At 33.1% G+C, this 99,541-nt stretch carries 79 protein-coding genes, 1 tRNA gene, 9 pseudogenes and 1 riboswitch; of the genes and pseudogenes, 80 read left to right on the top strand and 9 right to left on the bottom strand.

Annotated features, from left to right (window positions below; translation table 11 throughout):
- Nucleotides 1-937 (bottom strand): annotated as a pseudogene (locus THESIDRAFT1_RS02910) (transposase); the annotation flags it as partial.
- Nucleotides 938-1,234: 297 nt separating this feature from the next.
- On the opposite strand from THESIDRAFT1_RS02910, the gene THESIDRAFT1_RS02905 reads away from it, so the two are divergent.
- The 7 genes from THESIDRAFT1_RS02905 to THESIDRAFT1_RS02880 are packed head-to-tail and all read left to right on the top strand — an operon-like array spanning nucleotide 1,235 to nucleotide 9,402.
- The gene (locus THESIDRAFT1_RS02905) at nucleotides 1,235-3,085 is read left to right on the top strand and encodes an MBL fold metallo-hydrolase (RefSeq protein ID WP_006569498.1); all 1,851 of its coding nucleotides are present in this window, start codon (nucleotides 1,235-1,237) and stop codon (nucleotides 3,083-3,085) included.
- A gap of 10 nt (nucleotides 3,086-3,095) precedes the next feature.
- Nucleotides 3,096-4,676, top strand: a complete 1,581-nt coding sequence (locus THESIDRAFT1_RS02900; RefSeq protein ID WP_006569497.1) for an Hsp70 family protein — start codon at nucleotides 3,096-3,098, stop codon at nucleotides 4,674-4,676.
- Entirely contained in the window at nucleotides 4,666-6,243 is a 1,578-nt protein-coding gene (locus tag THESIDRAFT1_RS02895; protein ID WP_006569496.1) for a HEAT repeat domain-containing protein, read from the top strand. Before THESIDRAFT1_RS02900 ends, THESIDRAFT1_RS02895 begins: the two co-directional genes overlap by 11 nt.
- Before the next feature lie 12 nt (nucleotides 6,244-6,255).
- The gene (locus THESIDRAFT1_RS14530; RefSeq protein WP_279625018.1) at nucleotides 6,256-6,387 is read left to right on the top strand and encodes a hypothetical protein; all 132 of its coding nucleotides are present in this window, start codon (nucleotides 6,256-6,258) and stop codon (nucleotides 6,385-6,387) included.
- Nucleotides 6,384-7,205, top strand: a complete 822-nt coding sequence (locus THESIDRAFT1_RS02890; RefSeq protein ID WP_244262731.1) for a hypothetical protein — start codon at nucleotides 6,384-6,386, stop codon at nucleotides 7,203-7,205. The genes THESIDRAFT1_RS14530 and THESIDRAFT1_RS02890 overlap by 4 nt, the downstream gene beginning before the upstream one ends.
- A gap of 11 nt (nucleotides 7,206-7,216) precedes the next feature.
- A complete protein-coding gene (locus THESIDRAFT1_RS02885; RefSeq protein ID WP_006569494.1) occupies nucleotides 7,217-8,677 on the top strand; it encodes a hypothetical protein in 1,461 nt (486 codons plus the stop codon).
- A 23-nt stretch (nucleotides 8,678-8,700) separates the two neighbouring features.
- Nucleotides 8,701-9,402, top strand: a complete 702-nt coding sequence (locus THESIDRAFT1_RS02880) for a TIGR01906 family membrane protein (protein WP_006569493.1) — start codon at nucleotides 8,701-8,703, stop codon at nucleotides 9,400-9,402.
- Between the two features lie 13 nt (nucleotides 9,403-9,415).
- On the opposite strand, the pseudogene THESIDRAFT1_RS02875 reads toward THESIDRAFT1_RS02880, so the two are convergent.
- Nucleotides 9,416-10,949: pseudogene (locus THESIDRAFT1_RS02875) on the bottom strand (ATP-dependent metallopeptidase FtsH/Yme1/Tma family protein).
- Nucleotides 10,950-11,081: 132 nt separating this feature from the next.
- Between THESIDRAFT1_RS02875 and THESIDRAFT1_RS02870 the strand changes: the two are divergent.
- Nucleotides 11,082-12,065, top strand: coding sequence for an acyl-CoA dehydratase activase (locus THESIDRAFT1_RS02870; RefSeq protein ID WP_003869444.1), 984 nt, complete (start codon nucleotides 11,082-11,084; stop codon nucleotides 12,063-12,065).
- Between the two features lie 37 nt (nucleotides 12,066-12,102).
- On the opposite strand, the gene THESIDRAFT1_RS02865 is transcribed toward THESIDRAFT1_RS02870, so the two are convergent.
- A complete protein-coding gene (locus THESIDRAFT1_RS02865) occupies nucleotides 12,103-13,728 on the bottom strand; it encodes a peptide ABC transporter substrate-binding protein (protein ID WP_006569491.1) in 1,626 nt (541 codons plus the stop codon).
- A gap of 202 nt (nucleotides 13,729-13,930) precedes the next feature.
- Here THESIDRAFT1_RS02865 and THESIDRAFT1_RS14720 point away from each other — a divergent pair.
- The 3 genes and pseudogenes from THESIDRAFT1_RS14720 (at nucleotide 13,931) to THESIDRAFT1_RS02850 (ending at nucleotide 17,072) form a co-directional block, all read left to right on the top strand.
- Nucleotides 13,931-15,684, top strand: a pseudogene (locus THESIDRAFT1_RS14720) (cell division FtsA domain-containing protein).
- A gap of 118 nt (nucleotides 15,685-15,802) precedes the next feature.
- Nucleotides 15,803-16,309, top strand: a complete 507-nt coding sequence (locus tag THESIDRAFT1_RS02855) for a hypothetical protein (RefSeq protein WP_006569489.1) — start codon at nucleotides 15,803-15,805, stop codon at nucleotides 16,307-16,309.
- An 82-nt stretch (nucleotides 16,310-16,391) separates the two neighbouring features.
- Nucleotides 16,392-17,072: an HAD family hydrolase gene (locus THESIDRAFT1_RS02850; RefSeq protein ID WP_003869440.1), complete on the top strand. Its 681-nt coding sequence runs from the start codon at nucleotides 16,392-16,394 to the stop codon at nucleotides 17,070-17,072.
- 9 nt (nucleotides 17,073-17,081) lie between these two features.
- Here THESIDRAFT1_RS02850 and THESIDRAFT1_RS02845 read toward each other — a convergent pair.
- Nucleotides 17,082-17,157 (bottom strand) — tRNA-Arg (locus THESIDRAFT1_RS02845).
- Between the two features lie 117 nt (nucleotides 17,158-17,274).
- Here THESIDRAFT1_RS02845 and THESIDRAFT1_RS02840 point away from each other — a divergent pair.
- Nucleotides 17,275-17,883, top strand: a complete 609-nt coding sequence (locus THESIDRAFT1_RS02840) for a 50S ribosomal protein L25/general stress protein Ctc (RefSeq protein ID WP_006569488.1) — start codon at nucleotides 17,275-17,277, stop codon at nucleotides 17,881-17,883.
- A gap of 29 nt (nucleotides 17,884-17,912) precedes the next feature.
- Here THESIDRAFT1_RS02840 and lysA read toward each other — a convergent pair whose 3' ends face one another.
- Complete coding sequence (gene lysA, locus THESIDRAFT1_RS02835) at nucleotides 17,913-19,250, bottom strand: diaminopimelate decarboxylase (RefSeq protein WP_004400501.1); 1,338 nt, start codon at nucleotides 19,248-19,250, stop codon at nucleotides 17,913-17,915.
- Between the two features lie 122 nt (nucleotides 19,251-19,372).
- Nucleotides 19,373-19,562: riboswitch (Lysine riboswitch) on the bottom strand.
- Between the two features lie 132 nt (nucleotides 19,563-19,694).
- Between lysA and THESIDRAFT1_RS02830 the strand changes: the two genes are divergently transcribed.
- From THESIDRAFT1_RS02830 to uvrC, 15 genes and pseudogenes are all read left to right on the top strand, one after another.
- Nucleotides 19,695-20,150: a hypothetical protein gene (locus THESIDRAFT1_RS02830; protein ID WP_006569487.1), complete on the top strand. Its 456-nt coding sequence runs from the start codon at nucleotides 19,695-19,697 to the stop codon at nucleotides 20,148-20,150.
- A 234-nt stretch (nucleotides 20,151-20,384) separates the two neighbouring features.
- On the top strand, nucleotides 20,385-21,509 hold the full coding sequence (locus THESIDRAFT1_RS02825; protein WP_006569486.1) for an ABC transporter ATP-binding protein: 1,125 nt from the start codon (nucleotides 20,385-20,387) through the stop codon (nucleotides 21,507-21,509).
- A 122-nt stretch (nucleotides 21,510-21,631) separates the two neighbouring features.
- Nucleotides 21,632-22,684, top strand: coding sequence for a PucR family transcriptional regulator (locus THESIDRAFT1_RS02820; RefSeq protein WP_006569485.1), 1,053 nt, complete (start codon nucleotides 21,632-21,634; stop codon nucleotides 22,682-22,684).
- A gap of 6 nt (nucleotides 22,685-22,690) precedes the next feature.
- Nucleotides 22,691-23,377: a cell division ATP-binding protein FtsE gene (gene ftsE / locus THESIDRAFT1_RS02815; protein ID WP_003869432.1), complete on the top strand. Its 687-nt coding sequence runs from the start codon at nucleotides 22,691-22,693 to the stop codon at nucleotides 23,375-23,377.
- The gene (gene ftsX, locus THESIDRAFT1_RS02810; protein ID WP_003869431.1) at nucleotides 23,361-24,254 is read left to right on the top strand and encodes a permease-like cell division protein FtsX; all 894 of its coding nucleotides are present in this window, start codon (nucleotides 23,361-23,363) and stop codon (nucleotides 24,252-24,254) included. The genes ftsE and ftsX overlap by 17 nt, the downstream gene beginning before the upstream one ends.
- A gap of 22 nt (nucleotides 24,255-24,276) precedes the next feature.
- Nucleotides 24,277-25,416, top strand: coding sequence for a murein hydrolase activator EnvC family protein (locus THESIDRAFT1_RS02805; RefSeq protein ID WP_019907921.1), 1,140 nt, complete (start codon nucleotides 24,277-24,279; stop codon nucleotides 25,414-25,416).
- 88 nt (nucleotides 25,417-25,504) lie between these two features.
- Complete coding sequence (locus THESIDRAFT1_RS02800; protein ID WP_003869429.1) at nucleotides 25,505-26,701, top strand: S41 family peptidase; 1,197 nt, start codon at nucleotides 25,505-25,507, stop codon at nucleotides 26,699-26,701.
- 9 nt (nucleotides 26,702-26,710) lie between these two features.
- Nucleotides 26,711-27,953, top strand: a pseudogene (locus THESIDRAFT1_RS02795) (PDZ domain-containing protein).
- A 13-nt stretch (nucleotides 27,954-27,966) separates the two neighbouring features.
- Nucleotides 27,967-28,692 carry a 2-phosphosulfolactate phosphatase family protein gene (locus tag THESIDRAFT1_RS02790; protein ID WP_003869427.1) on the top strand — a complete coding sequence of 242 codons (726 nt, stop codon included), beginning with the start codon at nucleotides 27,967-27,969 and terminating at the stop codon, nucleotides 28,690-28,692.
- Nucleotides 28,693-28,776: 84 nt separating this feature from the next.
- Nucleotides 28,777-30,762 carry an excinuclease ABC subunit UvrB gene (gene uvrB, locus THESIDRAFT1_RS02785; RefSeq protein ID WP_003869423.1) on the top strand — a complete coding sequence of 662 codons (1,986 nt, stop codon included), beginning with the start codon at nucleotides 28,777-28,779 and terminating at the stop codon, nucleotides 30,760-30,762.
- A gap of 9 nt (nucleotides 30,763-30,771) precedes the next feature.
- Nucleotides 30,772-33,554, top strand: a pseudogene (gene uvrA / locus THESIDRAFT1_RS02780) (excinuclease ABC subunit UvrA).
- A 9-nt stretch (nucleotides 33,555-33,563) separates the two neighbouring features.
- The gene (locus tag THESIDRAFT1_RS02775) at nucleotides 33,564-33,968 is read left to right on the top strand and encodes an FHA domain-containing protein (protein WP_006569482.1); all 405 of its coding nucleotides are present in this window, start codon (nucleotides 33,564-33,566) and stop codon (nucleotides 33,966-33,968) included.
- Nucleotides 33,969-33,978: 10 nt separating this feature from the next.
- Nucleotides 33,979-35,223, top strand: coding sequence for an FtsW/RodA/SpoVE family cell cycle protein (locus THESIDRAFT1_RS02770; RefSeq protein ID WP_003869420.1), 1,245 nt, complete (start codon nucleotides 33,979-33,981; stop codon nucleotides 35,221-35,223).
- Nucleotides 35,198-36,619: a peptidoglycan D,D-transpeptidase FtsI family protein gene (locus THESIDRAFT1_RS02765; RefSeq protein WP_003869419.1), complete on the top strand. Its 1,422-nt coding sequence runs from the start codon at nucleotides 35,198-35,200 to the stop codon at nucleotides 36,617-36,619. The genes THESIDRAFT1_RS02770 and THESIDRAFT1_RS02765 overlap by 26 nt, the downstream gene beginning before the upstream one ends.
- A 19-nt stretch (nucleotides 36,620-36,638) precedes the next feature.
- Nucleotides 36,639-38,486: an excinuclease ABC subunit UvrC gene (gene uvrC, locus THESIDRAFT1_RS02760; protein ID WP_003869418.1), complete on the top strand. Its 1,848-nt coding sequence runs from the start codon at nucleotides 36,639-36,641 to the stop codon at nucleotides 38,484-38,486.
- Between the two features lie 26 nt (nucleotides 38,487-38,512).
- On the opposite strand, the gene THESIDRAFT1_RS02755 is transcribed toward uvrC, so the two are convergent.
- Nucleotides 38,513-39,493, bottom strand: a complete 981-nt coding sequence (locus tag THESIDRAFT1_RS02755; protein WP_003869417.1) for a biotin--[acetyl-CoA-carboxylase] ligase — start codon at nucleotides 39,491-39,493, stop codon at nucleotides 38,513-38,515.
- 146 nt (nucleotides 39,494-39,639) lie between these two features.
- Between THESIDRAFT1_RS02755 and hprK the strand changes: the two genes are divergently transcribed.
- The 41 genes and pseudogenes from hprK to THESIDRAFT1_RS02560 all read left to right on the top strand — a co-directional run bounded on the left by hprK (nucleotide 39,640) and on the right by THESIDRAFT1_RS02560 (nucleotide 82,344).
- On the top strand, nucleotides 39,640-40,557 hold the full coding sequence (hprK, locus tag THESIDRAFT1_RS02750; protein WP_003869416.1) for an HPr(Ser) kinase/phosphatase: 918 nt from the start codon (nucleotides 39,640-39,642) through the stop codon (nucleotides 40,555-40,557).
- Between the two features lie 15 nt (nucleotides 40,558-40,572).
- The gene (locus tag THESIDRAFT1_RS02745; protein WP_006569481.1) at nucleotides 40,573-41,310 is read left to right on the top strand and encodes a phosphatase; all 738 of its coding nucleotides are present in this window, start codon (nucleotides 40,573-40,575) and stop codon (nucleotides 41,308-41,310) included.
- The gene (locus THESIDRAFT1_RS02740; RefSeq protein WP_003869414.1) at nucleotides 41,307-42,245 is read left to right on the top strand and encodes an ROK family protein; all 939 of its coding nucleotides are present in this window, start codon (nucleotides 41,307-41,309) and stop codon (nucleotides 42,243-42,245) included. Before THESIDRAFT1_RS02745 ends, THESIDRAFT1_RS02740 begins: the two co-directional genes overlap by 4 nt.
- 12 nt (nucleotides 42,246-42,257) lie before the next feature.
- A pseudogene (locus tag THESIDRAFT1_RS02735) lies at nucleotides 42,258-43,729 on the top strand (long-chain-fatty-acid--CoA ligase).
- Nucleotides 43,730-43,747: 18 nt separating this feature from the next.
- Nucleotides 43,748-44,347 (top strand): YesL family protein, encoded by a 600-nt coding sequence (locus THESIDRAFT1_RS02730; RefSeq protein WP_006569479.1) that lies wholly within the window; start codon nucleotides 43,748-43,750, stop codon nucleotides 44,345-44,347.
- Nucleotides 44,348-44,526: 179 nt separating this feature from the next.
- A pseudogene (locus tag THESIDRAFT1_RS13775) lies at nucleotides 44,527-44,574 on the top strand (nucleotidyltransferase domain-containing protein); the annotation flags it as partial.
- 101 nt (nucleotides 44,575-44,675) lie between these two features.
- Complete coding sequence (gene amrA, locus THESIDRAFT1_RS02725) at nucleotides 44,676-46,082, top strand: AmmeMemoRadiSam system protein A (RefSeq protein ID WP_006569478.1); 1,407 nt, start codon at nucleotides 44,676-44,678, stop codon at nucleotides 46,080-46,082.
- Between the two features lie 50 nt (nucleotides 46,083-46,132).
- Nucleotides 46,133-47,134: an AmmeMemoRadiSam system radical SAM enzyme gene (gene amrS, locus THESIDRAFT1_RS02720; protein WP_003869410.1), complete on the top strand. Its 1,002-nt coding sequence runs from the start codon at nucleotides 46,133-46,135 to the stop codon at nucleotides 47,132-47,134.
- A 253-nt stretch (nucleotides 47,135-47,387) separates the two neighbouring features.
- Nucleotides 47,388-47,615, top strand: a complete 228-nt coding sequence (locus tag THESIDRAFT1_RS02715; protein WP_004404829.1) for a hypothetical protein — start codon at nucleotides 47,388-47,390, stop codon at nucleotides 47,613-47,615.
- 68 nt (nucleotides 47,616-47,683) lie between these two features.
- Entirely contained in the window at nucleotides 47,684-48,022 is a 339-nt protein-coding gene (locus THESIDRAFT1_RS02710) for a hypothetical protein (protein ID WP_004404828.1), read from the top strand.
- Nucleotides 48,023-48,275: 253 nt separating this feature from the next.
- Nucleotides 48,276-48,701 carry a hypothetical protein gene (locus tag THESIDRAFT1_RS02705; protein ID WP_006569477.1) on the top strand — a complete coding sequence of 142 codons (426 nt, stop codon included), beginning with the start codon at nucleotides 48,276-48,278 and terminating at the stop codon, nucleotides 48,699-48,701.
- Nucleotides 48,680-48,898: a type II toxin-antitoxin system HicA family toxin gene (locus tag THESIDRAFT1_RS02700; protein ID WP_003869404.1), complete on the top strand. Its 219-nt coding sequence runs from the start codon at nucleotides 48,680-48,682 to the stop codon at nucleotides 48,896-48,898. Before THESIDRAFT1_RS02705 ends, THESIDRAFT1_RS02700 begins: the two co-directional genes overlap by 22 nt.
- A gap of 233 nt (nucleotides 48,899-49,131) precedes the next feature.
- Nucleotides 49,132-50,124, top strand: a complete 993-nt coding sequence (locus THESIDRAFT1_RS02695; protein WP_006569476.1) for a LacI family DNA-binding transcriptional regulator — start codon at nucleotides 49,132-49,134, stop codon at nucleotides 50,122-50,124.
- A 57-nt stretch (nucleotides 50,125-50,181) separates the two neighbouring features.
- On the top strand, nucleotides 50,182-51,270 hold the full coding sequence (locus tag THESIDRAFT1_RS02690) for a Gfo/Idh/MocA family protein (RefSeq protein WP_006569475.1): 1,089 nt from the start codon (nucleotides 50,182-50,184) through the stop codon (nucleotides 51,268-51,270).
- A gap of 14 nt (nucleotides 51,271-51,284) precedes the next feature.
- Complete coding sequence (locus THESIDRAFT1_RS02685) at nucleotides 51,285-52,334, top strand: Gfo/Idh/MocA family protein (protein WP_006569474.1); 1,050 nt, start codon at nucleotides 51,285-51,287, stop codon at nucleotides 52,332-52,334.
- A gap of 16 nt (nucleotides 52,335-52,350) precedes the next feature.
- Nucleotides 52,351-53,100: a sugar phosphate isomerase/epimerase family protein gene (locus tag THESIDRAFT1_RS02680; RefSeq protein WP_006569473.1), complete on the top strand. Its 750-nt coding sequence runs from the start codon at nucleotides 52,351-52,353 to the stop codon at nucleotides 53,098-53,100.
- Nucleotides 53,101-54,030, top strand: coding sequence for a sugar phosphate isomerase/epimerase family protein (locus THESIDRAFT1_RS02675; protein WP_006569472.1), 930 nt, complete (start codon nucleotides 53,101-53,103; stop codon nucleotides 54,028-54,030). It abuts the gene before it with no gap.
- Nucleotides 54,031-54,285: 255 nt separating this feature from the next.
- On the top strand, nucleotides 54,286-55,206 hold the full coding sequence (locus tag THESIDRAFT1_RS02670; protein WP_006569471.1) for an AEC family transporter: 921 nt from the start codon (nucleotides 54,286-54,288) through the stop codon (nucleotides 55,204-55,206).
- 17 nt (nucleotides 55,207-55,223) lie between these two features.
- Nucleotides 55,224-56,195 carry a glyoxylate reductase gene (gyaR, locus tag THESIDRAFT1_RS02665; protein ID WP_006569470.1) on the top strand — a complete coding sequence of 324 codons (972 nt, stop codon included), beginning with the start codon at nucleotides 55,224-55,226 and terminating at the stop codon, nucleotides 56,193-56,195.
- Nucleotides 56,196-56,430: 235 nt separating this feature from the next.
- The gene (locus THESIDRAFT1_RS02660) at nucleotides 56,431-57,186 is read left to right on the top strand and encodes a DeoR/GlpR family DNA-binding transcription regulator (protein WP_006569469.1); all 756 of its coding nucleotides are present in this window, start codon (nucleotides 56,431-56,433) and stop codon (nucleotides 57,184-57,186) included.
- A 32-nt stretch (nucleotides 57,187-57,218) separates the two neighbouring features.
- Complete coding sequence (locus THESIDRAFT1_RS02655) at nucleotides 57,219-58,670, top strand: tagaturonate epimerase family protein (protein ID WP_006569468.1); 1,452 nt, start codon at nucleotides 57,219-57,221, stop codon at nucleotides 58,668-58,670.
- Between the two features lie 16 nt (nucleotides 58,671-58,686).
- A complete protein-coding gene (locus THESIDRAFT1_RS02650; protein ID WP_003866626.1) occupies nucleotides 58,687-59,694 on the top strand; it encodes a D-isomer specific 2-hydroxyacid dehydrogenase family protein in 1,008 nt (335 codons plus the stop codon).
- Nucleotides 59,682-61,079 carry a gluconokinase gene (locus THESIDRAFT1_RS02645; protein ID WP_006569467.1) on the top strand — a complete coding sequence of 466 codons (1,398 nt, stop codon included), beginning with the start codon at nucleotides 59,682-59,684 and terminating at the stop codon, nucleotides 61,077-61,079. Before THESIDRAFT1_RS02650 ends, THESIDRAFT1_RS02645 begins: the two co-directional genes overlap by 13 nt.
- 101 nt (nucleotides 61,080-61,180) lie before the next feature.
- The gene (gndA, locus tag THESIDRAFT1_RS02640; protein WP_006569466.1) at nucleotides 61,181-62,587 is read left to right on the top strand and encodes an NADP-dependent phosphogluconate dehydrogenase; all 1,407 of its coding nucleotides are present in this window, start codon (nucleotides 61,181-61,183) and stop codon (nucleotides 62,585-62,587) included.
- A 209-nt stretch (nucleotides 62,588-62,796) separates the two neighbouring features.
- Complete coding sequence (locus THESIDRAFT1_RS02635; protein WP_006569465.1) at nucleotides 62,797-64,416, top strand: mannitol dehydrogenase family protein; 1,620 nt, start codon at nucleotides 62,797-62,799, stop codon at nucleotides 64,414-64,416.
- Between the two features lie 6 nt (nucleotides 64,417-64,422).
- Nucleotides 64,423-65,823: a glucuronate isomerase gene (gene uxaC, locus THESIDRAFT1_RS02630; protein ID WP_039929477.1), complete on the top strand. Its 1,401-nt coding sequence runs from the start codon at nucleotides 64,423-64,425 to the stop codon at nucleotides 65,821-65,823.
- A gap of 24 nt (nucleotides 65,824-65,847) precedes the next feature.
- The gene (locus THESIDRAFT1_RS02625; protein WP_006569463.1) at nucleotides 65,848-66,795 is read left to right on the top strand and encodes a sugar kinase; all 948 of its coding nucleotides are present in this window, start codon (nucleotides 65,848-65,850) and stop codon (nucleotides 66,793-66,795) included.
- A 40-nt stretch (nucleotides 66,796-66,835) separates the two neighbouring features.
- Nucleotides 66,836-66,997, top strand: coding sequence for a hypothetical protein (locus THESIDRAFT1_RS15070; RefSeq protein ID WP_244262726.1), 162 nt, complete (start codon nucleotides 66,836-66,838; stop codon nucleotides 66,995-66,997).
- A gap of 5 nt (nucleotides 66,998-67,002) precedes the next feature.
- Nucleotides 67,003-67,968, top strand: coding sequence for a glycoside hydrolase family 88/105 protein (locus tag THESIDRAFT1_RS02620; protein ID WP_244262725.1), 966 nt, complete (start codon nucleotides 67,003-67,005; stop codon nucleotides 67,966-67,968).
- Nucleotides 67,969-68,111: 143 nt separating this feature from the next.
- The gene (locus tag THESIDRAFT1_RS02615; protein WP_006569461.1) at nucleotides 68,112-69,440 is read left to right on the top strand and encodes an ABC transporter substrate-binding protein; all 1,329 of its coding nucleotides are present in this window, start codon (nucleotides 68,112-68,114) and stop codon (nucleotides 69,438-69,440) included.
- A 103-nt stretch (nucleotides 69,441-69,543) separates the two neighbouring features.
- Nucleotides 69,544-70,428 (top strand): carbohydrate ABC transporter permease, encoded by an 885-nt coding sequence (locus THESIDRAFT1_RS02610; protein WP_006569460.1) that lies wholly within the window; start codon nucleotides 69,544-69,546, stop codon nucleotides 70,426-70,428.
- The gene (locus tag THESIDRAFT1_RS02605) at nucleotides 70,428-71,339 is read left to right on the top strand and encodes a carbohydrate ABC transporter permease (protein WP_006569459.1); all 912 of its coding nucleotides are present in this window, start codon (nucleotides 70,428-70,430) and stop codon (nucleotides 71,337-71,339) included. The genes THESIDRAFT1_RS02610 and THESIDRAFT1_RS02605 overlap by 1 nt, the downstream gene beginning before the upstream one ends.
- 37 nt (nucleotides 71,340-71,376) lie before the next feature.
- Nucleotides 71,377-72,936 carry a glycoside hydrolase family 28 protein gene (locus tag THESIDRAFT1_RS02600; protein ID WP_006569458.1) on the top strand — a complete coding sequence of 520 codons (1,560 nt, stop codon included), beginning with the start codon at nucleotides 71,377-71,379 and terminating at the stop codon, nucleotides 72,934-72,936.
- 14 nt (nucleotides 72,937-72,950) lie between these two features.
- Nucleotides 72,951-73,784 carry a 5-dehydro-4-deoxy-D-glucuronate isomerase gene (kduI, locus tag THESIDRAFT1_RS02595; RefSeq protein ID WP_039929109.1) on the top strand — a complete coding sequence of 278 codons (834 nt, stop codon included), beginning with the start codon at nucleotides 72,951-72,953 and terminating at the stop codon, nucleotides 73,782-73,784.
- Between the two features lie 15 nt (nucleotides 73,785-73,799).
- Entirely contained in the window at nucleotides 73,800-75,161 is a 1,362-nt protein-coding gene (locus THESIDRAFT1_RS02590) for a family 4 glycosyl hydrolase (protein ID WP_006569456.1), read from the top strand.
- A gap of 80 nt (nucleotides 75,162-75,241) precedes the next feature.
- Nucleotides 75,242-76,024, top strand: a complete 783-nt coding sequence (gene kduD / locus THESIDRAFT1_RS02585) for a 2-dehydro-3-deoxy-D-gluconate 5-dehydrogenase KduD (RefSeq protein ID WP_006569455.1) — start codon at nucleotides 75,242-75,244, stop codon at nucleotides 76,022-76,024.
- 66 nt (nucleotides 76,025-76,090) lie between these two features.
- A complete protein-coding gene (locus tag THESIDRAFT1_RS02580; protein WP_006569454.1) occupies nucleotides 76,091-77,443 on the top strand; it encodes an MATE family efflux transporter in 1,353 nt (450 codons plus the stop codon).
- Between the two features lie 3 nt (nucleotides 77,444-77,446).
- Nucleotides 77,447-78,094 (top strand): bifunctional 4-hydroxy-2-oxoglutarate aldolase/2-dehydro-3-deoxy-phosphogluconate aldolase, encoded by a 648-nt coding sequence (locus tag THESIDRAFT1_RS02575; RefSeq protein WP_006569453.1) that lies wholly within the window; start codon nucleotides 77,447-77,449, stop codon nucleotides 78,092-78,094.
- 30 nt (nucleotides 78,095-78,124) lie between these two features.
- Nucleotides 78,125-78,961, top strand: a complete 837-nt coding sequence (locus THESIDRAFT1_RS02570; protein ID WP_006569452.1) for a sugar phosphate isomerase/epimerase family protein — start codon at nucleotides 78,125-78,127, stop codon at nucleotides 78,959-78,961.
- A gap of 60 nt (nucleotides 78,962-79,021) precedes the next feature.
- The gene (locus tag THESIDRAFT1_RS02565) at nucleotides 79,022-79,969 is read left to right on the top strand and encodes an AEC family transporter (RefSeq protein WP_006569451.1); all 948 of its coding nucleotides are present in this window, start codon (nucleotides 79,022-79,024) and stop codon (nucleotides 79,967-79,969) included.
- Between the two features lie 170 nt (nucleotides 79,970-80,139).
- Complete coding sequence (locus tag THESIDRAFT1_RS02560) at nucleotides 80,140-82,344, top strand: fibronectin type III domain-containing protein (RefSeq protein WP_006569450.1); 2,205 nt, start codon at nucleotides 80,140-80,142, stop codon at nucleotides 82,342-82,344.
- 35 nt (nucleotides 82,345-82,379) lie between these two features.
- Here THESIDRAFT1_RS02560 and THESIDRAFT1_RS02555 read toward each other — a convergent pair whose 3' ends face one another.
- Nucleotides 82,380-82,862 carry a Uma2 family endonuclease gene (locus THESIDRAFT1_RS02555; RefSeq protein WP_157632002.1) on the bottom strand — a complete coding sequence of 161 codons (483 nt, stop codon included), beginning with the start codon at nucleotides 82,860-82,862 and terminating at the stop codon, nucleotides 82,380-82,382.
- Nucleotides 82,863-83,245: 383 nt separating this feature from the next.
- Here THESIDRAFT1_RS02555 and THESIDRAFT1_RS02550 point away from each other — a divergent pair.
- The 12 genes and pseudogenes from THESIDRAFT1_RS02550 to THESIDRAFT1_RS15065 all read left to right on the top strand — a co-directional run bounded on the left by THESIDRAFT1_RS02550 (nucleotide 83,246) and on the right by THESIDRAFT1_RS15065 (nucleotide 98,553).
- A pseudogene (locus THESIDRAFT1_RS02550) lies at nucleotides 83,246-84,822 on the top strand (UDP-glucose--hexose-1-phosphate uridylyltransferase).
- Nucleotides 84,819-85,982: a galactokinase gene (locus tag THESIDRAFT1_RS02545; RefSeq protein WP_006569447.1), complete on the top strand. Its 1,164-nt coding sequence runs from the start codon at nucleotides 84,819-84,821 to the stop codon at nucleotides 85,980-85,982. Before THESIDRAFT1_RS02550 ends, THESIDRAFT1_RS02545 begins: the two are co-directional and overlap by 4 nt.
- A gap of 13 nt (nucleotides 85,983-85,995) precedes the next feature.
- On the top strand, nucleotides 85,996-86,985 hold the full coding sequence (gene galE / locus THESIDRAFT1_RS02540) for a UDP-glucose 4-epimerase GalE (RefSeq protein WP_006569446.1): 990 nt from the start codon (nucleotides 85,996-85,998) through the stop codon (nucleotides 86,983-86,985).
- A gap of 14 nt (nucleotides 86,986-86,999) precedes the next feature.
- Nucleotides 87,000-88,189 (top strand): annotated as a pseudogene (gene galR, locus THESIDRAFT1_RS02535) (transcriptional regulator GalR).
- Nucleotides 88,190-88,280: 91 nt separating this feature from the next.
- On the top strand, nucleotides 88,281-89,186 hold the full coding sequence (locus THESIDRAFT1_RS02530) for a TTE1925 family mutarotase (protein ID WP_006569444.1): 906 nt from the start codon (nucleotides 88,281-88,283) through the stop codon (nucleotides 89,184-89,186).
- 480 nt (nucleotides 89,187-89,666) lie between these two features.
- Nucleotides 89,667-90,992: an ABC transporter substrate-binding protein gene (locus tag THESIDRAFT1_RS02525; RefSeq protein ID WP_006569443.1), complete on the top strand. Its 1,326-nt coding sequence runs from the start codon at nucleotides 89,667-89,669 to the stop codon at nucleotides 90,990-90,992.
- Between the two features lie 87 nt (nucleotides 90,993-91,079).
- Nucleotides 91,080-92,015 (top strand): carbohydrate ABC transporter permease, encoded by a 936-nt coding sequence (locus THESIDRAFT1_RS02520; RefSeq protein WP_006569442.1) that lies wholly within the window; start codon nucleotides 91,080-91,082, stop codon nucleotides 92,013-92,015.
- A complete protein-coding gene (locus tag THESIDRAFT1_RS02515) occupies nucleotides 92,012-92,830 on the top strand; it encodes a carbohydrate ABC transporter permease (RefSeq protein ID WP_006569441.1) in 819 nt (272 codons plus the stop codon). The genes THESIDRAFT1_RS02520 and THESIDRAFT1_RS02515 overlap by 4 nt, the downstream gene beginning before the upstream one ends.
- A 94-nt stretch (nucleotides 92,831-92,924) precedes the next feature.
- Nucleotides 92,925-95,126 (top strand): alpha-galactosidase, encoded by a 2,202-nt coding sequence (locus THESIDRAFT1_RS02510; RefSeq protein WP_006569440.1) that lies wholly within the window; start codon nucleotides 92,925-92,927, stop codon nucleotides 95,124-95,126.
- Nucleotides 95,119-97,356 carry a glycoside hydrolase family 2 TIM barrel-domain containing protein gene (locus THESIDRAFT1_RS02505; RefSeq protein ID WP_006569439.1) on the top strand — a complete coding sequence of 746 codons (2,238 nt, stop codon included), beginning with the start codon at nucleotides 95,119-95,121 and terminating at the stop codon, nucleotides 97,354-97,356. Before THESIDRAFT1_RS02510 ends, THESIDRAFT1_RS02505 begins: the two co-directional genes overlap by 8 nt.
- A gap of 227 nt (nucleotides 97,357-97,583) precedes the next feature.
- Entirely contained in the window at nucleotides 97,584-98,273 is a 690-nt protein-coding gene (locus THESIDRAFT1_RS02500) for a GNAT family N-acetyltransferase (RefSeq protein WP_006569438.1), read from the top strand.
- Nucleotides 98,274-98,310: 37 nt separating this feature from the next.
- A complete protein-coding gene (locus THESIDRAFT1_RS15065) occupies nucleotides 98,311-98,553 on the top strand; it encodes a B-box zinc finger protein (RefSeq protein WP_083837413.1) in 243 nt (80 codons plus the stop codon).
- A 116-nt stretch (nucleotides 98,554-98,669) separates the two neighbouring features.
- Here the strand turns inward: THESIDRAFT1_RS15065 and THESIDRAFT1_RS02495 are convergent, their stop codons facing one another.
- The gene (locus THESIDRAFT1_RS02495) at nucleotides 98,670-98,903 is read right to left on the bottom strand and encodes a type II toxin-antitoxin system MqsA family antitoxin (protein ID WP_006569436.1); all 234 of its coding nucleotides are present in this window, start codon (nucleotides 98,901-98,903) and stop codon (nucleotides 98,670-98,672) included.
- 2 nt (nucleotides 98,904-98,905) lie between these two features.
- On the bottom strand, nucleotides 98,906-99,154 hold the full coding sequence (locus THESIDRAFT1_RS02490; RefSeq protein ID WP_244262788.1) for a DUF4258 domain-containing protein: 249 nt from the start codon (nucleotides 99,152-99,154) through the stop codon (nucleotides 98,906-98,908).
- Nucleotides 99,155-99,541: the final 387 nt, after the last annotated feature.

Genomic DNA, 99,541 nt, shown 5'->3' with positions numbered 1-99,541 from the left:
TTAGAATTACAGAACTTGCAAACAAATTTTGCTTAATAAAACCATCAAAATATTGCTTGCCATCTTTAAGCATTTTAATACCCGCTTCACAGACCATATAACCATCATCAGTCAGAGGGGGATTTTTAGAATTACGCTTGTTAAGAGGAATAAAGCAATGACCGTGGAGAATATTTCTAACATAATTATAAAGTTTCTTAACATCATAGCCTTTATCAGCAATAAAATTAACATACTTAAGGTTAAACCACTTATTAGTCTTCTCAAGCAAAGATAAAGCGGCTTCAAAATCAGGGGCATCAGCGGGGGTAGTAGTTTCAGCGATGGGTAAACCAGAGATAGCATCAACAATAATGTGATTTTTATAGCCCCAATAAAACTTATAGCGTTTATTAGAAGAATCATTAGAAGCAGAATAAACGCCTAATTTACAATCCTTATCTGACTTAGGCTGATTATCTTTAGAGAATTTATTTTTAGAAAAAGACTTAGGGTTATTTAACTTAGTGTTAGCTTTAATAGGGGTAGAGTCCATGGAAATAAACTCACCGGAGATAATACCCATATTTTTGAGGATATTGACCTGATTTTGAAAAATAGAGGTCAAATAATCATGAGAGAAGTCATTAATAAAACGGCGAAAAGTCCAATAAGAAGGAAGAGGTTTAGAAATGTCGAAGCCACAAAGATGAGCAATGATAAGATTATTGCGGAGATAATCTAAAAGATCAGAAATTGTGCCGAATCTTTCAGCTTTCATGACAATAAAAGCTCTAAAAAGTGCATGATGAGAATAACCCTTACGGCCAGGACTAGAGGAAGGGAATTCAGGTATTGAAGACAGGTCAAGATTTTCAAACATAGAAGAATAGAAATCAATTTTAGACTGAGAGGTAAAGAGTTCAGGTATATTTAAAAGCAATTGAAGCTGGTACATGTAGGATTTCCTCCTTCTTAAAAAATTTTTTATAGTGTATATATAATAATTCGACAAATGGGAGGGGAAATCCTACATAAAAGATAAAAAATTCAAGAGTGATAGGAAAAAAGTATGTCTGTAGAATGGCTTAAATGAAGCCTTCTGAATTTTGCACAAGTCTAAAATAAAAACATAAGGAGGTGATGGAATACGTCATTTTTAAATATTTATGATGTATACGATAACAACCTAAAAGAATTTATAGAAAGGGAGGATTATATAAATGCTTATTGGTATGTTTTTCAGCAAAAAAGTTTGGTAAAGAAATTGGACAAAAAATTATATGAATATTTGCTGTTGTGGCAGATAATACTTGAAATTTATATAGGTATTCCTGAAGAAGCAAAAGAGCATTTTCTTGAGCTAAAAAGCGAATTAGAAATTGATGAACATAATTTAGCTTTGTTTATAAAAAGTGTGATTCTTTTAGATTTGGCAGAAGAATCTTTAAAAACAAAAAATCTTTTTGAAGCATTAATGAATTATACTGGGGAAAACCAATGGATAAAATTTTATTTATTGTTACTTTCTTTTAAAAATAAAAGAAGGATTTTAGAAGTTTTGGAAGAATTACTTTATATAGAGAAAAAAGTAGAAGATAAATTGTTACTGCCTAAAATATATGGGCTTATAGCTGAAATATACGAAGAAATTGGTGAAATAAAAGGGCACCAATTCTTAGATAAAGCTTATAAATTAAATCCTCAAGATTTATATATATTGCGGCTAAAATTAAAATATGGCCTTATTAGTGAAGAAGAAAAACAAAATCTTAAACTTTATCGTTTGTTTCCAGAAGATTCGAAATTAATAAATGAGTATTACCATAAAACCAGAAAAAATTTTAACTCCATCCATAACTTTAAATTTTTTTGTTGGGGAGGGGATAATATTGGTGCTAGCTCTTATTTGGTATCCTATGAGGGAATAAATATTTTACTAGATGCGGGAGCTTTGATTAAGGATAAAACCTTATATTACAATTCTATAAAAAATTTACCTATAGATATTAAAGATATTGATTTGGTAATTATTACTCATGCTCATTTAGACCATTCTGGGGGAATTGTAGAATTATTAAGAAAAGGTTTAAACTCTCCGATTATAATGTCAAGACCTACTAAAGAAATTTTGAAGCAAATATTTTTGCGGGGACATACAAAATTGGAGGTAAAAATAGAAGAAGAGACTACAAATTTTGACAGTCAGATTATAAGTTTTGATACAGAAGAAGAAAGTAGTTTTAGAATAAAAAATAAAGAAGTAAAACTTAAGTTATTTCCTGCGGGGCATATTTTAGGGGCTGTAGCTGTGTATCTTGAGATTGAGGGGATAAAAATTTTTTATACAGGTGATTTTACATTAAAAGATGTGGAAAGCAATAAAGGACTTAGATTTCTTCCCGATTTAAAAGTAGATATTTTAATATCTGAAGCTACTTATGGTTACGGCAATAACTTTGGTGTCCAAAATAAGTATTTACAGGATAAATTGATACTTAAGTCGATAGAAAAGCTATTAAAAGATGAAGAGAGAATACTTTTACCTGTATATGCTATTGGTAAAGGGCAAGACCTATTATTATTTTTTAGAAAAACTTTTTCATATATTCCTTTTAATGTGTATGTAGATGGAGATATAGCATATTTTAGTAAATTATATGAAAATTTTGCTGGGCCCATATATGGAAATGGAATACTAAATGTGGCTGAAAATACTTTATACACTGATAGAAAAGATTTTATAAAAAAGGAAATAGCCCTAGGCAATTGCGTGATTCTCGCCAGTTCAAATGACTTAAAAGAGGGAAGTGCATCTTTTATATATGCTTCTGAAATAAAAAATTTTTCAAATGGCTGTATTATGAATCTCGATACTAATAATAGAGAAATTGAAGGTTTAAAAAATTATCAAATTGGAATGTTAAATCATGCAAATATGGTAGACCTATTAGAAACAGTTATAAAGATGGCTCCATCTGCTGTTTTTGTAATTCACAGGGGATACGAAAGTAAGAGTGAAATAAATATAGAAACAATTTTAAAAAGAATTGAAGGAATAAAAGTTTTTGCACCAAAAGAAGGAGAAATAATAGAACTTCAATAGGGGGGAGTTTATGAAAAGATATGTAGGAATAGATTTGGGTACTACGAATACGGTTGCATCAATTTTGGAAATATCTCAAGAAGGGGAATTACTGCCTCGGGTCATAGATATTGGACAGTTTAATGAAGACTATGAATATATTTATGATAAAATATTACCTTCTTGTTTATATGTAGATAAAAGTGGAAATCAGTATGTGGGTAGAATAGCACAGTCTATGAAAGTTAAGGAACCGGAGAGAGTTATTTATAACAGTAAAAATTATATAGGAACGTCAGGTTATTTTTGGGAAATTGATAGAAAACTTTTTTCACCAGAAGAAGTGGCAGCTTTAATATTAAAGGAAGCTAAACAGAGCTTGGAGAGAGAAATTGGTGAAGAAGTAGTAAATGCAGTTATAACTGTGCCAGCCTCCTTTAATCATGACCAAATTCGAGCAACAAAAAAAGCTGCAAAAATGGCAGGATTTGATGAACAAAATACTTATTTTATTTCTGAGCCTACAGCAGCACTTCTTGATTTTATAAATACTGAAAAGAAATTGCCACAAAACAAAAGACATTTAGATTTTTTGCGGCCGAGAAAAATGTTGGTATTCGATTTGGGAGGAGGCACTTGTGATGTCTCGATATTAGAAGTCCAAATGACGGATAAGGACTTCATTGTAGAAGAAATAGCCATTTCTTCTCATACTCTAGTAGGAGGAATAAATTTTGATTTAATGGGCAGTATTTATCTTTTAGAAAAATGTTCGAAGGAAATGGGGGATTTATTTGATAGTGAAAATGAAAAAAGGCGTGTATATAACAGAATGGTTTGCGAGATGGAAAAGGCAAGAAAATTTTTTAGTATTTCAGTGGGAGAAGAAGTAATATATGAAAATATTATAGAAAATTTTATAAAAGGGAAACCTTATAAGTTTAAAATATCTAATAAGGAATATGAGGAGTGTATAAGACCTCTATTGGTTAAAGAAGGAAACATGGGATATAATGTCGTAGACCCTATTTTAGATACTTTGGAAAAAGCGGGGCTTATGATTCAAGATATAGATGATGTACTTTTGACAGGAGGTATGAGCAATTATAAGCCTGTGCGAAATACAATAGAAAAATTATTTATGAAAAAAGCTCTAATAAGTTTACACCCTATGTTTTCGGTTGCGAGGGGAGCAGCAATCTACCACTATTTAAGCGAAAAACTGGATAAAGGAAATAACAATATCAAAATTGAGCCTGTTTTGGCTTCCAACATATACATTGATATAAAGAATGGGTTACCTTTTTTGATTGTTTCACAAGGTACAAAGGCACCTTATGAAAGAGAGTATGACAAGATTTTAAGAGTAACTAATGCTACGGGGATGCGCTTGGATGTATTTTCAGGAAAAAATATATGGGACCCAAAGATGAAGCGCTTAAAAAGTCTTCAATTAAATTTTTCAGAGTTAATAAAACCTGGCACGCCTATTTCTCTAAAAGTAAGTTTTGATAGAAATAGGATTTTGACTTTGAGCGCATGGGTAATAGCTTCTACGGAGCAAAGAGTCCAAGTGGCTATTGACGAGGAGAGTGAAAACTATGAGCATTGACTGGAAAGAGTTGCTTTTGGAGAATAAAGATTTTTTTATAGATGTTTCAAAAGAGGCGATGGATGATGGAATGGAATATTTGGGAGCAAAAAGGCTGAAAGATAAAGATAAAAACTTTAAAAGAGAACTATTTAAATATTATATTAGCGAAACTAATGCAAAACTTATTGGAGAAAAAATTCAATTGCTGTCTACTCTTAACCAATCTGCCCTAACTTCTTTAGAAAAAGACATTGTTGAATTAGGGAGAAATATTTTATCAGAAGGGCAAAATCCAATTGAGATGATAGTATATAGTGCAAAAGCTTTGGATTTAAGACAAGAGGAAATTTTTAAAAGAATGGTGAGAATTCTCAAAAATATATCAAATAACAGCTTAGAGGCCCGCGATGCTCTTATCACTATTTTGCAAGAATGGGAATGGGAAGAACAAATTAAACTTGTCCTTCAAACGCTTAGAGAAATAAAAGAAATAAGGGCTTATGAGCAATTAATTACACTTTTAGAAAATGATAATTTAAAGGAAATAGCAGCAGAAACTCTTATAGAATTGGGAGAGAAAAAATGCATTCCTCATATATTGAATATGGTTAATTCTCTTAATGGATTTAATAGCAGAGAAAGAAATTTTGCTTTTAGAATTTTAACAAAGCTTACTGTGCTAGGAGATGAGGCAGTAAAGCAGATAATAGAAAAATATTTGGACAATGAAAATAGCAGCTTGAATATTGTATATTCTAATGTTATAGCGAATCTAAAGGAAAAGGCAGTTGAAAATATTGCAGAGTTGCTATATGAGGAGAGATATAGTCAAAAAGCTGCGATAACATTAGGGAAAATGAGGACGAGCATTGCTACAGAGTATTTACTTAAGGCTTATTATGATCCTAGCGTAGAAAACAAAATGAATATAGTAATTGGGTTAGGGTATACGAAAGATGAAAGATGTGCAAATATAATGTTGGAAATTTTGAAAGAAGAAAATCAATCGTTAGAGTTAAAGGCTTGTGCTATTACTTCTTTAGCAAATTTGCGAATATTAGAAGCAAAACCTATGATAAAACAGTTTTTAGAAAATAATTATTTGGCTATTAATGCTTATTCGGCTTTGGTTCAGTTGGGAGAGATAAAATATTTAAGTAATTTATTCTATTATATTGTAAAACCAGGTTTTTCTGTAGAGGAATTATTAAATGCAATAAAAGAAATTAAAAGATTGAAGGGGCTTAGGAACAGTGACATAAATAGGCAAATTGCGGAAGGGATAAAGTATATTATTAAAAATGATGATGGTTATGCTTGTATAAACGCTTTAAAAATAATAGAAACAAATCTCGACGAGGAAATAGCACAAGAATTAATACAAAAATTAAAAAACACTGCAAAGGAAGAAATACAGTATTTGATTTATAAAATTTTAGGCAAAAATGCGAAAGGATTAAAAAATATAATTGATGAAAAAATATTTAGTGATGCAATGGAAAGCAATAGTGCTAGGATTAGGTATTTAGCACAAAAAATCGTTGAAGAGAACTATAAAAAAACAGACAAGCTCATTAAAATGTGAGAAGGTGAAAATATGTTGGAATTTAAAAATTTGACAGAAAAGAAGTATATAGATATTTTTTTATCTACTCTTCCTTATGATGTGCTTATAAAACCTTTCAAAAAAATACTAATTTACAGAAAAAGTTGGCCGGTTTTCGATTGATAGAAAGTGCTTCTCCACCTAAAAAGATAATTCCAATTCTCAGAGAAGAGATTTTGAAAGGGAATATAGATGAGAAAATGTTTATAAAAGAATGGGAAAAAATTTACGAAGATTTGGCGAAGCAGATACAGCTTTTGACTCTTGAAAAAATAGAGGAGAAAGTACCAGAGCTTTTGAGTTTATATAAGCCAGAAGTTATTTTTTCCGCACTTCTATTTTCCAAAGGTGAGAGTTATAAAAAAATATTACAGGACTTATCAAATTTAATTGAAGGAGAAAAAGAAAAAATAGAAAAAAATATTGATGGGCAAGAGGGTAGTGATAAACCAGTAAAAATCAACAAAAAACTATTGAAAGAGATTGAAAAATTACAGGAAAAATTGATTCTGCAGGAAAAAAAGAATATAATGGAGATAGAAAGGCTTACTGAAAAAATAAAAGAGCAAGAAGGGGAAATTTTAAGCTATAAAAATAAAATTTCACAGTTAGAAAAGGAAAAAGAAACATTAGAGGAGAGAATAGAAAAAATTGGATTAGAGTTTGAAAAAAGAATGAGCAAGATTATTGAAAATGCTTCATCAAAAGAAAGACAAGCCGAAAATTTAAAAATCTCCGTGAATAGATTGCTAGTAGAAATCCAACAGCAAAAGATAGATTTTAACAATGTTTTGCTTGAAATAAAAGAAATTTTGACTAATATAGAAGAGAAAACAAATTTTTTGCTTGCCAACACTGTAGCTCAACTGGCTGTAACTAAGGAAGAACAAGAGTATTCTTTAGTAGAAGACCTGTCGCGAATGTTAAAGATAATTGACTGAGAGGTGTAACAATGCAACAAGATGAAGTAAGAGAATTGCGGGAACAACTCAATAAAATTCCGAAGACACCAAATGAGATTTCTTTGTTGTTAAAAAGAATAATAAAAAAACAAAAAGAAATAGTACAAATAATTAGCATTTTGGAGCTTTTTAATGAGACGGTGTATTTATACCATGTACTATTTAGGAAAAAAAATGTGGCAAATGCTTTGGCGTATTTGGATAAAGAAACACAAAACATTTTGGAGGTTGTTAAGAATATAGCAAATAATACAAAATATTTCAGCCTTATGGAAGAAAAAATGAAAGAAAATGTAGAAAAGACGATTAGAAAATATAAAGAGTATTTTGAAAATGCTATAGATGTTTTGTATGGGTATTATGTAGAATCGAGATATGTTAACGAAGTGGTAAGTGATAGAATAAGAGATTTCTTTTCTGAAGAATTGATAGATGAGGAAGAATTTTACGAAAGTGTTATTAATTTTATAAATGAGGTTGAAGAGGAAAAAGAAGAAAGGATAAAAGAAATAATATCCAGCATTCCTTTTGCTATGTCTAAAAAACGCTTTTATGAATATTTAACAAAGGGATTGGAGAAGGATTATCCAAATTATGAAGCTTTTTTGGAAAATGTAATAGATATAGAGGAAAATTTTTATGGAAAATTAATAGAAGGCTACGGCGAATTTTTCCCTCTTATTGCTAAGAAAATTGAGTACTTACAGTCACTGGATTTTAAAGAAATGACTCGGGAAGAAGTAGACGCGTACTTTAAAAAAAGTGTAGAGTTAATAAAAAGTATTCAAAGTCTAAGAGAGGTTTCTTTTTCTGTTTTAAAAATTATAAATAGACTATTGATAGTATTTTTGTCAGAAAATAAATTTGAAACTTTATTTAAAAAAGAGCCTTTTATTGTGGAGTATATGGATTTTTACAGCAAATTGAATAAAGATTCTTTAGATTACAAAGAAATAGAAAAAAACATCAAAAAATGTGATAATGTAATTTCTAATTGGTATTTTGAATTGTATAGGTATAATCTACTATTGGGAGAAATTGATTATTCTGGTTTAGATATTATGGAAATTATAGATGAGGGTATATTAGGAGACATTGAAACGCTTTCAGAGTACGAAAACTTGTTAAATGATACGAGTGAAGTAGTACTCGAGGGTGGTCAAATAGACGAAGAACCTATAGATATGGCTCTGATAAAAGGCGAAATAAAAAATGTCATTTCTTTAATTGAAGATATTTCAAGAAACATGAAAAATGAGTATAGAAAAGCGAGAATGAAAAGACTTATGGGAATTATTCCTGTACCTCAGAATTTTGAAAAAGAAGTCTTGCATTATATAAAAAACTCCATTGAGCTTGACAATTCACAGAGTAGAAAGTTATCTTTTATGCATACAGTAAAGAAAAAAATAGAACTTTACAATGATTTAAAAACCAAAAAATTTTTATGAAGCTATAATAAAAGGTGCAAAGGATGTTATTTAAAATGGTGAGGAAAACTATTGATGCCCTCCTTATTGGCGGGATGATGATTTCACTGCTTTTGGCTGTTTTGCTTAGTAGTTTGCAATATGTGGCTTTTAACGGTAATTTTTATAAAGAGGAATACGAAAAAAATGATGTAATGTCTGTAACTGGAATGAGTATCGATGAACTTATGAAAATAACCAAGATAATGCAGAGATATTTAATGGATAAAGAAGAGACTTTAGATGTAAGTGCAAAAATTAATGGCAGTATGCAGAGAATGTTTAATGATAGAGAATTAGCTCATATGAAAGATGTAAAAGATTTGTTTCAAATGGGTTTTTTAACAAGAAATATATCGATAATAGTTTTTATACTCATTTTTACATACTTTCTTTTTGCAAAATCCTTTTATAAAGCCTTCGATTATCTTTTAAAAGGTACAATATTTATAATAATTCTACTGTTGGCTTTTGCGTTGACGGTGACTTTGAATTTTGATAATTGGTTTACTGGTTTTCACCTTGTATTTTTTGACAATGATTTATGGCAATTAAACGCCGAAACAGATAGACTTATACAAATGTTTCCTTTAGAATTTTTTCAAGATGCTGTGTTTGTAATTTTCAGAAATGCTTTTTTTACTTTTATAGTTATACTTGCTATAGTATATGGGATACTAAAAATGACAAAAAAGCCTGTTTTTTAAATAGGCTTTTTTGTCATACGCATAAAGTATTTTCTTCTTCCCATAATGCTTCTAATTCTTCTTTTGTAATTGATTCTTTTTCTAAAAGCTTTTCGGCTATTGCAATAACTTTATGTTTATTTTCCAGCAATATTTTTTTGGCAAGTATATAACAGCTATTTATAATTTTGTCAATTTCTTTATCGACAATTTCTGTGGATTTTAACATGTGTAAGTCAAAAAACCCTGTTTCCCAATTCACTCATTCCATAATTGCAAACCATCTGATAGGCAATTTTCGTAGCTTCTTTTAAGTCATTTTCGGCTCCTGTTGAAATTTCATTGAATATTATTTCCTCAGAAGCTCTACCTCCTAAAAGCATGGTTATTTTATTTTTCAATTCTGTTTTTGTTAATAAAAAGGCATCGTCTTTAGGAAAGTTCAATACATATCCTAATGCTTCGCCTCGAGGAACGATTGAAATTTTTTCTATAGTATTTACGTTTAAAATTTTTCCAATAAGAGCGTGACCCGCTTCGTGGTACGCAGCAATAGTTTGTTCTTTTTCTAATACAGAAGGATTTTTCTTTTTAAGACCTGCAATTACGCGCTCTAACGCTTCTTCAAACTCTTCTTTTCCAATTTTACTTTTATTTTTCATCACAGCCAGTATTGCTGCTTCGTTGCACATAGTAGCCAGATGTGCGCCTGTCATACCATGAGTTTTTCGAGCTAATTCGGATAAAGAGACAGTTTCGTCAAGGGGTTTATTGCGGGTATGTACCTTTAATATTTCCAACCTTGCTTTCATATTAGGTGCTCCAATGTGTATAGTTCTATCGAATCTTCCAGGCCTCAGTAAAGCTTCGTCTAACATGTCAATTCTATTAGTTGCTCCTATGACTATAATCCCTTCGTTGCTATTAAAACCATCCATTTCTACCAACAGTTGATTTAAAGTTTGATCTTTTTCTGAATTGTTATCGGTGTTTCTCTTTGTTCCCACAGCATCTATCTCATCTATAAAAATAATACTGGGAGCGCTTTTTTTTGCTTTTGCGAAAAGAGCTCTTATGCGACTTGCACCTACTCCTACATATTTCTCTACAAATTCTGAACCGGAAGCACTTATAAAAGTAGAATTGGTTTCACCAGCTAATGCCGTAGCCAAAAGAGTTTTTCCTGTACCTGGTGGCCCGTAAAATAATATACCCTTAGGAATTTTCGCTCCCATTTTGTTGTACTTTTCTGTATTTGTCATAAAGTCGATTATAACTTTTAATTCATCGATCACTTCGTCTAAGCCTGCCACATCCTTAAAAGTGATATTGGTTTTTCGATGACTGGCATCTTCATTTGTCTCAGTGATATTGTTATAGTTTACAGGCATGAGCTCCGAAAATTTATTTTTAAATAGTAGGTAGGTTACAACAATTACTGCTGCTGTCAAGATAAAAGAAAGGTTGAGATTTAGATTTGGTTTTACTTCTGAGATAAAAATGTAAATAAAAAGTAAATTTATAAAGATAGAAAGCACCAAAATAACAATGTGTAAATTCTTTTTCATAATTTCTCGCCCCCACTTTTATTCTGAATGTAGTTTTTGCTTATTAATGCAATTTATTCGTTAATTGCAAGAGTATAAAAAATGATTTTAAAGGCAAAAATGTAAAATAAATGAACAATTAGGAGGTTAGATATGAAAGGTTACATGGGGATAGACGTAGGTTCTGTTAGTACTAATATTGCAGTAATTGATGAGAATAATAGAGTAGTAGATTCTGTTTACATAAGGACACAGGGTCAACCTATTAAAGCAGTTCAAAATGCTCTTCGCGAGATAAAAAATAAAATAGGAGATATGGTTATTAAAGGAGTAGGCACCACAGGGAGTGCAAGGCAATTGACTGGCTTAATGGTAGGGGCAGACATTGTCAAAAACGAAATTACTGCTCATGCTGTAGCAGCTTCCAATGTAATAAAGGATGTCAAAACGGTAATTGAAATAGGGGGACAAGACTCAAAGATCATAATTTTAAGAGATGGGGTAGTAGTAGATTTTGCAATGAATACAGTCTGTGCAGCAGGTACCGGTTCTTTTCTTGACCAGCAAGCATACCGGTTAAATATTCCCATCGAACAGTTTGGAGACATAGCCTTGCAATCTAAAAGTCCTGTCAGAATTGCGGGTAGATGTAGTGTTTTTGCAGAATCTGACATGATTCATAAGCAGCAGATGGGATATGCTCTTCCAGACATAATAAGTGGCTTGTGTGATGCCCTTGTTAGAAATTATCTAAATAATGTAGGGAAGGGAAAAGAAATAAAAGAGCCAATAGTGTTTCAAGGTGGTGTTGCCGCTAATAAGGGAATAAAGGCAGCATTTGAAAAGGCATTAGGGATGAAAGTATATGTGCCTGAACATTACGGAGTAATGGGAGCCATCGGGGCAGCAATATTGGCAAAAGAAGCAGTAAAAGAAAAAGGATATACTTCCTTTAAAGGCTTTGAAGTAAGTGACTTTAAATATAGAGCGGTAGGTTTTGAGTGTACTGCTTGCCCAAATCGATGCGAAGTCGTAGAGTTCATACAAGGAGATGAGGTAATTTCAAGATGGGGAGATAAGTGCGGCAGATGGTCTAACAGCACTAGCAAGAAAGTCCATGCAAATACAGCTAGTTAATTAATGGGAGGCAATATAAGCCTCCCAATTTTAAACCTTATTTTTCTATATATGTCCATTTCCAATCATTATCCACGCCAACTGCATGCCTTACAATTCCTTTTACGTAATCCTGCTGTACATAAGCAGTAGCTGAGAAAAACAGTGGAGAAATTGGCATATCTTCCATCAGAATTTCTTCAGCTTTTTTCATGTTTTCCATTCTTATTTCATTATTATTAGTACTTTTTGCTTCTGCAATTAACCTATCATATTCAGGATTTGAGTAAAAAACCCGATTTGGCTCGCCACTCGTTTCAGTGACCCACAGGTCCATAAAAGTCATTGGATCGTTGTAATCGGCTCCCCATCTTGTCAATATTACATCGAATTGTCCTTGTGAGTACATTTGCAATCTTATCTTAAATGGAACATTTTGCAGTTCTACATTTACACCTAGATTTTTTCTCCAAAACTCTTGAATTGCTTGAGATTCTCTTTTAGCTACATCTGTATCATCAGCTAACAGGACTATTTTAGGCAAAGTAGTTATGCCTAATTCTTTCATTCCTTTAACCAGTAATTCTTTTGCCTGTGCTACATCTTCTTTGAATAAATCTCCAACTTCTTTGCGGAACTCACCATTTTTCCCGGGAATGCCATAAGGTACAAATCCATAAGCAGGTATAGAGCCATCTTTTAAAATATTTTCTGTTAATTGCTTTCTATCGAGGGATAATCCGAAGGCTTTTCTTATATTTGCATTTTTAAACACCGGATTTTTTGTATTAAATGCTAAAAAGTAAGTAAAACCATTAGGATATATTTGAAGCTTGTCCTTATATTTTTCTACATAATCACCTGTAACAGTTATTACATCGTATTGACCTGTATCAAAATTTTGGGCTATAGTATTCATGTCTTTAACCATATCCATATAAATTTCATCTAATTTAACATTGTTTTTGTCCCAGTATTTATCATTTTTTACCAGGACAATATTTTGCTCATGATTCCATTCTTTTAATATGAAAGGACCACTGTATACAAGCGTATCAGGAGTTGTGGCTAATTTATCTCCTACTTTTTCTACAAAGGATTTTTCTAAAGGCAGATATGTTATAAAAGCCGTTAAGCTTAAGAAATAAGGAGTAGGAGCTTCTAAATCTACTTGCAATGTCTTGTCGTCTAATGCTTTTACTCCTACTTCATCAGCACTGACCTCACCAGCATTATATTTTTCTGCATTTTTTATTGGAAACATTATATAGGCATAATCCGATGCTGTTTTAGGATCTAATGCCCTTTTCCAAGAATATTCAAAATCATAGGCTGTTATGGGATTGCCATCGCTCCAATATATATTGTCTTTTAAATAGAAAGTGTAATGTAAACCATCTTCAGATATTTTCCAATCTTTAGCTAAACCTGAACCCTTCTGTGGTATTTCATCGGGGCCAAGCCTTACTAAACCTTCCAATACTGCATTAAGCACTTGAAAAGAAACTCCATCTGTTGAGGTTTGAGGATCTAAGCGAGGTGGCTCTTCACCGAGATTTAACCTTAGAACTTGTTTTTCTTTTGTTGAATTTGCTGTACTTTGCGCTGATTTACCACTGCATCCTGATAAAATAACAGATATAATAAAAATAAAAGTTAACAAAAAGATTACAACTTTTCGCATAAACCGTATTCCCCCATTCGTTTTTTGAAGATATTTTACTGCGAATAAACTTTTTGTGCAAGGGAATTATTTTTAAATTTTATTACAAAATTTTTATAACACTAAAAATGTTAATCTACATTAAACTTATTAAAAGCCCTTCCGAAATAATATGTAAAATTGTATAATAAAATTATAAAGTAATAATTTCGGGGGTTAAATGATGGATAACCGTGATATTATTTTTGCTCTTGACATTGGGACAAGGGTAGTTGTAGGGATAGTTGGAATTGAAAATAATGGGAAATTCCAAGTGCTTGCTGTTGAACAGATGGAACATGAAAGTAGGGCAATGTTTGATGGGCAAGTTCATGATATAGATAAAGTTGCTAATGTTGTTGAAAAAATAAAGAGAAGTCTTGAAGACTCTTTAAATATAAAATTGACAGAAGTATGTATTGCGGCGGCGGGAAGGTCTTTAAAGACTCAATCTGCGAGAGCGGAAAAAAATATTGATGAAGAGCACGAAATAACGGTAGAAGATATAGACAATCTCGAGTTGGAAGCTCTTGAGATTGCACAAAATTCCATTGTTTCTCAATCAGGGGTTACAAAATATCATACCGTCGGTTATACAGTATCCAATTATTACTTAAATAGTTTTCCTATTACCAATTTAAAAGGACATAAAGGCCGTGAAATAGCAGTAGAAATTTTAGCTACTTTTCTTCCTTACGATGTAGTAGAAGGGCTCTATGCTGCAGTAAAAAAAGCTGGGTTGGAAGTTTCATATATCACGTTAGAGCCTATAGCAGCAATAAATGTGGCAATTCCACCTGAAATTCGGATGTTGAATATAGCTCTTGTAGATATAGGAGCAGGTACTTCTGATATTGCTATATCAAAAGAAGGAAACATAATAGCATATTCTATGGTGCCTTATGCCGGTGATGAAATTACGGAATCAATTGCTACCCATTTCCTCACCGATTTTAATACTGCTGAGAAAATAAAAAAAGCACAAAAAAAGAAATCAAATTTAAAGACGTGTTAAATATAGAGCACAAAATAACAAAAGAAGAAGTAATGGAAATTATAGCGCCACAAGTTAAAGTTTTGGCGCAAAAGATATGCAGCGAAATTATAAAATATAATGGTAAAAGCCCTTCTGCGGTTTTTTTAGTCGGTGGCAGTAGTAATCTTCCTAATTTGCCTGAAGAAATAGCATCTATATTGAATTTACCTATAAATAGAGTATCTGTACGAGATATAAAATCAGTAGAAATTTTAGATTACAAAGGGAAGACGTTAAAAGGCCCTGAAAGCATAACTCCAATAGGAATAGCTTACTCTGCAATGATAAATAAGAGAAAGGACTTTATAAAAGTTTCTATTGACAATGAAACAATAAAGATTTTTAACATAAAAAATCCCACGGTAATGGATGCTTTAGTTGCTATAAACTATGACTCTAAAAATTTAATTGTACAAAATGGCAAAGATTTAGTTTTCAATCTTAACGGCCAAAGAATCGTTGTTAAAGGTGAAGAAGGAACACCTCCCAAAATATATGTAAATGATTCATTAGCAAATTTAAAAACTCCTATAAAGGATGGAGACGAAATAACAATTATAAAAGGTCAAAAAGGGCAAGATGCTACAATAACTGCTGGTGAACTACTAAAGCAGCAAAAAGGGAAAATAATTTTTGTAAATGATTCAAAAGTGGACCAAAATTATGTTATAAAAAATGGGGATGAGATAGTTATAAAAGAAGATTTAACAAGTTTTGTTGTAACAGTAAATGGGAAAGAAGTAGTGTTAAAGGGGAAAGAAGAGTATCTGTTTGTAGACGTATTTAATTTTATAGATTTGAAACTGGATAATAACAAAGTGCCAGAAATGAAACTTAATGGAAGGCGTGCCTCCTATACAGATATATTGAAGCCAGGAGATAATATTGAAATTGAAATATAAAAGTAGGTGAAGTCTCCGCTTTTAAAAGGGTGGAGACTTTAATTTTATTCGCTTTTAAATATATAAAGTTGTGGAATTTTGACATTGCTGATATAATTAAGGGAGAGGTGAAAAGAGAATGGATGTATTTATCGAAAAATTAGTCAAAAAACAAAAAACTTCGAAGGATACTCTATTTAGTATTGGTGTTGTGGTGGCTACATTAATTATTGTGTTTGGCGTGATACCTTTAATACCAATAGTTAGAAATTTCTTGATTTTCTTTTTGCTTTTGTTTGGCTATTTAGCGTATTACTTAATAAGGTCGAGAAACATTGAGTTTGAGTATTCACTTACAAACAGTGATTTGGATGTGGATAAAATAATTGACCAAAAAAGAAGGAAACATGTTGTAAGCGTTGATTGTAGAGATTTTGAAATCATGGCAAGGGTTAATACTGACAAGTTCACAGAAGACATAAAAGCTATTAAAAATCGAATTGAAGCGGTAAGTTCTATGTCTTCTCCTGATGTATATTTTGCAGTTTTTGAAGATAAAGGGATAAAAACTGTTTTGTTTTTTGAGCCAAATGAAAAGATGATAGAGACTATAGGAAGATATATACCAAGAAAACTTTTCAAATAAGTGAAGAGGTAGTTTAAGAATGAAATAAGAGTTAGAACTTTTGGAGATAAATAACTAACAACTTTGCAAGGGGTTGATATAAGTGATTAAAGCAATTATCTTTGACATGGACGGTGTAATTATTGACAGTGAGCCAATACACATTAAATTAGAAGAGGAATTATTCAAAAGTTTAGGAGTAGAGATAAGTGAAGACGAACATTTGACATTTGTAGGGACTTCTTCTTATTACATGTGGAGGAAAATTAAAGAAAGATTTAATCTTTCTCAAAGCGTAGAAGAGCTTGTAGAAGTAGATAGAAAAAGGTATTTAGAGCATGTCTTGAAAACAGGCGAAATAATTCCTATAGAAGGTATAACAGAGACGGTAAAAAAGCTTTTTGAGAAAGAGTATAAATTAGCTGTTGCTTCTTCCTCTCCTATAGATGTGATAGAATTAGTTGTGAAAAAGTTGGGAATTGATAAATGCTTTGAGGTGCTTGTATCTGGAGACTATGTAAAAAATAGCAAACCAGCACCAGATATATTTTTATATACAGCAGACAAATTAAAAGTAAAACCCCATGAGTGTGTTGTAATTGAGGATTCATATAATGGAGTTTATGGTGCTAAAAAAGCAGGGATGAAAGTGATAGGTTTTAAAAATCCTAATTCCGGAAATCAGGACTTATCAGAAGCTGATTTTATTATAAGTTCTTTAGGAGAAGAATTATTAGAAATTATAGATGAATTAAACAATGATGGAAGATGTTGTAAAAACTAATAAAATAAATGGTGCGCCTGACAGGAATCGAACCTGCGACCTCTCGGTCCGGAGCCGAACGCTCTATCCGCTGAGCTACAGGCGCACACTTTACACATAAAAGTTTACTATGAAAAAATTAACCTGTCAAATGGATTTGATATTTATTAAACGTAGTGGTAAAATAATATTTGGAAACAATAAGCAAAAGGAGGAGTGACAGATGCAAGCAATCAGTATCGAAGCTATAAAAAGAGATACTGGTAAAAATGCAGCTCGCTGTTTGAAAAATCAAGGCTATATTCCTGCTATTTTATATGGCAAGGGTATGGCGGAGAGCATTCCTTTGGCAGTGGAATATAACGCGCTTCAAAGGTTGCTACAAAAACATGGAAGGAATGTCCTCCTCAATGTGATTGTGGATGGTTCTACTCATAATGCGGTTATTAAAGAAATTCAAGAAGATACTTTGAAAGGGAAAATAATTCATGTGGATTTCCAAAGAGTGTCAATGTATGAAGAAATTGAAGCTACTGTTCCGTTGAAATTTGAGGGAATAGGCCTTATTGAAAGTAGAGGTGGAATTGTACAGCATCAACTTTGGGAGTTGACAGTGGAAAGCTTACCCGACAAAATTCCTCAAGAAATTGTTGTGGATTTAAGCAATTTAGAGATTGGAGATACACTTTTTGTAAAAGATATACAAGTTCCTGAGGGAGTAAAAGTTGTAGATGACCCTGATGAGATTGTAGTTTCTGTATTGGCACCGAGAGAAAGTGAAGAAGAAGAGGCAGAAGAAGAGGCTACTGAAACAGCAAAAGAAAGTGAATAATAAAAAAGAGAGGTTATCCCTCTCTTTTTTTAATAATTAGCGATTTTTCTCTTTTCATTGGTTAGCCTTTCTGGGATTATATCATTTCGGATTAAGTCTTCATAAGTTTCTCGCGCAACGATTATGTCAGCCTGACCATTAGATACGAGTACTGCAGCAGGACGAGGTAACCTGTTATAATTGCTGGCCATCGAATAATTGTAAGCACCTGTACACAGCACTGCTAAAATATCTCCTTCTTCAATTTTAGGTAGGGTAATATCCCAAATTAGCATATCACCTGATTCGCAAAGCTTTCCTGCTATTGATACTTTTTCTGATTTTATATTCTTAGCTTTATTAGCTACAATAGCATCATATTTTGCTCCATATAAAGCGGTACGTATATTATCAGACATTCCTCCATCTACTGCTACGTATTTTCTAACACCTGGTATGTCTTTAATTGCTCCTACTGTGTAAAGAGTAGTTCCAGCATTTCCTATTATAGAACGACCTGGCTCTACAATTATGTTTGGCATTTTTATATTTAAAGCAACGGAATATTCCTTTACTGCTTGCATTATTTCTTGTGCTATTTGTTCGATTGGCTGGGGATCGTCCTCTTCTACATATGCTATTCCAAAACCTCCACCTAAATCTAGTTCCCCTACTTCCCAACCTAAAAATTCTTTTACTAATTTTAAGAAATTCATCATAATTTCTATTTCAGCTTTATAAGATTCTGCATCAAAAATCTGAGAACCGATATGAGAATGTAGACCTACTATATTTACATTTTCCAAAGTTAAAGCATATTCTATGGCTCTCATTGCGTCTCCATTAAAAAGAGGGAAGCCAAATTTTGAATCTATTTGTCCTGTTTTTACATATTGGTGAGTATGAGCTTCTACACCAGGAGATACTCTTATATAAATATTAGGAACTTTATTCATCTTTTTTGCCAAGTCATTTAACATATTTAGTTCAAACCAATTATCTACAATGATTCTCCCAATGTTATTTTCTAATGCCATTATAAGTTCTTCTTTCGATTTATTGTTGCCGTGAAAGTATATTTTTTCAGCAGGGAATCCTGCTTTTAACGCAGTATATAATTCTCCACCAGAAACGACATCAAGACCCAAGTTTTCTTCTTCAATTATTTTGCATATTGCCATTGTCATGAAAGCTTTGCTGGCATAAATCACTTCATTTCCTGGATAATCTTTTTTAAAGCCATTGTAAAATGCTCTACAATTTTGTCTTAAGAGCTCTTCATCTATTACATAAAGCGGTGTACCAAACTTTTTTGCAAGAGTTACAGTATCGCAACCACCTATTTCCAAATGACCCTTTGAATTTATTTTCATTGTCCCATGCAACATTCTATCAACCTCATTTACTTTAATAATTTAAATTATGAAACTAAAAACAAAATAAAATACAGCTAAGTATTACCTCAGCTGCCTATTTTGCACATAGACATGGTAATACCTCCTTCCCCCTATAGCGAGATAGCTCTTCACTGAAGGCTCGGGAAACCTCCAGTGACAGTCCTATACCTATTCGGCATAGGCCCAGCTGCGTAAACTTTAAGGAATTTACGCGCTTCGGCGAGCATCCCTTTCATATACCTTCATCGGCCCTTAAATACCTCTGGTATACTACTCTTGATGACCCGCGCCTCTACCTCACCTTCCAAGAAGATGAGGTATTGTTATTCAATTTTTTTATTATAATATCATTTATGAAAACAGCTGTCAATAGATTTTCAAAAAATTTTTTATTAGAGATTAAAAAATGGGTAAACTAAATAAGAGGTGGTATAAGTGCCATGGATAATAACTTTCGTAGTTTCATGGATTATTTTATTTTTATTAGTTGATTGGAGGTATATAAAATATACTGTATGGGGAGGCCTATTAGCTTTAAGCTTTCAACTTGTTGTAGATGAAATTGCAATTGGTCTTAATCTTTACGATTTTTCTAATGTTGTTATTAGGATCTTTGATTCAAGTTTATTTTTTACTTTAGGTGCGCCTTTTTGCATAGGGGTATTGTATGCACAAACATATCCTAAAAATAATATTTTGCGCCTTATAGATGTGATTATTTCAGCCGCATTATTTTTTATAATGGAATATTCATTAGTGCATATAGGGGCACTAAAGTATCTTCACTGGCACTATTTATATAGTCTAATTATAGACGTGGTAGCACTTTTGGCCTTAGGGAATCTCATCACTATTTTTAAATTGTCCCCCTGGATGAGGAGGGGGAAATAGTGAAACTATATGTTTTTTGGAGTTTGATTGCTATTGATGGAGTATTAGTGTTCTTGTGGTTTAATTTTTTAAATAAAATTCAAAAAAAAGAGGGTTAAAGAAAAAAATACCTACTATTGTAGATATATTGTACAAAAATTTGTGCTAAATATCATATTTATTGACGATAGTAAAGAAGAAGAAATAGTATTATAATAAAAACATCAAACGTTTTCTAATAGGGGGAATCTAAAAATGGCTGATGTTGTACTCAAACATGTTTACAAAGTCTATCCAGGCGGTGTTACCGCAGTTAAAGATTTTAATCTAGAAATTCAGGACAAAGAGTTTATAGTATTGGTTGGACCTTCTGGCTGTGGTAAAACTACAACATTGAGAATGATAGCAGGGCTTGAGGAAATATCTCAAGGCGAACTTTATATTGATGGCAAACTTGTGAATGACGTGCCACCAAAAGATAGGGATATCGCAATGGTATTCCAAAACTATGCTCTTTATCCTCATATGACAGTGTATGACAATATGGCTTTTGGTCTTAAACTTAGAAAGGTTCCAAGAGCGGAAATTGATAGAAAAGTAAAAGAAGCAGCTCGAATTTTAGGATTGGAAGAATATTTAAACAGGAAACCAAAAGCTTTGTCAGGTGGACAAAGACAGAGGGTTGCATTGGGGCGTGCTATTGTCCGCAATCCAAAAGTATTCTTGATGGATGAACCTTTGTCCAACTTAGATGCAAAATTGAGAGTACAAATGAGAACCGAGCTGGCTAAACTACACGATAGATTGCAGACGACTTTCATATATGTTACCCACGACCAAACAGAAGCTATGACAATGGGTACAAGAATAGTAGTTATGAAGGATGGAGTTATTCAGCAAGTAGATAAACCTCAGACTATTTATGATTATCCAAATAATTTATTTGTTGCTGGATTTATTGGAAGTCCTCAAATGAACTTTATTGATGCAAGATTAGAGAATAAGAATGGCAAAGTATATGCTACTTTTAAGGGATTCAGCGTTTTGGTGCCAGAAGGGATTTTAAAGAGATTAAAAGATCCAAGCTACGTTGGAAAAGAAATTGTGCTAGGAATAAGGCCAGAAGATTTGCATGACGAAGAAGTGTTCTTGGAAGCATATCCAGAGGCTGTAGTCGAAGCAAAAGTAGAAGTTACAGAGCTAATGGGTCCAGAGACATTTCTATATTTGGATGTGAATGGTGTTTCATTGACAGCAAGAGTAGATCCAAGAACAAGAGCAAAAGCAGGAGACGTAATTAAAATAGGATTTGATATAAATAAATTGCACATGTTTGACAAAGAAACAGAAATGACAATTTTGAATAGAGTAATAAGCTAAAAGGCGGTTATTCCGCCTTTTATTTTTTGTGTCAAAATACCACATAAATTTACATTTGCCTATTATTTCTTCTAGGAAATAGTGTATAATTATTGTATACTATAAAGTAAGGTGGTATGAAAATGATCGGCTATGACCTTATAAAAAAGGTAGCCTACGATATTCAAAAAAATATTCAAATGCCAATATATATAATAGATAAGTCCGGAAATTTAATTTACGGCGACAAAGATTTTTTTGAAAAAAAAGCAGGATTTTTAAAGATAAATGTAGAATATATTGATGAAAAAGAGATATATGAAGTAGGGGAATTTATATGCTATAACATATTTTACAATGATGTTCTCTTTTTTACTATCGCTTTAGAAGGAAAAGATGAACAATCAAAAAAAGTGCTTTATCTAATTTCTCTAATTTTTGAACAATTGCTGCAGAAATATAATAGAGAAGAGTTTTTGATAGAGGCTTTAACAGGTAAATTAAGCGTAAATTTAGTGTCGTATTATGCTGAAAAATATAAAATAAATAAGAATGTGAAATACACAGTAGCAATTGTCGAATCGAATAATGAAATTGACGATGCGATAAAAATAATTACCAACATTTTTGATAAAGGTAATTTATATACTGTAAAATTTGATGATAAAAGATTTGCAGCGATATTTTCTTACAAAGGAAATAACTCTTTAATAGAACTTTATAAAACTATGAAAGATATGATAGAATCTGAAGGCTATATGAAAGTAAAAATAGCCAGTTCTTCTTCCTTTGTGCCAATTGAGGATATACATATCGCCTATAGGGAAGCAGAGACAGCCTTACTTATTGGTAAAAAATTGGAAGATGAAAAAGGAATATATATTTACGAAGATTACAGCTTTGCAGAAATTTTATGGGGAATTGACATAGAAAAAGTAAATAATTTTATTAAGAAAAGAAATATTGATTTTGGTATTTTCAAAGATGAGGAATTGATACAAACCTTAAATGCTTTTTTTAGAAATAGTCTAAATTTGAGTGAGACTGCCAGAGAGTTATACATCCATAGGAATACATTAGTTTATAGACTTGATAAAATTTTTAAAATGACAGGCCTGGATGCTAAGAATTTTGATGAAGCTGTCCTGTTAAAGATGATCATGACTTTGACAAAATTATACGATATTCCGAGGTGAGAAAATTTGATAAAGTTTATAAATGTATCTAAAAGATACAATAAAGATATAATTGCTCTTTCAAATATTAGTTTTGAAATTGAAAGTGGAGAATTTGTATTTATTGTTGGGCCTAGTGGTGCAGGTAAATCAACTTTAATTAAATTATTGCTAAAAGAGGAAGAACCTACTTCTGGCAGTATTGTGATTAATAAAAAAGATATAACAAAACTTAAAAAGCGGGAGATACCTTATTTGAGAAGGAGTATGGGGGTAGTTTTTCAAGATTTTAGATTGCTTCCTAATAAAACAGTGTTTGAGAATGTTGCCTTTGCTATGGAAATAGTTGGAGCACATCCAAAGGAGATAAGAAGAAAAGTCCCGATGGTATTGTCATTAGTAGGATTAAGTGATAAAGCGGACAAGTATCCTAGGCAGCTGTCTGGTGGAGAACAGCAAAGGGTTTCTTTAGCAAGAGCTATTGTAAATGAACCTTCTATTCTTATAGCAGACGAACCTACGGGGAATCTGGATCCTGATACTTCCTGGGAAATTGTAAAACTTATTTCTGAAATAAATAAAAGAGGTACTACAGTTGTTATGGCCACCCATGCAAAAGACATAGTAGATGCTATGAAAAAAAGGGTAATAGCGCTGGAAAAAGGAAACATAGTACGAGATGAAGCAAGGGGTGTTTATGGATATGCTCTTTAGAAATTTAAAATATTTTTTAAAAGAAGGTTTTAGCAATTTAGCAAGAAATAGGCTTATGACAATAGCTTCTATAACTTCTGTAATGGCAGCAATGCTTATTTTAGGTTTGTTTCTTGTTATTATTTTAAATGTTAATAGTTTGACTAATCAGGTGGAATCTCAATTAGAACTTAAAGCGTTTTTAAAAGATAATATTTCTGAGCAAGAAGTTAGCCAAATAGGTAATGAGATAAAAACAATACCTGGTGTTACTTCAGTAGTTTTTGAATCTAAAGAAGAGGCTTTACAAAAATTTAAACAACAATTAGGAGATAAAAGCTATTTAGCAGAAGGTTTAGAAAAGGACAATCCCCTTCCCCAATCTTATATAGTAAAAGTGAAAGATGCTGGTTTAATGAAAGATATTTCAAACGAGATAAAGCAAATAAATGGAGTTGACAAGGTAAGTTATGGGCAAGATGTTGTAGATAAGCTTCTTGGAATTATAAAGATAATAAGGATAGTGGGGCTTTCCATTATACTTATTCTCTTTATAATTTCAATTGTCATAATTTCCAACACAATAAAATTGGGGGTTTTTGCAAGGAGAAGAGAAATAAACATAATGAAGTATATTGGAGCGACTGATTGGTTTATACGATGGCCCTTTTTGATTGAAGGTGTAGTATTAGGACTGGTAGGTGCCTTGTTATCAGTTGCACTATTAGTTTTAATTTATGGATATGTGCTTGATATTATTAATAATAAATTAATAGTGTTTCAACTATTGCCATTAGAAAAAATAGTAGGGGACATTTTGGTGTATTTTTCTTTAATTGGTGCAATAATTGGAGCCTTAGGAAGTGGACTTTCAATTAAAAGGTTCTTGAATGTGTAAAATTTACAAGGGGGAAATAGCATTGCGAAGATACAGGTGGAAATGGCTACTCTTTGTTGTTATATTTCTCTTTACAGTGCTCTTTACGTCCTATCCAAAAGCGGACCAGCTTCAAGATGCTAAAAACAAATTAAATCAAATTCAAAAATCCATTACTGAGACTAAGAAGAAAAAGGAAGAAGTAATTAATCAAAAAAATGATATTGCCGCTCAAATAGCAGATTTAGATAAAAAACTTAATGCTACACAGCAAGAATTAGCAAATGCACAAAAACAATTGTCTGATATTACTGCAAAACTTAACAAAACGCGCAAAGAATTAGAAGCGGCCAAACAAAAGGAAAATACCCAGTTCCAAACAATGAAGGAGCGCATAAGGGCTATATACATAAGTGGAGAATGGGGATATTTAGATGTGCTTCTTGGTGCCAAAAATTTTGGAGATTTTATAACACGATTGGATATTGTAAAACGCATAGTAGATTTTGATTCGAATTTATTTGAATCCTATAAGCAACAAAGAGAACTTATTGAACAAAAAGAGGAAGAATTAGCACAAATGCAAAAAGAAGCGCAAAATTATAAAAATCAAATAGTTTCTCGACAAAGGGAATTACAAGTAGCTATGGCCTCGCGGGAAGGTTTAATGAGAGATTTAGAGAGACAGCAAAAACTATATGAACAACAGGAAGACGAGTTACTGCAACAATCAAAACAACTAGAAACAGTTATTCAACAATTACAAGCGAAGTCAAAAATTAAATATGGTGGTGGAAAACTCTTATGGCCTGTTCCTTCTAGTAGTGTTATAACCTCACCTTTTGGAATGAGATATCATCCTATACTTAAACAGAGTAGAATGCATACGGGTATTGATATTGCTGCCGAGACGGGCGCTTCAATAGTAGCTGCGGCAGATGGACAAGTCATTTTTGCAGGTTATTACGGTGGATATGGATATGCAGTAATTATAGACCATGGAGACGGAATATCCACTTTGTATGGTCATAATTCTGCTTTATTAGTTAAAGAAGGAGATATGGTTAAAAGAGGTCAAGTTATAGCGAAGGCAGGAAGCACAGGTTTAAGTACAGGGCCTCATTTGCACTTTGAAGTGCGCAAAAACGGTGTTCCTGTAGATCCGATGGACTGGTTAAAATAACCAGTCTGTTTTTTTATTTCATGAATGTTGTATAATAAAAAAGAACATACATATATAATTTTAAGAGACTAAAAAAGGTGGGGAAATTATGGCAAAAAAAAGATTTTATATTTTATTAGCAGTGCTTTTAATAGTTACAAATGTTATAACTTTTATGTTAGCAAATGCAGTATCAGTGGCTCTTCCTAATGGTAAAGTCCTTGTTTCTCGTGAGGAGTACCAGTTGATAGAAGAATATAATAAGCTTTTTGATATTGAGAAAATTCTTGAAAATAGGTATGTTGATAAAGTTAACTCCTCAGTCCTTTTAGAAGGCGCTATGAAAGGGATGGCCAACTCTTTAGGAGACCCTTATACTGTATACATGAATAAAAAAGAGTTTTCTGATTTTATGACTCAGACTACAGGCACTTATGGGGGAATAGGTATAGTTGTAGCAGTTGATAAAGAAGATCATATTGTAGTGGTTTCTCCAATAAAAAATACACCAGGAGAAAGAGCAGGGATAAAATCCGGGGATATAATAGTAGAAGTGAACAATACAAAAGTAAGTGGCAAAAATTTAGACGAGGCAGTGGCAATGATGAGAGGACCTCAAGGAACACAGGTAACGCTTACTATAATGAGAGAAGGAAAAACTTTTACTAAGACAATCACGAGAGAGATAATAAAATTAGAAACGGTATATGAGGAAATGCTTCCTGATAAGATTGGATATATTAAGATTACAATGTTTGATCAAAGTACTTCTGATGACTTTAAAGCATCCCTTAATAGATTAAAATCTCAAGGAATGAAAGGACTTATAATAGATTTAAGAGATAATCCTGGTGGACTTTTAGAGGAAACTATAGATATTTCTAATTTAATTTTGCCCAAAGGAGTTGTTGTGACGACTAAAGGAAGAGTTGACAATAAAGAATATTATTCTAAAGGACCAGGATTGGGATTGCCTATTGCAGTGCTTGTAAATAAAGGCAGTGCCAGTGCTTCAGAAATTTTAGCAGGTGCAATAAAAGATAGAAAAGTAGGAATTTTAGTTGGAACCACTACCTTTGGGAAAGGGCTGGTACAAACTGTTGTTGACTTTGGCGATGGTACAGGATTAAAATATACTATTGCGAGATATTACACGCCAAATGGCACAAATATTCAAGGCAAAGGAATTGAGCCAAATTACGTAGTAGAGCTTCCTGCAAATTACACTCTTCAAGATACTCCTGACTTAAAAAGAGATACTCAGCTTATAAAAGCTTTTGAGATTGTAAAAAGTGAGATAAAGTAGGGTGTTAAAATGATAGCTTTTATTCAAGTTTTTTGGATGGCAATAAAGACAATAGCTTTGTCAATTTTTAATCCTTTTTTCTGGATAGTGATAATTCTAATGATAATGCAGTATAGAAATAAAATAGCTATAGAAAGAGAGATTATGGGACATGAGCAAGAACCAATGAAAGAATTGGTTCTTGACTCTATCTTTTATGGTGTAATTGCTGCAATAATTGGGAGCTTTTTTATGATATTTTTAGGAATAACAATAGAAAATGTAGGGCTTCAGTATGTATGGCCTTTGGCTATAGTGTTAATGTTTGTCAATCCTAGATATATTTGTTTTTCTTATGCAGGAGGAATAGTTTCCCTATCCAGCTTAATTTTTGGATTTCCTAGTATAAGTGTTCCTGCACTTATGTCTATTGTAGGTATTCTTCATTTGATGGAAAGCCTTTTAATATATATAGATGGTCCAAGGAATACCACTCCTATCTTTGTAAGGCTTAAGGATGGGCGAGTGGCAGGAGGCTTTACTATGCAAAAATTTTGGCCTATTCCTTTTGCTGCATTAACTATTGCTACTGGGATAACAATAACGGGACAGGGAGTAAATATGCCAGATTGGTGGCCCATTATCAAACCGGCTGGAATTGATTTAAATAATGCAATTTTTTAATTATGCCAGGTATTGCAGCTTTAGGATACGGAGATTTAGCTTTAACACAACTTCCAGAAAAGAAAACGCGAATTTCTTCTATACGTTTATTTTTCTTTAGTATAGTTTTGATTATATTGGCGATATTAGGAATCTATATTAAATTATTTCAATATTTAGCAGCTATTTTTGCTCCAGTGGCTCATGAGCTTTTAATTTTAATAGGCCAAAGAGAAGAAAGGGAAAATCCACCTCTTTTTGTAGCGCCAGATACAGGAGTGATGATTTTAGCGACAGCAAAAGGTTCTCCCGCTAGAGAAATGGGAATTAAACCGGGGGATGTAATATTAAAAATTAATGATATTCCTATTAATGAGCCAGATGATATAATACGAATACTCAATGAACGGCCTTCTGTGATGTGGATCACTGTAAAAGATTTAAATGGTAATTACACTAACTATGAATATAAGGATCCACAGGGAATTTTGGGATTAGGAGTTTTAATAGTGCCAAAGGCAACTTCTATGATTTATGAAATCAATGAGGGGGGAATATTTATAAAAAACTAAAAGAAATATTTAAAAACATCTTTAAGAAAAACAAATAAGGAGGCAAAGTGTGTGTTTTTACAAACTTTTGAAACATATAATTCTATTAATGAAAGAGAATTAAAAGACAAAAATGTCGTTGTAATAGATACTCTACGGGCGACAAGTGTTATTACTACTGCTTTGTACAACGGAGCTAAAGAGATTATTCCAGTTTCAGAAGTAGAAGAAGCGATCGAACTTGTAAAAAGTTTAGATAAAAAAACTTATCTTTTAGCTGGGGAAAGAAACTCTACAAAGATTGAAGGCTTTGACCTATCTAATTCTCCTTTAGAGTATACTCGTGAAAAAGTAGAGAATAAAACGATAATTTTTACTACTACTAATGGAACAAAAGCTTTAAAAAAAGTCTCTTTAGCAGATAATGTAATTTTAGGATGCCTTTTAAATGCTTCTGCTGTTGCTAAGTATATATACACAAGCAATAAAGATACAGTAATTGTATGTGCTGGTACAGAAGGGAAATTTTCTTTTGACGACATAATAACTGCTGGAGTGATATATAAAAAATTGCAAGATTTAATGAAATTTGAAAGTGATGATTTGTCAAAAGCCTGTTATTTTTTGTATAAACCTTATGAGGACAACTTGTATGAAATAATGAAGGAGGGCTATCACTTTAAAAGATTAAAAGACTTAGGGTATGATGAAGATATTGAGTTTTGCTTGACAGTTGATAAGTTTGATATTGTGCCAAAACTTAAAGACGGAATTATAAAAAATTCAGCCGACCTGTAAAGGCCGGCTGTTTGGTTATGTTTGTGTTGACAAGTAGGGTATGCTATAATAATAAGATGATAAATTGCAAAGAGGGTAGAAAAAATGAGTGGATTTAAGTTGGTATCTAATTTTAAACCAACAGGAGACCAACCTCAAGCTATAGAGAAATTAGTTGAAGGGGTAAAAAAAGGATATAGATTTCAAACCTTATTGGGTGTGACGGGTTCTGGAAAAACCTTTACTATGGCTAATATAATACAAAAGTTAAATCGCCCTACTCTTGTCATTGCTCATAATAAGACTTTGGCTGCGCAATTATACAGTGAATTTAAAGAGTTTTTTCCAGACAATGCAGTGGAATATTTTGTAAGTTATTATGACTACTACCAACCGGAGGCTTATATACCCCAAACTGATACTTATATTGAAAAAGACGCTTCTATAAATGAAGAAATAGATAAATTGAGGCACTCTGCTACGGCAGCTCTTTTTGAGCGAAGAGACGTTATAATTGTCGCCAGTGTTTCTTGTATATATGGCTTAGGTGACCCTGTAGATTACGAAAATCTTATGCTTTCCCTAAGGCCGGGAATGATAAAAGATAGGGACGAAATAATTAAAAAGCTTGTAGATATACAATATGAAAGAAATGATGTGAATTTTACAAGAGGCAAATTCAGGGTAAGAGGAGATGTAATAGAAATTTTCCCTGCTTCTTTTTCCAATAAGGCGATAAGGGTTGAGCTTTTTGGAGATGAAATTGACAGAATAGCGGAAATTGATGTATTAACAGGCGAAGTACTGGGATTAAGAAAACACGTGGCTATATTTCCGGCTTCTCACTATGCTACTTCAAAAGATAAATTGGAAAGAGCAATAAAAAGCATTCGAGAAGAATTGGAGCAAAGGTATAAAGAACTTAAAGATGCTGGTAAAATAGTAGAAGCTGAAAGGCTAAAACAGAGAACAAATTACGATTTAGAGATGCTACAAGAGATGGGCTACTGCCAAGGAATAGAAAATTATTCAAGGCATATTTCAGGAAGACCTCCAGGAAGCCCTCCTTATACCCTTTTAGATTATTTTCCTAAAGATTTTCTTATTTTTATAGATGAGTCTCATGTGACAATTCCTCAGATCAGAGGCATGTACAATGGAGACAGGTCAAGGAAAGAAGCATTAGTAGAATACGGATTTAGACTTCCTTCTGCTTTTGACAATCGTCCCCTTACTTTTGAAGAGTTTGAAGAGAGAATAAATCAAGTTATCTTTGTTTCTGCAACACCAGGGCCTTATGAGATTGAACATTCAGAGCAGGTTGTTGAGCAGTTAATACGACCGACAGGTCTTGTGGATCCAGAAGTGATAGTAAAGCCTGTTAAGGGACAAGTAGATGATTTGATAGGGGAAATTAGAAAAACAGTTGATAAAGGCTTTAGAGTGCTTGTTACAACTCTTACGAAAAAAATGGCTGAGGATTTAACGGATTATCTCAAGGATATGGGAATAAAAGTAAAATATTTACATTCTGATATTGAGACGATTGAAAGGGTTGAAATAATAAGAGATTTAAGGCTGGGTAAATTCGATGTTTTAATAGGCATAAACCTTTTGAGAGAGGGATTAGACATACCTGAGGTTGCTTTGGTGGCAATATTAGACGCGGACAAAGAGGGATTTTTGCGTTCAGAGACTTCCTTAATACAGACTATAGGACGTGCCGCAAGAAATGCGGAAGGACGAGTAATAATGTATGCAGATACTGTAACAAATTCTATGAAGAGAGCAATTGATGAGACGAATAGAAGAAGAAAAATACAAATGGAATATAACAAAAAACATGGTATAACTCCAAAGACAGTAATTAAGGGAGTAAGAGATGTAATTGAAGCTACTCACGTTGCTGAAGAAGAACAGAAGTACACAAGAAAGAAAGTTAAGACTTATGACCCTGAAATTATTAAGTCAACTATAGAGCAACTTGAAAAAGAAATGAAAGAAGCTGCAATTGAGCTGCAGTTTGAAAAGGCTGCAAAATTGAGAGATGTGATTTTTGAATTGAAGAAACAGTTGGAGGAAGTAGTTTGAGGTGAAATCATGGTGAAGGACAAAATTGTAATTAAAGGTGCAAGGGTTCACAATTTAAAAAATATAGATTTGGAGATTCCACGAGATAAATTAACTGTGATAACGGGTTTATCAGGCTCTGGCAAGTCTTCTCTTGCCTTTGATACCATTTATGCCGAAGGTCAGAGGAGATATGTGGAGTCTTTGTCTGCTTATGCAAGGCAATTTTTAGGACAAATGGATAAACCAGACGTTGATTATATAGAAGGACTTTCACCGGCAATATCTATAGACCAAAAGACCACAAATAAAAACCCTCGTTCTACTGTAGGTACGATAACTGAGATTTACGACTATCTAAGACTTTTATATGCAAGGGCTGGGATCCCCCATTGTCCTGTTTGCGGAAAAGAGATTAGCATGCAAACTATAGATCAGATGGTTGACAGAGTCAAAGAATTGCCAGAAAGTACAAGGATACAGGTACTGGCTCCTGTTATTAGAGGAAGAAAAGGGGAATATGCTAAACTTTTAAATGATATAAAAAAGAGTGGATATGTCAGGGTAAAAATTGATGGGGTCATGTACGATGTAAATGAGGAGATTAAGCTTGACAAAAATAAAAAGCATACTATTGAAGTCGTAGTAGATAGGATTATTATAAAACCGGGAATTGACATGAGGCTGACGGATTCTATAGAAACAGCTTTAAAATTAGCAGATGGGATAGTTACTATTGATGTAATAGACGGAGAAAGCTTTACACTCTCTGAAAAATACGCTTGTACAGAGTGCAACATAAGTATTGAGGAGCTTTCTCCGAGAATGTTTTCCTTCAATAGCCCTTATGGGGCTTGTCCTGTTTGCACTGGATTGGGAGAATTTATGAAGGTAGATCCAGAGCTTTTAATACAAGACCCTAAAAAATCATTAGCAAATGGGTTGTTGCCGGGGATTGTTGCTTCACAGGATAGTTATGCTTATTACAACATTTTAAGATTGATTGAACATTTTGGATATACAGAGAATACTCCTTATGAAAAGTTTAGTGAAGATTTAAAAAATGTACTGCTTTATGGCAAAGATACAAAAGGAAAGTCCTATGGATTTGAAGGGATAGTAAACAATCTTGAAAGAAGGTACAACAATACTTCTTCAGATTTTATAAAAGAAGAGATAGAAAAGTATATGAGACCGGTTACTTGTCCTGCATGCCATGGAGCAAGATTAAAGCCAGAAGCGTTAGCTGTGACTGTTGGTGGACTTTCCATAAAAGAAATGACAGACCTTTCTGTTGGCGAGCTTATAAAATTTATTGACCAACTCAAATTAACAGAAAGACATGAGATTATTGCAAAGCCAATTTTAAAAGAAATAAAAGCAAGGCTTAGTTTTCTTGTAGATGTAGGCCTTGATTATTTGACTCTGTCAAGGCCCGCAGCTACTTTATCAGGTGGAGAAGCACAAAGGATAAGATTGGCAAGTCAGATAGGTTCTGGACTTGTAGGAGTCACATATATCCTGGACGAACCCAGCATTGGACTTCATCAAAGAGATAATGAAAGACTTATAAATTCCTTGAAAAAATTAAGAGACCAAGGCAATACTCTTATAGTAGTAGAGCACGACGAGGATACAATATATGCGGCAGACTACATTGTGGATGTAGGACCAGGTGCAGGTGAGCATGGAGGAGAAATTGTAGTTGCGGGTACGATAGAAGATGTGTTAAAATGTGAAAAGTCAATTACAGGACAGTATTTAAGTGGCAAAATAAAGATAGAAGTGCCAAAACAGAGGAGAAAACCTAATGGAAAAGCTTTAATAGTGAAAGGAGCTAAGGAAAACAATTTAAAAAATATAGATGTGGTTTTCCCTCTTGGAGTATTTATATGCGTTACAGGGGTTTCTGGCTCAGGCAAAAGCACCCTTATAAATGAGATACTGTACAAAGCATTGGCACAGAAGATTTATAAGTCCAAAGATAAACCAGGTATGCACGATGCAATAGAGGGTATCGATAATATAGATAAAGTAATAAATATTGACCAGTCTCCTATAGGCAGGACTCCTCGCTCAAATCCTGCTACATATACAGGAGTTTTCGACTATATAAGAGAGGTTTTTGCAAATACCCCAGAAGCTAAAATGAGAGGCTATAAACCAGGGAGATTTAGTTTTAACGTTAAAGGTGGAAGGTGTGAAGCCTGTGGAGGAGATGGTATAATTAAAATTGAGATGAACTTTTTGCCGGATGTGTATGTCCCTTGTGAAGTGTGCAAGGGTCAAAGGTATAATAGGGAAACATTGGAAGTAAAATATAAAGGAAAAAATATTTCGGATGTACTTAATATGACGGTAGAAGAAGCGTTAGTGTTTTTTGAAAATATACCTAGGATAAAAATAAATTGATGACTTTGTATGATGTAGGACTAGGATATATTAAACTAGGGCAACCTTCTACTCAGCTTTCAGGAGGAGAAGCCCAAAGAGTAAAATTAGCTACTGAGCTTTCTAAAAGACCTACAGGTAAGACATTATATATTTTGGATGAGCCTACAACTGGATTACATTTTGCGGATGTGCATAGGCTTCTTGATGTTTTAAATAGATTAACTGATGCAGGTAACACTGTTATTGTAATTGAACACAACTTAGATGTCATAAAAAGTGCAGACTATATTATTGACTTAGGACCAGAAGGTGGAGACAAAGGTGGAATGGTAATAGCTACAGGGACACCTGAGGAAGTTGCTGCCAATGAGAATTCTTATACAGGCCATTTTTTGAAAAAAGTCCTTTCTCAAAAATGAGGTGAATTTATGTATTATGCCATAGCTTCTCAGATATTAAAATATGTCCTTATTTTTCTCATCTACCTGTTTTTATACAGGGTTTTTAAAATAGTGTATATGGACATAAAAGGGGCAAGATATGAGAGGCAAATAACAACGGCTAAACTTTCTTTTTTAAATGGAGAAAGGACTTTTAATCTTTTTGAAGTTACTACTATAGGAAGGTCGGAGGAATGCGATATAGTAATTGAAAGCCCTTATGTGTCTGCACGGCATGCTATCATACGAAAGAGGGGCAAGAGGTTTTATATACAAGATTTAAACAGTACAAATGGCACTTTTGTTAATGGCAAAAGAATAAAAGGAATTGCTAAAATAAGGAATAACGATGTAATTACTTTAGGTGATGTTGAACTCAAATTTATTTTGTAGGTGAAATCTTATGGAAGAATATATAAAAACCGGATCTAAAGCTATGAAAAATGTTTTTTGGATATTTGTAATAGCTTTTGCCTTGCTTTTTATACACAATAAGCCCAAAGGCTTTGACACTATATACTTTACCTTAGCTTTTCCGATATTGATATATATTGTATATTATTTGCATGTAAGATTGTTTCCTTTGGGTGAGATCCAATTTATCATTTTAACTTCTTTTTTGACAGAAATGGGGCTTATAATGATATATAGAGTTGCACCAGATTTGCTCATAAAACAGATTGTTTGGATTGCAATAGGATTTTTACTTTACTTCATTTCCTCATATATTTCAAAATACTACGATTTACTTTATAAACTCAAATATGGGGAAGCTATTTACATTGCACTTACAATAGCACTACTGGGCTCAACATTAATTTTTGGAAGAGAGATAGGTGGTGCTAAAAACTGGCTTACTTTTGACGGCATATATGTTCAGCCAGCTGAACTTGCTAAGATAATATATATAATTTTTTTGGCAAAATATTTGTGCACCAGGAGAGAAACAAAAGACATAATTATTTTAGGATTAATAACTCTTGCAATTGTAGGAATATTTGTATTAGAAAAAGACTTAGGGATGGCGTTTTTATTTTATGCTACTACAGTATTATTAATTTTTGTCTCTACTTCTAATCTATTGTACACAGCAGTAGGGATTGGGCTATTTGTTTTAGGAGGCATAATATCCTACTTTTTGTTTTGGCACGTAAGAGTAAGAATTGAGGCATGGTTGAATCCTTGGATGGATGTACCGGGGAAGACATATCAAATTGTACAATCCCTTTTCGCCATTGCTGCAGGAGGCTTTTTTGGCACAGGGCTCGGTATGGGGCATCCAGAGTATATACCGGTTGTGGCAACTGACTTCATATTTTCTGCTATTAGTGAAGAATTTGGACTTTTAGGTGCTATAGCCATAATTCTTGTGTATTTTGTTATAATGTATAGAGGGATTAAAGTAGCACTAAATGCTAAAGACGAGTTTGGTGTATTAGTAGCTGCAGGCCTTATTTCAATGTTTAGTTTACAAGTTTTTACTATAATTGGTGGTGTCATAAAATTCATACCTCTGACAGGGGTAACCCTTCCCTTTGTAAGTTATGGTGGTAGTTCTATGGTGACGAGTTTTGTGACATTGGGCATGCTCAATGGCATAGCTCTTAAGGAGGAGCAACAGGATGTCCAACTTAAATCGCAATATTAAAATTTTGTTTTGGTTTTTTTCTGTACTTTTTTTCGGACTAATTGCCTATTTAACTTATTTCCAAATATATGAAAGAGATAAATTAATTACTAGTTCTTATAGTGTTTACAATCGAAGACTTATAGAACAAGAAAAAAAGATATTGCGAGGTAGTATTTTGGACAGAAATGGGACTGTACTTGCAAAAAGCGTGTTTGTAGATGGTTCACAAAAGAGAGAATACCTAGATGGGCCTGCTTTTGCGCAAGTAATAGGGTATAGTCGCAGAATATATCAACAAGGGAATGCGGGAATAGAGAAAGCTTATGACAAAGAATTACTTGGGATGGTAGGAAATGACCCGATGACTATTCTAAGAAAATTGGTTTTAGCAAAAGGACAGGTAGGAGATGATGTATATTTGACAATAGATAAAACTCTTCAAGACCTTGCTTATAAAGAGATGGAAGGAAAAAAAGGAGCAGTGGTGGCTTTAAATCCTAAAACAGGGGAAATCTTAGCCATGGTCTCTACCCCTTCTTATGACCCTAATACTTTAGGGGAGAATTGGAAAGAAATAATGACAAGCCCAGATAACGTGGTTTTAAATAGAGCTACACAAGGTTTGTATCCCCCTGGTTCTGTCTTTAAAATTGTAACTACTGCAGCAGTTTTGACATATGAACCTGAGTTATATAACAAGACTTTTGATTGCAAAGGATATATAATTGTGGATGGCAACAGGATAAATGATTTTGGAGGCATTGCTCATGGAATAGAGGATTTTAAACAAGCTTTTTATAGGTCTTGCAATTCCTTTTTTATACAGATAGGTTTAGATTTAGGCAGTGAAAATTTACAGTCAATGGCATATAATTTTGGGTTGGATAAGAGAGTTCCTTTAGAAATAGATACAGCAAAAAATTATTTTCCTCCTATTGAAGGGAAAGTTGCTTTAGCAGAAACTTCTATAGGACAGGGTAAAATCCTTGTAACACCTCTTACAATGGCATTGGTTGCTTCTGCCGTTGCAAATGATGGGGTTATAATGAAACCCTATTTGATGAGATACGTGGCAGATCCTATTTCAGGTACAGTCATTGAAAAGAGCACTCCTTCGCAGTATTTGAATCCTATATCAAAAAAAGTGGCAGATACTATTAAACAATTGATGATAGGCGCAGTTAACGATAAAGAGGGGACAGGTAAAGCTGCACAAATTCCTGGTATTACAGTTGCAGGCAAAACTGGGACTGCAGAAAATCCTCACGGTGCTCCCCATGCGTGGTTTGTAGGTTTTGCACCTGCCGAAAATCCACAAATTGTCGTAAGTGTAATAGTTGAAAATGGTGGTGAAGGTGGGAAAGTAGCAGCACCTATAGCAAGAGATATAATAAGATCTTATTTAACTAAATGAAATTCTAAGGTGATGGACAATGAACATAGAAGAGAAATTAAAACTTTTGCCTGAAAAACCTGGCGTTTATATAATGAAAGACAAAAGTGGCAAAATAATTTATGTGGGTAAAGCGGTAGTTCTCAAAAACAGAGTGAGGCAGTATTTTCAAAACAAAGAAAATCAATTGCCAAAAGTAAAAGTAATGCTTTCTCATGTGGAAGACTTTGAGTACATTGTTACTGATACTGAACTTGAAGCTTTAATGTTGGAATGTAACTTAATTAAAAAGTATAAGCCTAAGTATAATATATTATTAAAAGATGACAAAAATTACCCCTATATTAAAGTTACAGTAAATGAAGAGTATCCCCGCATAATGTTTACAAGAAGAATTGAGCCAGATGGGGCTAAATATTTTGGCCCTTATAGCAGTGCCTTTGCAGTGAGGGAGACTATAAAACTTGTCAGAAAAATGTTTCCAGTAAGGACATGTAACAGAAATATTGAAAAGGACATTGGTAAAGTTAGAGAATGTCTCTATTACCACATAGGATTGTGTTCTGCTCCTTGCACTAACAAAATAAATAAAGAAGATTATAGAAAATTAGTTGATCAGGCAGTTCTCTTTCTTGATGGAAAGAGGGATTGGCTCATACAAAAACTTAAAGAAGACATGCAAAAAGCGGCGGAAGAATTGAGGTTCGAGGAAGCGGCGAGGATTAGAGACCAGATTTTTGCTATTGAAAGGACATCAGAAAAACAAAAAGTGGTATCAGTAGGAGAAGATGAACAGGATATAATTTCAATGGCTCGAAGTGTGGATATTTCCTGTATACAGGTATTTTTTGTGCGACACGGAAAACTAAGTGGCAGAGAACATTATTATATGAAAAATACTGAGGGAATGGAAAGAGGAGAAATAATCTCTTCCTTTATAAAGCAATTTTATGAAGGTGCTCCTTACATTCCCAAAGAAATAATAACTGATGTGGAATTAGACGAAAGAGAGCTTCTCAGTGAATGGTTATCACAAAAGAGAGGCAACAAAGTTTTTATAACAATTCCTGTAAGAGGTAAGAAAAAAGAACTGGTGGATATGGTTTATCAAAATGCTTTAGAAGCCCTTAAGAATGACATATCAATAAGAGAGGAAATTTCAAAAGACCAGGCTGTATTAGAGCTTTCTAATTTAGTGGGGCTTGATTACGCTAAGAGAATTGAAGCCTATGATATTTCAAACACAAGAGGTCAAGACAATGTAGGGTCTATGGTGGTGTTTGTAGATGGAAAGCCAAAGAAAAGTCAGTACAGGAAGTTTAACATAAAATATGTAGAGGGACAAGACGATTATGAGAGTATGAGAGAGGTAATAGAAAGGCGTTTTTTGCACGGTATTCAAGAAAAAGAGCTTATTGAAAAAGGTGAACTTAAAGAGGATAAGGCAAAATTTGCTGAAATGCCAGATTTAATATTTGTAGATGGTGGCATAGGGCATGTAAATGCTGTAATGCAGGTGTTAAGTGGCTTTGGCATTTTTATTCCTGTTTATGGTATGGTAAAAGATTCAAAACACAGGACTCGAGGTCTTGTATCACCTCAAGGTGAAATTGACATACCTATGACTACAAAAGCTTTTCGCCTGGTTGCTCAAATACAAGAAGAGGCTCATAGGTTTGCTATAACTTTCCACAAAGAAAAGCAAAGCAAAAGATTTAAAAGCGAACTTCTCAATATCCCCGGCATAGGTGAAAAAAGAGCAAAAGCCTTATATGATGCCTTCAAGTCTATAGAAGAAATAAAAAGGGCAAGTGTGGAGGACCTTAAAAAAGTGGAAGGAATGAATGAAAAAGCTGCTCAAGCTGTATATGAATATTTTAGGAAATAAAAAGCGTCAAGATTTTGTCTTGACGCTTAAACATAATCCAGTAACCCCCTTACAGACACATCTCCTGACATAATACTAAGTCTTTTGCCCTCTTTAGTCTCTACTACCAAACTTCCATTATTGTCAATAGTGACAGCTTTTCCTTCAATTTCACCCTCATTGGCAATGACTTTTATCTGCCTTCCTATTGTTATGGATTTTTCAATGCATATAGGCCTTATGTATTCAAAGCCTTTTTGTAGATATGCATTATAATAAAATTCCAGGTTATTCAAAATGCTGGCGGTAAGTTTTTTCCTATCAACTTTAGAGTTGGTTTCTAAGTACAAGGAAGTGGCTTTGCCTTTTAATTCTTCAGGGAAATTGTCACAATTTACATTGACTCCAATTCCTATTATCACATAGTTTATTTTGTCAATTTCTGAACTCATCTCTGTCAATATTCCACACACTTTTTTATTGTTTAGTATTATATCATTTGGCCATTTTATTTTGCTTTCTACGTGAAATACTTCTTCAATAGCTTTAACTACAGAAATTGCCGCTAATTGTGTGAGATTAATTGCCTCTTTCGGCTGTATATTTGGTTTTAAAATGATAGACATCCAGATGCCACAGCCTTTTTGAGATATCCAACTTCTTCCTAATCGTCCTCTTCCTGCTGTCTGCTCTTCGGCAATAATTACTGTACCATCAGGAACGTTTGATGCGATTTCTTTGGCAAAGTTGTTTGTGGAATCAATAACTAATTTATGCATGTAATATTTTCCCAAGAAATTTGTAGAGAGATAAGGTGATACTTCTTCATAAGTTAACAAATCAGGTTCAGAAAGCAATATATACCCCATTTTGCGATGGGCTTCTATTTGGTATCCTTCATTTTTTAATTCATTTATATGTTTCCATATAGCAGTTCTTGAAACGTTGAGTTGTTCAGAAAGTTTTTGCCCAGAGATATATTCCCCTTTGTTTTCTTTTAAAAGTCTAAGAAGTCTTTGCCTTAACATTTTTTCACCTCAAAAGTTTATATGGCTATAAACATATTATAATTTACATCTTCCAAGAAGAAAAGGTTTTGTCTATTTACTTATTTTACATTAAATAATATAATTGAATTAAATGCAGCGTTTTGTTGCTGGCTGGAGGTGAAAAAGTGGATAAGATTCCTGTCGAAACTTTGATAAAGGATTTGAATTTAGAAGTCATTGTTGAAGCCAAAAATAATAAAATAGATATAACTACAAGTGATGTAAATAGGCCGGGCTTACAATTTTCCGGCTTTTATGAGCATTTTGCTTATGAAAGAGTGCAAATAATAGGAAAAGTCGAGACAACTTTTATAGAACAGCTGCCAGATGGCGTATTAGCTGAAAGAGCAGACAGATTTTTTAATTACCCTATTCCCTGTCTTATTGTAACGAGAGATTTAAATATTCGTCAAGAGCTTATAGATGCTGCGCAAAAGTACGATAGATATCTTTTGAGGACAAAAGAAGCTTCTACCAAGTTTATAAATAGATTAATTAATTACCTTGATGAAAAGTTAGCACCACAAATTACTATTCACGGAGACCTTGTAGATGTGTATGGTATAGGTGTTCTTTTATTAGGAGAAAGTGGCATAGGTAAAAGTGAAACAGCATTAGAGCTAATCAAAAGGGGACACAGGTTAGTTGCTGATGATGCAGTGGAGATTAGCAAGATAAGTGAGGACAAGCTTCAAGGGAGTTCACCGGAGATAATAAGGCATTTTATTGAGATAAGGGGTATTGGCATACTTGACATAAAGACATTGTATGGTGTAGGGTCTGTTAGAAATACAATGAGCATAGATTTAGTCATTCAATTGGAGGAATGGGATGAAGATAAATATTATGACAGATTAGGATTAGAAGATGAATATATTAAATTTTTAGATGTCAAAGTTCCAAAGCTTACTATACCTGTAAGGCCAGGAAGAAATCTCGCGATAATAGTAGAAGTAGCAGCGATGAACCACAGGCAAAAACAGATGGGGTACAACGCTGCCCATGAGCTTAACAAAAAATTATTAAAACAAATAGGGAATTAAAAGGAGAGGATAAAGTTGAAGTTAGTTTTGGACACTCATACTCACACAATTTCCAGCGGTCACGCTTACAGCACTATTACAGAAAACGCAAGAGAGGCTTATAAAAAAGGGCTTCAACTTATATGTATGACAGACCACGGGCCTAAAATGCCAGGAGCTGCTCACCTTTGGTATTTTGGAAATTTAAAAGTGTTACCTGAAAAAATAGAGGGGGTGGAGATATTAAAAGGGGTGGAAGCTAATATAATGGATGAAGAAGGAAATTTGGACTTACCAGAAGAAATACTTAAAAAACTAGATATAGTGATTGCCAGTTTGCATGACGTGTGTTTTGAACCAAGTGACGATATAGAAAGAAACACAAAAGCTATTATAAATGCTATAAAAAACCCTTATGTAGATATAATAGGACATCCTGGGAATCCCATCTATCCAATAGATATTGAAAAAGTTTTAATGGCTGCTAAAGAATATGGCAAATTTATTGAAATAAACAACAGCTCCTTTGTAAGTTCAAGAAAGGGCAGTGAAGAAAATTGTTTTCTCATTGCTAAAAAAGCGAAAGAAATGGGAGTAAAAATTGCTGTAGGAAGCGATGCCCATGTAAGCTTTGATGTAGGAAGGTTTGAGGAAGCTCTCAAAGTTATTAAAAATGCCGGTATAACTGAGGATTTAGTGCTTAATACTGATGTTGGAAAAATAAAAGAATATCTTAAAGAGAAAAAACGGAAAATTGGAGGAGAGGAAGAATGAGAATTGGTGTTGACCTTGGAGGCACTAATATTGCTGTTGGATTGGTAGATGAAGAGGGACGTATAGTAGCTACAGGTAGCAGGCCGACAAAACCGGAAAGAGGTTATGAAGCAGTTGCCAAAGACATAGCGGATATAGCTATAGAACTTATTAAGAGGAGTAATCTAAGTGGAAGTGATATTAAGTCAATGGGAATAGGAGTCCCGGGTGTAGCAGATAGCGAAAGAGGCATAGTAATACGAGCGGTGAATCTCTTTTGGACAAAAGTTCCTCTTGCAAAAGAAATAAGAAAATACATTGATTTGCCAATATATATGGACAATGATGCTAATGTAGCAGCGTTGGCAGAAGCAGCATATGGGGCTGGCAAAGGTTCTAAGTCCTCAGTGACAATTACCTTAGGAACAGGAGTAGGTTCTGGTTTTATCCTTGATGGTAAAATATACAATGGTGCACATCATTTTGCACCTGAGCTTGGACACATAGTGATAGGAGACAATGGTATAAGATGTAATTGTGGCAAAATTGGGTGTTTAGAGACATATGCTTCAGCAACTGCTTTAATAAGAGAAGGGAAAAAGGCAGTAGAGAAGAATCCCAATTCTCTCATTTTAAAATTTGCAAATGGAGATATAAACAGCATAACGGCTAAAAACGTAATTGATGCGGCGAAGCAGTACGATGAGCAAGCAATGCGAATTTTCAATGACTACGTCAAATACTTAGCTATTGGAATTGTAAATGTGATAAACATGTTTGACCCTGAAGTGATAATATTGGGTGGCGGCGTTGCAAATGCAGGGGATTTTCTCATAAAACCTCTTAAAAAAGAAGTGGCAGAGAATATTTTATTCAAAGACTTACCGTATGCTGACATAAGAAAAGCAGAGCTTGGAAATGATGCAGGGATCATCGGTGCTGCCATATTAAGTTAAAGGAGGATAATTATGAAAATTCATGAATTTCACAAAAGCGCAAAAGTGCCTGAGAACCATGTGGCGATAAAATTTAAAGACAGAGTTTATACTTATGGAGAAGTGGACACTTTAATAGATAAATACGCTTCTTTTTTTCAATCAATAGGTGTTAAAAAAGGTGATAGGGTGGCTTTAAGTTTTCCCAATTGCCCTGAATATATTTTTCTTTTATGGGAGCATCTAAAGCAGGAGCAATTGTTGTTCCACTTAACATGATGCTTACTCTTGAAGAAATAGCTTATATAATCATGGAATCAGGAGCTAATACTTTGGTAGTTCATCCTGTAATAGCACAAAAAGTTGATAAATCTCAATTAGGAAGATTGAATCTTAAAAATGTGGTCGTTTTAGATGAAAATACAATTAATGCAATTTTAAAAATGGGTCCTTCTCAACATGTTGAAATAGAACCAGACGAAGTATGTACGTATATATATACCTCTGGAACGACAGGGAAACCTAAAGGTGCGATGCTTACTCACAATAACTTCATTGCTGATGTAAAAGCATTAGACGATGTGTCTGACTTAGGACCAGAGGATAACTTTTTGTGCGTATTGCCTTTGTTTCATAGCTTTTCTTGGACAGTCAATGTACTTTTAGCATTTTACTTAGGTTCTGCTATTACAATAAAAGAAAGTTTTATGCCAAAAGACACATTGGAGACACTGACAAAAGAAGATGTAACTGTTTTTTGCGGAGTGCCTTCGATGTTTGCGGTCCTTATGAGAATGGCAGAAAAGGGACAATTTAAAGCTTTAAGGTTAGCTATATCAGGTGGAGCTCCATTAGCGCCTGAGATACAAAGAGGATTTGAGGAAAAATTCAATTTTCCTCTTGTAGAAGGCTATGGTTTAAGTGAGGCAGCTCCTGTTGCACTTTTAAATCCTTTAGAGCCTAATGCAGTAAGAAAGCCAGGGTCTGTAGGATTGCCACTTCCTTGTGTTGAAGCAAAGATAGTGGATGAAAATGATAACGAACTCCCCGTTGGAGAAGTAGGAGAGCTTGTTTTAAGAGGACCTAATATAATGGTTGGCTATCACAACATGCCAGAAGAAACTGCTAAGACTTTAAGAGGTGGTTGGCTCCACACGGGTGACCTTGCAAAAAAAGATGAAGACGGATATTTTTACATTGTAGACAGACTAAAAGACATGATAATATTAGGTGGGTTTAATGTATATCCGAGGGAAGTTGAAGATGCCTTATTAGAACATCCTGATGTTTTAGAAGCAGCTGTGATAGGAGTGGGTGATCCATTGAAAGGAGAAGAAGTCAAAGCTTTTGTGGTGCTAAAGGAAGGAGCGAAAGCTGACAAAAAAGAGCTTCAAAACTTTTTAAAGTATAAATTGGCATCTTATAAAATTCCAAAGATTTTTGAGTTTGTACCCGAACTTCCCAAGAATGCAGCTGGTAAAATACAAAAGAAATTGTTAAAATAAATGTAAAGGTGAAATGCAATGAGAGATTCAAAGCTTTACGACATAGCCTATTTCATAAGCGATTTAATGATATTAAATCTTCTGTGGATTATATTTTCACTTCCTGTTGTGACAATTTTCCAATCCACAGAAGCTCTTTTTCGTTCTGTGCATCTTTTAAGAAAAGACGAAGGAGAAGGAGTCTGGAAAGAATTTTGGAAAGCCTTTAAAAAACACTTTTGGTGGATGCTTATAAACTTTGTGATTACCGTTGCTGTTATTTTAATACTTTACGTAGACGTGAGATTTTTTATACAACAAAACACAGCTTTTGCATACATTCTTGCTGGTTTGTTATTGTCAATGGGACTCATGTTTTTAATCACATTGATATACACTTTTTTAACAATCCAATATTATGAGGGAAAACTTTTTGGCTTATGGAAAACCTCTTTTTTATTAGGTCTTGGACATTTACCCCAAACAATACTTATAATTTTGACGTTGTTAACTGCTTTGATTCTCGCAAACATTATGCCAATATTGTTCTTTATAATATTAGCAAGTGTTTCAGCCTATGTAATAGATATTATTTTTGAGGGAGTAATTAGGAAGTATATAAAGAAAGATAAGGAATGAGGTATGGTAGTTTAAAATATGAATTTACCACTTTAAGCATTGAGAAGGTAAAGGTGATGAGATAATAGTTACTTTCATTGATAGAAAAACCGTAGAAAAGATTGCTAGAGAATACGCCGGATTAGTCAAAAAAGAAATGAACATTTGAGAAAGCTTATTTATATGGTTCTTATGCGAAAGGCAATTATACTAGTGAAAGTGATATTGATATTGCTGTTATTATGTAATTTTTAAAAAGCTTCACTCTAATGTTAATTTAATTGGGATGAAGCTTTTGTTATTGTGGTATAATCAAATATGAGAAGAAAAAGTGTCGAGGTGTTAAAAAATGGGAACCTTGTTGTCTTGTTATCTCATGCCTCATCCACCGATAATCGTCCCTGAAGTAGGGCGAGGAGAGGAAAAAAAGATTCAAAAGACGATAGATTCACTTAATACTGTTTCAATCAACATAAAAGAAAAAAAGCCTGATACAATAATAGTTGTCACTCCTCATGGATACGTTTTTAGAGATGCTGTGGCAGTGACTGTTTTTTCTAGTTTAGAAGGAGACCTTGGACAGTTTGGTGCAAGAGGTGTAAGGTTTGAATTTGAGAATGATTTAGAACTTGTTGAAAAAATTGTAGAAGAATCGAGAAAAAAAGATATACCTATTGCAGAGATAAATGATGAATTAATCAAAAGATACGCCCTTTCAAAAAAACTTGACCATGGAACAATGGTACCTTTGTATTTTGTGACAAAACATTATGCTACTTTCAAATTAGTTCATATGTCCTATGGCTTTTTGCCTTTTGAACAGCTTTACGAATTTGGAATTGCAATAAACAAAGCAATAATGGAATCAAACAAAAAAGTCGTTTTTATCGCCAGTGGGGATTTATCTCACAAATTGACTCCCAATAGTCCGAATGGTTATACGCCAAAGGGAGAAATTTTTGACAACAAGCTTTTAAATTTGCTTTCCGAAATGAGAGTGGAAGAAATAATAGGCATGGACAAAGGACTAATAGAAGAAGCCGCAGAGTGTGGATTTAGATCGGTTTGCGTTATGTTGGGAGCTCTTGATGGTTATGAGGTTAAAGCGGAAGTATTATCTCATGAAGGACCTTTTGGTGTAGGATATGGTGTTGCACAATTTGAAGTAGATCAGTATAAAGGAACAAGCCTTTTAGAAAAGTTGTACTGGTTAAAAAGACAAAGGATTGAAGAGATAAGGCAAAAAGAAGACCCATATGTCAAACTTGCCAGAGAAAGCCTTGAATATTATGTGAAAAATAAAAAGCTAATGCCAGTACCACAGGGCTTACCGGAGGAGATGTATAGTAGAAGAGCGGGAGTTTTTGTTTCTCTTCACAAAGATGGGGAACTTAGAGGATGTATAGGTACAGTAGTTCCACAGAGAAAGAATATAGCAGAAGAAATAATAAAAAATGCCATAAGTGCAGGTTTTGAAGATCCTCGCTTTGAACCTGTAGAGGAGTATGAACTGAAGGATATTGAGTATTCAGTGGATGTTTTGACACCTCCTCAACCTGTTAAATCAAAACAAGAACTTAACCCCAAAAAGTACGGAGTAATAGTGAGAAAAGGCTATCGTTCAGGATTGCTTTTACCTGACTTAGAAGGAGTAGACAGCGTTGAAGAACAAATTTCTATTGCCTTGAGAAAAGCTGGAATTAGTCCAGATGAGGATTACACAATAGAAAAATTTGAAGTTGAAAGACATAAATAGTAAGGTAAAAAGGAGGGAGAAGCCATTTCTCCATTTAAGTTGATGGAGAAATGGTATCTTTTACTATGTTAAAAGAGGCTATGTTCTATAAAAAACTAGAGAATAATGTTGTAGAATGTTTATTATGTCCTCACAATTGCCGTATAAATGAAGGAAAGTACGGAGTCTGTAATGTGAGAAAAAATATAAACGGAACATTAGTGACTGAAAATTACGGAATTATAACCTCTGTAGCAATGGACCCAATTGAGAAAAAACCTCTTTATCACTTTTATCCAGGCAGATATATATTTTCTGTGGGGACTTATGGCTGCAATTTAAAGTGTAAGTTTTGTCAAAATTGGGAAATAGCACATCAAAAATGGGAGGGAGATTACATCTCTCCTCAACAATTGATTGCTGCAGCAAAAAGACAAAGAGACAATATAGGGATTGCTTTTACTTACAACGAGCCTTTAATATGGTATGAATATGTACACGATGGATTGATTGAGGCTAAAAAAGAGGGGTTAAAAACTGTACTTGTGACAAACGGATATATAAATTTAGAACCATTAAAAAAGATACTTCCTTATGTAGATGCCATGAACATAGATGTAAAAGCCTTTACAGAAGATTTTTATAAAAAGATTGTCGGCGGAAGATTAGAACCCGTTTTAAAGACCGTCGAAGAAGTTTCGAAATATTGTCATGTAGAGGTTACTAATTTAGTTGTTACTGATTTAAATGACAAAGAAGAAGAAATAGAAAACTTGGTAAAATGGCTTTCTCAAATTGACAAAAATATACCTTTACATTTTTCAAGGTATTTTCCACGCTACAAACTAAATAATCCTCCTACTCCTATTTCTATTCTTGAAAAAGCCTATCAAATTGGGAAAAAGTATCTAGATTTTGTCTATGTAGGGAATGTAATGGGATTTGATAATAATACCCATTGTCCTTATTGCGGTAATTTGCTTGTAGAGAGGCAAAACTGGTATGTTAATGTAAAAGGATTGGAAGGCAATAAGTGTAGGAAATGTGGTAACAGTATAAATATAGTTAATTAAAGATGCAAATCAGTATCCATGCCTTAAGGTGCCCGCCTTCGCCATCCATGGCTTCGGCCCTGCCTCCACCCTCGGTCTTGCTAAGTTTTGTTACCGCTTTGCAACAAGTCGCTCCTTATGCAAAATATCTCCTTTTACGAAAGTTTGTCTACAGTCTGTAAAAAGACTACAAAGCCTTTTCTTTTTTTGTGGCACTATCGTGATAATTTTCATATATTATCTTTAGATTATACTTTTTTGGAGGTAAATAATAATGGATGACATAAAAAAAGAATTTCAAAAGGCAGTTGATGCCTTAAAATATGCGATGGAATTGTCTTTTAAGGAATATAAAAAAGACCCGTCTAAAAAGAATGAAATAGTAAATTTATGGCAAGAGACAATAGGAGAATTTTTACAATATTTTTCTAAAATTAGTGAAAAATATAATGCAAAGGATTTATATAAAGCGATAACAAAAGTTATGATTTTTGGTAAATAACACATTAAATTATATAAAAAATTGAGGGCAAAATATTAATGGAACAAAAGAGAGGAGGAGAGAAGAAAATGGGTATTTTAAAATTTCTTTCCTCCAGAAAGCTTTACTGGGGGATTGGAGCAGCAGCTTTAAGTTTAATGCTCTACCCAAAAGCAAAAGAAAATATGAAACCATCAATAGAAAAGAGCATAGAAGAGATGCAAGATGCTGTTAATAAAGCTATGGAGTTTTTTGACAATAGCAAACAAAAAATAGTTGAAACAGTTAAAAATAAGATGGAAGAATTAAGACAGCAAGGCAGTCAAAAAGAAGAGATGATGCAACAAAAACAACAAGCACTACAGCAATTAGAATACCTTAAAAATAAGATACAAGCTCTTGAAGAGCAGATAAAAACATTAGAATGATAGTTTTGCTCAACCGCTGTGGTTGAGCTTTTTGTAAGAGGAAATTACCTCAACAACTTTTTTGAATCAAGCGGTAAATTTCATAGTCAAGCATTGTTTACAAGGTAGGTTATATGTCATTACAGAAAAAGAAAATTCGGTTCACAAAGAGGCGGAATAAATTTGTTTTGTATAAAAACTTAGCAATATGTACATACTGTACATATTGCACATAATATGATATAATGGAGGTGAAAAAGGGGGAATGAATGAAATGTTTACAGTGAATGCAACAGATGCTCGAAATGAATGGAGTGATTTTATCAATTCGGTCATTCGTGAAAAGCCAAAAATTATTAAGCGCACAAAAGATTATATTTTTGTTTCAAACTTAGAAATGGCAAAAGAAATGTTAAAAGTATATACATTTACAGCAAATATTTTTAAAGAAGAGGATAGGAGTGTAACAATTTCATTAAACGAAATTGATATTGTTGCTAATGGAAAAAACGAAGAAGAAGCTTTAAATCGTTTAGTAAATGATTTAATTGAATATGCAGAAGATTTTTATAACGACTTTCAATATTGGTATTCAGCTCCTAACCGTAAAAAACATTTACCATATATTTTAAATGTCTTATTACAAGATAGTCATGAAGGAGTAAAAAAACTAATAAAATGCCAACGTGGAGAGAATTAAAGCGTTTTTGTGAAAGAGACGGTTGGGAGTTATATAAACAAACGGATCATTATTTCTACGTTAAACGTGATAAAAATGGCAATGTTAGACGGACAAAAGTTTCAATGGGAAGTGGTGAAATTCCAAAATATTTATGGAAAGAGATTTTAAAAAATCAGCTTCAAGTTTCAGAAGAATATTTTAACAGCAAAATATAGTATCGAGGTACAGTATTTTTACTTCTGATGCTTTTTATTTTGTTAGACTGCTTCGGCAGTCTTTTTTAAATAAAAAACAAAATTTAAAATAAAAGTATGAAAATTTATTTGTTGCTATTGATTTTTTTTAATTTAGAGGTATAATAGTAAATGTAATGCGTTACACATTTTATTAGCTATGTCTCTGAAAATCAATAAAAAATATTATGTAATCTGTTACAGAGGAGGTTACAATGGCTAATATTAGAGAAGTTGCTAAAAGAGCGGGAGTCTCTGTTGCAACAGTATCAAGAGTTTTAAATGGCAGTGACTCGGTGTCTGAAGAAACAAAGGAAAGAGTATTAAAAGCGATAAAAGAATTAAATTATCATCCAAATCTCCTTGGAAGAAATTTAAGACGTTCTGAAACGAAAATGATATTGGCTTTGATGCCTAATGTCTCAAATCCTTTTTATGCAAGGGTTGTAAAAGGAATAGAAGATGTAGCCCATAAAAATGGTTACAATGTAATGCTTTGCAATACTGATTCTGATATTAACAGAGAAAAAGTATATCTTGAAATTTTAAAAAACAGATTAGCGGATGGCGTTATTTTTATGGCGCCTGTGATGGGAAAAGAAGAATTGACATTAATAGGCCAAAATTATCCTGTCGTTCAGTGTTGTGAATACATAGAAGGAGCTGGTGTTTCATATGTATCTATAGACAACTTTTCTGCAGCTTACAAAGCAGTAAAGCACTTGGTAAGTTTAGGACATAAAAAAATAGGAATGATAAGCTGTGAAAATAACTTTGTATCTACGAAGCAGAGGGAAGCGGGTTATAAAAAAGCTCTTGAAGGTTCAGGGATAGAATTTGACGAAAAGCTTATAAAATACGGAGATTACAGCTTTAAAAGCGGAGTAAGAGCAGCGAAACAGCTTTTGGTGATGGAAGAAAGGCCTACTGCTATATTTGCAATCTCTGACATCATGGCTATTGGAGCTATAAGAGCGATAAAGGAAGAGGGGCTTAAAGTCCCTGAGGATATAGCGGTTGTAGGCTTTGATGATATAAGCTTTGCTTCTATGTATGACCCTATGCTTACAACTATTTCACAGCCAAAATACGATTTAGGATGTGTTGCTATGGAACTACTGATAAAACACATGAGTGGCAAATTAGAAGAACCACAGAGGATTTTTTTAGAACATGAGTTAATAATAAGAGAGTCGACAGTAAAATAAAGAATAAAGTTTTGTCTTAAAAATACAAATTTAAATATAATCATGGGAGGAATTTTTATGGTAAAAGAAAAACTTAGAGTAGGAATTATAGGTTGTGGAGGAATTGCTTTTGGCAAACACATGCCCTCTTTGGCAAAACTAGGCAATGTTGAAATGGTGGCTTTTTGTGACATCATAGAAGAGAGGGCTCAGAAAGCGGCAAAGGAATATGGTACAAAAGACGCGAAAGTATATACGGATTACAAAAAACTTCTTGAAGATAAAACGATAGATGTGGTTCATGTTTGCACTCCCAACAAGTCTCATGCAGACATAACTGTTGATGCTCTTTATGCAGGGAAACATGTAATGTGTGAGAAACCTATGGCTAAGACTGCTGCAGATGCCAGAAGAATGGTGGAAGCATATAAGAAAACAGGTAAGAAACTCACTATAGGGTATCAAAATCGCTTTAGACCAGATTCACAATATTTACATAAAGTTTGTCAAAATGGTGAACTAGGAGAAATATATTTTGCTAAGGCTCATGCTATACGTCGCCGCGCGGTACCTACATGGGGTGTTTTCTTGAATGAAGAAGAGCAAGGCGGTGGGCCTTTAATCGATATAGGAACACATGCCCTTGATTTGACATTGTGGATGATGAATAACTATAAGCCTAAAGTTGTAATGGGAAGCGCCTACTATAAATTAGGCAAAAAGGCAAATGCTGCGAATGCTTGGGGACCATGGGACCCTGAAAAGTTCACAGTTGAAGATTCAGCTTTTGGATTTATAGTAATGGAGAATGGGGCTACCATTATATTAGAGTCCAGTTGGGCTTTAAATACTTTAGAGGTTGGCGAGGCTATGACCACTTTGTGTGGAACAGAAGGCGGAGCTGACATGAGAGATGGACTTCGCATAAATGGAGAGAAATTTGGAAGGCTTTATACAACTAAAGTTTCTACTGATGTAGGTGGAGTAGATTTCTATGAAGGTAAATCAGATGACCCAGGATTTTTAGAAGCAAAAGCTTGGATTGATTGCATCATAAACGATACAGAGCCTGTTGTAAAACCAGAAGAAGCTCTTGTAGTAACTGAGATACTAGAGGCTATTTATACATCTGCGAAAACAGGAGAACCAGTATATTTTAACAGGTAAATGGAGGCTTTTGTATGGAAAAACTTAAATATGCATGTGTTGGTGCAGGGTCAGTTGCTGATTACAAACACTTAAACGGTTATTCAAAAGTAGAAGGAGTTGAAATTGTAGCCATATCTGATCCGGATATAGAAGCTGCAAAAAGATTAGCGGAAAAGTACAATATACCTCACGTTTATACAGATTATGAAGAAATGTTTGAAAGAGAAAAACCAGACTTAATAAGCGTATGTACTCCTAATTATTTACATGCACCTATTTCTATAAAAGCGATGGAAAAGGGAATTCATGTGCATTGTGAAAAACCTATAACTCTAAATGCAAAGGAAGCTTATGAGGTCATTGAATCAAAAAATAAATACAAAAGGAAGTTTATGATAGGATTAAATAATAGGTTTACAAATGAATCTTTCTTTGTAAAAAGATATATAGAGGAAGGGTATATAGGCGAAATATACCATGTAAAGACTGGCTGGAGGAGAAGGAGAGGTATTCCTGGAAAAGGCGGATGGTTTACAAATAAGAAATTGTCTGGAGGAGGCCCATTAATTGATTTAGGTGTACATTTTTTAGACTTAGTCTTGTATTTCATGGGATACCCAGAGGTGCAATCTGTGTCAGCAGCTACTTATTCTAAGTTTTCAAATAGCAACAGTTTAAACAGCTGGAATTATGCAAAAAGCGGGGATGGAATTTACGATGTGGAGGATATGGCAGTAGGCTTTGTAAGGCTTAAAAATGGTGCCACAATTGACTTTGAATTCAGCTGGGCTTCCAACATTGAGGGAGATTACAATTACTATGAAATTTTAGGTGATAAAGGTGGCATATGGTTTAAAAACGGACAGCTTAAAGTATTTTCGGAAATTGTTGATACATTGATTGACATAGTTCCCGACACCAATTATCCAAAATCGCCTTTAAATGAATTTGAACATTTTGTTGACTGTATAAAAAATGACGAAGAGCCTCTGGCTTCTGCTGAAGAAGGGGCAATTCTCATGAAAATAATAGACGGTGCCTATGAATCATCTGAAAAAGGTAATGAAATAGTTTTAGGTTAAAGGGGGAAAAATTAAAATGAGTATACCTATAGCACTTCAACTTTACACTTTGAGAGAGGAGACACAAAAAGATTTTACAGGTACTCTTGAAAAGGTTGCGGAAATAGGATACGAAGGAGTGGAGTTTGCAGGATATGGCGGTTTAAAAGCATCAGAATTAAGAAAAACGCTTGATAAATTAGGATTAAAAGCTGCTGGTAGTCATGTAGGAATAGAATTACTTAAAAACAATCTTGAGGAAGTGATAGATTATAACCTTGAAATAGGCAATAAATACATCGTCTGTCCGTGGAATGAGTACAAGTCAAGAGAGGATTATATTGAAACAGCAAAGTTGTTTAATAAAATAGGTGAAAAGTGTAGGGAAAAGGGACTTGAGTTTTGCTATCACAACCACAATCACGAATTTGAAATATACGATGGAGAATATGGACTTGATATACTTTACAAAAATACAGATAAAGACCTTGTAAAGGCTGAAATCGATGCGTATTGGGTTACATATGCGGGAGTTGAACCGGTAGAATATCTTAAAAAATTCTCCAAGAGACTACCTTTAATTCACTTAAAAGACATGGATAAAGAGGACAGGTCTTTTACTGAAATAGGAAATGGAATTATCAATTTTAAAGAAGTAATAAAAATTGCAAAAGAAAATGGAGTTAAATGGCTAATTGTTGAACAGGATGTGTGTAAAAGACCTCCAATTGAAAGTGTGAAAATTAGTTTTGAAAATTTAAAAAAGATTTTAGAGGAGGAAATGTAGATGTATTTAGGATTTTTAACAGTATGTCTTGGGAATATGCCTCTTAAAGAAAAAGCTAAGTGGGCAAGTGAAAATGGGTTTAAATCACTGGAAATTGCCTGCTGGCCTAAAGACAATACGAGGGATTATTCTGCCAGTGACATAGATGTAGAAAATCTCACACCTGAAGAGGCGGAAGAAATAAAAAAATATTTTAAGGAGTACGGGCTCACAATTTCATCTCTTGCATATTATGACAACAACCTTGACAGAGACCCAGAAAAGAGAAAGTTTATAAACAATCACTTAAAAAAGTGCATTGATGCAGCTAAAATGCTTGGGACTGACATGGTGGGAACTTTTGTAGGAAGAAACATTGAAAAGAGCATAAAAGACAATTTTGATGAATTTGAAAGAGTCTTTACTGATATAATAAGCTATGCGGAAGACAAAGGAATAAAAATTATAATCGAAAATTGCCCTATGAAAGGATGGCAGGTACCTGGCCTTCCAGGAACTATATCTTTTACACCAGAGCTTTGGGAGGAGATGTTTAGAAGGATACCTTCTAAAAACTTTGGTTTAAATCTTGACCCTTCCCATCTTGTTTGGCAGTTTATAGACTATATAGATGTGATACCAGAGTTTAAAGATAGAATATTTCATGTACATGCAAAAGACACAGAAGTGTTTGAGGATAAATTTAAGCGATATGGAGTTTTCAACAGGCAGCTTTACACAGGAACGCATGGTGAATTTGGATACTGGAGATACAGAATGCCAGGTATGGGAAATGTAGATTGGGGCAAGTTTATAAAGGCGCTAAAAGACAACGGATATGACGGAGTAATAAGCATAGAACATGAAGACCCTCTATATGAAGGCAGTGAAGAAAAAGTAAAAGAAGGGCTTCTTTTAGGATTAAAACACTTAAGCCAATTTGTAAAGTAGAAACAAAAGAGCTCAACCACAGCGGTTGGGCTCAGACTGTAGACAAACTTTCGTAAAGGAGATATTTTGCATAAGGTCGAGTTTAGTTTTGTCGCTTTGGAACATCGGAGTGACGATGCAAAATATCTCCTTTGAATATTTTTTAACTTTGTCAACAAACTGAGCTCAGCCACAGCGGTTGAGCTTTTGCTTTTAATTATATAAAGTTAAAATTTATGGTATAATCAAAAGTAAGGGCAATTGAGGTGGAACAAAATGGTCATATCAAAAATGGCAGAGATACTTGTAGAGATTTTTATTGTAATGGCAGTAGGGTATTATATCACCTATATAAAATTAGTTAAAGAAGAACATTTTAAAATGCTGGCGGATTTAATCATTTTAGTTACAACACCTTTACTTATCTTTCACAACATGTATTCTAATTATACGCCAGCACTACTTAGAACTGCTTACATACTGCCTTTTGTAAGTGCCTCCACGTTAGTTTTGACATTATTAGTTTCAATGGCTCTTTTTAAATTGCTTAAAGCTCCAGAAGAAAAGAAAAATGCATTATATGCCCTCTCCTCTTTTAGCAATACTTTATTTTTAGGGCTTCCCATAAACATTGCCTTATTTGGAGATAAAAGTATACCTTATGTTATCCTTTACGATTTAGGGCACACAGCTTTATTTTGGACTTTAGGAGTTTGGATTTTGTCTGAAGAAAAATCTTTTGATATAAATGGTTTCAAAAAACTTCTAAATCCTTCTTTTGCTTCTCTTGCTTTGAGTTTTTTAATAGTGATATCAAGAATCAAAATACCAGATGTAATACTGAAAAGTGCACAAATGATAGGTAGTGTAACTATTCCTCTGGCTATAATGTTTATAGGGATGAACATGTATATAATCAAAAAAAGCAATATAGACTATTTTGTTTATCTTGCAGCAATAATAAAGCTCATTTTGTCTCCTTTAATAGCTTTTGGGATTGTGTACTTTTTAAATTTACCCCTTGATGCCAAAAAGGTTGCAGCTTTAGAGGCAGCAATGCCAACGATGATGACAGTAGCCATTGTTGCGAGGCAAATGAGCGAAAAAAATAGTTTTGCTTCTGCAGGGGTGTTTGTTACAAATTTGGTTTCGTTTTTGACAATACCAATATTTTTGGTATTGATTAACATATTTTAATTGGAGGAGTGATACCAATGTTTAAAGTCTTTGTGACAAGGGCTATTCCTGAAGAGGGACTTAATCTTTTGAGAAAGTATTGCGAGGTAGAAGTAAGCCCTTACGACAGAATGCTTACAAAAGAAGAGTTACTTGAAAAAGTACAGGGCAAAAATGCTGTAATCACACAGCTTACAGACAAAGTAGACAAAGAGTTTTTTGAAGCTGCAAAAGAAGTAAAAATTGTTGCAAATTATGCTGTAGGATTTGACAATATAGATTTAGAAGAAGCTACAAGAAGAGGAGTTTACATAACAAATACTCCTGATGTTTTGACAAATGCAACTGCAGAACTGGCTTGGGCTCTTCTTTTTGCAACTGCAAGAAGAGTGGTAGAATCTGATAAATTTATGAGAGCAGGAAAATTCCAAGGTTGGGCGCCAATGCTTTTCTTAGGAAAAGGCGTAACAGGCAAGACATTAGGAATAATAGGTGCAGGTCGCATAGGGCAAGCTTTTGCTAAAATGGCAAAAGGCTTCGACATGAAGATTTTGTACACTGCTCGAAGCCCTAAAAAAGAATTTGAAGAAGAAACAGGAGCTCAACATGTAAACTTGGACACTTTGTTAAAAGAATCTGATTTTGTTTCCATACACGTGCCATTAACTCCTGAAACAAGACATTTGATTGGAGAAAAAGAATTAAAATTGATGAAAAAGTCTGCCATATTAATAAATACAGGAAGAGGTCCTGTTGTAGACGAAAAAGCCCTTGTAAAAGCGCTAAAAAACAAGGACATATATGCAGCAGGATTAGATGTGTACGAAAGAGAGCCTCTCTTTGAAGAAGAACTCGCACAGCTTGACAATGTCGTAATGCTTCCTCATATAGGAAGTGCAACAGAAGAAGCGCGAAGGGACATGTCAATACTTGTGGCTCAAAACATAATTGATGTAATAGAAGGAAGAGTGCCTCGCACTTTAGTAAATAAAGATGTATTGAATAAATAATAATTTAAAAGGAATCCTTTTATGGATTCCTTTTTTCAATTCCATAAATTCCATAAAAACCAAGAAAAATTTTTAAAACAAAGAAGGATTTTTTGGATTTGTGTAGAATTAATATAATAAACGCAATAGAATCCACAAATAAAATGTGTATTTTAAATTATATCCAGTAAAGTTGTTGACTTAGTTATTTTATGGTAAGAATAAGACTGACTAATAAGTGTAGGAGAGGGTGTAAATGCTTGTTTCAACTAGAAGAGATAAAATTAAAGAAATCATTTTGAAGAAAAAAGCTGTTAAAGTATCCGAACTCTGTGAGATGTTTAATGTTTCTGATGAGACAATAAGAAGAGACTTGGAAGAGTTGGAAAGGCAAGGACTGGTGGAGAGAAACTATGGAGGAGCAGTATTGAAAGAAAGTATCATTATTCCTCCCCTTGTCAAAAGATTTAAAGAGCATATAGAAGAAAAACAAAAAATAGCAGCAAGGGCTGTGTCAGAAATACAAGAAGGCCATGTCATATTTTTAGATGCCGGTTCTACCACATATCACATAGCCCGTGCCATCAGAAATTTCAAAGGCATAACGGTAGTAACAAATGCCTTAAACATTGCTACAGAATTAGCCAACAATCCTGACATCAATCTTTTTATTACTGGCGGCAAATTAAAGCATGATAATCATTCAATGGTAGGGTTTGAAACCTTAAATTGTATAGGTAAATACAACATCGACATATTGTTTTTAGGAACAGGTGGAATTTCATTAGAAAAAGGGCTTACCACTTCTGATATTTTTGAAGCAGAAGCAAAAAAATCTATGATAAAGTCTGCAAGCAGAGTAATTGTTGTAGCAGATAGCAGCAAATTTGGAAAAGTTGCAATGGTATCTTTTGCTACTTTTAAAGAGATTGAGAAAATAATAACTTCTGGAGAGCAGAACAAGGAAATAGTGGAAGAGTTAAAAAATTATGTAAAGATTGAGGTTGTGTAGTTGTATAAAAAATAAAAAAGGGGTAATGGAACATGAAAGAGGAACTTTCTGATTATTTGTTAAAAAACTCTTTTCTTTTATATCCTGACTCCTTCAGAAGATTAAGAGAGGATGTTTATATTTTTGTAGCTAAAAAAGATAGTGACAAAAAAATAGGACTTTTGACAAATGGAAATTTTAAATTATCTTCCCCTCATTTTGCTGAAGATAAATATGTAGAAGAGCTGGGTTTTTATATCAATCTTTATCCTTTAACTTACGAAAACTACTTAATATTAAAAGACAATTTTGGCATTTCTCCAGTGACTTGTAAAGAAAAAGCCTCTTTTGGCACGGGGGACAGGTTGGGTCTTGCGACACCAGCTCATATAAAAGCTTTGAAAAATTATAATGTTTTTCCTGTGTTAGCTCAACAATCTCCAAGGGAACTTGTGAAAACCCATAGAGATTTTAAGGATGTTTTTTTAAAAGTCATACTTGGCGTTTTAGAAGCAGGATACGCAGGAGGATATGGAGCAGATGCAGACCACATAAAAGATGAAAAATATTTGATAGAAGCAATTGATGCAGGCTACACAATGTACACTCTTGATTTAAGTGATTTATTAGTGAAAATTTCAGATATGCCAAAGTCTCAATTAAAAGAAAAGGCCCAAAGTTTATCTTCACAAAGTAGGGAAATAATTGACAGGTTTAAAGGTAAAAAATTCAGTATTTCTACCGACGAAGACTTTGCAGTTTCTGAAGATGAATTGTACAAATCTGCTCTCACTTATGAAAAAGCTATGAAGTTTGTAGAAAAAGTATATGGTATTCTGAAGGACAGATTGCAGCATTTCGATTTAGAAATTTCAATAGATGAGGGAGAGAAGGATACTACAGTAGAAGACCACATATTTGTGGCTGAATATTTGCATAGAAAAGGGATAGACTTTTGGAGTTTGGCACCTAAATTTCCCGGGGAATTTCAAAAGGCGATAGACTACAAAGGAGACATAAAGAAGTTTACATCAGGACTTAAAAAGCATTATTTTCTTTCTAAAAAATTAGGAGGGTATAAATTAAGTCTTCACTCTGGAAGCGATAAATTTAGCATTTATAAAATATTTAATGAAATTACTGAAGGAAATTTTCACATTAAAACTTCTGGTACAAGCTGGCTTCAAGCGATAAACATCATTTTTGAAAGGGATAAAGACCTTTTTAATGACCTCTATAAAATTGCTTTGGATAATTTAGAAGAGAGTAAAAAGGCTTACAAAGTCTTAATTGATAGAGATGATTTTCCACAAACAATCCAAACAGAGGATTCGCAAATTCTTTTAAAACCTGAAATTAAACAGCTTTTCCACATTTCCTATGGAGTTTTACTCGATGAAAGAAGAAAAGAAATATATGAAGTTTTGAATAAGTATGAAGAAGAACATTACGAGTTTGTGAGTAAAAACATTGAAAATCACTTGAAAGAAATATTTAACATATGAAGAAAGGAAGATAAAAATGAGTGTAAAAATTGCGATTGTCAACTCTAGCAGTTTTGGCAAGCATTTTCCTGACCATATTGAGAAGTTAAAAGCATTGGGGGAAGTGGAAAGATTTGAACTTCCTCATGACATGAGGGGGAAAGCTTTAGCAGAAAAATTAATGGGCTATTCTATAATCATTGCCAGTGTAAAGCCCTATTATGACAGAGAATTTTTTGAATACAAAGACAAGACTCTTTTAATAACTCGCCATGGCATAGGATATGATGCTATAGACATAAAAAGCGCCACAGAAAAAGGCACTCTTGTCACAAAAGTTGCTGGAATTGTAGAAAGAGAAGCAGTGGCAGAAAATGCAATTGCCCTTCTTATGGATGTAATGAGGAGAGTAAGAGAAGCATCTTTAAGGGTAAAAGATGGCAAATGGCAGGAAAGAGCGAGTTTTATGGGGTATGAGATAAAAGATAAAGTTGCAGGAATAATCGGTATTGGGAATATTGGAAGTAGAGTTGCAGAAATATTAAAATATGGCTTTGGGGCAAAAGTTATAGCATATGACCCTAATCTTTCAGAAGAGGAGATACAAAAAAGAGGAGCACAGCCTGTTTCTTTAGAAGAACTTTTACAAACTTCTGACATTATTTCATTAAATGCTTCACTCAATGAAAAAAATTATCACATGCTGTCTCATAAAGAGTTTTCTATGATGAAGAAAAATGTTTTTATTGTTAACACTGCAAGAGGAGAACTTATAGATACAGAAGCTTTGATAAAAGCACTCAAAGAGGGAAAAGTTGCAGGAGCAGGATTGGACGTAGTAGAAGGTGAACCCATTGATGAGAATCATCCCCTTTTAGCCTTTGACAATGTTATAATCACACCCCACACATCTGCTTACACTTACGAATGCTTAAGAGGTATGGGGGACAAGGTTGTTTCAGATGTAGAAAAGGTCTTAAGAGGAGAAATTCCTGATGGCGTTATAAATAAAGAAGTTTTGGAGGGGGAGTCATGGAAAATTTAATTCTTTCTGTTGACATAGGTACTACAAATTTAAAAGCAGGTGTAGTGGACGAAAAAGGAAATATTTTAAGTTTATATAGAAAAGAAACGCCTATAGAAAGAGACAATGAAGGAAAAGCGGAGCATAATCCAGAAGTCCTTTTTGGTGCTTTTGTAGAAGCAGTTAAAGAGGCGGCAAAAGGATTTGAAGATAAAATTTCTTTAATTGTGCCTTCTTCCTACATGTTTGGGCTAATACCTGTGGACGAAAATTTAAATCCCCTGATGGGTATGATGACTCTTTTGGACTTAAGGGCGAAAGAAACTTATGAAGAATTTTTAAAGACAATGGATGTAAAAGAAGTATACAAAAGAACTGGCTATACTCCTACTTTTCATGCTCCTTTATTTAAAATATACTGGCTTAAGAAAAAGAGAAATGAGATATTTAACAAAACTAGGTTTTTCTTAAGCTCCAAAGACTTTATTCTCTTAAAACTTTTAGGGGAACCTTTTACAGAGCCCAGCATATCTTCTGCAACTGGTTATATGAATGTAAATACATTAGATTGGGATGATTATGCCATTAGTATATTAGGGATAGATAAAAACAGACTTCCCACAATAGTGTCTTCTGACAAAATTTTAGCTGATTTGCCTCTTGAGACAAAAAGGCTTTTGGGGCTTTCTGGAGATGTAAAAGTGCTTACAGGGATTTACGATGGAGGAGCTGTGGGCATAGGAATTGGAACTTTTGAAGAAGAAGTTGGCGCAATAAACATAGGGACTACTGGAATGTTTAGAGTAGCTTATCCTGAAGCTATATTTGATAAAGAAGAGTCTATGAGGCTTCAAACTTATTACCTTTCTTCAGGGAAATGGTTTATTGGTGCTGCTATAAACAATGCAGGAATTGTTTTAAAATGGTTGAGAGATAATGTATTTAATATGTCTTATGATGAATTGACAGCGGAAGCTTCAAAAGGAGACTCATCAAATCTCTTTTTCATTCCCTATTTAACCGGAGAAAGAGACAAAGAAATAGGAAACATTGCTTCTGGAGTGTTTTTTGGATTGAAAAACACCCACAATAAAGGACACATGATAAGAGCCGGTATGGAAGGAGTTGCATTTTCCCTAAGGATGCTTTATGAGGCTTTAAAGGATAATAATATAAAAATAAAAGAAATTAGAGCGGGAGGAGGAGGTACAAAATCGCCCCTATGGATGGAGATTTTTGCTTCTACTTTAGGGTTGCCAATTAAGGTGTCTAATGTAGAAGAACCTGCTCTTGTAGGCTCTGCACTTTTAGGCTATTATGCAATGGGAAGGTACAAAACTTTGATTGAGGCCACAAGAGAAATGGTAAAAATAGAAAATACTTATGTGCCTTCCAAAGAAAAATAGAGTATTACGAAAAGAAATTTCAATTTTTTAGAGTTTTAACTAAAAATCTCAAAGAACTTTTTGAACTTCACAGCAAATTATAAAAACAGGAGGTAAAGTAAATGAATGAAATAGGTTTAATCGGCTTAGCAGTAATGGGACAAAATTTGGCTTTAAACATTGCTAGAAAGGGCTATAGCGTATCTGTATTTAATAGAACACCTGAAAAAACACAAGAATTCATGCAAAACAAAGTAAAAGATGAGCAAATTAAGCCTTATTATGACACCAAATCTTTTGTAGAGTCTTTAAAGAGGCCTAGAAAAATTATTCTCATGGTTAAAGCAGGAAAACCCGTAGATGATGTAATAGAGGAGCTTTTGCCTTATCTTGACAAGGGAGACCTAATCATTGATGGAGGAAATTCTTATTTTAAAGATACTTCAAGGAGAATTAAAGAACTAGAAGAAAAAGGCATACTCTATTTGGGAATGGGAGTATCGGGAGGAGAGGCAGGAGCATTGCACGGTCCTTCATTAATGCCTGGAGGAACGTATGAAGCTTACGAGATGGTCAAAGACGTGCTTTTAAAAATCGCTGCTCAAACAGAATCTGGTCCTTGCTGTACATATGTAGGGAATGATTCAGCAGGACATTTTGTTAAAATGGTCCACAATGGAATAGAATATGCCATAATGCAGGCAATAGCTGAGGTTTATGATGTACTTAGAAAGGTTTTAAAACTTTCTCCCGAAGAGATAGCAGAGATATTTGAAAAATGGAATAATAATGATTTAAATTCTTTTCTCATGGAGATTTCTTATAAAATCATGAGATATAAAGATGAAGAGAGAGGGAAATATCTTGTAGATTTAATATTGGATGAGGCAGAACAAAAAGGTACAGGCAAATGGACTTCTCAAATTTCTTTGGATTTAGGAATACCGACTCCCTCTTTGAACCTTGCAGTAGAAGCGAGAAGTTTATCTTTCTTTAAAGAGGAAAGAGTACAATTAGCTAAAAGAGTTACAAAAATATATCCTGAAATTGATATAGATAAAGAAAAAATAATAAAGGATTTAGAAAATGCATTACTTTTTAGTGTTTTTACATCTTTTTCTCAGGGATTATGGGTTATATCTGAAGCTTCAAAGGTTTTTGAGTATAATATTGACCTTTCAGAAGTATTGCGTATTTGGAAAGGTGGCTGCATCATAAGAGCAGAGATTTTAGATTTCTTAAGAGACATTATTAAAGAAAATAAAGAAAATGTAAATCTTCTTAACAGTGAAAAGGCGTTATCTTTCCTAATGGATAAAATTGATTCAATAAAATATATCACTAATTTAGCAAAAGATTTTTACCTTCCAATGCTTGTACTTAATTCTTCATTAGATTATTTTTTGAGCATGATAGAAGAAAACTTGCCTGCTAATCTAATCCAAGCTCAAAGAGATTTCTTTGGGGCTCACACATATAGAAGAATAGATAAAGAGGGAATTTTTCACACTGAATGGGAGGCAAACTAAAACCTAATTGACATTTAGTTGATGTTGAATTAATGGGAGTTTTCTGTTCTCCCATTTTCTTTCAATAAAAATTCAATAAAAAATTTAAAAATCAAGAAGGATTTTTTGGATTCGTGTAGAATATATATAATAAACACAAGATAATCCACAAAATAAACGAATGAATTGTTGTGATATTACAAGACAATTCACAGAAAGGAAGAAAGGATATGCTTTTAACTAGGGAGAGTATAAGAAACATTGATAAATGGCGTCAAGCAGGTATAAAACTTCCAAACTATGATGTAGAAAAAGCAGCGGAAGAGACTAAAGAAAATCCTACATGGTTACATTTTGGGGCAGGGAACATTTTTAGAGGCTTCATTTCACTCCTTCAGCAAAATCTTTTAGACAAAGGATTATCAAAAACTGGAATAATTGCTGTAGAATCATATGATTACGAAATAATTGAAAAAATATATGTTCCATATGACAATCTAAGTATGTTAGTAGTTATGAATTTGGATGGCACTCTTGAGATAGAAGTTATAGGTAGTATAAGTGACAAAATAATAGCCGATCTATCTCACAGTGATTGGAAAAGATTAAAGGACGTATTCGCTAATCCGTATTTACAGATAGCAAGTTTCACAATAACTGAAAAAGCATATAATTTAAAAGATTTTTCAGGGGAATATATTAAAGAGGTAAAAGAAGACATAGAAAATGGACCAGAGAGACCCAAAAACATTATTTCAAAAATCACTTCACTGGTTTATGAAAGGTATTTAAACGGTCAACATCCCATTGCGCTTTTGAGTTTAGATAATTTCTCTGGAAATGGAGAGAGACTTTTCAATTCAATAAAAACCATAGCAGAAGAATGGCAAAGAAAAAGTTTTGTTGAAACAGGATTTTTGGATTATCTAACTGATTCTACAAAAGTATCTTTTCCACTCAGCATGATAGATAAAATAGTGCCAAGGCCCTCTGAAGAGGTGAAGAAAAAATTAGAAGACCTCGGCTTAGAAAGAATGGATATAATCAAGACAAGCAAAAATACTATAATAGCACCTTTTGTCAATGCAGAAAAAATACACTACTTAGTAATAGAAGACAAATTTCCTAACGGTAGGCCTCCATTAGAAGAGGCAGGTGTAATTTTTACAGATAAAGAAACAGTAGAAAAAGTAGAAAGAATGAAAGTAACAACTTGTTTAAATCCTTTGCATACAACATTAGCGATTTTTGGCTGTTTGTTAAATTATAACACAATAGCAGATGAAATGAAAGATCCATGTTTGAAAAAACTAGTTGAAAAAATAGGATATGATGAAGGGCTTCCAGTTGTTGTTCATCCGGGAGTATTAGATCCAGAAGAATTTTTAAGAGAAGTAATTGAAGTAAGATTTCCTAATCCATATATGCCAGATACCCCACAAAGGATTGCAACAGATACATCACAAAAAATGGCAATAAGATTTGGAGAGACGATAAAGTCTTACAAACAAAGAGAAGACTTAAACGTTACAGATTTAAAATACATTCCACTTGTTATAGCAGGATGGTGTAGATACTTAATGGGTATAGATGATGAAGGAAAAGCAATGACATTAAGTCCAGACCCCTTATTAGAAGATTTAAAATCCCATGTTTCTAATATAAGATTAGGTGATATAGAGTCAGTAAAAGACAATTTAAGACCTATTCTTTCAAATGAACATATTTTTGGATTAAATCTTTATGAAGTAGGGTTAGGGGAAAAAATAGAAAATTACTTTAAAGAATTAATTGCTGGCCCTGGAGCAGTAAAGAATACATTACAAAAGTATCTTGAATGTGAGGAATGAGTGATTATGAAAAATTTCATGGATGAAAATTTTTTACTTACAAATGAAACAGCAGTGAGATTGTACCATGAATATGCCAAAAACATGCCAATTTACGATTTCCATTGCCATTTAAGTCCAAAAGAAATATACGAAAATAAAAGATTTAAAAACATTACCGAAATATGGCTATATGGTGACCACTACAAATGGAGACTTATGAGAGCTAATGGAATAGAGGAAAAATATATTACAGGAAATGCTGATGATTACGATAAATTTATGGCATATGCCAAAACTATTCCTATGGCAATAGGAAATCCAGTTTACCATTGGACTCATTTAGAATTGCAAAGATATTTTGGTATATATGACCTTTTAAATGAAAAAACAGCAAAATCTATTTGGAAAAGAGCTAATGAAGTTATAAATCATGATGACTTTAACGTAAGAAACATAATAAAAAAGTCAAATGTCAAAGTCATAATAACAACAGATGACCCAACGGACTCATTAGAATATCATATTAAACTAAAAGAAGAAAAAGAATTTGATGTAAAAGTCTTACCTGCTTTTAGACCAGATAAAGGTTTAGGAATTGAAAAAGAAGATTTTATTCCATGGCTAAAAAAATTAGAAAAAGTTACCAGAATAGATATAAATAATTATGATGACTTTTTACAAGCTCTTGAGGAAAGAATAAAGTTTTTCCACTCAGTAGGATGCAGAATCTCTGACCATGCGTTAGATTACGTATTTTATGAAAAAACATCAAAACAAGAAGTAGAAAAAATATTTAAAAAAGCGTTATTGAGAGAGCACTTGACAAAAGAAGAAATAGATAGTTTCAAAACTTACACATTAATATTTCTTGGCAAAAAGTATGCTGAACTAAATTGGGTAATGCAATTACACATAGGAGCAATGAGGAACAATAATACAAAAATGTATAAAATATTTGGACCAGACACAGGATATGACTCAATAAGCGATTTTGCAATTGCCTATCCTCTAGCAAAACTTTTAGACATCCTTGAAGTGGAGGATTCTTTGCCAAAAACTATTTTATACACATTAAATCCAGCTGGCAATTATGTAATAGCAACAATGATTGGCAATTTCCAAGGTGGAGGAATAATAGGAAAAATGCAATTTGGTGCTGCATGGTGGTTTAATGACAACAAGGATGGCATGATAGAGCAAATGAAAGCTCTTGCAAACACAGGTTTATTAAGCCGGTTTGTTGGAATGGTGACAGACTCAAGAAGCTTTTTATCATACACACGGCATGAATATTTCAGACGAATTTTTTGCAATTTGCTTGGTGAATGGGTAGAAAATGGAGAGGTACCGAATGATATAGAACTGCTGGGCAAGATAGTTCAGGATATTTCATTTAATAATGCGAAAGAGTATATAGGTTTTTAAAATACAGTTGGAGTGAAAAATAAAATGGATATAGTAACGTTTGGAGAATCTATGGTAGTTTTTACACCCCATACAAGAGGTCCTTTGAGACATGTGCATACATTTTCAAAATCTATTGGCGGCGCGGAGATGAATCTTGCAATAGCTCTTGCAAGATTAGGACATTCAACAGGCTGGTTTTCTAGGCTAGGCGATGACGAGTTTGGCAGATTTATACTGAATTCTGTGAGAGCCGAGGGAGTTGATGTATCAAGAGTGATAATAGATAAAGAAAGTTATACTGGTATTTTATTTAAAGAGTGGTATTATAACTTTGATCCTAACGTTTATTATTATAGAAAAGGATCTGCTGCAAGCAAAATATGTGTTGATGATATTGATGAAAATTATATAAAAAACGCAAAGATACTTCACATTACGGGAATAACACCGGCAATCTCTGAGTCTGCGACAGAAGCAGTGTTTAAAGCTGTTGAGATAGCAAAACGCAATAAAGTAATGATTTCTTTTGATCCTAATCTTAGACTAAAACTTTGGAACATTGAAAAAGCAAGGGAAATTTTGCTAGAAATAGCTGAAAATGCCGATATAGTATTACCAGGTTTAAATGAGGTAAAACTTTTGATTGGCCAAGATGATCACCATAGAATAGCGGATTATTTTCTATCACGGGGAGTAAACTTGGTGGCAATAAAATTAGGAAAAGAGGGCTGCTATTTAAAGAGCAAAAATGAAGAAGCTTATGTAGCTGGATATAAGATAGAGAAAATAGAAGATACAGTAGGAGCAGGAGATGGATTTGATGCTGGGCTACTTGCGGGAATATTGAGGGGATTACCACTTAAAGAATGTGGTGAGATTGCAAATGCTATTGGTGCTATGGCTATGCTAGTAAAAGGTGACGTAGAAGGATATCCTTATTGGGAACAAGTAATGGAATTTATGGGCAAAAAGGATAAGATTGAACGATGAGAACTATCTTTCATTGAGTAGATGCTGTGAGGTGTAAGTAGTGATACCAAAAAAGCAACTTATCGAAAAATTTATTGATGATTACATCTTAAATTATAGACCTTATAAAGAAAAATGGAATTATGAAGATGGGTGTGTAGTAAAGGGATCTTGGGATTTATATAAAACCACAAAAAAGAATTATATAAAAATTTTGTACTAAATTACATGTATAAATATATTGATGAAGAAGGCAATATAAGAGGCTATAATATGCAAGATTATAGTTTAGACGATATAAATTCGGGTAAAGTTCTTTTTGATTTATATGAACTTACACAAGATGAACGTTTTAAAAAAGCTATAGAACATCTATATCAACAAATACTAACTCAGCCACGAACAGGCCAAGGGAATTTTTGGCATAAAAGAATTTATCCAAATCAAGTTTGGCTAGATGGATTGTATATGGTAATGCCGTTTTACATTAAATATATAAAAAAATTTGGTAATAAAAATGATTTAAAAGATATTTGTTTTCAATTTGTTAATGTTCGAAATCATATGTTCAATAAAGAAAAAGGGCTCTATTATCATGGTTATGATGAAAGTAGAAAGGAAGCTTGGGCAGACAAAGAAACAGGATTATCACCAAATTTTTGGGGTAGAGCTATGGGATGGCTTGTGATGGCACTTGTTGATGTATTAGAGGAATTGGATGAAAAAGTAATAGGAGACTACAAAAATTTAACGGAAGAATGTAAAGATTTACAAGGTATTTTTAAAGAAGCAATAGAAGGTATTTTACAATATCAGGATCCAGATAGTGGTATGTGGTATCAAGTTGTTGATAAAACAAAATCTAAAGGAAATTATTTAGAAACATCTGCTACACTTATGTCTGCATATAGCATACTTAAGGGATGTAGATTAAGGTTACTTCCCCAAAAGTATGAAAATTACGGCTTAAAGGCATTTAATGGTACTATTGATAAGTACTTATCGTATAAAGATGGAGAATATAAATTGGGTGGCATTTGTAAAGTAGCAGGATTAGGTAATTTTCCTTATAGAGACGGAAGTTATGAATACTATATTTCAGAAGAAGTAGTTTTTAATGATCCGAAAGGAGTAGGACCTTTTATGATGGTTTATAGTGAAATATTAAAAAACTCCCAATTTTATTCAGCATAAATTATAATTTATTAAAATTAATCAAAATGTAATAATCTCGCACTGATAATCATATTGGGAGGTGGGAGAGAGAAGTATTAAAAATTAATTTTATAAATTTTAAAAAATTGAATGAGATGAAAATAATGATTGGGGGAAGAATTATGAAAAGAGCAATCACCTTGATGGTATCTTTAATTTTTTTTCTGACTATAATTTTAGCAGGTTGTGGGACTTCAAAACAGGAAAGTAGTAATAATGTGCAAACTCAGGAAACACAGAAACAAATCACGTTAAGATTTTCTTGGTGGGGTGATGATACAAGGCACCAAGCCACTCTTGAAGCAATAAAACTTTTTGAGCAGAAATATCCGAATATAAAAATTAAAGCAGAATATGCAGGTTGGGATGGTTATTTAGATAAACAAACTACTCAAATAGCTGGTGGTACTGCAGCAGATATAATGCAAATAAATTGGAATTGGTTACCTATATTTTCAAAAGATGGTAATGGTTTTTATGATTTAAATAAGTTGTCTAAAGAATTGGGATTAGAGGAAAATTATACAAAAAATATTTTAGAGTTAGGTACTGTAAATGGCAAATTAAATGGTATACCAGTAGCTTTAACGGGAAGAGTAATTTATTATAATAAGACTGTTTATGACAAATTTGGAGTTTCTACTTTTCCAACTACATGGAATGACCTTATTAATATTGCTAAAAAGTTTGATAAAGGATATTATCCTATGATTCTTGGAGATTATGATGCATGGCTTTTATCGATGACATATGCTATACAAAAAACAGGTAAACCTTTTATTGATAATAATGGGAAATTAGCTTTTGATGAAAATGATATCAAAATAGCTTTGGATTTTTATAAGAAACTCATAGATAATAAAGTTACTCCAACAATCGCGACAATTGCTAATGAAGGTGGAAACGGAAATGCTCCAATAGAACAACTTCCAAGTTTTATTGATGGCAAATTTGCAGGTTTATTCCAATGGACGAGTGCAGTTAAAAAAGATGCAACTCCATTGAAAGAAAAAAATATGGAATTAGCATTAGGTGGTATTCCAATGGATAGCGATTCAAAAACATCCGGAGCAATACTCAAACCATCGATGCTTTTTGCAATTAATAAAGACTGCAAATATCCTAAAGAAGCAGCTACTTTCCTGAACTTTATATTAAATGATCCAGAAGGAGTAAAAGCAATGGGCCTAAATAGGGGGATTCCTGTAAGCAAATCAGCGGTAGATACATTACAAAAAGCAGGATTAATTTCTGGGTTAGAATATGATGGACTTAAGTTTTTGCTAGATCATCCTTCTGTTCCTATAAGTCCATATTTGGAAGATCCGAAACTTCAAGATGTGTATAGGCAGACCATTGATCAAATTTCTTATGGCAAAGTTACTGTAGATGAAGCAGCAAAATATATGTATGACAATGTACAGAAAGTTTTAAGTGAAATTACTAAGTAGGAATAGTAACTAGATTGCACGAAGAATACTATTCGTGCAATCTAGTTGTATAAAAAATTTGTTTGCAGTACTTTATAATCGTGGCAGTTGGGAGGATAAAATAATGGAGAAAAAATATACTGGATTATTGTATATTGTACCATGGCTAGTAGGGTTAATTATTTTTACAATATATCCTTTTATTGCATCTTTTATTTTAAGCTTTACAGATTACAAAATAATATATCAACCCCAATTTATTGGATTTTCTAATTATATAAAAATGTTTCATGACCAACTTTTTTGGACTTCTATGTTTGCAAGTTTTAAATATGTAGTACTTACTGTTCCTTTAAAGTTGATATTTGCATTATTTATTGCTATGGTTTTAAACTTTAAATTAAAAGGAATAAATTTTTATAGAACTGCTTATTATGTTCCATCTATTTTAGGAGGTAACGTAGCGGTCGCAGTTTTGTGGAGATTTTTATTTGCAAACAACGGACTAATAAATCAATTTTTAGGTATATTTGGTATTAACCCTGTACCATGGTTTTCCTCAGAATATCCTGCACTTTTTACAATAAGTGCTTTGAGAATATGGGAATTTGGTTCAGCTATGGTTATATTTTTAGCAGGTTTAAAAGATATACCACAGGAGTTATATGAGGCTGCTGCTGTAGATGGTGCAACACCAATTAGAAGTTTTTTTAAAATTACTATACCATTACTAACGCCTATCATTTTCTTTAATCTCGTTATGCAAATAATTCAAGCATTTCAGGAATTTAATGGTCCATATTTGATAACAGGAGGGGGACCTTTATATAAAACTTATTTATTTCCTCTGTTGATATACGATAATGCATTTAAATATTTTAATATGGGATATGCAAGTGCCTTATCTTGGGTTTTGTTTATAATAATAATGATTTTTACAGCTCTAGTATTTAGATCTTCCAGGTATTGGGTATTTTATTCAGATTCAGATGAGGGGGAAGTTAAATAATGGTTAATCTTATTGAAAATAGAAATAAAAATTTTAATTTACGTCAAAATAGCGATTATCGCAAAAGAGAAATAAAAAGGACAATAAATTCGGCTGTTCGGTATACTATTTTAAGCATAGGTGCTTTTATAATGCTTTATCCTATTTTATGGTTAATAGGAGCATCATTTAAAACAAATTCTGAAATTTTTACTTCAATTAGTTTTATACCACCTAGAATAGATTTTACACCTTATATAAAAGGTTGGATTACAGGAACACAATATACTTTTGCCACCTATTTTGCCAACACTTTTAAATACGTTATACCAAGAGTAGTTTTTACAGTTTTTTCTTCCGTTATTACTGCATATGGGTTTGCACGTTTTGATTTTCCTTTCAAGAAACCATTATTTGGTATTTTGATTGCGACTTTATTTTTACCAGAAGTAGTTACAAGAATACCATTATATTTACTATGGAAGCAACTTCATTTATTAGATACATTCGTACCACTTTATGCTCCAATGATTTTTGCGAATCAAGCTTTTTTTGTTTTCATGCTAATTCAGTTTTTTAGAACTATACCTAGAGAATTAGACGAAGCAGCAATAATTGATGGATGCAATTCTTTTGAAGTACTGACGAAAATTTTAGTTCCAACATTGAAACCTGCAATTATTACTGTTGCTTTATTTCAATTCATGTGGAGTATGAATGATTTTATGGGGCCATTAATTTATATTTCTAGCGTTGAAAAATATCCGGTATCCATTGCATTAAAGATGGCAATTGATACTACTGAAGGTAATTTTGCATGGAATCAGATTATTGCAATGTCTTTAATTGCGTTATTACCGTCAATTATAGTATTTTTTGCAGCACAAAAGTATTTTGTCGAAGGTATAGCAACAACAGGATTAAAAGGATAATAAGAATTAAAATATTTCATGGAGGGGAAGATGGTGTATGCTGAAATTAAACACAGTTGCGGTTACATCAAGAACTGCATCCTTAGAAATTGAAAATGATGAATGTTACTATGTACCTAACAAAATGTATGTATATGTAAATGATACAAAAAAATATGAAGTAAATACCAATGTATTCACGATTAAGAATTTAATTCCAGATACTGAATATCTAATCATGGTTGAAGATAGTGTTACATTAGAAAAAAGTGATAAAGTTATGATAAAAACTTTGGAAGAGAAATTTATGGTAAATGTGAGGGATTTTGGTGCAAAAGGCGACGGAAAGACCATAGATACGTCGTTTATACAAGCAGCAATTTATTCCTGTCCTGAAGGAGGAAGAGTATTTTTTCCTGGAGGAATATATTTAACAGGCCCAATATTCTTGAAAAGTAATATTACTTTAGAATTGAGTAAAGATGCTGTTTTACTTGGTGCTAATGATAGAAATTTATATCCTATTCTTCCGAATACTATTAAGTCTCAAAATTCTGATGAAGAATTATATTTGGCAACATGGGAAGGAGAAGCAGCAGAGTGTTTTGCAAGTCTAATAACAGGTATAAACATTGAAAATGTAAATATTATTGGAGAAGGAACTATTGATGGAAACGCTAATTTTGAAACTTGGTGGAAAGAACACAAAATTAAAAAAGGCGCATGGAGACCAAGAACTGTTTTTTTAAACCAGTGCAAGAATATTTTAATTGAAGGAGTAACAATAAAAAATTCTCCTGCATGGACTATACATCCATTTCAAAGTGAAAATTTAAAATTTATAAATTTGACAATCGAAAATCCCAAAAATTCACCTAATACGGATGGACTAAATCCGGAAGCCAGCAAAAACGTTCTTATATTGGGATGTAAATTTTCCGTGGGTGATGATTGTATAGCTATAAAAGCTGGGAAGTTTGACATGGCACAAAAGTTAGGTAAATTGACAGAGAAAGTATTTGTGAGAAATTGTTATATGGAATATGGCCATGGAGGAGTTGTTATAGGCAGCGAAATGTCAGGCGGCGTGAAAGAGGTATATGTGGAAAAATGTATTTTTAACAACACAGATAGAGGAATTAGAATAAAAACGCGTAGAGGCAGGGGAGGATTTATAGATGAAATTCATGCTGATAAAATACGAATGAATAGGGTAAAAACTCCTTTTACTATTAATAGTTTTTATTTCTGCGATGTTGATGGAAAAACAGAATATGTTTGGAGCAAGGAAAAATTGCCTATTGATGAGAGGACTCCATATATAGGTAATATTTATCTTAAAAATATTAATTGTACTGATACACAGGTGGCAGCAGGATTTATATACGGATTACCGGAGAGAAAAATAGAAAAGGTAATAATGGAAGAAATATATGTGGATTTTGACCAAAATGCAAAAGCTGACTATCCTGAAATGTTAAGTTTTGTGGAGCCAATGTGCAAAAATGGCTTTTATTTCAATAATGTAAAATATCTAAAGCTAAAAAACGTTAAGGTAGAAAAGGCTGAAACAGAACCATTTATTAAATTAAATATTGATGAGGAAGAAATATTATAAAAGGGGTGTGAATGATGGAAGTTAAATATGCGGTTCATCCTGATGATTATAAACATTATACTACTGAAATACTTAGAAAACATTTCTTGGTAGAGAAAATTTTTGTGAAAAATGAGGCAAATCTAATTTATAGCCATGTAGATAGGATTATTTTTGGAGGAATTATGCCTGTAAATAAAAACATAGAACTAAACAATATGTTAAATGAGCTAAAATCGGAATATTTTTTAGAAAGAAGAGAAATGGGAGTAATAAATATAGGAGCTGATGGAATTGTTACAATAGATGGAACTGACTATTATCTTAAAAGCAAGGATGGATTATATATAGGGATGGGAGCAAAAGATATCCAGTTTAAATCGATAGATCAAGAGAGGCCTGCAAAATTTTATGTAAGTAGTACTCCTGCTCATACTTCTTACCCTACAGTTAAAATAGAAATTAGCAAGGCAAATCCTGTAGAATTAGGCAGTCTGCAAACTTCAAACGAAAGAACAATATATCAATATGTACATCCTGCTGTTTGCAAAAGTTGTCAATTATTGATGGGCATGACAATACTGAAAGAAGGTTCAGTATGGAATACTATGCCTTGTCATACCCATGATAGACGAATGGAAGTATATTTTTACTTTGATATGGATGATGATACGAGAGTATTCCATTTTATGGGTGAACCTCAAGAAACAAGGCATATTGTAGTGGCGAATGAACAGGCTGTAATATCACCGAGTTGGTCTATACATGCAGGAGTTGGTACAAAAAATTATGCATTTATATGGAGTATGGCGGGCGAAAATCAAGACTTTGAGGATATGGATTTGATAGATGTGAGAAATTTGAAATAGGAGAGGTGTTTCTAAGTGAAATATATTGGAGATAAGGCTGAGGATATGAAAATTGCTTATATTGGAGGAGGTTCAAGAGGCTGGGCATGGCGGCTTATGTCAGATCTTGCGCTTGAGCAATCAATTTCAGGAACGGTATATTTATATGATATAGATTATGAAGCTGCTAAAACAAATGAAATTATTGGAAATAATTTAAAAAGTCAGTGGCTTTACAAATGTGTAAATAATATTGAAGAAGCATTAAGAGGTGCGGATTTTGTTATTATATCAATATTGCCGGGTACTTTTAATGAAATGATGTCAGATGTTCATACTCCAGAGAAATTTGGAATATATCAATCAGTTGGTGATACGACTGGACCTGGAGGTCTTTTTAGAGCACTGAGGACTATTCCTTTGTATGTGGAATTTGCGAATAAAATAAAGGAATATTGCCCTGAAGCATGGGTAATCAATTATACTAATCCAATGGCATTGTGTGTAAAAACATTATATGAAACTTTTCCTAAAATAAAAGCTTTTGGATGTTGTCATGAAGTATTTTCTACACAAAATTTGATTGCAAAAGCTGTCAAGGAGATAGAAGGCATTGAATGTTCAAGAGAAGATATAAGAACGAATGTGCTTGGCATTAACCATTTTACCTGGATAGACAAAGCTAGTTATAAAAACATAGACTTAATTCCAGTTTATAAGAAATTTGTAGAAAAGTATTTTGAATCAGGATATGAAGATAGAGGAGATTGGAAAGAAAGCTATTTTAATTCGGCTAATAAAGTGAAATTTGACTTATTTGAAAAGTGTGGAATAATTGCTGCTGCAGGAGATAGACACTTAGCAGAGTTTGTACCATTTTTAGGGTATTTAGAAAATCCAGAAACGGTAGCAAGATGGAAATTTCATTTAACGCCTGTGTCATGGAGAATAAAAAATAGAGAAGAGCTAATAGAAAAAAGCAAAAGGATAGCAAATGGAGAGGAAAAATTTGAAATAGAACCATCTGGTGAAGAAGGAGTAAAACAAATAAAGGCTCTTTTGGGTTTAGGCGATTTAATCACAAATGTGAATCTTCCTAATATTGGTCAAATGGAAGGAATTGATTATGGTACAGTTGTAGAGACAAATGCACTTTTTACCAAAGACAGAGTACAACCTATCGTTTCGGGGGAATTACCTGAGGCTGTAAATATGTTGCTAGCGCCGCACGTTTTAAATCAAAAAATGATTTTTGAAGCTGCGATAAAAAAAGACAAAGATTTAGCTTTCCAAGCATTTTTAAATGATCCATTTCTAAGAAAATTAAGCTATAGTGACGCTAAAAAGTTATTTAATGAAATGTTTGAAAATACAAAAGAATATTTACTAGGATGGTAATTAGAAAAGAATTAAAAAGATTAGCAAGATACTTTTATCGTTTTAAAAATTCAATAAAAGCAAAAGGAGGATAAGGCAGGATGGGATTTTCGCTTACTGATTTTTCTATGGATTTTTTCTCTTTAAAAGGAAAAGTTGCAATAGTGACAGGTGGAAATACAGGATTAGGTCAAGCTTTTACTGTGGCTCTTGCAAAAGCAGGTGCTGATTTGTTTGTAGTGACACACAATGAAAATTGGGAAGAGACAGAAGATTTAGTTAAAACAGAAGGCAGGCGAGTTACGTTCTTTAAAGCTGAATTAACAGACAAAAATCAGATTAAAGCAATTGTAAATGAATGCCTTAGAATATATAATCGTATAGACATATTAGTAAATAATGCTGGTACTATAAGAAGGGCCTCTTTATTGGAGTACCAAGAAAAAGATTGGGAAGACGTAATAGCTGTGAATTTAACTGCTGTATATTATTTAAGTCAAGAAGTAGCTAAAATTATGGTAAAACAAGGTGGAGGGAAGATTATAAATATTGCATCAATGCTTTCATTTCAGGGTGGTAAATTTGTTCCAGCATATACTGCAAGTAAACATGGAGTTGCAGGCCTTACAAAAGCATTTGCAAACGAATTAGCACAATATAATATACAGGTTAATGCAATTGCTCCAGGATATATGATAACAAAAAATACAGCTCCTATTAGGGAAGATAAAATGCGCTATGAAGAAATATTATCAAGAATACCAGCCGGACGATGGGGTGAACCTTTTGACTTAATGGGGGCAGTAATTTTTCTTGCAAGTCGCGCTTCAGATTATGTTAATGGCCATATTTTAGCTGTAGATGGAGGGTGGCTTGTTAGATAGAAATTTATTCTGATAACTATGAAAATTAAAATTTATATAATACTAGTCAAAATAGGATGAAGAAAAATGCTTTTAAAAAAAGAAGTCTCAGTATTGGCTATACCTGTAGTTGTTGAACAAACTTTTATAATATTAGCAAGCGTAATTAATGCCATTATGGCTAGCCGCTTGAGTAAACAAGTAATTTCAGCTATAGGAATGGCTGATTCTTTAAACAACATATTAGTAAATATTTTTTCAGGATTAGCAATCGGAGGGACAGTTGTAATAGCACAATATATAGGTCAAAACAATAGAAAAAGTGCAAATAGAGTTTTAAAACAAGTACTGTATTTTGGCATTCTTGTTTCAGTTTTAGTTACTATTTTAGTTTGGCTATTTCGCTATCAGATAATTGCACTATTATACAAATCAGCGGAAAGCAAGGTATTAAATAATTTAATGATTTATTTGCAGATAACAATTTTGAATTACCCATTAATTGCCATCCAGTTAATTGCATTAGGAGCTTTACGAGGAAGTGGCGATACTAAAACGCCAATGAAAATTAACATTATCATTAATATAAGCAATGTAATTTTTAGCTACATATTTATGTATGGGGTAAAAACAGTTGGTTTAGACAGTATGGGGATTAAAGGAGCAGCTTTAGGCATAACTTTATCGCGAATAATTGGAGTATTGGCAATTTTAACTGAACTTACAAATCCTAAACATAAAGTATTTTTAAATCGAATAATTAAATATAACCCGGATTGGAAAATACTAAATGCAGTTTTCACAGTAGGAATTCCGGCAAGTATAGAATCATTGCTGTTTACTAGTGGGAAATTGATAGTACAGATACTGGTAGTTGGACTTGGAACAGCATCTATTGCAGCGGATTCGATTTTTAATTCTATATTGTCGATTTTTAATATTCCTGGTAATGCACTAAGTGCTGCAGCTACTATTTTAGTTGGTCAGCATATGGGGAGGCAAGAAATAGGCGAGGCTAAGAAATATATTATGTATACGACGAAAGTTGCTGCTGTTATTTTAGGAATTTTAGGAGCTATTTCCTATCCTTTTGCTCATAATATTGCTTCTTTTTATACGTCAGATGAAACAGTTATAAAAATAGCAAGTGACCTTATAAAATTGAACTCTGTATGCATACTTTTATGGCCACCTTCTTTTATATTTCCAGCAGGACTTAAAGGATCGGGAGATTCTAAATACACAATGGTCATTTCTACTATAACTATGTGGCTGTTTAGAATAGGACTTGCATATATATTTGGAATAGTATTAAAATTGGGATTAATTGGCGTTTGGATGGGCAGATATGCTGATTGGGGTGTACGGGGAATCTTGTATTTTATAAGGTTGCATGGGAACAAATGGAATAAAATACTTGTAAAAAGTGAGGGGGTCTAATTTATGGAAAGGATACAAACAATTAAACAAATAGTTGAAAATGGTATTGTCGCCGTGATTAGAGCAGAATCAAAAGAAGAAGGGAAAAAACTTGTCGATGCAATAAAAAAAGGTGGAATAAAGACAATTGAAGTTACTATGACTGTGCCAGGTGCTGTGGATATAATAAAAGAACTATCTAATGTTTATAAAGATGATGAGGTGATTATAGGGGGAGGAACAGTTCTTGATCCAGAAACTGCAAGGATGTGTATTATGGCGGGTGCAAAATTTATTGTAAGTCCGAGTCTTAATATTGAAACAATTAAATTGTGTAATAGGTATAGAGTATCTGTTATACCTGGCGTTATGACTGTCACTGAAGCAATACAAGCCCTTGAATATGGTGTGGAAATTCTCAAGTTATTTCCCGGAAATTCTTTTGGACCATCTATAATAAGTGCTTTTAAAGGGCCATTACCACAAGCAAATTTTATGCCTACGGGAGGAGTGAACCTTGATAATATAAAGGATTGGATAAAAGCTGGTGCTATAGCAGTTGGCATAGGAAGTGATTTGACGAAAGGCGCAAAAGCAGGAGACTTTGAACTTGTTAAAGAAACTGCTGCTAAGTTTGTCGAAGAAATAAAAAAAGCAAGGGAAGGTAAATAATTCTGAAACTATTTTAAGGGTGATGTAAAATTGAACATTGGAATACGAGCTCATGACTTAGGTAACCTCAGTATCGAGAAGCTGGCTGAAAGCGTTGCGCGAAATGGTATAAAGGCTGTGCAATTAGCACTTACAAAATCCTTTCCAGAGTTAAATTTACAGATTGGTAGTCTTAGTCCTGGTTTAGGACAATATATAAGGGACATTTTTCACAAATATAATATCCAAATTGCGGTACTTGGTTGCTATGTTAATATAATTCATCCAGATCTAAAAGAAAGACACAGATTGCTAGAATTTTTTAAAGAACATATAAGGTACGCAAGAGATTTTGGTTGCAGTGTTGTAGGAACTGAAACAGGTAATGTGCATGTTGAAATGGGATATACACCTGATAATTTTAGTGAAAAAGCTTTTATTGAGGTTGTCAAGAGTGTAAGAGAATTAGTTGAGGAAGCAGAAAAATTTGGCGTAATTGTAGGTATAGAACCGGGTGTTAACCATCCTGTCTATTCACCAAGAATGATGAAAAGACTTCTTGATGAAGTACCATCTAATAATTTGCAAGTTATTTTTGATCCCGCTAATTTACTGACTGTAGAAAATTATACGCATCAAGAGGAAATTTTTTGCGAGGCAATGGAACTTTTCGGAGATCATATAGTAGTTATACATGCTAAAGATTTTGTCATAGAAAATAACAAACTAGTTTTTGTACCAGCAGGCAAAGGACTTTTAAATTATCGTGTGTTATTTAAAATGATAAAGTATAAAAAACCGTATATTAATATTTTGGTGGAAAATACAAAGGGCTTTGATATAAATAAATCTATAGAATATTTAGAAAGAGTCTATGAAACAGTATAAGATTCAAGTAGAATATTTATTATTTTATGCAAATCGCACTCACTTAAGGAGGCATATAAATTGCAAACTTTCTTATCATCTGCTCAAGGAGTATTGACGATAGTATTTATTTTAATTCTTGGATATTATTTGTCAAAAATCGGATGGTTTGATGAAAAAACATCAGATTTGTTTGCCAAACTTGTTGTAAATATTTCTTTACCTCTTAATATGATAGTAACAATAGTAGCGACTTTTTCGAAAGAACAATTAATACATTCAGGAAAAGGGCTATTAATACCTTTTTTGTCAATACTTTTATCCTACTTTATGGCATATGTACTTGTTATACTCTTTAAAATTAAAAAAGGCAGAAGAGGCGTATTTATGGCAATTTTTTCGCTTTCAAATGCAATATTTGTGGGGCTTCCTATGTCTCAAGCACTTTTTGGAGAAGTCGCAACACCATATACGCTTTTATATTACATGGCTAATACTACAATTTGGTGGACTTTAGGGGTTTATGGTATTGTGCGAGATACAAATGGTAAAGATGAAAAAGTATTTACTTTTGATACTTTAAAAAGGATATTTAATCCACCTCTTTTAGGGTTTGTCATAGGAGTGATTTTCGTTTTTACTAATATTTCTCTTCCTAAATTTATTTTTGAAAGTTTTAAAATGATTGGAAATTTAACCAGTCCACTTTCGATTTTTTATGTTGGAATTGTCATATATGAAATGGGGTTTGATAAATTTAAACTTGATAAAGATGCTATTTTGGTTTTTGCTGGTAGGTTTTTGGTAACGCCAGCGTTAGTAGTGATATTGAATTTATTTATTCATGTTCCACAGCTAATGCGGAATGTGTTTATAATTATGTCAGCAATGCCTGTTATGGTGAACTCGTCAATAATAGCAAGAGTTTATGGAGCAGATTATGAATTTGCAACGAGCATGATTACTTACACGACAATTTTTAGCGTAATTATAATGCCATTTTTAATGGTTTTGATAAAAGTCATATAATTTATGAATAAATTTAACAAAAACAATTTAAACTCAAGTAACGAAGTTCATAAATGTCGTAATTAAATTTTTTCTAAAATTTGAAATTTAGAGAAAAGAGGTGATGTCTTCTAAAAAACTTACAAATTAAATTTAAATTGATTAAACACTTTTAAGGGAGGTTAGAAAGCATGGGAAAGTTTGTAAAATGGCCAAAGTTGCTGCTGAAGGCTGGCTTAGCTTTATTACTCACAACCGTTTTGCCATTTACAACAGCTTTTGGGAATTTACCTAAGAATGAGAAACCATCACCTCCAGTTGCACTTCGTGTTTTAGATGGGTCACTTACCAGCAATGAGCTAACTTTGATATGGGAAAAGCCTGATAATTATCAAGATATAACTGACTTCAAAATAGTGGTAAGAGGGCCAGGGTATTATCATGAATATTTTGCAAGTGACAATCCAACTGTTGCAAATCAAAACTATATAAAACTTTTTTATGAACAACACATAGGAGAATTAAAAAATGATGAAGGAAAAGTTATAAGAGAAGCTTATAAAATTTTAATGCATTCATTTTATGTTAAAGGATTAAAACCAAATACAGAATATGTTTTTTCAGTTCAATCAGTTGGCAAAAATGGAGAACTATCAGTTCCTGTAACTATAACTTATAGAACACGTCCTACTATACCTGCTTCTAATATTATTAATATAGAGTCAATGGGAGCTATAGGGGATGGAACTTTAGCAGATGATATAAATGGAACCCCATCCTCAGGAACGTTAAATACTGAAGCAATTCAAAGAGCAATTGATGCATGTCCACCAGGTGGTATTGTTTTGGTACCTGCTGGTAAAATTTATCTAACAGGGCCAATTACTTTGCATAGCAATATGACACTTCTTGTAGAGGGTACTCTATTAGGAACAGTTGATGCAAACCAGTATCCAAATCCTTTTGATACTGATAAAACTCGAATAGCTGAAAAATCTATGCCACTTATTTCTACACCTTCTACAGGAACATACGAAAATATAAAAATTATTGGACATGGTGTAATAAATGGGAATGGCTGGGCGAAGGTTGCTGTTAAGGAAACATCTATTCCGCTTGGTACTACCTTTGATCAATATCAAAAAGGAAACAGTAGTAACATTTTTACAACAGCTAAAAATCATCTAGCTTTAAATCAATTTAATAAATATATCGAACAAGGTGAAAAAAATGCTTATGCGACAAGATCTAATTTAATAGATTTAAAAAATGTAACGAACGTTTATATAGGAGATGGTCTGACAGTTACAAATCCTTCTTATCACACTATTTCGTGTAGTAATTGTAAAAATGTTATTTTGAATCAGTTAATAGCATCGACGTACGATTGTAATAATGGTGATGGCATAGATTTTAATGGTACAGGGCTTATTGTTGTGAATTCTGTATTTAACACAGGCGATGATAGCGTAAATTTTGAAGCTGGAGTTGGGCTTGCCGGTGAAAAAAATCCACCTACTGAAAACGCATGGATATTTAACAACTATTTTGGAAGAGGACATGGTGTAGTCGCAATGGGTAGCCATACAGCTGCTTGGATACAAAATATTTTAGCTGAAGATAACGTAATAAATGGAAATGCTGTGGGGCTAAGAGGGAAATCACAAAGTGGAAATGGAGGTGGCGCAAGAAATATAATATTTAGAGATAGTGCGCTTGCTAATATAACTGACAATGATGGTTCTCCATTCTTACTTACCGTTGCTTATTCTAGTGCTCCTCCCACTGACTTGAGCAATTGGGCGCCTGATGAACCTACTTTTCATGATATATTAATTAAGAATTGTACTGTAAATGGTACTAAGAAATATGCAATTTTAATACAAGGTTCACCTGATGGGTATGACTATAATCTTACATTTGATAATATATATTTCGGAGCGGGCACTTATCAAACAAAGATGGCATACTTGAAAAATTGTACTTTTAATAATGTAGTGTTTTATGGTTCTACACCTAACTATGATGGTAATAAAAAAGTTCCAGTAAATCCCTGGTTTGCTACAAATGCAAGTTCACTTATGTTTAAAGGTATTACAACTTCTCCAGATCCATTCCTTGCTCCAAATTGGCCAGTGGACAGCAAAGTTGTAGCCACAATTATTAATCGTAAAGAAGTAAATATAACCTGGAGTCCAGCTGTTGATAGAACTTTTACAAAGTATCTTATAAAAAATGGAGATGAAACAGTTGCCATATTAAATGCTGATACAATTTCTTATACAATAACTGGACTTTTGCCTAATAAAGACTATCAGTTTACTATTTATGCTGTTAATGAAGAAAATAATATGACAGAAGGCCCAAGTGTCTTTTTTAAAACAACTAACAAATGATTGAGTTTAAAAGTGCAGAGATTTCCTCTGCACTTTTAAAATATATTTTTCAAATCAATTTTTAAGTCATCGAATATCACCGATTTTAATACCTCATCTTTTGAAAAATTAATTGGTTCACCGTATACGCCGTCTTGCAAACTGAATATCTGAATTTCTTGGTTTTTTGGTGATACTATCCAATATTCTTTTATTCCAAACCTCATATATAAATCCATTTTTATGATATAATCTTTTGATGCTGTGGAAGGAGATAGTATCTCCACCACAAGTTCAGGTACTCCAGTATAGTTATTTTCAGTGAGTCCTTTTTCATCACAAATAACAGTTATATCTGGCTGTACTTTGTGCTTTTCTTGGTCATTTTGTAGTATAACATCTAAAGGGGCAACAAAATGTTTGCACTTTTTATCTATAAAATATATTCCAAATTCTGTCGATAAGTTCGTTAAAATTCTTTGGTGTGCCACTGAAGGGGCGGATAACAAATATATTTCGCCGTTTATGAATTCGAGCATTTCATCAGTTTTAGAGTCTATTTCTTCGAATTCTTCATAAGTAATTTTTTGTTTTTAGGTATTATATTTTCCATTATATCATCCCCATTTACTACGTTCTAAATATATTTTAGCACATTTTTCAATATTAACAATTATTCATTACCTTTATAAAAATATCTAAAAAACTTTTTATAAACTAGAAGGAATTTTTAAATATGTGTCGAATATAAATAAAAAAGAGGTTAATTAAAATAATAAACAAACTCTTTTAAATGTTTTTCATTGCATGTGAATGTCATGTTTTAATAATCTCTTGTTTTAACAAAGCCATTGTATACTGTGGATTTCTTTTTATTACAGACTTAATTAAAAAATATAATAAAGTCACTGGAGGATATATTATGGATTCCAGAGAGGTAGCATTACACATCGAGCGGCTTATAAAGTTTGCACTTAAAAAAGGCTTGATAGAGGAATTAGATGTGATTCCAAGCCGCAATGCACTTATGGATTTATTTAAAATAGAAAAACCTTATGAAGGTGAGGTTTCTGAGGAGGAATTAGAAAGCCCTTCTCCTATTTTAAACAAATTATTGGACTATGCGGTGGAGATAGGCCTTATTGAGGATACTGTTACCTATAGAGATTTAATGGATGCAAGAATTATGGGGCTTTTAATGCCAAGAGAATCAGAAGTTGTAAAAAAGTTTAATACCATTGCCTCTGAAAAGGGGATTGAAAAAGCCACAGAGTATTTTTACAAATTATCTCAAGCCTCCAATTACATCAGGATGGATAGAACTTCGCAAAATTTATATTGGCGTACTCCCACAGAATACGGTTCTTTAGAAATCACTATAAATCTTTCTAAGCCAGAAAAAGATCCAAAAGAAATTGAGGCGGCAAAGAAAATTCCTCAGTCAGGATATCCAAAGTGCCTTTTATGCATTGAAAATGTAGGTTTTGCGGGAAATTTAAATCATCCAGCAAGGCAAAACTTAAGAATAATCCCAGTAAAAGTTGCGGGAGAGCAATGGTATTTCCAGTATTCACCTTATGTATATTACAATGAGCACTGCATTTTGCTCCATGAATCCCATATTCCAATGAAAATATCAGAAAAAACTTTTGTGAGGCTTTTTGATTTTATTGAGCAATTTCCTCATTATTTTATGGGCTCCAATGCGGATTTGCCAATTGTGGGAGGCTCAATTTTATCCCATGAACATTTTCAAGGGGGAAGGCACGTTTTTCCAATGGAAGAGGCTTCTATAGAAGAATACTTTATACATCCTCAATATCCTAACATTAAAGCAGGAATAGTCAAATGGCCTATGTCTGCAATTCGCCTTTCAAGTAAAGACAGGGATAAATTAACAGAGTTTTCTTCACATATATTGAATACCTGGAAGGACTATAGTGATGAATCATGTGACATATTGGCATATACTAAAAAGAATGGGGAACTTATCCCTCACAATACGATTACACCTATTGCGAGGATTAATAAAGAGGGGGAATTTGAAATTGACCTTGTCCTTCGGAATAACAGGACAACAGATGAATACCCCTATGGAATTTTCCATCCTCATGAGGAACTTCACCATATAAAAAAGAAAACATTGGACTTATAGAAGTTATGGGATTAGCAGTTTTGCCAGGAAGGCTTAAATTTGAGCTGGAGGAAATTATTAAGTTTTTAATAGGGGAAGAAAAATTTAATCCAGACTTGTATGATGAAAGCAGTCCTTTATACAAACATATTCAATGGATTGAAGAATTGGTTTTAAAATATGGTACTAACTGCACTCGAGAAGAAGCCGAAAGCTATATAAAACAGGAGGTTGGAAATAAATTTTTGAAGGTTCTTTTAGATGCAGGAGTTTTTAAAAGAGATGAAAAAGGGAAAAAAGCCTTTGAAAGATTTATGAAAACAGTAGGCTTTGAAAAAATAGATATGAAAGGAGACCTTAAATGAAAACGGCTGTAATTGAAGCACTTGAAAAATTCTACGGTAAAAATGATGCTGAAATAAGGCTTTTCTATTCTCCGGGACGAGTGAATCTTATTGGAGAGCATACAGATTACAATGGAGGCTATGTATTTCCTTGTGCCCTTGACTTTGGAACATATGCTGCGATTAGAAAAAGAAATGACAAAAAAGTCTTCATGGCTTCTTTAAATTTCGATTTAAAGGTGGAAGTAGACCTTGATGCACTTATTTATGATAAAAGCCATGATTGGGCCAACTACCCGAAAGGGGTTTTAAAAGTGCTACAGGATGAGGGGTATGACTTTTCTGGATTTGAAATTGTGTTTGAAGGCAACATTCCAAATGGTGCTGGACTTTCCTCATCTGCTTCAATAGAGCTGGTTACTGCTGTTGCAGTGAATGAAGTTTTCAATTTAAATATTGACAGAATAAAATTGGTGAAATTGTGTCAAAAAGCAGAAAATACTTTTGTTGGGGTAAATTGTGGCATAATGGACCAATTTGCTGTTGGAATGGGTAAAAAAGACCATGCAATTTTATTAAAAAGCGATACATTAGAGTATTCATACGTGCCTTTGAAGTTAGAAGGTTATAAAATTTTGATAACAAATACAAATAAAAGGAGAGGGCTCTTGGATTCAAAATACAATGAAAGAAGAAGTGAATGTGAAAAAGCCCTTTCATACCTTCAGAGGGCTTTACCAATACACAATCTTTCGGAGGTTTCAATTGAACAGTTTGAAGAATATAAACATTTAATACCGGAGGAAGTGCTTGTAAAAAGGGCAAGACATGTTATAACAGAAAATAAAAGAGTTTTAGATGCAGTAAAAGCACTTAATGATAAAGACTTAATCAAATTTGGAGAATTAATGATTGAATCTCACAATTCTTTGAGAGATGATTACGAAGTTACAGGGAAAGAACTGGACACTTTGGTAGAAGAAGCGTTAAAATTAAAGGGAGTAATAGGTTCCCGTATGACTGGAGCAGGCTTTGGTGGCTGCACTGTAAGCATTGTAAAAGAAGATGTAGTAGAGGAATTTATAGAAGTGGTTACTCACAATTACACTCAAAAAATAGGCTACAGGCCAACAGTCTATATAACGGGAATAGGTGAAGGAGCAGGAGAAATTAAATACTGAAGGAGGTAAAAATATGGCGGTTTTAGTATGCGGTGGTGCAGGTTATATTGGAAGCCACACAGTTGCAGCACTTTTAAGGAGAAATGAAGAAGTTGTCGTTGTAGATAACCTCATCACAGGGCATAAGGAATCTGTTTTGGGAGGAAAACTGTATATAGGTGATTTAGGGGATGAAGCTTTTTTAGACAAGGTATTTATAGAAAATGAAATTGAAGCGGTAATTGATTTTGCAGCTTTTTCACTTGTGGGAGAAAGTGTAGAGGAGCCATTTAAATATTATGAAAACAACGTATGCGGGACATTGAGCCTTTTAAAAGCGATGAAGAAACACAATGTCAACAAAATCGTGTTTTCTTCAACAGCTGCAACATATGGAGAACCAGAGAGAATTCCAATAGAAGAGGAAGATACAACTAATCCCACAAGCCCTTATGGTGAGACAAAGCTTGCCGTTGAAAAGATGTTAAAATGGGCAGACAATGCTTATGGAATCAAATACGTCGCTTTGCGATATTTTAACGTTGCAGGGGCTATTGAAACAGGCGAGATTGGAGAGGACCATTCGCCTGAGACGCACCTTATACCGATTATACTTCAGGTTGCACTTGGCAAAAGAGAAAAGATAATGATTTATGGTGATGATTATCCTACTAAAGATGGGACATGTATAAGAGATTATATTCACGTGATGGACTTAGCTGATGCACATATACTTGCGTTGGATAAGTTGAGAAAAGACAATAATAGCGCAATTTATAACCTGGGAAATGGAGAAGGTTTTAGTGTAAAGGAAGTGATAGAAGTTGCAAGAAAAGTGACAGGGCATCCTATTCCAGCAGAAGTTGCTGGGCGCCGTCCGGGAGACCCTGCAGTACTTGTGGCATCTTCCAAAAAGGCAATAGAAGAGTTAGGTTGGGTGCCAAAACATTCATCTTTAAAAGAAATAATTGAAAGTGCTTGGATGTGGCACAAAAATCATCCAAATGGCTTTAAGAGAGGGTAAAGGAAGGGGTATAAATGGAAAACTTAATACCAGTCAGCTACAAATTGTTAAAAGGAATGAACGAATCAGTTATATTAAATATCATAAGAAAAATGGGACCTATTTCAAGAGCGGATATTGCCAAAGAGACAAATTTAACGCCGCCGACGGTGACTAATATTGTAAATAAACTCATTGCGGAAAATATTGTAATGGAATACAAAGTTGGCGAATCAAATGGTGGAAGGCCTCCTGTACTTATCAAATTAAATCCTGATTTTATGAGTATTATTGTCATTCATATAAGCACCTACAACTTACATCAATATACTCTTGATGCAGAACTTAAAACAAAAAGAAAGAGAAGAATTCTATTAGAGGTTTAAAGCAAGAAGAAGTTTTAGAGTTGTTGACATCTGTTCTTAATAAAGCAATAAAAGAATCTCCACAAAATGTATCGGGGATAGGAATTGTGGTTAGAGGACCTGTAAAAATGAAAGAAGGTATATCTGTATTTGCACCTAATATTGGGTGGAGAAATGTGCCTTTAAAATCAATTGTAGAAGAAAAATTTGGTGTACCTACCTATGTTATAAATGACGTGCGAGCTATGGCTTTAGGAGAATTTCATATGGGCAAAGCAAAAGATGTTGAAAATATGATATTTTTAAAGGTTGGCTATGGGATAGGTTCAGCAATACTTATAAATGGCAGGATATATACTGGAGCCAGTGACGGTGCGGGTGAAATAGGGCATACAACTATTGATGTAGCAGGGCCACAATGTAGTTGCGGCAATTACGGTTGCTTTGAAGCGTTGGCTTCAGAAAAAGCCTTAGTGAATTTAGTTGTTAAATCTATTAAAGAGGGTATGGATTCTATTGTGTATCAAATGGCAGAAGGGATGTTAGACAGTGTTACTCCTGAGATGATATACGAGGCAGCAAAACTAAACGATAAATTAGCAGTCAATGCTTTAAAAACTATAGGAAGATATTTAGGAATAGGTATAGCCAATACAATAAATACATTTAACCCAGAGCTCATTTTGATAGGGGGAGGGATTGTGCAGGCACGTGAGCTTATTGAAGATATCATTATAGAAACTGCTAAAAAGCGCACTTTTGAGAATTCATTTTCTTCCTGCAGAATAGCTTTTGCTGAATTAGGTGATGATGCTACACTCATCGGCGCTGCCAATATGGTCATGGATGAAGTATTGTAACCCCTCTCTGTCATTCTGAGCGCAGCGAAGAATCTTACCTACTGAGGTAATGAAAAAAATAAAAAATTATGCAGAAAGGAATGAGAATAGTATGGCAATAAAAATTGACAAAATAAACTTTTTAGGGTGGGAAAATAGTATAAAACTGTCCAATGGCATTATTGATGTTGTGGCTACAACTGATATAGGCCCAAGAATTGTAAGGTTTGGATTTGAAAATGATGTAAACGAATTTAATTTGGACCCTAAAACTATTGGCTTAAAAGGAGGTGACGAATACAGATATTATGGCGGCCATAGACTGTGGCATAGCCCTGAAGACAGAAAGAGGACATATATACCAGACAATGATGAAGTTGATTGGCATGAAATAGAAAACGGTGTGAGACTTATTCAAAAGCCAGAAAAATGGGTTAACACACAAAAGCAAATCGATATAATATTAAATCCTGATGAGAGTAGAGTAAGGCTTGTACACAGGATAACTAATCTTGGAGCATGGCCTATTGAGCTTTCAGCATGGACAATAACAGTATTAAACACAGAAGGTATAGAAATAATTCCTCAACCAAATAAAGACACAGATTTACTTCCAAATAGGCAAATTGTACTCTGGCCTTATTCTAAAATGAATGATAAAAGGGTGTATTGGGGAGAAAAATATATTGCACTGAAACAAGATCCTAATAACAAAGCTCCCTTTAAGTTAGGAATTAACAATCAAGAAGGTTGGGCTGCTTACGCAAGAGGAGGACATCTTTTTGTAAAAAGGTATTATCCACAGCACGACACAACATATCCTGACTTTGGCGTATCTTTTGAAACATATACAAACGATTGGATGCTTGAAATAGAAACATTAAGTCCATTTACAAAATTACAACCCGGTGAAACTGTTGAGCATGTTGAAGAATGGGAGCTTTACAATAATGTAAATGTAAAAGATATAGATGAAGGTGCATTTGATGAGGTTGTAGAAAAGTATTGCAGGAAGTAAATTTTTGGTTGCAAAAAGTTTATAAAAATTTTTAATAAATTACGCTTTCGAAGAAGGAATTTTTGAATTCATGTCGAATATATAATATAGGAGTTAGTTAAAATAAAAAATAAAGTTACGAGATTATAATTACTAAATTAGTTAAATTAGTAAAAAAATAAGTGTTTTGAAACTAAAATAAACGTTTTAACAAATTTAGAAATAAACCAAATCCGAATATTAAAGAAAAATATTTTATAAAGTTTTTAAGTAATACAAACACCAGAAAAGAGTATAAAATTTTCTTAAAATATTATTAATTAAATTTTTTAATAAATATCTTTTCTATAAAATTCGATAACGTTAACAGATATCTTTAAGAATTTATACTTTAGGTAATCTCAAAATATTTTATAAAGAAAGGAGAGTGATATTACCAAGGAACTTGTTAAACAAAAAATTTTACTTTAAAAAATTTAATTGAAAGGGGAAATTTGATTTATGCGAAAATTGATTGCTTATATTATTTCAATCGTTTTTGTACTTTCATTATTACTAACAGGATGTGGAAACACTAGCAATTCTTCTTCCTCAAATAATAGTCCACAACAAAATACCTTGTCAACATCTGGCACAAAAAAAATTACAGTATGGGCTTGGGATCCTAATTTTAATATTGCTATAATGAATGATGCAAAAGCAATTTACACTAAAGAACATCCTGATGTGCAAATTGATGTTGTAGAAATGGCAAAAGGCGATTTGGAACAAAAATTAAATACAGTACTTGCTTCAGGGGTTAAAGAAGGTTTGCCTGATATAGTGTTAATAGAAGATTATAATGCACAGAAATACCTGCAAGCATATCCAGGCGCATTTGCGGATTTAACAGATAAAATTGATTATAGCAAATTTGCAAAATATAAAGTTGAACTCATGACTCTTAATGGGAAAATTTACGGTGTTCCATTTGATTCAGGAGTAGCTGGATTTTTCTACAGAAGAGATATATTAGAGCAAGCAGGATATAAGGCGCAAGATTTAAATAATATAACATGGGATCAATTTATAGAAATAGGCAAAAAAGTGAAAGAGAAAACAGGAAAATATATGCTTGGTTTTGATCCTGCCGATGGTGGGTTAATGAGAATAATGCTTCAGTCTGCTGGAGAATGGTATTTTGACAAAGATGGGAAACCTAATTTTACAAATAATCCTGCATTAAAAGAAGCAGTAATAACCTACAAAAAGTTACTAGATTCGGGTATAGTAAAAAAGGTAAGTGGATGGAATGAATGGGTTGCTGCGTTTAACAAAGGAGATACAGCTGCAGTTGTTACGGGCGTTTGGATTATTGGCTCAATTAAAGCGGAATCAAGCCAAAGTGGAAAATGGGGACTTGCTCCCGTGCCACGTTTAAACATTAGTAGCTCAGTTAATGCTTCAAATCTTGGAGGTTCAAGCTGGTATGTGATTAATAGTTCTAAAAATAAAGATGTCGCAATAGATTTTCTTAAAGAAATATATGCAGGAAATAACGATTTTTACCAAAAAATACTTGTAGAACGAGGAGCATTTGCTACTTATTTGCCTGCTCAGACAGGAAATGCTTACTCTGCACCTGATCCATTTTTCGGTAATCAAAAAATATATTCAGATTTATCGGAATATATGAAAAAAATTCCTCCAGTAAATTATGGTGTATACACATATGAAGCAGATTCAGCAATCATGGGTATAATGCCGAATGTATATTCAGGAAAAATATCTGTGGATGATGCTTTGAAAAAGGCAGAAGAACAATTGAAAAATCAGATTAACCAATAAATAATTACCTAGATTTAAAAATGGAATGAGGAATAGCAATTAGCTTTAATTGCTATTCCTCGGATTAAATAAGGGGTGAAATAATTTATGGTTGGAAATGAAGCACAAACTTCGTTAAAAAGCAAAAATGTTAGTTATGAAAGAATTTTAAACAGATATGGATGGGGCTTTACATTTTTCGCATTAATATTGCTTATAACTTTTCTATTTTATCCAATAATTTATTCTTTATATCTTTCAACTATGTCTTCTAAAGGTATTGTACAAAAATTTGTTGGATTAAATAATTATATAAGACTTTTTAATGACCAAATGTTTTTGATAGCTTTAAAGAATACTTTTACCTTTTTAGTAATACAAGTACCAATAATGCTTTTTTTGGCATTAGTGCTTGCGGCTATTCTTAATGACAAGAGTATTAAATTTCGAGGCATTTTTAGAACAGGTATATTTTTACCAGCAGTCACTTCACTTGTGGCATATGCAGTTTTATTTAAAATGATGTTTAGCTTAGATGGATTTATAAATACAACTCTCATGAATTTTCATATAATACAGAAACCCATTCCATGGTTATTAGATCCTTTTTGGGCAAAGGTTACACTTATTATAGCAATGACTTGGCGATGGACTGGATATAATATGGTATTTTATTTATCTGGATTGCAAAATATTCCATATGATTTATATGAATCGGCAGAAATAGATGGAGCAAATAAAATACAACAATTCTTTTATATAACTCTTCCAATGCTTAAACCCATTATCATTTTTACAACTATTATGTCTACAATAGGAACTTTACAATTGTTTGATGAACCTATGAATCTTTCAAGTGGTGGTGTAACTGCTTCTAGTATAGGGCCAGGAAATTCTTTACTTACGTTATCTGTGTATATTTATAATCTGGCATTTAAATATATGCCTAATTTTGGATATGCTGCTGCAGTCTCTTATGTTATAGTATTCTTTGCAGCAATATTAACTATTATTCAATTTAGAGTGGCAGGTGAAAAAGATTGAATTTTAAGAAAATTTTGTCCAGAGTCTTAGTTTATACTTTTTTGATTGCTATATTTGTTATTTCAGTTTTTCCTTTTTATTGGATGATAGTTGGGATGACTAATAGTGCAGTAGATGTGATAAAGGGGAAAATGACTTTTGGTAATCAATTAGTTAATAATTTCATGACTCTTAACACATCATACAATTTAAGTAGAATACTATTTAATTCCATAAAAATTTCTATGTTAACAGTAATGGGAACTTTGATAGTGGCGTCTATGGCGGCATATGGCTTTGAGATGTATAGATCAAAAACTCGTGAAAGAATTTATGGTGTGATACTTTTATCAATGATGGTGCCTTTTGCAGCGCTTATGATCCCTTTATTTAGATTAATTGTAGAACTCAAACTTTTAAATACTCATGCAGGAGTAATTCTCCCAAGTATTGCATCGATATTTATAATATTTTTCTTTAGACAAAGTTTTAAATCTTTTCCTAAAGAAATTATAGAAGCAGCACGAGTTGATGGAGCAGGAGAATTGAGGACGTTTTTCTCTATTGTAGTTCCATCGATGAAATCCACATATGCAGCAGCAGCAATTTTCTCTTTCACAACAAGTTGGAATTCGTATTTGTGGCCGCTTGTTGTATTGCAAACCGATAACCAAAAAACAATTACACTTTTAATTTCGAATTTAGCATCTGCATATTTCCCTGAATATGGAGTTATTATGACAACAATTGTAATAGCTACTTTACCTACAATCATTATGTTTTTTGCACTACAAAAATACTTTGTACAAGGTATGACTGGAGCTGTTAAACAGTAAATTTATTATGAAATTTAAAGTATTCTTCATTAACTTGTAATGTATAAAAAATAATAGAGTTAAACTTTTAGGCAATATTATAGGAGGACTTACTATGTCTATTTATTTTAATGATAAAACAAAAACTTTTTACCTAACTGCCAAAGATACAAATTATGTAATTTATGTTTTAAAAAATGGCGCTGTTTTACATGCATATTTTGGCAAAATAATAAAGACTCCTAATATATACCATTTATTAAAATTACCCCATATAAGTATAGGTAATGATATTATTAACTTTGGGAATCAGTTAATGCTAGATTTTTTGCCACAAGAATACCCTGCATATGGTAATACTGATTTTAGGAGTCCTGCATATCAAATTCAGCTTGAAAACGGTTCTACTGTTTCTGATCTAAGGTACTTATCTCACAAAATCTATAAAGGTAAGCCTAAATTAGAAAGGCTTCCGGCTACTTATGTTGAAAATGAAGATGAAGCTGATACTCTTGAGTTAGAATTGTATGATAAAGTAGCTAATTTAAAGGTAACTTTAATTTATACAGCATTTAGGGATTATGATGTTATAACAAGGTCAGTGAGATTTGAAAACATGGGAAAAGAAGACATAAAATTGTTAAGAGCTTTGTCTATGAATGTTGATTTTAATGATAGTAATTTTGACATGCTTCAATTGTCAGGAGCTTGGGCGAGAGAAAGACATGTTATAAGAAGACCGCTTGTACCAGGAGTCCAGTCTATTGAAAGTAGAAGAGGTGCAAGCAGCCATCAGCAAAATCCTTTTATAGCCCTTTTAAGGAAAGATGCTGATGAATGGCATGGAGATGTGTATGGATTTAGCCTTGTTTACAGTGGCAATTTCTTGGCACAAGTAGAAGTAGATCAATATAATATGGCAAGAGTTTCTGTGGGAATCAATCCATTTGATTTTTCATGGCTTCTAAAGCCAGGTGAAACATTTCAAACACCAGAAGTTGTTATGGTTTATTCGGATAGCGGCTTAAATAAAATGTCAAATACCTATCACAAACTGTACAGAAATAGACTTATGAGAAGTAAATTTAAGGACAAAGAAAGACCAATTCTTATAAACAACTGGGAAGCCACTTATTTTGATTTTACCGAAGAAAAACTTAAAGAACTTGCTAAAGAAGCAAAGGAATTGGGAATTGAACTTTTTGTTCTTGATGATGGATGGTTTGGAAAGAGAAATTCTGACAATTCTTCACTGGGAGATTGGTTTCTAAATAAAGAAAAGATTCCAAGTGGTTTGGATGGTCTTGCAAAAGACATAAACTCTTTAGGTTTAAAATTTGGATTATGGATGGAACCAGAAATGGTTTCTCCTGATAGTGACCTATATAGAAAGCATCCTGATTGGTGTATACATGTACCTGATAGGCCGAGAAGTGAAAGCAGAAATCAACTTGTGTTAGACTTGTCGCGAAAAGATGTACAAGATTATATTATAAAAGTAGTGTCAGATATTTTGGAAAGCGCCGATATAAGTTATGTAAAATGGGATATGAACAGAAATATGACAGAGATAGGATCTGCACTTTTGCCGCCAGAGAGGCAAAGAGAGACTGCTCACAGATATATTCTTGGACTTTACAGAATATTAGAAGAAATAACGACAAGGTTTCCTGATGTTTTGTTTGAAAGTTGTGCTGGTGGTGGTGGTCGTTTCGACCCTGGAATGCTTTATTACATGCCACAGACTTGGACCAGTGATGATACAGATGCAATTGAAAGACTTAAAATACAGTATGGTACAAGTATAGTTTATCCTCTTATTTCAATGGGAAGCCACATATCTGCTGTACCAAATCATCAAGTTTACAGAATTACGCCGTTAAAAATACGTGCACATGTAGCAATGTCAGCTAATTTTGGCTTTGAACTTGATTTGACAAAATTGAGCAGTGAAGAAAAAGAGGAAATAAAGAAATATGTTGAAAAGTATAAAGAGATTAGGAAACTGGTGCAATTTGGAGATTTTTATCGATTGTTAAGTCCCTTTGAAGGGAATGAAACTGCTTGGTTGATTGTTTCTGAGGATAAAAGAGAATTTTTGCTCTATTATTTTAGAGTTTTGGGAGGAGCAAATGAACCTATTAAAAGACTTCGTCTAAAAGGAATAAATCCAGATTTTAATTATGTTTTAGAAGATGATGGTAGTGCATATAGTGGTGATGAACTTATGTATGCAGGGATAGTAATTCCAGAACTTAAAGGGGACTTTCAGAGCATTATGATGCATTTTAAGGAGGAGAGTATTAAGAATGGGTAGAGAGGTATTGAATTTTAATGTAGATTGGCTATATATTCCTGAAGACTTAAATGATGCATATAAATTTGATTTTGATGAGAGCAATTTTGAAGTTGTTAGTCTTCCTCATGCAAACAAAACATTTCCTCACCACTATTTTAAAGAGGAAGACTATAGGTTTGTTTCATGGTACAGAAAACATTTTAAAGTAGATGAGAGATACAAAGGGAAAAAGGTTTACATTCATTTTGAAGGTATTATGACTGTTGCGAAGGTTTATGTAAATGGCGAATTCGTAGGAGAACATAAAGGAGGATATACCCCTTTTGAATTTGACATTACAGAATATGTCAAATATAGCGATTTTGAAAATTTGATTGCTGTACAAGTGGATTCAAGAGAACATAAAGATATTCCTCCAGAAGGGTTTCTTGTAGATTACATGTTGTTTGGTGGAATATACAGAAATGTATGGCTGAAAATTTTAAATGATACCCATATAAAAGATGTATATTTTGTCGTTGATAAATTGCAAGATTCTGTTGCTGAAATTTCAATTACTACAACCCTGGAAGGTGAAGGAATAAACAATGGGAAACTGTTAATAGAGATTATAGATAAAGAAGGAATTGTATGTGCATCAGCCGTTACAGATGTTAAAGACATGCAAAAGGAGATTGTACAGCAAATAAAGATGGAGAATCCATTAACTTGGCATCCAGATCATCCGTATTTATATAATGTGTCTGTAAAACTTATTGCAGAGAATGAAATTTTAGATAATTATACTTTTAGAACAGGAATAAGGACTGTGCATTTTGGAGATGATGGCAAATTTTATATTAATGGTGAACCTTTAAAATTAAGAGGGTTAAACAGGCATCAGACTTTTCCTTATGTTGGCGGTGCTATGCCGGATAGGGTACAAAGAAAAGATGCAGATATACTAAAGTATGAATTGGGATTAAATTATGTTAGAACGTCACATTATCCACAGGCTGTTTCATTTTTGGATAGATGTGATGAGATAGGCTTGCTAGTTTTTGAAGAGATACCTGGATGGCAGCATATAGGCGATGAAAATTGGAAGAACATTGCAAAAGAGAATTTAAAAGAAATGATTTTAAGAGATAGAAATCATCCTTGTATATTTATGTGGGGTGTGCGAATAAATGAGTCTTTAGATGACCACGATTTTTATAAAGAAATGAATGAAATAGCTCATAAATTAGACAGGAGTAGACCAACAGGTGGTGTTAGATATTTAAGAGATAGTGAAAAACTTGAGGATGTATTTACATATAACGACTTTATATACAATTTAGAAGGCAAGATACAACTTCCAAACCACAAAAAGTATATGGTAACAGAATATATGGGCCATATGTATCCAACAAAATCATATGATAATCTCAATCGTCTTATTACTCATGCAAGATTGCATGCTCTTATCCAAGACAAACAATATGGGATACCAAACATGGCTGGTGCGTCAGGATGGTGTGCATTTGATTATAATACCACAAGTGCTTTTGGTTCAGGAGATAATATATGCTATCATGGAGTCTGTGATATATTTAGACTTCCAAAGTTTGCAGCTCATTTTTACAGAAGTCAAGCCGACCCGCACTTATATGGACCCTATGTGTTTATAGCTTCGTACTTAATACCATCATTTGAAGAAGAGAACGGCGATAAATTGCTTGTATTTAGCAATTGCGAAGAAGTAGAACTTTATATAAACGATAAGTTTGTAATGAAGCAAATGCCTAATAGAGTTGACTTTCCAAGTCTGCCCTATCCGCCATTCGAATTTTCATTAAATCAACTGGGAGTTAACTATATGGATATGGCGATAAAAGCTAATGATGTTTCTATTACTGCAGTAGGTTTAATAAATGGTAAAGAAGTAGCAAGGCATACATTAAGGACATATGGGAAGCCCGAAAAATTAATTCTCTCTTGTGATGATAATGAGATTATGGCAGATGGCTCCGATTGTACAAGGGTTGTTATAAGTGTTGTAGATAAAAATGGATCTATTCTTCCTTATGCTAATATACCAGTATCATTTGAAATAGAAGGTGAAGGAAAGCTGATTGGAGAAAATCCATTGACATTAGAAGCAGGAAGAGGAGCAGTTTATGTGAAATCAACACGAAAGCCAGGAGAAATAATTTTAAAAGCTAAATCTCATTATGTAGAGGGAGAAAACAGTATATCTATAAAAACTAAATCAATAGGATATTAGAGCCCACCCTTTGCGGTGGGTTTCTTAATTCTAGTAAGTAAGCTTGTGAAATTTTTTTATTTTTATTTATTATTTGTATCTTTTAGTTTCAAGATACATTAAACACACACTTATTGATTATACCAATCTTATATAGACTTTACTTCTTAAAAGTGCAAAAATGCTTATCATGAAAAACTTTTTATGGTAAAATTAAATAAAAATATTGTGGGAGGAAATTTTAGAAGATGAGTGGCAGAAAGATTGTTTCAATTAATAAAGGGAAAGAAAATGGGGAAAACTTTTTCAAAGCTATACAATTTATGATATCGACGGATAGGGAAAATATATGGGTTTACACAGATGAAGATGTTAAAGGGTGGTATAAAAGTTTAGAGTATGATCGAAAATATGCTATGCATGTGACAGTTGAATTGATTGGTTATAAAGATGAAGAAGTAGATGAAGGAAAAGGCGTTAAAATAGGGGAGATCTATGGGACATATCTTGTCCCTCAACTTTACTTGGAGGAATGTTCTTTTATTGAGTTATGTGATTGTATTTCTGGTGATCTTTTAGAAGTTGCTGAAAATATTGTGGATAAAAATGGATGCATTAAAGATAGTATATGCGACTTTGACGATGGACTATTTTATATTGATAGATTTTATATAAAACCCGAATATAGGAGAAAAGGGATAGGAAGCTTTGCAATTGAGTTTTTGCCTTATATTTTGGAATATACTTTAAATGTCTCTATAGGAGCATTGACTATAATACCAAATGCAGGAAAAGATGATTATTTTGAGAATCAAAAAGAAACTAAAAAATTAGTAGAATTTGCTAATAAACATGGATTTAAAAAGATAAGAAATAGCAATGTTATGTATAAAAAGATATTTAAAGATAATTTTTTTGGAGAGGAAGAATTGTTATGAAAGGGACTTGCTATTTTTGTAAGAAGGAATTTGAAAGATCTTAAATGTTGAGACATTTGCTCCGATTTACTATTGTGATAATTGTCAGGAAAAAGCTGAATATTTTTGCTATGAATGTGGAGAATTTTTGTGTGAAAATTGCGTAGAAGAACATTTATATCATGAGGAAATGATAGAGAAAATTGCGAATGGGATTGCAAATTCTCCTCGCAATGGTGTTTGTGGATATGGCTTTCAAGATATGTCTTCTATGATGAAAAAATATTTACCTACGGAGTAGATGCTGAAATATGGTTTAATCATATAATCATATTTAAATTTAGTTAAAAATTTTAAGACTGCTAGTACCCCCACTTTTTGTTGTATATAAAAAGTGGGGGTTGTGCTCATTTATATTTATCCTTCCTTATATTCAAATACAGGAACTTCAATAATTTTTTCTGGTACTGCTTCATAAAAATATTCATCAAGCTTTAGCATAGTTTCTGCATCAAAATATTTTTCTCCACATTCTTTACACACCCATGCTGGAACATTTTCTACAACAATAAGTTTTCCATTAATCCATTTTTCGAGTGTAACTTTTGTTTTCATTAGTTCTTCACAACCACACTTAAAACATTTATTCATAATTACTTACCTCCTCTCGTTCTCTCGTCTATCCATTTGGGCGGTTCGGGAAGATAAACTGTTATAATTACTAAATTATCATTCATTAAACCACACACTGTGTGAATAGGAATGTTGTCTTTTTTACCTAAAATTAGACAACTAGCACCACGTGGATCTTCTGGATATGTTTCTATAATTTCACCATTTAAAATTGAAACTAAAACATCAGATATTTTTAGGTTTCTCTCAATTAATCTGTCTAGAGCCATGTTCACTTAAAAACCATTGGCCTTTCAAGATTAACTTTTTTATAGTTTTTATATTCAAGTTCTCCATGTGATATACTCCTTTTATTCTATTATATCAAAACAAATAGGTTTTAATGATATAGCGTTAATTTTAATTAATAGTGTAAAATTTAAGTAGGTGATTAAGCAGGGAAAAGGAGTACATGAAGTTACTCCAGAAGTATCAAAAAAGATTTTTGAATGGGTATAAGAAAAGCGGATGCAAAATACCCCACTTTTGTATTAATTATAAAGTGGGGTTACAACTTGAACGTTAAAGAAATATTTTACACATTAAGTTCTTCTGGCTTACGTTTTAATATAAATTTTAATATGATGTAGTAAATATTCCTATCATAACTTAAGTTC

Source organism: Thermoanaerobacter siderophilus SR4, from assembly GCF_000262445.1.
Lineage (GTDB): Bacteria > Bacillota > Thermoanaerobacteria > Thermoanaerobacterales > Thermoanaerobacteraceae > Thermoanaerobacter > Thermoanaerobacter ethanolicus.
The sequence above is the reverse complement of the archived record's forward strand: the minus strand, read 5'-3'. Positions and strand labels throughout refer to the sequence as shown.

Excerpts from the sequence above, each read along its gene's own strand:
- THESIDRAFT1_RS14530 (WP_279625018.1), top strand. The coding sequence starts at position 6,256 with ATGTTGGAATTTAAAAATTTGACAGAAAAGAAGTATATAGATATTTTT.
- THESIDRAFT1_RS02575 (WP_006569453.1), top strand. The coding sequence starts at position 77,447 with ATGGAAAGGATACAAACAATTAAACAAATAGTTGAAAATGGTATTGTC.
- uxaC (WP_039929477.1), top strand. The coding sequence starts at position 64,423 with ATGAAAAATTTCATGGATGAAAATTTTTTACTTACAAATGAAACAGCA.
- THESIDRAFT1_RS02510 (WP_006569440.1), top strand. The coding sequence starts at position 92,925 with ATGTCTATTTATTTTAATGATAAAACAAAAACTTTTTACCTAACTGCC.
- lysA (WP_004400501.1), bottom strand. The coding sequence starts at position 19,250 with ATGTTGCATGGGACAATGAAAATAAATTCAAAGGGTCATTTGGAAATA.
- amrS (WP_003869410.1), top strand. The coding sequence starts at position 46,133 with ATGGTATCTTTTACTATGTTAAAAGAGGCTATGTTCTATAAAAAACTA.
- THESIDRAFT1_RS02525 (WP_006569443.1), top strand. The coding sequence starts at position 89,667 with ATGCGAAAATTGATTGCTTATATTATTTCAATCGTTTTTGTACTTTCA.
- THESIDRAFT1_RS02610 (WP_006569460.1), top strand. The coding sequence starts at position 69,544 with ATGGAGAAAAAATATACTGGATTATTGTATATTGTACCATGGCTAGTA.
- uvrB (WP_003869423.1), top strand. The coding sequence starts at position 28,777 with ATGAGTGGATTTAAGTTGGTATCTAATTTTAAACCAACAGGAGACCAA.
- THESIDRAFT1_RS02715 (WP_004404829.1), top strand. The coding sequence starts at position 47,388 with ATGGATGACATAAAAAAAGAATTTCAAAAGGCAGTTGATGCCTTAAAA.
- THESIDRAFT1_RS02695 (WP_006569476.1), top strand. The coding sequence starts at position 49,132 with ATGGCTAATATTAGAGAAGTTGCTAAAAGAGCGGGAGTCTCTGTTGCA.
- THESIDRAFT1_RS02625 (WP_006569463.1), top strand. The coding sequence starts at position 65,848 with ATGGATATAGTAACGTTTGGAGAATCTATGGTAGTTTTTACACCCCAT.
- THESIDRAFT1_RS02615 (WP_006569461.1), top strand. The coding sequence starts at position 68,112 with ATGAAAAGAGCAATCACCTTGATGGTATCTTTAATTTTTTTTCTGACT.
- THESIDRAFT1_RS02520 (WP_006569442.1), top strand. The coding sequence starts at position 91,080 with ATGGTTGGAAATGAAGCACAAACTTCGTTAAAAAGCAAAAATGTTAGT.
- kduD (WP_006569455.1), top strand. The coding sequence starts at position 75,242 with ATGGGATTTTCGCTTACTGATTTTTCTATGGATTTTTTCTCTTTAAAA.
- THESIDRAFT1_RS02500 (WP_006569438.1), top strand. The coding sequence starts at position 97,584 with ATGAGTGGCAGAAAGATTGTTTCAATTAATAAAGGGAAAGAAAATGGG.
- THESIDRAFT1_RS02670 (WP_006569471.1), top strand. The coding sequence starts at position 54,286 with ATGGTCATATCAAAAATGGCAGAGATACTTGTAGAGATTTTTATTGTA.
- THESIDRAFT1_RS02680 (WP_006569473.1), top strand. The coding sequence starts at position 52,351 with ATGAGTATACCTATAGCACTTCAACTTTACACTTTGAGAGAGGAGACA.
- THESIDRAFT1_RS02505 (WP_006569439.1), top strand. The coding sequence starts at position 95,119 with ATGGGTAGAGAGGTATTGAATTTTAATGTAGATTGGCTATATATTCCT.
- gyaR (WP_006569470.1), top strand. The coding sequence starts at position 55,224 with ATGTTTAAAGTCTTTGTGACAAGGGCTATTCCTGAAGAGGGACTTAAT.
- THESIDRAFT1_RS02700 (WP_003869404.1), top strand. The coding sequence starts at position 48,680 with ATGCCAACGTGGAGAGAATTAAAGCGTTTTTGTGAAAGAGACGGTTGG.
- THESIDRAFT1_RS02865 (WP_006569491.1), bottom strand. The coding sequence starts at position 13,728 with ATGCGAAAAGTTGTAATCTTTTTGTTAACTTTTATTTTTATTATATCT.
- THESIDRAFT1_RS02755 (WP_003869417.1), bottom strand. The coding sequence starts at position 39,493 with ATGTTAAGGCAAAGACTTCTTAGACTTTTAAAAGAAAACAAAGGGGAA.
- THESIDRAFT1_RS02530 (WP_006569444.1), top strand. The coding sequence starts at position 88,281 with ATGGCAATAAAAATTGACAAAATAAACTTTTTAGGGTGGGAAAATAGT.
- THESIDRAFT1_RS02765 (WP_003869419.1), top strand. The coding sequence starts at position 35,198 with ATGTCCAACTTAAATCGCAATATTAAAATTTTGTTTTGGTTTTTTTCT.
- THESIDRAFT1_RS02620 (WP_244262725.1), top strand. The coding sequence starts at position 67,003 with ATGTATAAATATATTGATGAAGAAGGCAATATAAGAGGCTATAATATG.
- THESIDRAFT1_RS02580 (WP_006569454.1), top strand. The coding sequence starts at position 76,091 with ATGCTTTTAAAAAAAGAAGTCTCAGTATTGGCTATACCTGTAGTTGTT.
- THESIDRAFT1_RS02635 (WP_006569465.1), top strand. The coding sequence starts at position 62,797 with ATGCTTTTAACTAGGGAGAGTATAAGAAACATTGATAAATGGCGTCAA.
- THESIDRAFT1_RS02545 (WP_006569447.1), top strand. The coding sequence starts at position 84,819 with ATGAAAACGGCTGTAATTGAAGCACTTGAAAAATTCTACGGTAAAAAT.
- THESIDRAFT1_RS02560 (WP_006569450.1), top strand. The coding sequence starts at position 80,140 with ATGGGAAAGTTTGTAAAATGGCCAAAGTTGCTGCTGAAGGCTGGCTTA.
- galE (WP_006569446.1), top strand. The coding sequence starts at position 85,996 with ATGGCGGTTTTAGTATGCGGTGGTGCAGGTTATATTGGAAGCCACACA.
- THESIDRAFT1_RS02645 (WP_006569467.1), top strand. The coding sequence starts at position 59,682 with ATGGAAAATTTAATTCTTTCTGTTGACATAGGTACTACAAATTTAAAA.
- THESIDRAFT1_RS02740 (WP_003869414.1), top strand. The coding sequence starts at position 41,307 with ATGAGAATTGGTGTTGACCTTGGAGGCACTAATATTGCTGTTGGATTG.
- THESIDRAFT1_RS02825 (WP_006569486.1), top strand. The coding sequence starts at position 20,385 with ATGGCTGATGTTGTACTCAAACATGTTTACAAAGTCTATCCAGGCGGT.
- THESIDRAFT1_RS02820 (WP_006569485.1), top strand. The coding sequence starts at position 21,632 with ATGATCGGCTATGACCTTATAAAAAAGGTAGCCTACGATATTCAAAAA.
- THESIDRAFT1_RS02660 (WP_006569469.1), top strand. The coding sequence starts at position 56,431 with ATGCTTGTTTCAACTAGAAGAGATAAAATTAAAGAAATCATTTTGAAG.
- THESIDRAFT1_RS02605 (WP_006569459.1), top strand. The coding sequence starts at position 70,428 with ATGGTTAATCTTATTGAAAATAGAAATAAAAATTTTAATTTACGTCAA.
- uvrC (WP_003869418.1), top strand. The coding sequence starts at position 36,639 with ATGAACATAGAAGAGAAATTAAAACTTTTGCCTGAAAAACCTGGCGTT.
- gndA (WP_006569466.1), top strand. The coding sequence starts at position 61,181 with ATGAATGAAATAGGTTTAATCGGCTTAGCAGTAATGGGACAAAATTTG.
- THESIDRAFT1_RS02870 (WP_003869444.1), top strand. The coding sequence starts at position 11,082 with ATGAAAGGTTACATGGGGATAGACGTAGGTTCTGTTAGTACTAATATT.
- THESIDRAFT1_RS02730 (WP_006569479.1), top strand. The coding sequence starts at position 43,748 with ATGAGAGATTCAAAGCTTTACGACATAGCCTATTTCATAAGCGATTTA.
- THESIDRAFT1_RS02655 (WP_006569468.1), top strand. The coding sequence starts at position 57,219 with ATGAAAGAGGAACTTTCTGATTATTTGTTAAAAAACTCTTTTCTTTTA.
- THESIDRAFT1_RS02675 (WP_006569472.1), top strand. The coding sequence starts at position 53,101 with ATGTATTTAGGATTTTTAACAGTATGTCTTGGGAATATGCCTCTTAAA.
- THESIDRAFT1_RS02880 (WP_006569493.1), top strand. The coding sequence starts at position 8,701 with ATGTTATTTAAAATGGTGAGGAAAACTATTGATGCCCTCCTTATTGGC.
- THESIDRAFT1_RS02600 (WP_006569458.1), top strand. The coding sequence starts at position 71,377 with ATGCTGAAATTAAACACAGTTGCGGTTACATCAAGAACTGCATCCTTA.
- THESIDRAFT1_RS02685 (WP_006569474.1), top strand. The coding sequence starts at position 51,285 with ATGGAAAAACTTAAATATGCATGTGTTGGTGCAGGGTCAGTTGCTGAT.
- ftsX (WP_003869431.1), top strand. The coding sequence starts at position 23,361 with ATGGATATGCTCTTTAGAAATTTAAAATATTTTTTAAAAGAAGGTTTT.
- THESIDRAFT1_RS02800 (WP_003869429.1), top strand. The coding sequence starts at position 25,505 with ATGGCAAAAAAAAGATTTTATATTTTATTAGCAGTGCTTTTAATAGTT.
- THESIDRAFT1_RS02490 (WP_244262788.1), bottom strand. The coding sequence starts at position 99,154 with ATGGCTCTAGACAGATTAATTGAGAGAAACCTAAAAATATCTGATGTT.
- THESIDRAFT1_RS02555 (WP_157632002.1), bottom strand. The coding sequence starts at position 82,862 with ATGCTCGAATTCATAAACGGCGAAATATATTTGTTATCCGCCCCTTCA.
- THESIDRAFT1_RS02770 (WP_003869420.1), top strand. The coding sequence starts at position 33,979 with ATGGAAGAATATATAAAAACCGGATCTAAAGCTATGAAAAATGTTTTT.
- THESIDRAFT1_RS02705 (WP_006569477.1), top strand. The coding sequence starts at position 48,276 with ATGTTTACAGTGAATGCAACAGATGCTCGAAATGAATGGAGTGATTTT.
- THESIDRAFT1_RS02895 (WP_006569496.1), top strand. The coding sequence starts at position 4,666 with ATGAGCATTGACTGGAAAGAGTTGCTTTTGGAGAATAAAGATTTTTTT.
- THESIDRAFT1_RS02900 (WP_006569497.1), top strand. The coding sequence starts at position 3,096 with ATGAAAAGATATGTAGGAATAGATTTGGGTACTACGAATACGGTTGCA.
- THESIDRAFT1_RS02840 (WP_006569488.1), top strand. The coding sequence starts at position 17,275 with ATGCAAGCAATCAGTATCGAAGCTATAAAAAGAGATACTGGTAAAAAT.
- kduI (WP_039929109.1), top strand. The coding sequence starts at position 72,951 with ATGGAAGTTAAATATGCGGTTCATCCTGATGATTATAAACATTATACT.
- amrA (WP_006569478.1), top strand. The coding sequence starts at position 44,676 with ATGGGAACCTTGTTGTCTTGTTATCTCATGCCTCATCCACCGATAATC.
- THESIDRAFT1_RS02495 (WP_006569436.1), bottom strand. The coding sequence starts at position 98,903 with ATGAATAAATGTTTTAAGTGTGGTTGTGAAGAACTAATGAAAACAAAA.
- THESIDRAFT1_RS02775 (WP_006569482.1), top strand. The coding sequence starts at position 33,564 with ATGTATTATGCCATAGCTTCTCAGATATTAAAATATGTCCTTATTTTT.
- THESIDRAFT1_RS02710 (WP_004404828.1), top strand. The coding sequence starts at position 47,684 with ATGGGTATTTTAAAATTTCTTTCCTCCAGAAAGCTTTACTGGGGGATT.
- THESIDRAFT1_RS02650 (WP_003866626.1), top strand. The coding sequence starts at position 58,687 with ATGAGTGTAAAAATTGCGATTGTCAACTCTAGCAGTTTTGGCAAGCAT.
- THESIDRAFT1_RS02885 (WP_006569494.1), top strand. The coding sequence starts at position 7,217 with ATGCAACAAGATGAAGTAAGAGAATTGCGGGAACAACTCAATAAAATT.
- THESIDRAFT1_RS02690 (WP_006569475.1), top strand. The coding sequence starts at position 50,182 with ATGGTAAAAGAAAAACTTAGAGTAGGAATTATAGGTTGTGGAGGAATT.
- THESIDRAFT1_RS02855 (WP_006569489.1), top strand. The coding sequence starts at position 15,803 with ATGGATGTATTTATCGAAAAATTAGTCAAAAAACAAAAAACTTCGAAG.